The organism is Picosynechococcus sp. PCC 7003, from assembly GCF_001693255.1.
GTDB lineage: Bacteria > Cyanobacteriota > Cyanobacteriia > Cyanobacteriales > MRBY01 > MRBY01.
Genome location: NZ_CP016476.1, coordinates 1 through 115,343, shown reverse-complemented (window position 1 = coordinate 115,343; position 115,343 = coordinate 1). Strand labels below are relative to the sequence as shown.

The 115,343-nt window shown below is 45.9% G+C and carries 106 protein-coding genes and 3 pseudogenes (1 of these 109 running past the window's edge); 43 read left to right on the top strand and 66 right to left on the bottom strand.

Going from position 1 to position 115,343, the window contains the following annotated elements; translation table 11 throughout:
- The 5 genes from AWQ21_RS15165 to AWQ21_RS15145 all read left to right on the top strand — a co-directional run.
- Positions 1–455, top strand: partial view of a hypothetical protein gene (locus AWQ21_RS15165; RefSeq protein ID WP_065715532.1) — the 3' portion only. It extends 421 nt beyond the left edge of the window; the window shows 455 of its 876 coding nt (coding positions 422–876); its start codon lies off the left edge, out of view; the stop codon is at positions 453–455.
- Positions 436–1,611, top strand: coding sequence for a pentapeptide repeat-containing protein (locus AWQ21_RS15160; protein ID WP_083998092.1), 1,176 nt, complete (start codon positions 436–438; stop codon positions 1,609–1,611). Before AWQ21_RS15165 ends, AWQ21_RS15160 begins: the two co-directional genes overlap by 20 nt.
- 237 nt (positions 1,612–1,848) lie before the next feature.
- Positions 1,849–2,256 carry an SHOCT domain-containing protein gene (locus AWQ21_RS15155; protein WP_065715530.1) on the top strand — a complete coding sequence of 136 codons (408 nt, stop codon included), beginning with the start codon at positions 1,849–1,851 and terminating at the stop codon, positions 2,254–2,256.
- A 78-nt stretch (positions 2,257–2,334) separates the two neighbouring features.
- Positions 2,335–4,716 carry a hypothetical protein gene (locus AWQ21_RS16590; protein WP_065715529.1) on the top strand — a complete coding sequence of 794 codons (2,382 nt, stop codon included), beginning with the start codon at positions 2,335–2,337 and terminating at the stop codon, positions 4,714–4,716.
- 7 nt (positions 4,717–4,723) lie between these two features.
- Positions 4,724–5,551, top strand: coding sequence for a hypothetical protein (locus tag AWQ21_RS15145; protein ID WP_065715528.1), 828 nt, complete (start codon positions 4,724–4,726; stop codon positions 5,549–5,551).
- A gap of 111 nt (positions 5,552–5,662) precedes the next feature.
- On the opposite strand, the gene AWQ21_RS15140 is transcribed toward AWQ21_RS15145, so the two are convergent.
- Together AWQ21_RS15140 and AWQ21_RS15135 are read right to left on the bottom strand one after the other, a co-directional pair.
- Positions 5,663–6,118 (bottom strand): hypothetical protein, encoded by a 456-nt coding sequence (locus AWQ21_RS15140; RefSeq protein ID WP_065715527.1) that lies wholly within the window; start codon positions 6,116–6,118, stop codon positions 5,663–5,665.
- A 164-nt stretch (positions 6,119–6,282) separates the two neighbouring features.
- Positions 6,283–9,600, bottom strand: coding sequence for a helicase-related protein (locus AWQ21_RS15135; protein ID WP_065715526.1), 3,318 nt, complete (start codon positions 9,598–9,600; stop codon positions 6,283–6,285).
- A 49-nt stretch (positions 9,601–9,649) separates the two neighbouring features.
- On the opposite strand from AWQ21_RS15135, the gene AWQ21_RS15130 reads away from it, so the two are divergent.
- On the top strand, positions 9,650–9,889 hold the full coding sequence (locus AWQ21_RS15130) for an antitoxin (RefSeq protein WP_065715525.1): 240 nt from the start codon (positions 9,650–9,652) through the stop codon (positions 9,887–9,889).
- On the top strand, positions 9,890–10,285 hold the full coding sequence (locus AWQ21_RS15125; protein ID WP_065715524.1) for a type II toxin-antitoxin system VapC family toxin: 396 nt from the start codon (positions 9,890–9,892) through the stop codon (positions 10,283–10,285). It begins immediately after the preceding gene.
- A gap of 1 nt (position 10,286) precedes the next feature.
- On the opposite strand, the gene AWQ21_RS15120 is transcribed toward AWQ21_RS15125, so the two are convergent.
- From AWQ21_RS15120 to AWQ21_RS15105, 4 genes are all read right to left on the bottom strand, one after another.
- Positions 10,287–10,703 (bottom strand): type II toxin-antitoxin system VapC family toxin, encoded by a 417-nt coding sequence (locus AWQ21_RS15120; protein ID WP_065715523.1) that lies wholly within the window; start codon positions 10,701–10,703, stop codon positions 10,287–10,289.
- Positions 10,690–10,950 (bottom strand): CopG family transcriptional regulator, encoded by a 261-nt coding sequence (locus AWQ21_RS15115; RefSeq protein WP_065715522.1) that lies wholly within the window; start codon positions 10,948–10,950, stop codon positions 10,690–10,692. Before AWQ21_RS15115 ends, AWQ21_RS15120 begins: the two co-directional genes overlap by 14 nt.
- A 50-nt stretch (positions 10,951–11,000) precedes the next feature.
- Positions 11,001–11,336 (bottom strand): XisI protein, encoded by a 336-nt coding sequence (locus AWQ21_RS15110; protein ID WP_065715636.1) that lies wholly within the window; start codon positions 11,334–11,336, stop codon positions 11,001–11,003.
- Between the two features lie 70 nt (positions 11,337–11,406).
- Positions 11,407–11,793 carry a type II toxin-antitoxin system HigA family antitoxin gene (locus AWQ21_RS15105; RefSeq protein WP_065715521.1) on the bottom strand — a complete coding sequence of 129 codons (387 nt, stop codon included), beginning with the start codon at positions 11,791–11,793 and terminating at the stop codon, positions 11,407–11,409.
- 39 nt (positions 11,794–11,832) lie between these two features.
- On the opposite strand from AWQ21_RS15105, the gene AWQ21_RS16325 reads away from it, so the two are divergent.
- Positions 11,833–12,120: a hypothetical protein gene (locus tag AWQ21_RS16325; RefSeq protein WP_157094810.1), complete on the top strand. Its 288-nt coding sequence runs from the start codon at positions 11,833–11,835 to the stop codon at positions 12,118–12,120.
- A gap of 306 nt (positions 12,121–12,426) precedes the next feature.
- On the opposite strand, the gene AWQ21_RS15095 is transcribed toward AWQ21_RS16325, so the two are convergent.
- The 7 genes from AWQ21_RS15095 to AWQ21_RS15065 all read right to left on the bottom strand — a co-directional run bounded on the left by AWQ21_RS15095 (position 12,427) and on the right by AWQ21_RS15065 (position 21,324).
- Positions 12,427–15,270, bottom strand: a complete 2,844-nt coding sequence (locus AWQ21_RS15095; RefSeq protein ID WP_065715519.1) for a DUF1156 domain-containing protein — start codon at positions 15,268–15,270, stop codon at positions 12,427–12,429.
- A gap of 176 nt (positions 15,271–15,446) precedes the next feature.
- Positions 15,447–15,812 carry an endonuclease domain-containing protein gene (locus AWQ21_RS15090; protein WP_065715518.1) on the bottom strand — a complete coding sequence of 122 codons (366 nt, stop codon included), beginning with the start codon at positions 15,810–15,812 and terminating at the stop codon, positions 15,447–15,449.
- Between the two features lie 121 nt (positions 15,813–15,933).
- A complete protein-coding gene (locus AWQ21_RS15085; protein WP_065715517.1) occupies positions 15,934–16,239 on the bottom strand; it encodes a DUF433 domain-containing protein in 306 nt (101 codons plus the stop codon).
- Between the two features lie 32 nt (positions 16,240–16,271).
- Entirely contained in the window at positions 16,272–16,490 is a 219-nt protein-coding gene (locus AWQ21_RS15080) for a hypothetical protein (RefSeq protein WP_157094809.1), read from the bottom strand.
- A gap of 20 nt (positions 16,491–16,510) precedes the next feature.
- Positions 16,511–16,939 carry a hypothetical protein gene (locus AWQ21_RS15075; RefSeq protein WP_065715515.1) on the bottom strand — a complete coding sequence of 143 codons (429 nt, stop codon included), beginning with the start codon at positions 16,937–16,939 and terminating at the stop codon, positions 16,511–16,513.
- A 4-nt stretch (positions 16,940–16,943) separates the two neighbouring features.
- Positions 16,944–20,171, bottom strand: coding sequence for an ATP-binding protein (locus AWQ21_RS15070; protein ID WP_065715514.1), 3,228 nt, complete (start codon positions 20,169–20,171; stop codon positions 16,944–16,946).
- A gap of 259 nt (positions 20,172–20,430) precedes the next feature.
- Complete coding sequence (locus tag AWQ21_RS15065; RefSeq protein WP_065715513.1) at positions 20,431–21,324, bottom strand: site-specific integrase; 894 nt, start codon at positions 21,322–21,324, stop codon at positions 20,431–20,433.
- A gap of 115 nt (positions 21,325–21,439) precedes the next feature.
- Between AWQ21_RS15065 and AWQ21_RS15060 the strand changes: the two genes are divergently transcribed.
- The 4 genes from AWQ21_RS15060 to AWQ21_RS15045 all read left to right on the top strand — a co-directional run bounded on the left by AWQ21_RS15060 (position 21,440) and on the right by AWQ21_RS15045 (position 23,439).
- The gene (locus AWQ21_RS15060) at positions 21,440–21,898 is read left to right on the top strand and encodes a double zinc ribbon domain-containing protein (RefSeq protein ID WP_065715512.1); all 459 of its coding nucleotides are present in this window, start codon (positions 21,440–21,442) and stop codon (positions 21,896–21,898) included.
- Positions 21,899–22,318: 420 nt separating this feature from the next.
- Positions 22,319–22,570, top strand: a complete 252-nt coding sequence (locus AWQ21_RS15055) for an AbrB/MazE/SpoVT family DNA-binding domain-containing protein (protein ID WP_065715511.1) — start codon at positions 22,319–22,321, stop codon at positions 22,568–22,570.
- A 3-nt stretch (positions 22,571–22,573) separates the two neighbouring features.
- Positions 22,574–22,921, top strand: coding sequence for a type II toxin-antitoxin system PemK/MazF family toxin (locus tag AWQ21_RS15050; RefSeq protein ID WP_065715510.1), 348 nt, complete (start codon positions 22,574–22,576; stop codon positions 22,919–22,921).
- A gap of 14 nt (positions 22,922–22,935) precedes the next feature.
- A complete protein-coding gene (locus AWQ21_RS15045; protein ID WP_065715509.1) occupies positions 22,936–23,439 on the top strand; it encodes a fused DSP-PTPase phosphatase/NAD kinase-like protein in 504 nt (167 codons plus the stop codon).
- 28 nt (positions 23,440–23,467) lie between these two features.
- On the opposite strand, the gene AWQ21_RS15040 is transcribed toward AWQ21_RS15045, so the two are convergent.
- From AWQ21_RS15040 to AWQ21_RS15015, 6 genes are all read right to left on the bottom strand, one after another.
- Positions 23,468–24,079, bottom strand: a complete 612-nt coding sequence (locus AWQ21_RS15040; protein ID WP_065715508.1) for a hypothetical protein — start codon at positions 24,077–24,079, stop codon at positions 23,468–23,470.
- A gap of 84 nt (positions 24,080–24,163) precedes the next feature.
- On the bottom strand, positions 24,164–30,346 hold the full coding sequence (locus AWQ21_RS15035) for a DUF3320 domain-containing protein (protein WP_065715507.1): 6,183 nt from the start codon (positions 30,344–30,346) through the stop codon (positions 24,164–24,166).
- 48 nt (positions 30,347–30,394) lie between these two features.
- Positions 30,395–32,467, bottom strand: a complete 2,073-nt coding sequence (locus tag AWQ21_RS15030) for a DUF262 domain-containing protein (RefSeq protein ID WP_065715506.1) — start codon at positions 32,465–32,467, stop codon at positions 30,395–30,397.
- A gap of 132 nt (positions 32,468–32,599) precedes the next feature.
- Positions 32,600–32,926 (bottom strand): nucleotidyltransferase family protein, encoded by a 327-nt coding sequence (locus AWQ21_RS15025; protein ID WP_065715505.1) that lies wholly within the window; start codon positions 32,924–32,926, stop codon positions 32,600–32,602.
- Positions 32,927–32,977: 51 nt separating this feature from the next.
- Positions 32,978–34,240, bottom strand: coding sequence for a VWA domain-containing protein (locus AWQ21_RS15020; RefSeq protein ID WP_065715504.1), 1,263 nt, complete (start codon positions 34,238–34,240; stop codon positions 32,978–32,980).
- Entirely contained in the window at positions 34,237–34,917 is a 681-nt protein-coding gene (locus AWQ21_RS15015) for a MerR family transcriptional regulator (protein ID WP_065715503.1), read from the bottom strand. Before AWQ21_RS15015 ends, AWQ21_RS15020 begins: the two co-directional genes overlap by 4 nt.
- Before the next feature lie 290 nt (positions 34,918–35,207).
- Here AWQ21_RS15015 and AWQ21_RS15010 point away from each other — a divergent pair, with 290 nt between their 5' ends.
- The 3 genes from AWQ21_RS15010 (at position 35,208) to AWQ21_RS14995 (ending at position 37,095) form a co-directional block, all read left to right on the top strand.
- Positions 35,208–35,549: a hypothetical protein gene (locus tag AWQ21_RS15010; RefSeq protein WP_065715502.1), complete on the top strand. Its 342-nt coding sequence runs from the start codon at positions 35,208–35,210 to the stop codon at positions 35,547–35,549.
- A gap of 82 nt (positions 35,550–35,631) precedes the next feature.
- Positions 35,632–36,090 (top strand): DIP1984 family protein, encoded by a 459-nt coding sequence (locus AWQ21_RS15005; protein ID WP_065715501.1) that lies wholly within the window; start codon positions 35,632–35,634, stop codon positions 36,088–36,090.
- A 726-nt stretch (positions 36,091–36,816) separates the two neighbouring features.
- Positions 36,817–37,095: a hypothetical protein gene (locus AWQ21_RS14995; protein WP_065715499.1), complete on the top strand. Its 279-nt coding sequence runs from the start codon at positions 36,817–36,819 to the stop codon at positions 37,093–37,095.
- 294 nt (positions 37,096–37,389) lie between these two features.
- Here AWQ21_RS14995 and AWQ21_RS14990 read toward each other — a convergent pair whose 3' ends face one another.
- From AWQ21_RS14990 to AWQ21_RS14965, 6 genes are all read right to left on the bottom strand, one after another.
- A complete protein-coding gene (locus AWQ21_RS14990; RefSeq protein WP_065715498.1) occupies positions 37,390–37,653 on the bottom strand; it encodes a hypothetical protein in 264 nt (87 codons plus the stop codon).
- Positions 37,654–38,055: 402 nt separating this feature from the next.
- A complete protein-coding gene (locus tag AWQ21_RS14985) occupies positions 38,056–38,205 on the bottom strand; it encodes a hypothetical protein (protein WP_157094808.1) in 150 nt (49 codons plus the stop codon).
- A gap of 60 nt (positions 38,206–38,265) precedes the next feature.
- Entirely contained in the window at positions 38,266–38,445 is a 180-nt protein-coding gene (locus AWQ21_RS14980; RefSeq protein WP_065715496.1) for a type II toxin-antitoxin system VapB family antitoxin, read from the bottom strand.
- Positions 38,446–38,545: 100 nt separating this feature from the next.
- Positions 38,546–41,755, bottom strand: a complete 3,210-nt coding sequence (locus AWQ21_RS14975) for an exodeoxyribonuclease V subunit beta (protein ID WP_065715495.1) — start codon at positions 41,753–41,755, stop codon at positions 38,546–38,548.
- On the bottom strand, positions 41,755–44,427 hold the full coding sequence (locus tag AWQ21_RS14970; protein WP_065715494.1) for a PD-(D/E)XK nuclease family protein: 2,673 nt from the start codon (positions 44,425–44,427) through the stop codon (positions 41,755–41,757). The genes AWQ21_RS14975 and AWQ21_RS14970 overlap by 1 nt, the downstream gene beginning before the upstream one ends.
- A gap of 498 nt (positions 44,428–44,925) precedes the next feature.
- Complete coding sequence (locus AWQ21_RS14965; RefSeq protein ID WP_065715493.1) at positions 44,926–45,480, bottom strand: recombinase family protein; 555 nt, start codon at positions 45,478–45,480, stop codon at positions 44,926–44,928.
- Positions 45,481–45,613: 133 nt separating this feature from the next.
- On the opposite strand from AWQ21_RS14965, the gene AWQ21_RS14960 reads away from it, so the two are divergent.
- The gene (locus AWQ21_RS14960; RefSeq protein ID WP_065715490.1) at positions 45,614–46,261 is read left to right on the top strand and encodes a plasmid pRiA4b ORF-3 family protein; all 648 of its coding nucleotides are present in this window, start codon (positions 45,614–45,616) and stop codon (positions 46,259–46,261) included.
- Positions 46,258–47,658 carry an ISKra4 family transposase gene (locus AWQ21_RS14955; protein ID WP_065715492.1) on the top strand — a complete coding sequence of 467 codons (1,401 nt, stop codon included), beginning with the start codon at positions 46,258–46,260 and terminating at the stop codon, positions 47,656–47,658. Before AWQ21_RS14960 ends, AWQ21_RS14955 begins: the two co-directional genes overlap by 4 nt.
- A gap of 84 nt (positions 47,659–47,742) precedes the next feature.
- Here the strand turns inward: AWQ21_RS14955 and AWQ21_RS14950 are convergent, their stop codons facing one another.
- Positions 47,743–48,297 carry a recombinase family protein gene (locus tag AWQ21_RS14950; protein ID WP_065715491.1) on the bottom strand — a complete coding sequence of 185 codons (555 nt, stop codon included), beginning with the start codon at positions 48,295–48,297 and terminating at the stop codon, positions 47,743–47,745.
- Between the two features lie 133 nt (positions 48,298–48,430).
- Between AWQ21_RS14950 and AWQ21_RS14945 the strand changes: the two genes are divergently transcribed.
- Positions 48,431–49,078 carry a plasmid pRiA4b ORF-3 family protein gene (locus AWQ21_RS14945; protein WP_065715490.1) on the top strand — a complete coding sequence of 216 codons (648 nt, stop codon included), beginning with the start codon at positions 48,431–48,433 and terminating at the stop codon, positions 49,076–49,078.
- A pseudogene (locus AWQ21_RS15975) lies at positions 49,075–50,476 on the top strand (ISKra4 family transposase). The gene AWQ21_RS14945 and the pseudogene AWQ21_RS15975 overlap by 4 nt, the downstream one beginning before the upstream one ends.
- 381 nt (positions 50,477–50,857) lie before the next feature.
- On the opposite strand, the gene AWQ21_RS14930 reads toward AWQ21_RS15975, so the two are convergent.
- The 5 genes and pseudogenes from AWQ21_RS14930 to AWQ21_RS14915 form a co-directional block, all read right to left on the bottom strand.
- Entirely contained in the window at positions 50,858–51,181 is a 324-nt protein-coding gene (locus tag AWQ21_RS14930; RefSeq protein ID WP_065715488.1) for a YlcI/YnfO family protein, read from the bottom strand.
- A 2-nt stretch (positions 51,182–51,183) separates the two neighbouring features.
- The gene (locus tag AWQ21_RS16770) at positions 51,184–51,306 is read right to left on the bottom strand and encodes a hypothetical protein (protein ID WP_397428191.1); all 123 of its coding nucleotides are present in this window, start codon (positions 51,304–51,306) and stop codon (positions 51,184–51,186) included.
- A gap of 24 nt (positions 51,307–51,330) precedes the next feature.
- Positions 51,331–51,531 (bottom strand): annotated as a pseudogene (locus AWQ21_RS16765) (PIN domain-containing protein); the annotation flags it as partial.
- 629 nt (positions 51,532–52,160) lie between these two features.
- Positions 52,161–53,060: a ParB/RepB/Spo0J family partition protein gene (locus AWQ21_RS14920; RefSeq protein WP_065715486.1), complete on the bottom strand. Its 900-nt coding sequence runs from the start codon at positions 53,058–53,060 to the stop codon at positions 52,161–52,163.
- Positions 53,053–53,691 (bottom strand): ParA family protein, encoded by a 639-nt coding sequence (locus AWQ21_RS14915; protein ID WP_065715485.1) that lies wholly within the window; start codon positions 53,689–53,691, stop codon positions 53,053–53,055. The genes AWQ21_RS14920 and AWQ21_RS14915 overlap by 8 nt, the downstream gene beginning before the upstream one ends.
- Before the next feature lie 140 nt (positions 53,692–53,831).
- On the opposite strand from AWQ21_RS14915, the gene AWQ21_RS16665 reads away from it, so the two are divergent.
- The gene (locus AWQ21_RS16665; RefSeq protein ID WP_257784289.1) at positions 53,832–53,957 is read left to right on the top strand and encodes a hypothetical protein; all 126 of its coding nucleotides are present in this window, start codon (positions 53,832–53,834) and stop codon (positions 53,955–53,957) included.
- Between the two features lie 134 nt (positions 53,958–54,091).
- Here the strand turns inward: AWQ21_RS16665 and AWQ21_RS14910 are convergent, their stop codons facing one another.
- From AWQ21_RS14910 to AWQ21_RS14900, 3 genes are read right to left on the bottom strand one after another with little or no spacing between them, the layout of a single operon-like run.
- Complete coding sequence (locus AWQ21_RS14910; protein ID WP_065715484.1) at positions 54,092–54,613, bottom strand: hypothetical protein; 522 nt, start codon at positions 54,611–54,613, stop codon at positions 54,092–54,094.
- A gap of 11 nt (positions 54,614–54,624) precedes the next feature.
- Positions 54,625–54,969: a hypothetical protein gene (locus AWQ21_RS14905; RefSeq protein WP_065715483.1), complete on the bottom strand. Its 345-nt coding sequence runs from the start codon at positions 54,967–54,969 to the stop codon at positions 54,625–54,627.
- A complete protein-coding gene (locus tag AWQ21_RS14900; protein WP_065715482.1) occupies positions 54,962–55,972 on the bottom strand; it encodes a ParM/StbA family protein in 1,011 nt (336 codons plus the stop codon). Before AWQ21_RS14900 ends, AWQ21_RS14905 begins: the two co-directional genes overlap by 8 nt.
- A 467-nt stretch (positions 55,973–56,439) precedes the next feature.
- Between AWQ21_RS14900 and mobF the strand changes: the two genes are divergently transcribed.
- Positions 56,440–60,192, top strand: coding sequence for a MobF family relaxase (gene mobF / locus AWQ21_RS14895; protein WP_065715481.1), 3,753 nt, complete (start codon positions 56,440–56,442; stop codon positions 60,190–60,192).
- A 99-nt stretch (positions 60,193–60,291) separates the two neighbouring features.
- Here mobF and AWQ21_RS14890 read toward each other — a convergent pair whose 3' ends face one another.
- Together AWQ21_RS14890 and AWQ21_RS14885 are read right to left on the bottom strand one after the other, a co-directional pair.
- Positions 60,292–60,714, bottom strand: a complete 423-nt coding sequence (locus tag AWQ21_RS14890; RefSeq protein ID WP_065715480.1) for a PIN domain-containing protein — start codon at positions 60,712–60,714, stop codon at positions 60,292–60,294.
- Entirely contained in the window at positions 60,711–60,965 is a 255-nt protein-coding gene (locus AWQ21_RS14885; protein WP_065715479.1) for a hypothetical protein, read from the bottom strand. The genes AWQ21_RS14890 and AWQ21_RS14885 overlap by 4 nt, the downstream gene beginning before the upstream one ends.
- A 471-nt stretch (positions 60,966–61,436) precedes the next feature.
- Here AWQ21_RS14885 and AWQ21_RS14880 point away from each other — a divergent pair, with 471 nt between their 5' ends.
- On the top strand, positions 61,437–62,585 hold the full coding sequence (locus AWQ21_RS14880) for a Fic family protein (protein WP_030008288.1): 1,149 nt from the start codon (positions 61,437–61,439) through the stop codon (positions 62,583–62,585).
- 196 nt (positions 62,586–62,781) lie between these two features.
- On the opposite strand, the gene AWQ21_RS14875 is transcribed toward AWQ21_RS14880, so the two are convergent.
- From AWQ21_RS14875 to AWQ21_RS14820, 13 genes are all read right to left on the bottom strand, one after another.
- The gene (locus tag AWQ21_RS14875; RefSeq protein ID WP_065715478.1) at positions 62,782–63,006 is read right to left on the bottom strand and encodes a toxin-antitoxin system HicB family antitoxin; all 225 of its coding nucleotides are present in this window, start codon (positions 63,004–63,006) and stop codon (positions 62,782–62,784) included.
- Positions 62,978–63,433, bottom strand: a complete 456-nt coding sequence (locus AWQ21_RS14870; protein ID WP_065715477.1) for a putative toxin-antitoxin system toxin component, PIN family — start codon at positions 63,431–63,433, stop codon at positions 62,978–62,980. The genes AWQ21_RS14875 and AWQ21_RS14870 overlap by 29 nt, the downstream gene beginning before the upstream one ends.
- Positions 63,434–63,507: 74 nt before the next feature.
- Positions 63,508–63,651, bottom strand: a complete 144-nt coding sequence (locus AWQ21_RS16320) for a hypothetical protein (protein ID WP_157094807.1) — start codon at positions 63,649–63,651, stop codon at positions 63,508–63,510.
- Between the two features lie 51 nt (positions 63,652–63,702).
- Positions 63,703–64,803: a hypothetical protein gene (locus AWQ21_RS14865; RefSeq protein WP_065715476.1), complete on the bottom strand. Its 1,101-nt coding sequence runs from the start codon at positions 64,801–64,803 to the stop codon at positions 63,703–63,705.
- A 36-nt stretch (positions 64,804–64,839) separates the two neighbouring features.
- Positions 64,840–65,235 (bottom strand): hypothetical protein, encoded by a 396-nt coding sequence (locus AWQ21_RS14860; protein WP_065711956.1) that lies wholly within the window; start codon positions 65,233–65,235, stop codon positions 64,840–64,842.
- Between the two features lie 105 nt (positions 65,236–65,340).
- Positions 65,341–67,188, bottom strand: coding sequence for a type IV secretory system conjugative DNA transfer family protein (locus AWQ21_RS14855; RefSeq protein ID WP_083998089.1), 1,848 nt, complete (start codon positions 67,186–67,188; stop codon positions 65,341–65,343).
- Complete coding sequence (locus tag AWQ21_RS14850) at positions 67,133–67,618, bottom strand: hypothetical protein (protein WP_065715473.1); 486 nt, start codon at positions 67,616–67,618, stop codon at positions 67,133–67,135. The genes AWQ21_RS14855 and AWQ21_RS14850 overlap by 56 nt, the downstream gene beginning before the upstream one ends.
- 40 nt (positions 67,619–67,658) lie before the next feature.
- Complete coding sequence (locus AWQ21_RS14845) at positions 67,659–69,629, bottom strand: M23 family metallopeptidase (protein WP_065715472.1); 1,971 nt, start codon at positions 69,627–69,629, stop codon at positions 67,659–67,661.
- Positions 69,626–70,798, bottom strand: a complete 1,173-nt coding sequence (locus tag AWQ21_RS14840) for a hypothetical protein (protein WP_232315175.1) — start codon at positions 70,796–70,798, stop codon at positions 69,626–69,628. The genes AWQ21_RS14845 and AWQ21_RS14840 overlap by 4 nt, the downstream gene beginning before the upstream one ends.
- Positions 70,799–70,809: 11 nt before the next feature.
- Positions 70,810–72,231 carry a hypothetical protein gene (locus AWQ21_RS16580; RefSeq protein ID WP_065715470.1) on the bottom strand — a complete coding sequence of 474 codons (1,422 nt, stop codon included), beginning with the start codon at positions 72,229–72,231 and terminating at the stop codon, positions 70,810–70,812.
- A gap of 21 nt (positions 72,232–72,252) precedes the next feature.
- Positions 72,253–73,002 carry a hypothetical protein gene (locus tag AWQ21_RS14830; protein WP_065715469.1) on the bottom strand — a complete coding sequence of 250 codons (750 nt, stop codon included), beginning with the start codon at positions 73,000–73,002 and terminating at the stop codon, positions 72,253–72,255.
- Entirely contained in the window at positions 73,002–74,105 is a 1,104-nt protein-coding gene (locus AWQ21_RS14825; protein WP_198159742.1) for a hypothetical protein, read from the bottom strand. The genes AWQ21_RS14830 and AWQ21_RS14825 overlap by 1 nt, the downstream gene beginning before the upstream one ends.
- Positions 74,106–74,241: 136 nt before the next feature.
- Entirely contained in the window at positions 74,242–75,420 is a 1,179-nt protein-coding gene (locus AWQ21_RS14820; RefSeq protein WP_065715467.1) for a hypothetical protein, read from the bottom strand.
- Positions 75,421–76,495: 1,075 nt separating this feature from the next.
- Between AWQ21_RS14820 and AWQ21_RS14815 the strand changes: the two genes are divergently transcribed.
- Entirely contained in the window at positions 76,496–79,837 is a 3,342-nt protein-coding gene (locus AWQ21_RS14815) for a strawberry notch-like NTP hydrolase domain-containing protein (RefSeq protein ID WP_232315174.1), read from the top strand.
- Positions 79,838–79,848: 11 nt separating this feature from the next.
- Here the strand turns inward: AWQ21_RS14815 and AWQ21_RS14810 are convergent.
- Positions 79,849–81,251: pseudogene (locus AWQ21_RS14810) on the bottom strand (ISKra4 family transposase).
- The gene (locus tag AWQ21_RS14805) at positions 81,248–81,895 is read right to left on the bottom strand and encodes a plasmid pRiA4b ORF-3 family protein (RefSeq protein WP_065715490.1); all 648 of its coding nucleotides are present in this window, start codon (positions 81,893–81,895) and stop codon (positions 81,248–81,250) included. The pseudogene AWQ21_RS14810 and the gene AWQ21_RS14805 overlap by 4 nt, the downstream one beginning before the upstream one ends.
- Positions 81,896–82,029: 134 nt before the next feature.
- Between AWQ21_RS14805 and AWQ21_RS14800 the strand changes: the two genes are divergently transcribed.
- The 4 genes from AWQ21_RS14800 to AWQ21_RS14785 all read left to right on the top strand — a co-directional run bounded on the left by AWQ21_RS14800 (position 82,030) and on the right by AWQ21_RS14785 (position 84,129).
- Positions 82,030–82,584, top strand: coding sequence for a recombinase family protein (locus AWQ21_RS14800; protein ID WP_065715465.1), 555 nt, complete (start codon positions 82,030–82,032; stop codon positions 82,582–82,584).
- A 228-nt stretch (positions 82,585–82,812) separates the two neighbouring features.
- Positions 82,813–83,127, top strand: a complete 315-nt coding sequence (locus tag AWQ21_RS14795) for a hypothetical protein (protein WP_065715464.1) — start codon at positions 82,813–82,815, stop codon at positions 83,125–83,127.
- A gap of 301 nt (positions 83,128–83,428) precedes the next feature.
- A complete protein-coding gene (locus AWQ21_RS14790) occupies positions 83,429–83,752 on the top strand; it encodes a nucleotidyltransferase domain-containing protein (RefSeq protein WP_012308626.1) in 324 nt (107 codons plus the stop codon).
- On the top strand, positions 83,749–84,129 hold the full coding sequence (locus tag AWQ21_RS14785) for a HEPN domain-containing protein (protein ID WP_065715463.1): 381 nt from the start codon (positions 83,749–83,751) through the stop codon (positions 84,127–84,129). The genes AWQ21_RS14790 and AWQ21_RS14785 overlap by 4 nt, the downstream gene beginning before the upstream one ends.
- Before the next feature lie 300 nt (positions 84,130–84,429).
- On the opposite strand, the gene AWQ21_RS14780 is transcribed toward AWQ21_RS14785, so the two are convergent.
- The 12 genes from AWQ21_RS14780 to AWQ21_RS14725 all read right to left on the bottom strand — a co-directional run bounded on the left by AWQ21_RS14780 (position 84,430) and on the right by AWQ21_RS14725 (position 99,025).
- Positions 84,430–85,770, bottom strand: a complete 1,341-nt coding sequence (locus tag AWQ21_RS14780) for a cytochrome P450 (RefSeq protein WP_065715462.1) — start codon at positions 85,768–85,770, stop codon at positions 84,430–84,432.
- Positions 85,771–86,075: 305 nt separating this feature from the next.
- Complete coding sequence (locus AWQ21_RS14775) at positions 86,076–86,792, bottom strand: hypothetical protein (protein WP_065715461.1); 717 nt, start codon at positions 86,790–86,792, stop codon at positions 86,076–86,078.
- A gap of 2 nt (positions 86,793–86,794) precedes the next feature.
- Positions 86,795–89,557, bottom strand: a complete 2,763-nt coding sequence (locus tag AWQ21_RS14770) for a hypothetical protein (RefSeq protein WP_065715460.1) — start codon at positions 89,555–89,557, stop codon at positions 86,795–86,797.
- Positions 89,557–89,898 carry a hypothetical protein gene (locus AWQ21_RS14765; RefSeq protein WP_065715459.1) on the bottom strand — a complete coding sequence of 114 codons (342 nt, stop codon included), beginning with the start codon at positions 89,896–89,898 and terminating at the stop codon, positions 89,557–89,559. Before AWQ21_RS14765 ends, AWQ21_RS14770 begins: the two co-directional genes overlap by 1 nt.
- A gap of 5 nt (positions 89,899–89,903) precedes the next feature.
- The gene (locus tag AWQ21_RS14760; protein WP_083998105.1) at positions 89,904–90,425 is read right to left on the bottom strand and encodes a hypothetical protein; all 522 of its coding nucleotides are present in this window, start codon (positions 90,423–90,425) and stop codon (positions 89,904–89,906) included.
- Positions 90,426–90,628: 203 nt separating this feature from the next.
- Positions 90,629–91,021: a type II toxin-antitoxin system death-on-curing family toxin gene (locus AWQ21_RS14755; protein WP_065715457.1), complete on the bottom strand. Its 393-nt coding sequence runs from the start codon at positions 91,019–91,021 to the stop codon at positions 90,629–90,631.
- Positions 91,018–91,242, bottom strand: a complete 225-nt coding sequence (locus AWQ21_RS14750; RefSeq protein WP_065715456.1) for a histidine kinase — start codon at positions 91,240–91,242, stop codon at positions 91,018–91,020. The genes AWQ21_RS14755 and AWQ21_RS14750 overlap by 4 nt, the downstream gene beginning before the upstream one ends.
- Positions 91,243–91,333: 91 nt before the next feature.
- Positions 91,334–92,590 (bottom strand): hypothetical protein, encoded by a 1,257-nt coding sequence (locus AWQ21_RS14745; RefSeq protein ID WP_083998104.1) that lies wholly within the window; start codon positions 92,588–92,590, stop codon positions 91,334–91,336.
- Positions 92,591–92,930: 340 nt separating this feature from the next.
- Positions 92,931–96,692, bottom strand: a complete 3,762-nt coding sequence (locus tag AWQ21_RS14740) for a CHAT domain-containing protein (protein ID WP_065715454.1) — start codon at positions 96,690–96,692, stop codon at positions 92,931–92,933.
- A 64-nt stretch (positions 96,693–96,756) separates the two neighbouring features.
- A complete protein-coding gene (locus tag AWQ21_RS14735) occupies positions 96,757–97,098 on the bottom strand; it encodes a DUF6717 family protein (RefSeq protein WP_065715453.1) in 342 nt (113 codons plus the stop codon).
- A gap of 57 nt (positions 97,099–97,155) precedes the next feature.
- Positions 97,156–98,292 carry a DUF1822 family protein gene (locus tag AWQ21_RS14730; RefSeq protein ID WP_083998103.1) on the bottom strand — a complete coding sequence of 379 codons (1,137 nt, stop codon included), beginning with the start codon at positions 98,290–98,292 and terminating at the stop codon, positions 97,156–97,158.
- Positions 98,293–98,305: 13 nt separating this feature from the next.
- A complete protein-coding gene (locus tag AWQ21_RS14725) occupies positions 98,306–99,025 on the bottom strand; it encodes an RNA polymerase sigma factor (protein WP_065715451.1) in 720 nt (239 codons plus the stop codon).
- Between the two features lie 363 nt (positions 99,026–99,388).
- Here AWQ21_RS14725 and AWQ21_RS14720 point away from each other — a divergent pair, with 363 nt between their 5' ends.
- The 16 genes from AWQ21_RS14720 (at position 99,389) to AWQ21_RS14655 (ending at position 113,330) form a co-directional block, all read left to right on the top strand.
- Positions 99,389–99,898, top strand: a complete 510-nt coding sequence (locus AWQ21_RS14720; RefSeq protein WP_083998087.1) for a diadenylate cyclase — start codon at positions 99,389–99,391, stop codon at positions 99,896–99,898.
- Positions 99,899–99,979: 81 nt separating this feature from the next.
- Positions 99,980–101,545, top strand: coding sequence for an ATP-binding protein (locus AWQ21_RS14715; protein ID WP_065715449.1), 1,566 nt, complete (start codon positions 99,980–99,982; stop codon positions 101,543–101,545).
- A 31-nt stretch (positions 101,546–101,576) separates the two neighbouring features.
- Entirely contained in the window at positions 101,577–104,666 is a 3,090-nt protein-coding gene (locus AWQ21_RS14710; RefSeq protein WP_065715448.1) for a CHAT domain-containing protein, read from the top strand.
- A 90-nt stretch (positions 104,667–104,756) separates the two neighbouring features.
- The gene (locus AWQ21_RS14705) at positions 104,757–105,053 is read left to right on the top strand and encodes a DUF1778 domain-containing protein (RefSeq protein ID WP_065715447.1); all 297 of its coding nucleotides are present in this window, start codon (positions 104,757–104,759) and stop codon (positions 105,051–105,053) included.
- Positions 105,043–105,234 carry a hypothetical protein gene (locus AWQ21_RS16740; RefSeq protein WP_315862283.1) on the top strand — a complete coding sequence of 64 codons (192 nt, stop codon included), beginning with the start codon at positions 105,043–105,045 and terminating at the stop codon, positions 105,232–105,234. The genes AWQ21_RS14705 and AWQ21_RS16740 overlap by 11 nt, the downstream gene beginning before the upstream one ends.
- Positions 105,231–105,554 (top strand): GNAT family N-acetyltransferase, encoded by a 324-nt coding sequence (locus tag AWQ21_RS16735; protein WP_315862282.1) that lies wholly within the window; start codon positions 105,231–105,233, stop codon positions 105,552–105,554. The genes AWQ21_RS16740 and AWQ21_RS16735 overlap by 4 nt, the downstream gene beginning before the upstream one ends.
- 174 nt (positions 105,555–105,728) lie before the next feature.
- Complete coding sequence (locus AWQ21_RS14695) at positions 105,729–106,178, top strand: hypothetical protein (RefSeq protein ID WP_065715446.1); 450 nt, start codon at positions 105,729–105,731, stop codon at positions 106,176–106,178.
- A gap of 104 nt (positions 106,179–106,282) precedes the next feature.
- Positions 106,283–106,873 (top strand): hypothetical protein, encoded by a 591-nt coding sequence (locus AWQ21_RS14690; RefSeq protein ID WP_065715445.1) that lies wholly within the window; start codon positions 106,283–106,285, stop codon positions 106,871–106,873.
- A 39-nt stretch (positions 106,874–106,912) separates the two neighbouring features.
- A complete protein-coding gene (locus AWQ21_RS14685) occupies positions 106,913–107,308 on the top strand; it encodes a hypothetical protein (RefSeq protein WP_065715444.1) in 396 nt (131 codons plus the stop codon).
- Between the two features lie 51 nt (positions 107,309–107,359).
- Positions 107,360–107,533: a hypothetical protein gene (locus tag AWQ21_RS16315; RefSeq protein WP_157094805.1), complete on the top strand. Its 174-nt coding sequence runs from the start codon at positions 107,360–107,362 to the stop codon at positions 107,531–107,533.
- 186 nt (positions 107,534–107,719) lie between these two features.
- A complete protein-coding gene (locus AWQ21_RS14680) occupies positions 107,720–108,871 on the top strand; it encodes a hypothetical protein (RefSeq protein WP_065715443.1) in 1,152 nt (383 codons plus the stop codon).
- Positions 108,872–108,900: 29 nt separating this feature from the next.
- On the top strand, positions 108,901–109,599 hold the full coding sequence (locus AWQ21_RS14675; protein ID WP_065715442.1) for a hypothetical protein: 699 nt from the start codon (positions 108,901–108,903) through the stop codon (positions 109,597–109,599).
- A gap of 4 nt (positions 109,600–109,603) precedes the next feature.
- Positions 109,604–110,785 (top strand): pentapeptide repeat-containing protein, encoded by a 1,182-nt coding sequence (locus AWQ21_RS14670; RefSeq protein WP_065715441.1) that lies wholly within the window; start codon positions 109,604–109,606, stop codon positions 110,783–110,785.
- Positions 110,786–110,853: 68 nt separating this feature from the next.
- Entirely contained in the window at positions 110,854–112,332 is a 1,479-nt protein-coding gene (locus AWQ21_RS14665) for a DEAD/DEAH box helicase (RefSeq protein ID WP_065715440.1), read from the top strand.
- On the top strand, positions 112,226–112,765 hold the full coding sequence (locus AWQ21_RS14660) for a hypothetical protein (protein WP_198159741.1): 540 nt from the start codon (positions 112,226–112,228) through the stop codon (positions 112,763–112,765). The genes AWQ21_RS14665 and AWQ21_RS14660 overlap by 107 nt, the downstream gene beginning before the upstream one ends.
- Positions 112,766–112,775: 10 nt before the next feature.
- Entirely contained in the window at positions 112,776–113,330 is a 555-nt protein-coding gene (locus AWQ21_RS14655; RefSeq protein WP_065715438.1) for a 2'-5' RNA ligase family protein, read from the top strand.
- Here AWQ21_RS14655 and AWQ21_RS14650 read toward each other — a convergent pair.
- The 3 genes from AWQ21_RS14650 to AWQ21_RS14640 all read right to left on the bottom strand — a co-directional run bounded on the left by AWQ21_RS14650 (position 113,327) and on the right by AWQ21_RS14640 (position 115,343).
- The gene (locus AWQ21_RS14650; protein ID WP_065715437.1) at positions 113,327–113,902 is read right to left on the bottom strand and encodes a nucleoside deaminase; all 576 of its coding nucleotides are present in this window, start codon (positions 113,900–113,902) and stop codon (positions 113,327–113,329) included. The two genes, AWQ21_RS14655 and AWQ21_RS14650, sit on opposite strands and share 4 nt — an antisense overlap.
- A gap of 98 nt (positions 113,903–114,000) precedes the next feature.
- Complete coding sequence (locus tag AWQ21_RS14645; RefSeq protein WP_065715436.1) at positions 114,001–114,756, bottom strand: ParB/RepB/Spo0J family partition protein; 756 nt, start codon at positions 114,754–114,756, stop codon at positions 114,001–114,003.
- Positions 114,756–115,343, bottom strand: a complete 588-nt coding sequence (locus AWQ21_RS14640; RefSeq protein ID WP_065715435.1) for a ParA family protein — start codon at positions 115,341–115,343, stop codon at positions 114,756–114,758. The genes AWQ21_RS14645 and AWQ21_RS14640 overlap by 1 nt, the downstream gene beginning before the upstream one ends.

Below are 115,343 nucleotides of genomic sequence, written 5' to 3'. Positions count from 1 at the left end.
AAGCCTTGACCCCCACCATAGGAACCCCAGTAGTGCAATTCTCTAGCACTCCAGCAGAGGTTCAAAATCACATTGACCAAATTCATCAAATTATTATGCCGCTGCTGAATTTAACCTACAAATATCAAAAATTTCTTGTGGCAACAGATCGTCGGGACAGCATTACTCATTGTTACTATCAGCGGGGATTAAACTACTGTGCCAATTATCTTGCCCAGCGGGCTACCCTAACTACCTTGACTGCGGAATTTAAAACAGCTCTCCGGCCGGCGATCGCCCTAGAACGAATTTATCGTTATCTCGATCAACTACCTAGTCTCTACTATTCTCTGGCAAATCGACTACTGCAAACACTCTGGGCGCAGGTACCTGAGGCAGATTTGTCCCCTGAAGTTTTGACTCCAGAATATCTACCTGAAGAGGCAGTAAAAACCCATGAAATCTATGATTCGTAGCATTATTCAAAACCTTGACACCCTCATTTTTTGGCATCATACGGCTCCTTTTCGCCCTACTTTTTCCAAGGAGCGTCTCAATGATGCTCAGTTTCAACAAGCAATCCAAAGCGATCGTCGTGACTTCAGTCGAGTGGTATTTGTAGGAGTAGACTTCAGCCAATATTCTCTCCAGGGATTTGTGTTTTACCAAGCAGATTTTCGCCTATCTAATCTATCTGCTTCCGGCATTAACCTAGCTGGTGCAGAATTAACCGGTGCTTTTCTCCAGAATATGAACCTAGCCGGAGCAAGTCTCGAAAATGCGATCTTGCGTTATGCGAATCTCGAAGGTGCGAACCTTTCCAACTGCAATCTCAAAGACGCCAACTTGAGTAAAGCAAATCTGACCAATGCCCTCCTTAATCAAGCGCAACTCACTGGAGCCACCCTAGTGCGGGCTAAAGCCCAAGCTGCTAATCTCAAGGAAATTCAAGAAGAGGGACTCAATGCTCATCAAGCTGATTTGCGTGGGGCCAATCTCAGCGAAAGTATCTTGAATGGTGCAGTCCTAACCCAGGCCCAGTTGGACGGAGCCAATATCGCCCACAGCGCACTACGGAGCAGTAACCTTGCTGAAATTCAAGCCCCCCAGCTTAATGGGGTTGGTTGCGATCTATCCGCAGCAGAACTACAAAATGCAAATCTCCAGGGGGCAAATCTCCAGGATGCTATTTTGCAACGTACCATGTTGCAGCAGTCAAATTTAGCAGGGATCCAGTGGGCCCGAGCAGATTTAGCCTATGCGACTTTAAGTGGTGCTAAGCTCAGCGATGGCGTTTTTGATAATGCCAACTTGGAAGGAGTTAACTTAGCAAAAGCTGTGTTGAACGAAAGTAATTTAAACCATGCCTATTGCGCAGGCATTAATGCTGCACGAGCGAATTTAACAGGGAGTAACCTTGCCAATGCTGACCTCCGCAATGCAAATCTCCAGGGAGCCGATCTGAGTGGTGCTAACTGTGCCTGGGCTGATTTACGGGGAGCAAATTTATTAGGCATCAAAAGTGCTGGCTTGAGTCTGGAAAATGCGGATCTAACCGAGGCCAGCGTTTCTGGATTAGACAGCATCGGCGCTACGACCTGGCTTCCCAAGGAACATGCTATGCGGCGCTGATAACTGAAAAGGTCATGGGTTTTCGAGATTGGGAATTGACTATCACAAGGTTTAATGGAAAGTGTAAGTTTCAGATAGATCCAAGCAAAAGCTTAACCGAAATTACTTAGTATTTGCCCTGTTAATGCTTGGTCTGAACATACTTTACCGGAACAAAAACAACGCCCTATACCAGAAGATCAATAGCTCGTCGATTAGAACTTAATCATTTTTTCTTAGTTTTATTTTTAATTAGCCATGAATGATAAACGCCAACAACTCCAAGAACTACAGATACTACGGGACGAAAACTTAATTAGTGACGAAGAATATTCTAAACTCAGACAAGATATTCTTTCTGGCAATAGTCTTCAACCTCAAACTTCCCTAGAAAAGTTAGCCCAGAAAAAGATTTGGGTAGTGGTTTTATGGGCGCTATTTATTCCTCTGGGGGCTTACGTTTACACTCGTCGCTGGAAAGCATTTTGGGTTACCTTTGCCTGTTTAGGCACATTGGGATTTGTGATTGGCGCAGGCAGTGAAGATCCAGAAGAAGCTTTTGCTAATGCCTTTGCTGTTGGTTCTGTGGTCACACCATTGGTGGTCGGCATTGATAACGGTATGGCGATTAGTCGCGCTCGGGAAAATAAACCGGATTGGAGCTAAACCAAACTATGCTCGACTGACTTGGGAGTCTTTCGGGTGAAATGAATTTTATGAACTTTATGAGTTTGATCGAGGTCAATGGAAATGCGACAAATACAACTGACGCGCCAAGCCATTCAAGATTTACGTAATTTACAGAGCACAGGTTCCCTGAAAGTGCCTGAACGCTTATTTGAGCGGCTTACAGAAACGCCCGATGATAGTAATTTTCCTAATACAATTCACTTTTCAGGCGGAGGTTGTGCAGACCATTGGCGATCGCGCCTTGATCTAGGGGGTGGTAGTTCTCTGCGGTTGATTTGGATTTTAAATCAAGAGGATGGTTCGATCCGGATTCTGTATGCCGCGCAGCGTAACGATGATACCTATGACATTGATATTAAAGCACTGCCTCGAGAACCCGCCTACACTTGGAATGGAGAAAAGGACATCGCTTGGTCTTTCTTTCTAAACGGAGGCTATAATTACAGCCCGGTGATGACCCAAGCCCAAAAATTGACGAGCGATCAAATTGGTCAACATACAGCAGTGAGCCACTATGGAGAAAATCCACGGATTGGTTTCTTCGCCCATATTACCCAAAGTCCCCCAGGCACAGGAAAAACGGTCACTGCCGCACTACGGGCCTGCGATCTATACAAAATGGGCTGGAATGTCCTTTTTCTTTTGCCCCAGAGCTTACTCGAAGAGGTTAAAGAATTCCATTGCCTGCAATCTATTCCTTCGGATATGTCCCAGGGATTTTTCTATGGCACGTTTCAAGACTGGGTCAAACATGCCTCTCCAGAGAGCGAATCCTCGATGTTATCCTCGGATGAGGAGCTAAAAATCCTTCAAGATCTGGCCCAAAGGGCTGAACAGTCCCAAGCTGGCCTGAATTTTCAGGGCATCAGACAAAGAGATCTGATTCTTTATCAATCTTTTGTTCTAAAACCGGACTCGGATCAAACCAAAAATACGGTCTACCAAGAAAATGCTGATCGAATCGAGGTACTCAAACGAATTTCTCCGGAATGGTGGGACCAAGCATGCAAAGATATTAATAAATTATCCCGCTCAGATATTGCGACTCGGCTCTGTGAACAATGGGAGCAAACTCCGGTCACGCTTCCAACTAAGGATAGAGTCGGTATCACCGTAATTATTGATGAGTCTCAAGATTATCTGCTGAGTGAATTAGAGGCGATTAAAAAGCTCTGTCGCGGTTGGCAGGAAGCCGGTCAACCGACCTATCTGTGGTTGCTGGGTGATCTCAATCAAAGAATTATGCCAGTTGATTTTGATTGGGGTGCCTTGGGACTCGTTAATGTGCAGGAACCGGATTGGAAGTGTTTCCGCAATTCAAAACGCATTCTTGAATTTAGTAATTTATTCTTAGCACCAGTATTAGAGAATGCGAGACAAAATAACGCGCGCTGTCCTTATCAACCGACTGAGGCTGACTATGCCTACAAAGTAGGCGAGAAGGTAAAGCTGATTAAATATCCGTCCTCATCAGAGGCAGAAGGCTTTTTAGAAAAGCTTTGTCAATCTTTGGGACGGAAAACTAAGGCCATTGAAGCAAGTAAATCATTGATCTATAAACTTGTTAGTCGGGTTAAGGTTTTATATGCTGAAACCTATCAATCGAAATATAACGATCAATTAGAATTTCTCAATGTCCATGAGGTGAAGGGACGAGAATTTGATACATCTGTGGTTTTTAATGCTTTTAAAACGACCACACCAGAACCAACCTCAGAGGATTGGTGGCAATGGTATACACTTTTGACCAGAACCCGTTCTCAGCTCGTGATTGTCATTACTGAAGCACAATATCAACTCCTTCTACAGTATCTACCGAATTTATCATCGGTCTGTGAGCTGATTGATTGTAAAAATGAGCCAGCCATTGATAATTTAATCCACTGGCTACAAGCAGAAGATGATGAATTGATTCTTGCTTTGCAGAAAAAAAATATCATTCGTCAATACATTCTCGATGCTTTGCAATTGGAGTCGGTGCTTCTTTATCGGGATATGTATGAAGTCCTCGATCAAATCAACTTTAAGGGGGAAGAACGCAGCGAGCTTGAGCGGGAGATGATCCTGCGGTTACAGGAACGATCCTTAGAGGAGCTCAAGGCAAAGTTAGCAATTTTGAACGCAGAAAAGGCCAATCCTTTACTCCAAAGTCTTCTCCTCCGGGCCATGGGGCATTATTGGGATGGGGCACGCAGGATAACAACCCTCAAAGATACTCAACCAACTGAATGTGACAGGGTTATGGAGGCGATCGCCCATGATCTTGAGGCTGTGAATCTATTTGTTGAAGCGGCAAGACTTAGATTTCAAATGCGGCAGATCCCCTATCCTGAACATCTGCCCCTGCCGGAGATTGCTCAAGCCGAAGGCAATCTGATCACAGCTTTAGTAAAGATTCTCAAATCCCAAGACAACGTTTATACACAAGGAAATTAACCCGATTATGAATCCTCAAAATATGACACACAATCATCCAGCAGTCCTCAAGGATAACGATACCTTAATGGCATTGGGTGAACTGGAAAAAATGTTGAAGCACGCGATCACTAAGGCTGAAAATTTATTAGAGGCAGCTTGGGATCGGGATGAGATTCAGCAGGTGATGGCAGAAATCGCAGCCGCACGACAGACCCTAAAATCAGCCAACGAGGCTTTGCATGACCACCAAGAGCGCGGTCAAAATCGCTTACAGGAACTCAGCTCTGGAACAGCCAAAGCCCAGGCCATATTTCAGGAACTTAAGGAGATCATTAACCAGGCAGAAAAGACCCACTCCCAACTAGAATCGCAAAAAGAAACAGGCGATCGCTATCTAGAATCCCTCAATACTTTGACGCAAAAACAGCGAGAGTACAAGGTTGATTTTGCCAAAACAAATCAAACATTAGAGGCCGCAGAAAATCTGATTTCGGCGCTAGATCATAAATACGAGGCACTAGTTGATGTCGAAGCCCACATTCTTGAATTATTGAAATGCCTCGATGGTTACCAGTCTATTCAAGAGTTGATTTTGTCTATTCAGGCGGCGACGGAAAAACTACAAGCAGAACAAATAATGGCTAGGGATGTTATTAAGCAAATAGCCAGCCTCCAGGAACAGTTTGATCACCTAATCCAGACCCAAAGCCTCAATGACCGAGAATATCAAATGCAGATAGAAAGGCTTAATGAGCAGGTGCAGTATCTCATCCAGGCCCAACGCTCCCCCTGGTGGTGGCCTGGTAACTGGTGGTGGAAAAGAAGGGCTACTTTTACGCCAAAACGTTTTTGAGGCGTCAACCTAGACCAAATTCTGGATGGGGTGCAGCAGCAAGAATTTTTGAGGAGGGAGAGAGAACGAAATAATTGATTTTATGCTCTCTCTCCCTATCTGTCAGGGGTTTTACACAAAAATCAGACGACAACTCTTCTGTTGAAGGTCAATTTCTCTGTAAAGGAAATCAACCCATTGGTTTTGGTTAGGGAAGTGCTTTGGATCTAGGCACAGTACCCAGTAAGCTTGAATCCCTAACTGGCGACGCACCTGAAAATAGGCGGCTTGATTAGCCTTGTTCAAAGTTTTGTAAGCTTGGAACTCATTGGGTACTAGACATACACCGACCCGGATCTTTTCGCCCATCTGATTTTCCAGACAGAGAACCGCATCAATTTTAAGCAGATCCCAAAAAGTATGGGGGTCTTCTGGATCCTGACGCTTGGCGATCGCCTTTTCGAGTTCCCAAGAGAGATGGGTCTGTACCAAGTTACTAACCTTGGGGAAGGCGAGATCGGGATGTGAATTGTCTAAAACTTGGAGACGGGCAGCGATGGCGCGGAACTGGAGATTTAGTAGAGACATACTGGTTTTTCCTCTTTTTTAGTTACAGACAGACACAAGAAGACCTTGCGATCTGTGCAGCTTCTAAAGGAAAAACGATTTTTTTCTAGCTCATCTACTAAATCAGTGGTTTGAATGACAAGATAACCACGTGCGGATAATATAGCACGAGTGATAAGTCATTTCTACATACTGAGGCTATTTTTTTGAGCTTTTAGGCAAATTTGGATTAAGTTCCGAAGCAACGGCTCCCCAATGCTCATTAGTCTGAGGGAAGAAGAATATTCTTCAAAGGTTTTGGGATCAAATGTAATTGTTTCGGTTTTTGACTTTTGAGTCAGTGACCATTGGCGATTGCCTTTATCTTCAAAAATCATCCCGGCTTGCTTGAGGCTTGGTGAGGTGGTGAGCCACCGTTCCAGATCCTGCCAAGCTAAGGGAGAAAGTGGCAGCGGTTGGCGAATACTCATGATGTCGGCTTCCACATCCATTTGCACCATGTCGTCGAGGGTGACTTGCAAGGGCGGGGCATCTAGGGCGTGGTCAAACTCAGAAAATAAAACATCTTCCTCTTGGGGATCGGCGCTCATGGTTGCCTGTTCGATGAGGGTGGGCACTTTGGCCAAGATAGGTTGCAGAGTACCGACAACGGAAGAAAAAGCATGGATGCGATCGCGGAGGCGCTGATAGACTCTGGCTTCTACGGTGCCGTCGTAATAGAAGTTGTGAATGATGACTCTGGGGAAAGTTTGACCGATGCGATCAATCCGGCCAATTCGCTGTTCGACACGCATCGGGTTCCAAGGCATATCGTAGTTAATCAATACGCCGCAGGTTTGCAGGTTCAACCCTTCACTGGCGGATTCAGTACAGAGCAGAATTTTTATTTCCCCCTGGCGAAATTCCCGCTTGATTTGTTCTTTGGAGACAGTCCGCCATTCGCCATCGATTAGTTTTTCACCGCCGCGCCCGGAGTAGCAAGCCACCTGGGGGCCATAGATTTGCTGCAGTTCTCCCCGCAGAAAGTCCAGGGTGTCGGTGTATTGGGTGAAGATGATGGCACTATCGCGATTTTGGAACTCTTGGCGGAGGATGGTGAGCAGGTGGGCAAATTTGGTATCTTCTCCAGTATTTTCAAACTGGCGTAGTAGGTCTTCGAGGTATTCGATTTCCTTGGGGTGAATCTCCTCCATAAAACTTTCAAGACCGTCAATGATGGCATCATCTTGGTCTTCGAGTTCGAGTAAGTCATCATCGCTCAAACCACTACCTTGCTGGGTCATTAGGGCATCTAGGCGACGCTGTAGAGATTCGCGAATGGCATAGAAAGAACTGGTCAATCGTTTGCGGTACAGGGTCATCAAAAACCCAAGGGCTTTACGATTTTCCTTTTGGGCAAGTCGATAAAAATCTCGGACATAGTCACTCACTTGGCGATAGAGTTCTGCTTCTTTGGTGGGTTCAAGGGCGATCGCCTGATCTTGGACATCTCTTTGGGGAATGTCCTTTTCGAGGAGGCCCCGTTTGTAATACTCGCGGAGGGTATTGCGGGTATGGCGAAACATCTTCTCTTTGAGGGGGGTGTGGATACTGAGATATTCCTTAGAACGCTCCATAAATTTGGTGTCGTTCAAATATTGCCGGAGGTTAATGGTGGGATATTTGCCGCTCCAAAAGTCGTCGAGACGTGAAGCCAGCAGGCGATCGCTTTGATTGAGGTAGGCCCGGAATCGAGGACAGGACTGACCGCCATACTTGAAGTAGTCCGCCGTCATTTGCTGCCAGAACTTCAGTAGATTTTCATTGGGTTGATTATCGAGGGAGGCGAAGTAATCACAGAAGACATCACCATAGCTCCAGTGACCTTCTAGACCAATAACTGAGATCAGGTCAAAGACTTCGATCGGGTCGATCTGCATGGGTGTTGCGGAGAGCAGCATTATGCTTTTTGTGCGTTCCCGTAGCTGTTGCAGGAGTTGGAGTAAGCGATTAAATTTTTCTTTTCGCTGTTGGGGAGCCTTGCGGCGGGCATGATGGGCCTCATCAATAATCACCACATCCCAGGGTTGTGCGGCGAGTAATTCTTCCATTCGGTCTTGGCGGCGCACAAGATGACTAGAGGCTAAAACTAAATTTTTTGTATTCCAAGGATTTTCGCTAGGGGGACAGAGTTCGCCGTAGGGGTCTGTGAATTGTCCTTTGTTATAACTCCAGAAGTGCAGGTTAAATTTCTCGCGCATCTCACTATGCCATTGGGGTTGGACGCTAGCGGGGGCAAGGATTAAAATTCGTTTTGCTTTTTGAGAGACGAGTAAATAACGCAAAATCAAGCCTGTTTCAATAGTTTTACCCAGCCCGACTTCATCGGCGATCAGGAAACTACAAGGGAAGTTTTCTACGACATGACGCAAGATTTTAATTTGATGGGGCCAGGGGGAAATTGGTATGGAATCAAGGCAATAACTTAGGCAACCTGCATGGGTCGGTAAGCTCTGCCATTTTTTGAGCATTTTCTGTTCAAAGATGATTGCCTCTGGAAGTTGCCCCCCTAGCTCCCCAACTTGGGGGGAATTTGTATCTGTAGTTGTATTCAAGTCCCCAGCATGGGGATTTAGGGGCTGATCTGGTAGCCCCCCAGCCCTCGAATCGGGGGAGCAAGAAGAATCCGGGAAGTCTTCATCTTGGGGATTTAGGGGCTTATATTCAGCACTAGGAGCTTTAACCTTCATGCTTTCCGCCGCTTTAGGGAGAGGACGAGTATCAAAATCCTTGGTGGGTGTCCATTGGGGCTTTTGTTTGGGTGTATAGCGTAAAAGTTTTTCGCGGATTGCTTCGGGCATGGCAAAGCTTTTTACCCTAGGCATTTGGTTTGTCCAGAGTTGCTCAAACCGGATGATTTCTTCCTGTACCCTTTGGCGTTCTCTCTCTTCTTCCCAGGAACTAAATACTTGAAATGACTCGGTATTGAGTTCCCAGCCGCTAATGGATTCATTGGCAGATCCATTCGTTACGAGTTGATTACCCTCAGCATCAGTAAAGATGCAAACTTTTTCGTGGAAGATGTGATTGAAATCTAAGGTTTCCTCTAATAGTTGGGGATCGCCGTTTTGTTTGAGGGGAAGGGCAATGCGGATATCTAACCTTCCGGCTTGGATGAGCCAACTGAGAATTTCAAAGTGGTGGAGCTGGGCAAAGTTTTTCGGAGGGGTGAGGTCTGTGTCTAATCGTTGGGCGATCGCCGCTCGGAGTTCATAACCTTTTTTAATGGCGGCGACATCTTGGGCATTGAGTTGACAACCGAGGATCAGGCGAATTTGACCGTCTTGGTTGAGCAGGGTTCCCAGTCCGGCGGCGACATGGCTCAGAATCGCGCTACTAAAAAACCCTGATTTGCGGTCGTATTGGATCGAACGTTCTAGGGCTGGAATATAAAAATCGGCGATCGGGTTATCTTGAGCGCTGGTGTAGCTGATTTTCCAAGGGTAGTCGGGGAGACAGTTCACTGTATATACTAGAAATATATATTCTTTTACTGAGTGTAATACCCCTAGTATGGCTCAACCTAAAACGGCAAAGTTATTTATGAATGGCAACAGTCAGGCGGTACGGTTGCCTCGTGAGTTTCGGTTTGAGGGGAAGGAAGTTTTTATTTATAAAGAAGGCGATCGCGTAATTTTGTCTCCGAAACGGCGATCTTGGCGAGATTTTTTTGACAATGCTCCTTGTGCCACGCCAGATTTTATGGAAACACGGGATGACCAGCCGCCCCAAGAGCGGGAGGACTTATTCTAGATGTTTTTGTTGGATACAAATATTTGTATTTACATCATCAAAGAAAAGCCGCCTCAAGTTTTAGAAAAGTTTGAACAAATTGAGCCCCACAAATTAGGGATCTCGATTATTACTCTAGCGGAATTAGAGTATGGGGCGGCAAAATCAATGAATCCTGCTAAAAACTATCAGGTTATTGAAGATTTTATCGCTTATTTAGATGTCTTTGACTGGGATCGTCAAGCCAGTCATATTTATGGTGAACTTCGAGCACATCTAAATCACCAGGGCACGCCTATCGGCATTTTAGATACCCAAATTGCGGCCCATTGCCTAGGCTTAAATCGTATTTTGGTGACGAATAACGTGCGGGAGTTTGAGCGGGTTCCGGGCTTAAAGGTAGAAAATTGGGTTTGATTTAAGGAATCAAAAGATTTTGGAAGGGTTTCGTATTTTTCCAGCGATAAACGCCGAAATCCCGTTGGTCTGTAGAGAAGATTTTTCCCTGTCCGAGTTCCTCCGCAAGAATAACAAGGGATGCATCGGCTAAATCCATCGGCAGATCGGCGTATTTTGTCATGAGTTCGACAATTCGGGACTGATGATGGGTTTGCAGTAAAAATAGCTCTGCGGCTCCATTACTGAGGGCTTGCATGAACTTAATCTGTGCGTATGCCCCCTTACGAGCAAGGAGTAAATGACAGGTTTCTGTAATGACTGACCAAGTTGTGATTAATGGTTCTGGGTATTGCTGGAGTGCTTTTTTAGCGGCTTGATGAAATTGATCTTGATCATCACTTAATGCCAACCAAAATCCTGTATCAGCGATAATCATATTTTTTACTTAATTCTTCTGTGAGAACTTTTTTGTAATTGATTGAGAGATCACTTTCAACGGAGGCACAACCGATAAAGCCTGACTCTTCTAAAATTTGTAGGGGTGTTTTTTGGGGAGTTTGTAGGGTTTGATAGTAGAGTTCAATGGCATTTTTAAGGATTTCAGAAAGATCTTGGTGTGTTTGGGCTTGAATGAAATTGATTTTATTTTCAGTGTCCCTGCTTACTTGGGTGTTGACTTCCATGTTTATGACCTCTAATGTATGACGATGAAAAAACAATTCTATTCAGATATCTAAGCAGAGTTTAAAGTTAAATATTCTCTGATATAAGCAGGTTGTAAGCCTGAAATAATGTCTGTTTTAGGAACGCCTTTTTCGAGAAGTTCTTCTGAGATTGATTGGTCGGTTTGGTTGTTTTGTATCCAAATTTTTTGTTCTTGAATCTCTAAGTGAAGTACACAGGAGTAGATTCGCTGTTGGTCATTCCAACCGAGATGAACTAAGAGATAGCGGTCATTTTTTTCATCGAAAATAGTCTCCACTTCAATTTCACCACCGATAGGTTTAATTTGAGCTTTCTCATTGAGCATATCTTGGATGATTTGGCGATAGTGGCTTAATTTATCCATTTTTACGGCTTCATGGAATTTGTCTTTCGCTGCCATTGTTATTCAATTTGGCTATAATCATAGTCCTGTTCTAGGGATGAAACCTGTACTTTAGTGGTTCTTGAAAAAGAGACTCTAGGGGAATGTTTAAGCCTTTATGCAAAGCCTGAATCATGTTTTTACTTAGTTCTCGTTTTCCTGATAAGACTTCAGAAACTTTCGACTTACTACCAATGTAAGGAACTAAATCTTGTTGATTAAGACCTTGTTGCTCCATGCGGAACTTGATTGCAGTGATCGCCGTTGGTGCATCTATTCTATATTCTTTGGCTTCATAGGCTTCGACGAGGGTAGTCAGGACTTCTAATTCATCAAATTCAGGTGTATTTGGTTCTGCTTCCATCAGCATTTCAATTCTGCTTAATGCTTCCTCGTAGTCTGATTCTGTACGGATGGGTTTAATGTAGGTTGTCAGCATAATTAAGTTCTTAGGTTCATAGTATTTGCATCGCCTGTAATGTCCTTCCACCTTTTTAACCTATCCACCCCACCAGTAGAAAGTCCCCAGAATGGGGATTTAGGAGCTTTTTGCCCCCCTAGCCCCCCAAATTGGGGGGAACTTTGCCCCCTAGCCCCCAAAATGGGGGAACCGGAAAAATACAGAAGGGCGATCGCCGATCTATCCACCCCACCAGTAGAAAGTCCCCAGAATGGGGATTTAGGGTCATTATGTCCCCCTAGCCCCCAAATTGGGGAGAACCGAAGAAACACAGAAGAGCGATCGCCGATCTATCCACCCCACTAGTAGAAAGTCCCCAGAATGGGGATTTAGGGTCATTATGTCCCCCTAGCCCCCAAATTGGGGAGAACCGAAGAAACACAGAAGAGCGATCGCCGATCTATCCACCCCACCAGTAGAAAGTCCCCAGAATGGGGATTTAGGGGCGTTTCTTGCCCCCCTAGCCCCCCAAATTGGGGAGAAGCGAAGAAATACAGAAGAGCGATCGCCGATCTATCCACCCCACCAGTAGAAAGTCCCCAGAATGGGGATTTAGGGGCAACACACCAGCAGAAAGTCCCCAGAATGGGGATTTAGGGGCTTCTCAGGGGCTTAAAACAAACTCCCCTGAACCGCCTGCCCACTGCCCTCCTCATCCTCTGGGGTGACATAACGCACTTTCGCCTTGATCTCATCGATCGCCAACCAGAGATCCGCCAATGCTTTCTCCTCTGGGATGCGTTTTTTCTCGTCGCGGATGTGGGGGATTGCCCGTAATGCTACTTCCCACGCTTTCATGAATTGGTCATTAGCGAGGAGTTCGGTCTTTTTGATGAATTGCCGCACGGGTTCGATCGCCTGTTCTTCTTGATAAATCGCTATGACGGCATGGAGGGCATCGATCGCCGAAGTGAAACTAAAGTCTGCCGGACTGACGGAAAAGGCGCGTTTTTTCAGACGTTGGGTCGGGGTGAGTAGTTCACAGTTACCGCTCTTGGCGTTAATGAGTTTGTGTTCGCCTTTGAGATCTTTGGTGATATCGAAACCACCGACAGCCAGTGCCAATTGTCGGGCATCATCGAAGGGGAATTGACGGGCTTGGAAGGTGTCCCAAGCGAGGATATACCACTGGGTCAGGGCATCAAAGCCGCTGGTTTCTTGGTTCAGGAGTTTATTTAGGCGGTAATGGGAAATGGCTTTGCGGGCTTCTTCAAAGGCTACTTCGGGGCGCATTTCTTGACCGGAACTATCTAGCACGGGCCAGGCGCGGCTAAAGACGTTCAGGGCGGGGCCAAAGGCGCTTAAATACAAGTCAATGCCTGTGATGTCGTTGGCTTCAAAGTCGGGGGCGCGTTCTTCTACGAGTCGGGCGAGTTCGGGGCGGAGGTCATCCCACCATGCTGATCCGCTGTTGGGGTCGCGTTTGCGGCAAACTAAGAGGACGGTGCTGGATACGCTGTTTTTCTGGGCTTGGTGCAGGTTAATTGGGTTTTCGGTGCTGACTGCCCAGCTTGCGGTGATCTCAAATCCGGCGGTAATTAGGGATTGGGCGAGGACATCCCATGCGCCAGAGTCTTTGTGGTTAAATTGCACGGTCATTACGCCGTCATTTTTTAGCACGCGGTAATATTCGCTGAATGCCATTTGCATTTTGGCTTCGTAGTCTTGATCGGCGAGGTCTTTGGGGCTGGTTCCCATGTTCCGAAAGCGGGACGGGTTGGCGACGGCTTCGCGGTCTTTGTCGGTGAGTTCGGTGTAATAGAGTTCGGGGAAGATATCGCCTAAGATGCGCTTTTGCCACACGTAAAAGAAATCAGACATTTCAGCATATTGAATTGTTCCGTAATAGGGCGGATCAGTAATGACTGCATCAATACTTTGATTTGCCAAATGATACAGGCTATCGGCGGAGATAGATTCAATATAAAAGCTTTTTTCGGTATGGGTTTCTAGGTTTAGACTAGATGAATCTATTTTTGTACCAAGTAATTCACAAAGTTCTATATAAGCATCTGCAAATTTGGACATTTGCGACCATAGTTTTTGATATCCTTGAAATTCAGGATAACTCCACATCAAGTTTAGTGCATGAGACGCTGATGCTCTTGCAGCACTACCCATTCCCGGAACCCAATTGGATAGGCGAGAGTTTAAATCAACACATCGATCTAAAACTAAAGCTAAATAAGTGGTGATCGCCGAGGTTTTTTCTTCGCCTAACTTTGCCCTTATGTTTTCTTTCGCTTCATTGATAATCTCAACATAAGTCACCAACGTTAAAAGCTGTCTAGGATTAAAAAAGTTTTTCCAATTACCTAAACCAAAATCAACTGTTGCATTTCTTTCATGGGTCATATGTCCATATGGGATTTCTAAATCTGGAATCAAATAACTTTTATTCGAGCTTTCAATTTCTTTGAGTTTCTTTTTAGCTAATTGAATTCCATAAAAATCTTCTGACTGTGCGATTCTAAACTCCAAACTACCTTTACCTTTTCTGAAAGCAACTGCATAGAGTTGATGACCTAAACCGCCATTAGTCGCTTGATTTTTAATAACTTGATCTTCAATTACTTCATTACAATTTGGACATTTGCCAACACCGCGCCCAATCGTAGCAAAATCATTTGGATCAAAATCACCATCGGGTGTTTGAATCGTATTACCTTTACCCTTTTTGCCCTTAATCAATTCAAAATCAACCCGTTTTTCAGCAAGATTCGGCACAGGTTTAACCGCACACCATTTATGTAAATTTTGCTTTTCAGGACGTTTATAAAGCCACCAATTCGGACTAAGCGGCACAGTCGATTCACAGTGAGGACATTGCACCGTATGCGCCCAGAGATAATTCTGAATCGTTTCACCTTCGGGGGCAGGAAAAAACTCGTTTAAGCGAGCCTCCGCCTGTTCACCAACCCATTGCACCCAGCGATCAATATCCTGCTGCAATTCCGCCCCAAACTCTAAGGGAAAGGCGATCGCCGCTTTCATCGTCACCACCGCCACGGGATTGAGATCCGACGCAAACACCCGCAAGCCATACCGCGCCGCCTCAAAGGGAATCGAACCCCCCCCCGCAAAGGCATCCAACACCGCCGGAGTTTTGTCACCCCATTGGGCTTCACAGAGAGCTTGCACCTGCTTGACCCGCTCAGGGGATGGCGGCGTTTTATAGAGGCGAGTTCTTTGGTGGCGATCGTCCCGTTCTAGTTCGGATTCATTGTTTCTGGGTTTGTCCAGACCGAGCAAATACTCAAATTCCTCCATGGTCACATCCGCAGGCAGCAGAGAACCCAACACGGAGGCGCGACTAAAGGAAAGAGGTTTGCGGGAGTACCACCGATGGAGACCTTTGAAGGGATTACCGCCATTTTCAAAGTAGACCTGCTGATTGAGGAGATTTACAGGGAAGATTTTTTCGATGAAAACGGATTTACGTTGGGGCGTGGTCATAGAGTGTCAAATTAGCGCGGGTATTCCCTCATGATAGCCCCCTAACCCCCCAATTTGGGGGGAATAAGTCCCCTAACCCCCGAATCGGGGGAATATGCCCCCCAACCCCCAATATTGGGGGAATAAAAGATTATCTATCCCACCAGTAGAAAGTCCCCGGAACGGGGATTTAGGGGCTAGGGGCTTCTCAATTGCGCTCTGATACGCTCCAAAACATCACCTAAATTATGGATGACTTCATCGTTGCTAAAGCGAATCACTCGATAACCTAATGTCTCTAGTTTTTCAGTGCGGGCTTGATCGTATTCTTGGCGATCGCGATGAATTTCACCATCTATCTCAACCACCAGCTTATAGCTAGGACAATAAAAATCGAGGATGAATTGTTCTACAGGATGTTGACAGCGAAATTTGAATCCATCAAGTTGTTTACCTTTGAGAGCTTCCCAGAGTGTTGCTTCTGCGGGCGTAAGATTGGCTCGGAGGCGACGGGCTGCGGCTTCAATTTCGGGAGTTGTGCCGCGTATTCTTCGATATCGCATATGTTTACCTTGGGTTGTATTGCCCCCTAGCCCCCGAATCGGGGGAACAAGAGAGAAGATAAAGGCGATCGCCTATCAGCACACCAGTAGAAAGTCCCCAAATTGGGGATTTAGGGGCTGTTTATGCCGCAATAATTTGATCAATTTCAGTTTGATGATCCTTATAATAACTTTGAGCCGCTGTAATATCTAACCAAGTGAGCATCGGATAATTTTCTAAAATTTCATCAGAATTTGCCCCTTGTTTTAAAAAAGAAATAATCGTCCAGACGGGAACCCTAGTTTGCCGAATACGAGCATAACCATGACAAACCCCTTCCGTTTTCTGGATTAATTTATTCTTTAAACGCTCCTGTAAAAGAACATAATCTTCATTATCAAGAGCATCAATAATAGAAACCACAGAATCCACTAATTTAGCGTTCATGACGAGTAACCAAAAGAATCTTTTTGATAAATCTAGACATTCGCAAGCCGTTGATAAACCTCTTCCCGTTCCGCCTCAGACGCGAGATACGCCTCCCAAATTAGCTCTGTTTCGGTAGCATTAAACGGAGCTTTTTCCTGAAGAGTGACAGTGACTTCTACTTCTCCATCCAAAGGAAAAACTGCTGTATCAGGATCAAGGACAAGCCGACCATTCTCGATTTTGCCCTTTGCTTTCATCGTGACTGCCATCTGCTTACCTCGACAACACACTAATCATCTAGTAATACTCTAATCGCTTTTTGGGCAGATCGGTTGTGACCATTGCTCATCTTGGCAAACCAATAATGGGCTTCCTCATTACTCATTGAGCGTACCCCTTGGGTAATATTGGCGATGCGTTCTGGCTTACTGAGGCGTTTGAGCGCTTGAAAAAGGACAGCGAGATTTACCCCAGAAGTTTCATCTAGGACATAGGGCGTTTGGCGCTTATAACTTAGGGATTTAGGATCATATTGATTTTGCTTGAGGGAGTCATAAACCGCTTGCCGCGCCAAAATGAGAGGGTTACCTTTTAAACGTCCTATTTTTTTTGCTGGTGGACGCTTCTTCTCTCCTGCTTTTTTATAGGCGCATTGGAATAGCTCTAGGGCAAATTCATTATTTTTTAACGGTACAACCCGTAGTTGAAATTCCTGCATTCTTTTAACTATCCTCGTACCCAACTTTCACGCATAGTCCTAGTCGCTCCACTGGGTTGCGACTGAGTATTCCCTTAAATTCATCGAGAATTCCCTCTGTCGCTGATAGAGGCTGCCCAAACTCGATCTGAATTTTCAGCATGGCATTTCCTTGAACTTCAGGGGCATTAAAAAGCATATTTAACGGCGCTGAAAAGCCTTGATAGCCCCGCAAGTCCCCTTGGTATTCCAGCCGTGTAAACTGCCCGTTGCTCTGTAAAGTAACGCTCTGCACGATTTGGGGCTTATGGCGGGCGAACAACGGAATGGCTGTCCCTAGCTTGCGGTAGTCCTGAATTGTATCGACTGTAATCTCTACCGCTGAAATTGTTGTGACTTTACTATCCGTAACCTGATCCGACAATTCCGTAAACACCTTATTCGGTGAACCTTCCTTGGTAATTTCTGTAGGTCGGAGTGGAGGGAAAATAATCGGAGGAATACCACCTCCGCTACCCCCTGAAGGTTTCGCAATAGATGCACTGCGAGTAATTTCTTCAGTTCCTTCTTCACCATAATCCGCGACCACCCTAAATGTTGTCGTTGTTGTAATGGTTAATTCCTCATTGCCCGATGGTGGGTAATCATCGCGAACCAGTTCATTTTCTCGATAAAGTGCAGTGGCGATCGCCCCTTTGGCTCGCCAGCGTAACCGTACTGTTTTTTCCGTCTCATGACCTGGTAAAACCTGGGCATCAAACTCAATCTCCTTGGGTTCCGGCGGTTTAAGAATGCCTCGACGGTAAATTTCCAGCCTTTCTGAAAACTCGATGTTGGGTAACTGGTTCCCCCCAGATTGAGGGGCTAGGGGGGCAATAAAGACCTGCTGCCCAAATTTGAGATCCCATTGCTCTTGCTCTACCCCAGTCCGAATCGTATCTCGCAGCTTACTGAGTTCTCCTTCCAAGAACATATTGAGGTTGATATTTTTCGCAAAGGCTTCCCGCATCGCTTTCACCGTCCAATTATCAATCCCTGCGGGCCAAACCTTTTGGAGAATATAAGCAGGCGCAAAAGGAGGTGCCTCATCCGCCCGGACTTTACTGCAATCCTTGAGTACCTTGAGGATAACTTCCTGTTGATTGTTTCTCCCTTTGACAGTGCTGGAATCTTGGGAAGGTAAAGTGTAGTGCATCAACCCTTTGGGTGCTTTGACCGGATCTGGGTTGGGATAAAACAAATGACGATAGGTATTTGTCAGGGCAACTCGTACTGCAAGATCAAGCTCTCCTTCCCTTGTTTTGAGTTCCTTTTGTTGCGTTTCGGACAATTCCTCTAAACGGCGAGGACTACTACGGAGGGCTTTAACAGCAAGATATTCCCTTGTCAAATTTAGAGCACGCTCTAGCCCCTGTTCATTCGCCATCAAAAAAAGTAAACGATTTTTGAAGATCCTAAATTTCCCGGCCTCCCCGGTATTCTCAAAAATTTGCTCGACTATTGCTGGGGCAGAATCCGTTGAGTTCTGAATTTGAGCTTCATTGAAATCAATTAAACAAAGAACAATGCTGTCAGCGCGGTCATCAACATCATGGGGCCCTTCTGGATCGGCGACACAATCAAAGAAGCGCCTCTGGAAGATGCTATCCCGTCGCTGTCGTAACTCCTCTTTTGCGACACCCACACCGACCTGTTCTTTCTCTTGGGCAATGATTTTATTGATCGATGGCTCTTCTTTAAACTGATAGATGTTGGTTACTGCATCAAAGTCTAAGTGCCAAGCAACCGCCAGCAAATTACTAATGGCTCGTTCTGCAAAGCCAATCTCCACATAGGGAGTGAGCAACGATAAATTCAATTCTGATCGACGAATTCCAGCGGTAATTCCTTGGGTGAGGGAGTGGAGAAAAATCGTTCTGGCGATCCATGTGGAAAAAGGAGGTTTGCCCATATCTCGCCATTCTTGGTCTTGAACTTGGGCGTGGGCGGTAGTGCCTGTGTCGTTATGGATATCTGCTTTTACGGCCAAGTCCATCAGGGAGCGATCCAGGCGGGAAGTGAGTTCTGTGGTCATCTCCGCGTGGATACCAATGGGCAAATGGTGAGGATGAATAAGGAAGAGATGTTCCGATTGATCCTGCCAGAGGTATTGTACAAGCCGTGCAAATAAGCGTAATGCCCCACGGGTGCGCTGAAATTCTGGAATAGAAGCAATTTTTTTCGTGAGAAGATTAAACAACTCAGGATGGAAAGGATAACTATTGGCGATCGCCTCCCGATAACTGAGGTCTTTGCAACCATCCGGTAGATCGCTGCGACTAGATCGATAAGCATCAAAGTAAGTATCCGCAGTTTTCTGGGCTGCCTCCTCACTAATGCTGTCAAACATCCGCTGCTTAACGATGTTGTAGATTTCAACGTCATTACTGGGTCGGAGGATTCTTTCTTGTCTTGCCGAAGCACTACGTAATTCCCGCTGTAGGTCTGCGGTTTCGTCGGCAAAGGTATCGGCACTAGACGCTAATGAATAAACAAATACTAGGTTATTGCAGGATGCCGCACAGTCCATCAAAGAAAATAAAAAGGCAACAATCTGTTTGGCTAGGTTACTGTCACCAATCCGTTTCGCCTTCGCGGCGCTGAGATATCGGGCTATTTCATCCAGAATGATGAGGGTGGGTTGATCCTTGATTAGCCTTTCCAAGACTGCTGTACCCGGACTAATACCAGATTCATCGGATCCTTTAAGGAGTTGATATCCTTCAACCCCCCTGACTTGATAAGCAATCTCGCCCCAAATGGTTTTTGTGGTGATTCCTGTTTCCGGATGGTAAACCCCTTCTTCTGGACTGAGATCACGGCCATCTACAGCCGCCACCTGGATTGAACCTTCTGGGATTAACTCTAATACTTCACTGAACCGTTCATCGTCTCCCAAAAGCGATCGCCCTTGTTTAGCAATGTGCCAGAGCGCAATTTCATCATGGGTTTTTCCACCACCAAAACTGGTTTCCAACCGAACCACTGGAGCACCGATATTATTACCTGTGAGGCGACCGAAAACTTCTTGAATTAATTCTCTCAGCCCATCTGTGACAAAGGTATTGGCAAAAAACTGCAGCGGATTTTGATAAAGACTTGGGGCTTTTCCTTCTACGACTAAACGAAGCTTCGCGGCAAACAAATCAAAGGATAAATCACCAGATACAATCTCAGGGCGAGGAATACATGTATTGAAAACTGATGACAACATTAGCGATTGAAGTGGCCTTACGAAGTTTGAGATTGTTGTAATTGTAAACCTGCCTGAACACCCTCGCTATAACCTCCAATATTTAAACAAATCCAAATTTGTCTCAAGTCAATGCCAAAAAGTTGGCGATCGCCATGGGGGAGGGGTTGAAGTCACGGGTGTTTGTCACAGAGTATATAACATACTCTTTATCTTTAAGACTTAGCTAAGCGTTTGTGGCTCAATATTGTTCCTTTATTATTTAGTTTATTGTTAATGGTTAGTTTGAGTCTTGGGTAAGCGTTACTAATGCTTGTTTGGCGATCACCTCAGCTCTCTGGGAGGTCACCTTTTGGTAGCGTAAAGTTGTCTGGATATTTTCATGGCCCATGAGGGCTCGCAGGGCTTCGATCCCCATCAGACCGACCCGCTCGGTGGCAAAGGTATGGCGCAGATCATGGAAACGGAGGCCCTGGAGTTGGGGTTCTCGTTGGGTCATGGTGCGCCAATCGCTGTAGGCGGTGCGATAACTAAGGCGACTAATGGCTTTTGTTAAGGGTTGTTGGGCGGTAAACAGGGCTGGATGCTCTGGATGGCGATAGTACTTTAAATAAATCCCTAGGCTTTCATCCACATCTGGGCTGTAGAAACACCAGCGTTTTTTGTTGCCTTTGCCAATCACCTGGAAGCGGCGTTGCTGTAAATCGACTTGGTCATAGTCCAGGGAGAGCAGTTCGGCAATGCGGGCCCCGGTGCGGTGGAGTAAGCGCACGAGGCAATGGAGACGGGGTTGTTGGGCAGTAGCTTGGTAGAGAATTTGGAGTTGGTCTGGGGTTAAGTAACGGATGGTTTGGTCACTGTGGTGTTCACCTTTGTTCGGGTCGGGTTTGCGTTGGGGCAGGCGGGCTAGGGGATTGGTGACTAAATACTGCTGCTCAACAGCAAAGTTCAGTAGGGATTGGAGAATCGCTTGGTGGCGACGGTGGGTGGTGTAGCTGAGGTGCTCTAACCGTTGGAGATAATCTTGCAGGGTCTTGCGGTCGAGGTGGGTGATGGGCCAAGCACCATAGTCTGCTAGCAGGGGAAGCAGGGCCGTTGTGTAGGAACGCACTGTACTAGGGGCAAGACCGGGCCGTTCTAAAAATTCTGTAGCGACGGTGGCAAGGGTAGGCATTATCTCTATCTCTGGTTTTAAATTTATACTCTATGGTAGAAAAATAAAGTAGGTTAAAAGTAGCACATTAAAGATATTTAGATAAATGCTAGTTGGTATATAAAAGTAAAGAATTATGGATAGTTTAGAAGCGCTAATAACACCACAATCTAACGAGTCTTTGGGAGATTATGTTCAGCGTCAACGGCGGCGGTTAGGGCTCACCCAAAGGGAGGTGGCCCTAAAGGCGGAGATCCATCCCCAGAGCTATGGGAAAGTGGAACGGGGTCAGACCACGCAACTCAATCAGCGCACAAAGCAGGGATTAGCCTATGCGCTCCAGGTGCCAGAGGAATATTTAGAGGCCTTAAGCCGAGGCATTGCGGTGGAGTTAGAGGGTCAACAGGCGTTACGGTTTTGTCCCCAATGTTGGACGGCAGGGTCAGCGCCGGATCCATTATGGTTGGTTTTACGGGCACAGTATTGTTTTGCTTGTGGGACAAAATTGCAGAGTCGCTGCCTGGGTTGCCAACAGCCGATCACTTCTTTAAAGCATCGCTTTTGTCCCTATTGCGGTAAGCCTTATAAAACTTAGTGTTAGTCAAGCCAGGACAAATCTCGGTCAATTCTTGCTAATTCTTGGGTTTCTGCTTGTTTTACGCCGTGCTCTGCTGCGATGTTGAGAACTGCAAGCTAGATGGAGCTTCAGTATTTCTAGGCGGTTATCTTATCTGCTCCTGACAGCTTTCCGAAAGACTTCTTAACCGGCATTTTCCACACTGTCGCTGCACTGACAAATACAGAAGATTCTGAGTTGGCGATCGCCAGAAAAATATCAAACTCTCACCCCACTACTTGCGCCATGGCCATGCGACCCATAACCTTCGCTCACAGGGGGATACTCTCTCAAACTCCTTAGTAAAAGCCATAGCCACGTTTAGGATCACTTTGTTGATACTCCAATAGACGACATGACAGGCTAGAATTATACATAAGATAATATTGAGGGTTATCCATGAATATACGCTTAAGAAAGTGGGGTAATAGCCTAGGCTTCCGCGTTCCCCATCGCCTCGTTGAAAGTTTGGGTTGGGATGATACTTGTACCCTTGAGTTGCAAGAACAAAATGACACCCTCATTATTCGCAAAAAACGCCAGACGCCAACGTTAGATGATTTACTGGCCAGTATCCCTGACGATTTTCAATATCCTAACGATATACAGAAGTTTTTAGATACGTCAGCTACGGGAAGGGAATTGCTTTAAGCCATGGTGACATATCCCAAGCGCGGTGAGGTAATTCGCATTAACTTAAACCCTACCCAAGGTCGTGAGCAAATGGGAGAAGCACGTCCTTGCATTGTTCTCAGTCACACTCAGTTCAATCGCAGCCGTGGAGGAATGATTATTGTTTCGCCCATCACAAATACCCATAAACCAGAAGTAAAAACGTTCGTTGCAATTCCAGAAGGTTTTAAGATTCAGGGGTCAATTATTGCTGAGCAAGTACGTACCCTGGATTTAAGTCAGCGTTGGTGGCGGAGTACTGACGAAATTCTTCCACCTAAGGTGGTCGAACAGGTGATCGACATTTTACAGGTGATTATCGCTGAATAAAGTAAACTTACACCATGACTCGACCCATTAAATATTGTTACTGGGTAGTACCCAGTAAGCTGCTGGCAGGAGAGTATCCCAAAAATAAGGATACACAATCCTCACAAGCAAAACTCGACGCCTTACTCGACGCTGGAGTTATGGCTTTTATTGATTTAACGGAAGCAGATGAGGGCCTACAACCCTATTCAGATTTAATCAGGGATCGGGCTTTCCATCATCGTTTTCCCATTCCAGATGTTTCAATCCCCACGTCTTCTTATTTGGTAGTCACAATTTTAGACACCATTGACCGCTATATCGAACAAAACCAACTTGTTTATGTCCATTGTTGGGGTGGCGTAGGACGAACGGGGGTCATTATTGGATGTTGGTTAGCGCGGCATGGTCGCAGTGGTGAGGTGGCACTCAATCATTTGCGTGAACTTTGGCAAGCATGTCCGAAATCTAGTTATCGGCGATCGCCAGAAACGAGAGAACAAGAACAATATGTCTTGAACTGGGAAATTGGCCAATGATGATTTATTACACAGGGTTGATGATTGGCTATGCTTCATCGCGGTAGTAGGCAATTTTTTGTTCTAGGCGTTCCAATGCTTCCGTGAGGGAATCATAGACTTCGGCCTCATCAACGTTGTCATCCTGGAACATAACCTCGCCAGCAAACCGTTCTGGATGCTTAAAATAGACAATCAGCTTTAGTTGGTAGTCAAGATTCCACCAAAGGAAAACGGGGAGTAACTCCTCATCGGGGACATAAAAGCCAAAGGTATCCAGGGCTTCATCGGCGACATCCTCACCAATGACATCGGCATCCGCAAAGGCAATATTCGTCTCGGACAGGTGGCGGGATAGGGCGAATAACTGATCTAGGGCTTGCCAATCGGTTTCAGTAGCCTCCTGAGTTAATGCGTGCCACTGGGTTTCATCGGGGTCAAGGAGCGGCAAAAAGAGGGGTAGCACCCGATGACTGGAAAAGTTCTTCCCGGATTGGCTTTGGGTAATCACCATTTCTAAGTACCAACCCCGACGCTCCTCTCGAAAGAGAATCTTGATCTCAAATTTGTCTTCACTCTGTTTGGTCTCCCAATCAATAATTTTGACGGGTTCTCCGTAGACAGTCTGGCAAATTTCAGCGAGTTGGAGCGTTTCAGTCATAAGCCACAAAATTCAATTAGATATTGCGTAGTGTATATTATTCCGTAAATTAAATCTAAAATCCTACGCTAACTTATACAGAACTCAACGACTAATTCGATCACCATTTTCCTGGAGCTGATTAGACACCAAAAGTTCATCAAGAATAGGTTCTAGCATCTTACGTTGAGAACTTGTAAAGCGATTAGTAGTAGTCAGTTTAGATAGAGTTTCTCGAAGTAAGTCTTCTGAAGTTATTGAAAGAGATGCTTGAACTATAGTTTTCATTGCATTCATAATCTCTATTTTAGGAATTTGCTCTAATATTCTCCCTTCAGTAGGAGGGGTGCGGAATTCGCGCCAACTTTGAGACTGCTCTAAATTTTTCCACAAAACCTCATTCTCAAAGTAAACATCACCACGCTCAAGCATTACTTCTACTAAATCTTGAACTCGCTTTAGAGCCCTTTGAGTAAAGCGGCCAAAACTCCAACATTGACTAAGGCGCTGAGCAGCTTCAGATAATTTAATAGGCGATTCAACATCAACAATTTTCAGTAACAATTTTTCAATTAATGGAGTTGATGCTTCATCATAAAATTCTTGACTCGATTCAGAAACTAGATTTAGACTTGCTATCAAATAAGGCTGTCCTAGAGACATATTAATTGCGGGATCTTGAAGCGGAGAAGAAGAGATAGAAGCAATATTAATATTAGATACTTTTGCAGGAGTTGGTTCAGTGAATTCTACAAGAGCTTGTCTAAGTTGATTTTTCGTTACCGTTGAAACTTCTGAAGTGTCAGTAGTAATCGGTGAATTATCCTCGTCTTGTCTAAGATTTTTGATCACTTTTTCTACTGCTTGTAATAAGCGACGTTCTGAACCATCTCTATCCAACAACCAGTCAATAGACCAGACTCGGTACATCTGCCAGCCCATATTCTTCAAAACAGCCTGACGAAGACAATCTCTATCCCGTACTGTGGCTGCAGCAATATAGCTTGTCCCGTCGCATTCTACACCCAAGATATACTGAGATTTCTTGTTAGGATGTCGAATACCAAAATCAATTCTATATTCGGCACAACCAATTTGACAGTCAACTTCGTAGCCAGCTTCTGTTAATACTGTATATACTTGTCTATGAAGTTCACTATCAAAACTTTTAGTAGAACTCAACGAATCCCCAGATTCCTGATTGAGTTGGGCCGTTAAAGCTAAAAATTCCTTAAGATGACGTACAGCCAAGGCATTAGTACGATTTAGATCAATATCCTCAGCAGTTAAGGTAGAAAAAACATGCAAAGCTGTTCTTGCTCTGGTAATGGCTACATTGAGCCGCCGTTCTCCGCCAAGACGATTAAGGGGACCAAAATTCATCGACAGCTTACCATTAGTTTGAGGAGCATAACAAATACTAAAAAGAATTTCATCTCGCTCATCCCCCTGTACTGTTTCTAAGTTTTTTATAAAACAGTATTCAAGGTTAAGTTTTTCATCAAACCATTTTTCTAGAGAATTATCTTTATCTAGCTTTTTCCTAATAAGCTTTTCAATTAAGAGTTGTTGGGGAGAACTAAAAGTAATAATTCCAAAACTACGTTCCCCAGGTTCATATTGACGGAGCTGACTAAATAAATAGTCAACTAAAGCATGGGCCTCTTGTTTATTAACTCGCTCTCCAGGTTGATAAAATCCATTAGAGGTCGGATGCCATTTCAGACCCAAATTAGAATGTGATTGTGTAGCAGCAGGAAAGAGATTAAGCTTATTATTATAATAGTGTTGATTACTAAAAAGAATCAAGCTTTCATGACGACTCCGATAATGCCACTGCAACATTTGTTGTGGGAGATTACAGGCTATTGCTTCATCAAGAATGCTTTCTAAATCTTCAACAGTATCTTCAGACAGTATTTTGGTATTGTCTGTATTGCCATTGCCCCCAAAGAAGTTACTAGGAGGCATTTGTTTATTGTCTCCCACAACAATTAACTGTTTCCCGCGGGCAATTGTGCCAATGGCATCATGGGTTTCAATTTGAGATGCTTCATCAAAAATGATCAAATCAAAAGTACGGCCATCTGCTGGTAAACACTGGGCAACAGAAATTGGGCTCATTAATAGACAAGGTTTTAGAAGCGGCAAAAGATTGGGGATTTTTTGAAAAAATATTCGAACAGGAAGATGCCTTTGTTTTTTTGCTATCTCTCGGATTAGCTCTGCAGCTTCTGAACCCTTTAATGAAGAGTCGAGATTTGGCACGCGGGACAAAACTTTTGCTCTAACAAAACGACGACTTAACTCTAGATAATCTTTTTCAAGTTTTTGGAAATTTTGAATAGTTATATTGTGACGATCAACATTAAAATCTCGCAGGACTTCCTCAGCATCAAAACATTCCTGAAACCAAACTTTTAGAACAACAGCTTTATACTTTGAGGCTAGTTCTTCTAAAGGAACAGTTTCAGATTCAAACCACTCAAGAATAGAGCCAATAGAAGAATTTATAAACTCAGTTTTTATCTGACTATATTGGCTCCAAGCATAAAGTTTTTTGCGACTCCTAGTCAAATCTTCAAGCCACTGAAAAAGCGCATCAAAAGATGAGTGACGTTGAGAACTGGGAGGAAACTCTTCAATTTCTAGAGCATTTTGGAGGATACCAAAATTTTCCTTGACTGCATCAATTTTTTGTTTTAAAGCTGTCCAATACTCTGGTTGAATTTGAGTGAGCTTATCTAAAGATAAATCTTCATCTTGAAAACTTTCTAAACTTGAGAATATAGTTTGATATTCGTCAACTAAAGCGGTTAGTTGCTTTGCTTCTCCATTCCAGGTAGTTAAGTGCTGTTCAATGGATTTACGATCATCATCAACTTCTTGCCGAAGTTGAACTACACTTTGGAGAGAACGAATTTGTCTATACAATTCTTTCAATCCTGGTATTTTACCTTTATACCACTGTTGAACCTGACGTCTAAAAAAGAAGCCCCCGATCCAACGCATTAAGATAAAAGCAGAAAGTAAAGATTTGGACTTTTTAGCTAATTGTTCTAAATTTTGATTAAAAATCTCTTGTTGCCAACATTGACTTAATTCACGCTGAAATTGATTCAAGTCATCTGCATTTTTCAACCACTTTTGAGTCGTTTGTTTGAAGCCTTCCCACTCACTAGGTTTACTAAGTTGTACAGGTAGTGTTTTCAGAGAAGTAAAGTCAGCAATCGTCGCTAGAGATAAACATTTCTCCCAATTCAGTTTATGTGCTAAATCAGGGAAATAGTTTTGAATGCATAGCATCAATTGTTTTATTTTATCTCTTGAATCTGGCAGTTGAGATTCTAATTGCTGGTCTAAGCTAAAAGACCAATTAATTGTGGAAATAAAAGACCAAGGATTCTGATTATAATCTTCTCCTTTCTGGACTACTTTGACAAAATCTTGTATTTTTTGAATTTGTGATTGTAAATCTTTGACCGTCAAGTTTCTCACTTGAATCTCAGGAGGAAGTTTTAGTGATGATTGTAAGGGCGAAAGTTTGACTTGTTCATTTAAAGCATCGAACAATGAAAAACCAATCTTATGAGAACGATGAAGGGCATCAGTATATTTCCTGAGTTGTTCACGTAAAGATTCTAGTTGCTCACAAAAATCATTCCAGTTTGGTTCTTGTTCTCTTTTTTGCTGTAGAGCTTCATCAAAAGATGCCGATACCTCTAAGCCGTTACTTTGACTATGAAGATCAAGACAGAAGGGGCCTAAGCCTACGGATGTTAAACGACGATAAACAACTTCTACAGCAGCTTGCTTTTCTGCTACAAACAAGACAGTTTTCCCTGCGGCTATACAAGCAGCAACGATGTTAGTAATAGTTTGCGATTTACCTGTCCCAGGGGGCCCTTGTAGGATAAAGCTTCTTCCCTTAAATGCCGCATAAACTGCGGCCAACTGTGAAGAGTCAGAATCTACTACTAATGGAAGATCCTGATAAGGTTCTTGATCAAGACTTTTTATGTCAAAATTTGGGAGAGGATCTGGAAAAGACTCTCGACCAGCGGAAGCAATATAATGAACCAATTTATTTTTGAGCAGTTGTTCTGTGTTGTCTTGTAGATCTTTCCAAAGTAAAAATTTACCAAATGTAAAGCTAGTAATTACTGCTGTTTCAATAACTTTCCAGCCAGGTTTCATTAAGATTGCTTGACGAATATTATTAAATACTTCTTCTAGATCAACTCCATTCTCATCTTCTGGTAACTTGACTAAGTGGCTAAGATCAATGTCACAATCACGCTTTAATTTTTCTACCAAAGTGATATTACCAACTGCCTCCCCTTTAGTGCGGTTAATACTGATTCGTCGTTTTCTGGAGTCAACTTTAATTTCGATAGGGTATAAAAATATAGGAGCTAGTCGAGGCACAGAGGATTTTTCCTCATACCATTGCAATAAGCCAAATGCTAAATATAGAGGACTAGCACCAGTTTCCTCTTCTGCAATGCGTGCTACCTTAGCAAGAGTACGACCTACTTCAAAAAGCAGAGACTCAGGCATAGGAATGTCGGCTCCAAGCACTAAGCGGGTTTGACAGTAACCCTGAGTTAATTCTTTAGTGGCAAGGGCGATCGCCTCCGGCCCTGAATTATATTCTCCCCCAGGTATCAACTGTAAACTTTGACCCCTATAAATGTAGTCTTCTAAGTTCCCTAATAATTTTGGAGGGATATGAAGAAAAATAAATGATGCTTTACCTTGCTTAAGATTTTTAATAAGTTTTTTGTTTATTTTTTCAATCGACTCAATAATCCTTGGCCTAAAATCATTTTCTAAAAGCGGTTCTGGCAAGGAAATTTGTATTAATTCTTGTAATGTAGAAAAATAGAAGTTTGGGTCAGATTGATACTCAAAGCAAAAGTTTTTAGACAACAAGCTATCCGTCTTGAGTTCCGAAATCATATCAATAATATGTATTGATACTTCAGGGTTTTCATCAGCAATTACCCGCGCTAGAATAGCAAAGGAATTTTTAGCCGCTTCAATAAATGCCGTAGCATAAAGATGACTAAAATCCAAGTTGCTGAGATGTAGTAAACGATTACGAGATGAAAGATCTAATAGTTTTTCTTTCCAGCTTTGTAAACGGGAAGCAACGACCGTATTTAAGGGTTCAGCTTTAGACTCTTGAGAGGTAATTTGGTTATCAGTTCCACGAGCTAAATTTTTTGCTGCATCTCGCAGGATTTGTTGGGCAATAGACAAGACTTCCTCTTCATTATCGATAGCCACATTCATACGTACTGGGAGAGGGGTAAAACCATTCCGTCTTGCTTGATATACATTAATTGCACAATCAAATTTTAAAAGCCATGATTTAGCCTCACCAATGGCCTTTGAAAATGGTGGCTGAGGTTGTTTAGCATAAGTAGATGAATCAAAAATTAGTAAAGCCTGTTGATCAATAAGATGTTTTATTTGCTCAACATCATCAATAATTTCTGGTAAGCTTTGAGGAAGATCTTCTAACAAAAATACTCCCGGGAGGACGTGCCCATTCAGAAAAATGATAATCGGATATAACCCCATCTGCTCAAGACAAGATGCGGCCAAAGGTGTTAAATCTGCACAAGTGCCTAATTTTTCAGTGAACACTTGATCTGGCAGGCGAATTCTTTGGCCACCACTCCAACTTCCTGCAGGAGGATCAATGTAAGAAATATCAAAATCTGCAAAGGTTTCATAGAGAGCTTGAGTCATTTCACAGACCCTCTGTTTGCTCTCACTCTGATATCCTTCTAGCGTACTTTTCAGATTATGGCGTAAGAGCTTTTTGCTTGTTTGTTTTAAAATTTGAGAAATAACTGGATGATTTGGTGTTATAAAACAAACATAACTAGCTCTAGGATAACGAGACCAATTAATAGTATTATATGCCTGAATTTTAAATTCTTTAGTAACTTGAGCTAAAGCTTTTTCTTGCTGATTAATAGTTAATTGCAAGGAAAAAACTTCATCTTCTACTACTTCTTGTAGTATTTTAGGACCAATGCGAAAACAGATATCATTGATTTCTAGAGATTGCTCTCCTGGCAACATCGGTAGTGGTGTTCTCCAAATCTTCTGATTCTCCGATAGCAACTTAATTTCTAGCTCTAGCTCATGAAAAGCAAGCTCTCCATGATTTCCTAATTGTACCGAAGTAATGAGGGGATTCCCCATGTGTTCGATTAGCAAATTATAATCGGTTGCTATTTCACAAGTTAATTTTAGGGGAGAGTTTTGCATGGTTCAAAATGGATTTAGAAAATCTTAAATTAAAATTTGTAGACTAGATTAGTCCGGCAGAAAAAGCAATTCTTCTTTTATACCTTCCTTGAATTTTATTCTCCAACGCTCCTCCATAAAAGTTAATAATTTAATCCCTCTGACTTTGATTGTTTTAGGATTCCAGTCTTCATTTTGTGACACTTCAATTTCAGAATGTGATCCATTAGAATAACCATTCCGAGTTTTTTCTCCTAGATTATTATATTTTGGATTTTTCTTCTCGTTAAATGAGTGGTTTTGTAGCGCACTGTTAATCGACATTGATAGTAACAGTAAATTTCCAAGTGAACCGCTGTAATAATAGTAATTTTCTTCTGCTACACTAGAAAAGCTCTGTTTCCAATCTTCAGTAGGCTTTTGAGGGAATATGTGTTCAATAGAAATTTTGTCCTTAGGAGTCCTCAATAAATCATCCCAGGTAACTTTTTTTGCTACACCATGAGAGAGTAATTTTAATTCATATTCATAGAGAAAATATCTTAAACCACTCCAGCCATAGTACCCGCTTTTTTCTTCATTTTTAAAACGCTTATATAAATAGTCATAAAAATATTTAGAGTCGAATTTTCCATCTTCATCAAAGCAAAATAATGCAGAGTTATCCAGTTTGCTTTTAATATCTTCGAGCTTTAGAGTACCTTGATTAAGTTCACGAGCTGCATTATAAAATTCACTATTACGATAATTGCTGCGAGATTGACATAGGCGAAACACAATAAAAATAAAGCGCTCAATTGCATCAAACAATTCAATTCTTTTTTCTGCATCCTTTTCATTTTTAAGGATAGACATCACTAAGGGACGAAAGTATCCAATCCCTACCCTATTTAATCGATCAAGTGCATGTCTTTCTTCATCAGTTAAGCTAGTTGACAAATATGGGTAATAAGAATTAAACCAATGTACTGCGGATTCTTTAAGACTATTGACATATTCTTTGATTTCCTGTGGCCGCAGTGATACTATCTTCATAGCGGAAGGCTCTTCTAAATCATTATTTTCAGTTTCATCAGCTTCTAAATCAGTTCGCTGTTCTTCTGGCAGGTCAAGGATAACCTCATGCTCAATTTTTTTATGGACTTTTTGTGGAGAGAATTGTTCATCTAGTAAAAAATTAATATAATCATTTCCTCGCTTCTTAGAATATTTAAAATACATAATCCAATGTGCTTTTAAGAAATCATCATCATTTAAGGGTCGCTTTTCATTACGTCCTAATTGATGATAAACTTCTTTCCAAGCGTTATTAATTTCATCTCTCAAACTACGTCTTCCAGCAGGATCAAGTTCATCATCAGAATAGAGTGTCGTTAAGTAAATAAGACGATTCTTAAGCAGCTCTAGATCTGACAATTTCTTGCCCCGATTATTCATCGTTTCAAACGCAACAAATACGTCAAATTCATCTTCGATGATATATTCATTAAATAGAAATTTCTTGGTCAGTTTTTTATAAACTTTCTGAAGCCCCTTCATTCCATTGTCCGAGTAGAGGCTCTTAAGCTGCTCATAAAAGTACTGCTTAGCATTCTTTAAATTAAGTGTATAGAATGTCTCTTTAATGGAGCCAGTACCACTTTCGTTAAAGATTTTATATTTAAGATAATCATAGCTGGGATTATCGATTGTATACCCAAATTTATATGTCCTGTAGAGGTTATTTGGTGGTTTAGCTTGGAATAAATATCGACTGATTACAGTCTCTAGACTCAGAGTATCTGTGATGTATATCTCTTTTTTATCCTTGTCAGCGTCACTAATTTGTTTAACAACATCAATTAATGCCTGCAAAAAAATCACAAAAGTAGTCAGACGTTGCTGACCATCAACAATATGATAAATTTTATAAGAATAATCTTCAACAAGCCAATATTCATTGTCACTAACGTCAATTTCATCACTTTTGACCTCTTTTAAAGTCAGAACACCAGTATAGTGTGAACGATTATCAGCAAGGTTAACTAGATCTTCCCAAAAATCCTTTAGTTGACTTTTCTGCCACGCATATCCTCTCTGATAATCAGGTATTCTGAATATTTTCTTTTCAAAAAGATTGTCTAGTGATTTTGGCTTATCCATTTTAAATTTTGTCGAAGTTTTTTATTACACAAGAATTATTGATTATGTAATTTCTATGTAAAACCTGCAAGGTTAATTATATTGAGTATTCAACTTTGAATTATATAGCGCTGCTGATTAACAATTCAACTCTCAAGATCCCTTGGCATAGATCACCTCAGCAGATTCAAGGATATTTCGGCGACGTAGCCAATTGCTACTGCGGGTGATCGCCGTTTTAATCAGAAGGTCTACTTTACGACCAAATAGAACTTCTAATTCCTGCTTAATTTGAATGGTTTCGTTAAACCCCCGCTGAAAGTCAGGCGCAAAAGTAACTAATACATCAATATCACTGTCTGAACAGAAATCATCCCGTAACACGGAGCCAAAAAGGGCAAATTCTGTAATGTGCCAGCGTTCACAGAATTGTTCAATGACATCAAGGGGCTGGGGTAGGTTTTTTGGGGCGGTTTGCATCGTTCGGAAAGTATTTTGCTGGATGAGTTGAATTATTTGAAAATTTTGCTGCTATTTCTTGGGTCGTTTTTTACCATATTGGGCTGAGCGACTACGGTTCAGATGGTACTTTTCCGCCATCGCTCGCTTACGGGACATCTGGCGATCGCCTTGCTCAAAATCCTCCGCTAAATCCTTCAAATTAGACAGTTCCTCCATCAAGGGAGCTGAAGCGGGCATCGCCTCTAACATCACCGCCGATTGCTGCAAAGATTGCACCGCCCCAGTCATGTCACCCCGGTCTAAACGGTCAATTGCCTCTTGCCGCGCCCTCGCTGCCATGAGTAGTGCCACCTGTTCCTGCACTTCCTGATTTGCAGGGAAATCACTGAGTTGCTCTGGACTGACCACCTGTAATTGAAGAGAGGCCTCTTGGGTGCAAGTTTGTTGATTATCGGTATCCTCCCACTGCAATGTGACCTTGAGCACATCCGTCCCTGCCGAGAGAGCCGGTAAACGTAACCGCACCACCACTTTCAGGGGATTAACCACAGTCAAGTTCGGCAACTTAATCGCTTCAGGTTCTTCCCGTTCCAAATCATTCAGCACTTCCTTCACCGTTGTACCGCCTTGGGGGTCGAGCTTTAACGTCACCGCACGACCGAGGGTTGTTGCCAGTCCTTGCAGTTCCGTCTCAAAGATCTGCGGTAAATCTTCCGGTGAAGCAATGTGGAAAAAATTACCATCCCCACTGCGGGCGATCGCCTCCAGGAGATCTTCGTCGTAATCCCGACCTACCCCCAGGGCAGAAGTCGTAATGCCTGTTTTCATTAGCCCATGGACATCACTGGCAATCACATCGGGGTTGGTTTCCCCCACGTTCGCCAGACCATCGGACAACAGAATCACACGGTTTAGATGGTCACGGTTGAGATATTCACTCACTTGGATGCCCCCCTGCACCCAACCGTCATGGAGGGCGGTGGAACTGCCAGAACGAATCAGCTTCACTATTTCCAGCAATCGCTGCTTATCGGTGGCCAAGGTGCTGGGGATTTTTGTTTCTACTTGGGTATCAAACAATGTCAGACTGAGGCGATCGCTCGGGAGCAGTTGTTGAATGGCATAGGCGATCGCTTGTTTGGCGTAGTCTAATTTATCCCCGTGCATGGACCCGGACTTATCCAGCACAAACCCCAGATTCAAAGGGGGACGGGCATTTTCATCGATCTCCACTGTCGGTGGCTCGATCTTAATCAACACATCTAACGTCACAGAACGATCCTTGGCGATCGCCCCATGCATCGGGATCAAGGTAATGGTTGGCGTCTTCATTTCGGTACCTTACTGAATTGGAATATTGCTTGTAACTTGCGGGAAATTAATTGGCACAAATTCGCTAACTCTTGGGACGTGGCCGGTGGCATAAAATCATGGCGGATATGGATTTCTAAACCGGGTAAGACCTTCACCCGTCGCCAATCTGCCACCGCCGTCTCCTCAGACTGTCCCCACGAATAATCTTGGGTTTCTGCAGCACTCCTTTTGGGAGCCTGGAATGTTTGCAAATCTTGGGAAGTTGTCTTAGGAAAACTGATCTTGCCCTCCTGCCGGGCTTTTACCTTACTCAAGAAGGCCAAAGCTGGATTTAGAGTTTCTGCTTTGAGCTGAACACCCCCCTGCAATAACGCCTCTAACTCCGGATTACTTTTTGCCCCGGTAATTGGCTGTATCGAGGAAATACTGTAACCCTCACTCAACAGACGCCGGATCAACAGCAGTTGCAGCAGATGACGGTAGAGATAACGGGCTTCCCGACCTTCCTTTTCTGGCTTATCTAAAACCCCTTTAGTGGTATAGAACCGCACCAGACGCGGATTGATTGGCTCTTGGGAGCGATCATTGACCGGATTACTTGCGAGGTATTGAGGCAATAATTCATTAGTAACCTCAACGAAAGTATCAATATCCCATGAGGGATGCGTCTGGGAGAGTTCAAGTAGGGTGTTCATAACTCAACAGTAACTATCGCAATTAAAAATGTCAACATTATTTTTTTTGTTTTCGAAAGTGGGTTTTGTGGCGAGCAGAATTTCACTCCTATAGCTGTCATACTAATCATATAGCATAGACTTTAGCCTAAATTGCCCAAAGCTTTTTTCACAAACCTTTCACGGCGATCACCTAAAACCCTACAGATAAAACTGTTGACATTTTCTTGATCGGCTCTTAGGATGGGTTCCATCAACAGTCTTACTGTTTTCGCTACATCCTTCATCATAAGTTTTCAAAATTTATCGCCATGGCTATTGAACTCCACAACTTTATTTGGTCTGAAGAACGCCTCGTTCAGGTTGAAACTCAACCCCACCACATTGCCGGTGTGCTCGCTGAGGTAAATCGCGTCATTCGTGAAAACAACCTCGACTGGGAGGATGTCTATTCTGCTTACTATGACTGTGAAGCTGATGGTACCACCACTTTCTATGAAGCGGAAAGTGCCGAAGCTGGCAGTCCAGGCATCTGGACTTACATGGTCTATGAGTGCGCAGAGGGAGAAGAGGAGGTCATCACTAAAGCAGATCTCGATACCCTCCAGCCTGCTCTGCAATTACAGCAATCTTTACAGGCTACCTCCGTATAGAGGCAAATATCTACAATTATCTTTTTTGTTCAATACCAATATACAAAATTTAAAATTTTACTTACTTTAACTTTGAATTATTATGAAACTTGCCGAAGCATTAATTCTACGCGCTGACAGTCAAACAAAAATTTCTCAACTACGTCAACGTTTAGTTAAGGTTGCCAAGGTTCAAGAAGGGGAAGAACCACCAGAAAACCCTAAAGACCTATTACGTCAATTGGATGAAATATTCATCCAACTAGAAACTTTAATTCAATGTATTAATCGTACTAACTCTCAGGCAGATTTTGGTGAGGGTCTAACCCTAGCCGACGCCCTTGCAAAACGCGATGTGTTAGCTATGCGTTACCAAGCCTTAAATAAGCTAGTAAACGCGTCATCGGACTTACAAGACCGTTATAGTCGTACAGAAATTAAAATGTGTAGTACAGTCAATGTTGTCAAAATGCAGACGAAACTCGACGGCGTAGCAAAGCAATATCGAGAACTCGACACTCAAATCCAGAGCCTGAATTGGCAAGTGGACTTACTAGAATAATTGTAATGCTCGGTAGTTAAATAGTAATTAAGGCGAGTGTAAAAGCTAACCAACGAGCTAAAATTGTTGGACACCTTGATGATATAGATGCTATGGGCAGCATCTTTAATAAATGGGTATGCCCAGCACTGTTACAAGGGTACAAATCACTGTAAATGTTACAGACCATACACTGATTAATTGTTTTTATTTAACGAGGGTGGGAATGGGGATTCATTACAATTTTATTTGGCTTTTTAGTAACGCTAATTTGAAGATTTTGAGTTGTCATATTATTTGTATCAATAAAATCGATGCCAAAATATAAACGAATTTTAAAGTCTCTAGGCAGAGGCGACGACTATGTCGTCTTGGTTAGAGAAGAAAATGGCGTAAAATATGTGGCCACGGAAAGTTATCTGAAGAAAAACCCCGACTTTCAGGGTACCAACATCGGTTCTTTTCTCGCACACAGCCCTTATTGGGAAGAGATTTGAGTTCAATCGTTAAGCAAAACCAAATAAATATAAATGATTCAAGAATTATTCCCCGAATTGATCACAGTAGAGACTGATGTCCCAGCAATTCAAATCTTAGTGTTTACAATTACCTAGTTGGGCTTTCATATTGAAGGCAAAGACTGCTGTCTCATCTGTGAAGCATAAACCAGATAGTTAGTGCTTGGAAAAAAGTTTGCTAGGGCTACGCTTCCAATAAATATTGCATTGTACACTCAAAAATTTTGCCATGCTCCCAAAACAATATCACCCTTGTCCCATCTGTACTACGCCAGTGCAGCATTGGCAACGCTACCCGCATGCTGTTTGTCATCCATGCGGTGACAAGGCCTGCGATATCCATGGCCGACACTTAAGTTTTGCGAACATTGACTTCAGCGGTGGCTTCCAAGCCTTTTATACCGACACAAAAATCGAATATCCCAGTCATACCTGTTATATCGATGGCATCGAATGTCGGGCTGATGAAGCTCGCTTTGGGGGAATTGTCATCCAGGCTGTAGTGTGATGAGAATGATGGCACAGGCTGAAGCTTAAATTGACTCGGTAAACTTCTGATGAAAATTTGCGATCGCCTTTTTTGTAAATTAGCTATTGTGTAAATTCTGGAGGCGATCGCTTTGTTCAGTAATTGACTCGGTCTAATTTAAACAGAGGAGTATCAATCGGGGAAAATCTGGAAATAGTCGCAATGTTTGGGACGAATTAGCGACATCCAGTACCCGATGGTGATTGAGATCATCACGATCACTAAGGACAAATAAAAAACTGGTATCTAGTATCGCAGTCATTATTGTACGGATTAGCCTGCCTGATGATGCCAACCCTGAAGCGGATTAATCTCAGTTTTGAGAATCTCTTCATCCAATTCAGAAATATTATGCTCACCGGAATGACCTAGACCGGCAATATTCAGCAAAAAGTTTTGTTGTGATTCTTGAGACTGCTGCTGCTGGGTTTTGTAACTTAGATAATCGAGAAAACTCGTAAGTTCTGTTAAAACTTCATCCGGTAAAATTTCGACTGCATGGATGAGGTGTTGGCGTTCGGCAGTTATTTTAGGCATGGTAAAAAATATTCCATAACTTACTCATTATAAAATCTCCATCATCGGGAGTGCTAAATTAGCATAATGAGCCTAAATTAAACAAAGAGTAAGGCCTGTCTTGGAGCGACGGCAACGATGGCATAGGCCATAACCGACTCGGTAAACTTCTGATGGAAATTCGCGATCGCCTTTGCTACAAATTAGATACTCTCTAAATTCTAGAGGCGATCGCCCCGCACGGTATTGACAAGGATTTAACAGGCTGAACCTTCAGCGCCCTTAAGATCCGCAAGCAATGCTGCACACCAAATGTTGAGATCCAAACACCAGAGATATTTTTTAGCCATTACCAGTCAGATTGACCGCCGCCGCGAGAATATCGTCTTCCGTTTCAAGGGTTGCTAGCCATTGTTCATCCACTTAACTTTTCATTTGACGTTGATACAGTCGATAAGAATTGAGTAGTTGCCATTCCTGTTCATTGCGACTGCCTTGTAGTAACGCCACCTGGGTAAAACGACTTAAATAGTAGGGTTGCTCTGCCACCGCAATCTCAAATTTCTGCCGCATGCTGCTTGTTCGGTCACGAAAAAGATTAATCCAAACCGAAGTATCCACAAGAAACATTCTTTAGACTTCCGGGAAATCACTACGGAGCATTTTGTAATCATAGTCAGGCTGAAATTGAATTTTGCCACTCAAATCCAGTAAATCATGTTTTTTCTGGCTTTTAATCAGGGCTTGGAGTGCAAGATGCATCAGTTCTTTCTTCGTGCGCACATTGGTTAACCGAAAGGCTTCCTTAACCAGTTGATTATCGAATTTTCCATTCGTTCACATGATTTTTTGTGTAAAAAGCACCGTATCAGGTGTATTAAGTGTATTGAATATAGATTACTGCATGTGATCTCTAGATGGCATCTATTTGCAAGGCAAGTTGTCCAGCCTCACAAATCTGATTGTAAGGACAGTAGACACAATGCTCAGGGTCGGGTTTAGGCGTATAGTCCCGCTGGGCGATCTGTTGCATTAGAGTATGGGCTTCTTGGTTAATATCCTCCAAATCTGTTGGGTGAAACGTATGGAGTTGCCGCTGGCGGAGGTAGGCAATATGGGCCTGAGGTTTTCCTGCTGCTCTGGCATAGGCCCAGAGTTGAAAACGGTGTTCTATAGGATTTGGCTTGGAATCTGTTTTAATGTCGAGGACAAAATCTGCACCAATTAGATCCGCCCGGCCATTGAGGACTAGTTTATTCTGACTGAGTTCTAAAGTAACTTCTTTTTCACCCTCTTGGAAAGTCGCAAATACTGGATCTGTCCGGAAAGCTTGAGCTAGATCGAGGGCCTCTTGTACTTTTTCTAGGGGGAGCTTGGGATCCTGGTTATGAAAATCTAATTGTTCAACAGTTTTATAGTCTTTTTCGAGGGCAATATGGGTAAGGGAACCAATCGCCGCCCCGTAATGACTTTCCCCTTCGCGCAAACCTGGATGCCTGATGATGTGCTCAAAGTAGAATTTTTTCGGGCAGCGGGCATAGGTCGTCAGCGCTGTTATCGGTAGCTCCAAACCATTACTTTGGGACGGTTCTAGAAGTAATTCGGGTGCTGCCTGGGATTCTAAGGGTTCATCGCCTTTCCACCAGGACTCTGCTGGGGGATATAGATCTGGGTCAATGCCTTTAATGGGAAAATCCTCTAGCCCTGGTTGCAGTAGGTCAAAACCTCCGCCTTTCTGTTGGGGAGTGGTCAAAATCAGGCGATCGCGGGCGCGGGTGAGGGCCACATACAACACCCGTTTAGCTTCTGCAGTTTCCCGCTCTTTTTGGTTCCCTTCGAGGAGTTGAAACAGTACGGATTTCTGGAGTTTACCTTGGTCATCCCGTTGTTTAAGGGCTACGCCAAAGTCTGGGTCGAATAGAATGGCGGCACTATTATTTTTTTGTTTTCTGGTGAGATCTGGCACAATCACCACCGACCATTCCAAACCCTTTGCGGCGTGGATCGTCATCAAAGCAACGGCATTTTCTGCTTCGAGGGGCGGCCGGGGAATTTTCACCCCATGGCGCTGGAAACGTTGCAGACGCCGCACCACAGACAACACATCCGCCGTCCCCTGTTCCAAAGAACGGAGGAGTTCTAAGAAGCCTTGCCAATCGGCGAGGCGACGCTCAGCCTGGGGCAGATTGGCGATCACAGCAGAATAGCCCGTCAGTTTATCTGCCAGTTGCAAAAGCTGGGAAGGAGATAGAATATTCCGTTGCCGGAGGAGCTGTTGCAGGATCGCCACCCGTTGTTTTACTGCCGGCTGTTTGCTTTCTTTGAGGCAAGACCACCATTTTTGATCTTTACCATGGGGGCGCAGTTCATAGAGTAAGCGATCGCTTAGGGTGAGAAATGGACTCCGCAGAATCGCCACCAAGGCTAGATCATCGTAGGGATTCGCAATAAACTGAAGCAGCGATAGGCCATCCAAGACTTCATGGGTATCGAGGAGATTTCCCCCACTGGTTTGGAGGAAGGGAATTTGCCATTGGGCCAGGGCTTGACTGTAGATCTCCAGGGGGTCCCAGGTGCGGGAGAGAATGGCAATGTCCTTCGGGGCGATCGCCCTCAATTTTCGGGTTGCTTTATCCCAGATCGTGATTTCTTGGGACAGCATTTCGTAGATGTGTTGGGCAATCTGTCGGGCTTCCACTGTGCGGGCGTCGACGATCGCCATTTTCTCTTTTAGGACATAAAACTCTAAATGGGGGGCTGGGTGGGGGTCATCTTGACGATGGGCATCTAAATCTTGATGTAAATCTGCAAGAACAGGGCGAAATACCGTATTGATATTGTTGACTAAACTGTCATGGGTACGAAAACTGGTCGTCAGGTCAACGCTATTTTCTAATTGCGATCGCCAAGTCCGGAAGACTTCCACATCAGCCCGCCGGAAGCCATAAATTGACTGCTTATCATCTCCTACAATGGTCAGAATGCTATTTCCCGTGAGGGCTTCGAGCAATTTACCTTGGGTAGGATTTGTATCCTGAAATTCATCAATCAGGTAAGCCTGCCAACGATCTTGGTAATACTTCTGGACTGACTCGTTTTCGAGAGCTTTTAGGGCGTAGATTTCGAGATCATTAAAATCCAATACCCGCGCTTGCTGTTTGATTTTCTTTAGCCGTTGTTCTACCCACTGAAAAGCACCTTTTAAAGTAGTCACCCATTGGGTTTCCCGTTCGTCCAATTCCCCCAAGGTGAGACCCAGCAGAGAAATTTCAGGAGATTTTTTGACAAAATCCCGAAAGGCGATCGCCTGACTGCGGACAATATTTTTGACATCTTCGCTAGGCCAACTTTTTTTCGAGCCTACATTACCCACTTTCAAGGTTTGTAGGGCCTGTAAGGTGCTCTGAAAGCGATCGCCTGTAATATCATCTTGATAACCTTCCAGGTCTGCCATGAACTCCCCTAGGGTTTGGCGCACCTGTTCCAACTTATCCCCCGGTGCCCCTTGATATTGGGTTATGATGGCTTGGGTTTCTTGCCAGATTTCACTTGCTAATAGGTGTTTAATCACCTGCTGCTGTTTATCTCGGAAAGCAGGGAACCAATCCTCACGGGTTTTTTCTAATGCTTTACGGGCACTGAGGGGATCTCCTAGGAGAGCGGCGATCGCCTCTTTGAGGGTGGAATAGGGAATATCGCCATAGAGTTCCGTCGGCATTTCAGCCAGGGCTAGATTTAACTGTTCTGCTTGCCAAATCTTGCCTTCCCATTCATCGAGGGGTTGAAACGTTGCCGGTACCCCCGCCGCTTCGGGATGCTCCCGACAAATCCGCATCGCCACCGCATGGAAGGTACTAATCTGGGCGGCCTCTACCTCCGCGAGCCAATCAAATCGGTCGGGATGTTCCTGGGCGATCGCCTGACGGATTCGTGCCCGTAATTCTGTGGCTGCTTTTTCCGTAAAGGTCATTGCCACCACCTGGAGGGGAGAGTAACCATTTTCTGTAAGATGATGGAGATAGCGGGCCGCCAGCATGTGGGTTTTTCCTGTCCCGGCTCCGGCAGTGACACTAACGCTAGTTTTTGAGGTAACTGCTTTTTCTTGTTGTTTCGTTAAAGGCATTATTCCTGTTCCTCCTGGTTGATGCGGCACACTGCTTTGAAATCACAATATTTGCAGGCGTCATATTTCCTGTCGGGGGCAACGGGATAAGTCCCCGTTTCAAGGTGGGTTTTTAGGCGATCGCCCGCAGCCTGTAAATCCTCTTCACTGGGGGATTTCGCACTGAGCTTTTCCCCTTTGGTGAGGGAGTAGTAGAGATTTTTTGTGACTTGATGGTCGGGATACTTGTGACCCACCGCCGCTTCATAAATGGGCAATTGGAGATCAATTTTTAAATTTCCCCACTCATCCTGGATTCCCTTGGGTGGACTAGAACTGGTCTTGTAGTCCATAATCACCAGCCCATTGGTGCCACTGACTGCGTCAATGCGATCAATATATCCGGTAAGCTGAAAATCCTGCCAGGTAAACTGAATCTTGTCTTCTAACCTAAAGACATGACGGCCTTCCGGTAAAAATTCTGGGGCAGCGATCGCCCGTTGGAGGGTCTGGATATGTTCGGTGCGTTGTCGTTCCCAAGCAGGTAATTCCGGTAATTTTAAAAACGCTTCCGCCTCAAGGAACCATTTATGCAATTGATTAAAATCCGTCAGGTCTAGCTCTGGATTCTTCTGATAAGCCTTGAGGGCAAGTTCCAGTACCTTATGGTAAAGAATCCCCCGTCGACTCGGTTCTAGGGTTGTTTCCAGCTCATCGAGTGCCGATAATTTTAGTCCCTTAGCTGCAAACCATTTAAAGGAGCATTGTCCCAATTGCAATAGTTGAGAGGCACTAAAGGTACGATCTCGCCAAGGGAATGACACCCCAACCAAGCCTTGATATTCGTCTAATGCGCCCTTTTGTAACCGTTGTGTTTCCACCCGATGGGCGGCGATCGCCTGGTCTAAGGTTGCCGACTGGAGCACCTCTGGGATTGGGGATTGGGTTAAATAAAACTGGCGGGCTTCTTCGGTGCTGGCAGCCAGGGGAATCCTTGTCTTCCCAGGCTTGAGGCCGAGTTTTTCAAAATAGATCGAAGCGGTTTGGGAACGGTACTTTCCTTCGCTTTGCCCCAGGGTGCTATAGGAAAAGGTGAATTGCTTTTGGGGAATTTGCAATAGATTGTAGAACTGGAACTGCTCCCGCCTCGCCTTGGCGATCGCCCCTTCGATGGGTAAGTGATTAGATAGTTGCTTACGGGTATAAAAATCTAAAACCGGTTCATCCTGTAGTGGTCGCGGTAGTACCCCCTCCGCCCCATCAATACAGAAAATATAGTGATATTTTGCGCCAACCAAATTCTGCGGATTATGTACCCCCACCCCACCCCGAATCGGGTAAGCTGGTGTGGTCAACAGTTGCAGACCCGTGCGGAGTTCTGCCTGGAACATTTCCCAGGTCATGGTTTCCGTCAGGGATGTCGCTAAGCTGTCGAGACCATCAATGAATTTTTGATAGGCGACTGTTTCCGTTGCCCAGGGAAGGGTACGGTGGCGTACCTCAAAGACTTCCAGGATTGCTTTTAAGTATTGGATCCAGGCGCTGGAAGTGGCTTGTTCCGGTGGTATAAGAACGGCTAGATCCAGTTGGTAATGTTCCTGGGTCAGCCCTTGCCATCCTTGAAAATCATTAGGCTTTAGGCTGCGGGCAGTCTGCCAAAATTCCGCCCCCAAAGGGTGAGTGAGGGGATGACTCAGCCATTGGGCTGTGGTTTCAAAGCTGTAGCCGCTGTCAATCACCGTTAAGAGTTGCTCGAGCCAGGCACCGAGACGGGTTTTCTGGAGGGGGATCGGATTCGGTAAGCTCAGGGGCACCTGATATTCCTGGGCAACCTGGAGTAAGAGAGGGCCCCACTGACTATCTTGGGTCGTCACGATGGCAATTTCCCCTGCAAAAACTCCCTGTTGCAGCAATTTTTTGATCTGACGCAGGGTTCCCCTCGCCTCAGCTTCTGGACTGGGATATTGGTGCGCCTGGACTACCCCAGGTTCTAGATCTATTGTCTTGCCACCGATAAAGATCTGGCTGAGGCGATCGCCCAAAGTTAATTCCTTTGGCTGGCTGTCATCTAAGTGCCAACCTTTCCCTTGTAAACGTTTGATAAGTTCGGCTTGGGGTGAAAAAAGAGGCTGGTCATCGACATGGGGTAAATACAGCACACTATCGGGCGTGGCGATCGCCTCGATAAAAGCAATTTCATCCGCTCGCGGGTCGGGGTAACCGTAGATCACCAGGGTTCGGGGGGTCGGTTTCAGGGCGATCGCCTGCCAGAGAACCGTAGCAGGATCGACGGCATTAATCCCTCGCAGTTGGGCTTGATACTGTTGAATAACCTGGTGCAACTGCCGGATTTTCGGGCTATCAAATCCTTTGAGAACATCGAGATCCGGGCTGGTTTGTAATAGTTCTTGGATTGCACTCCGCCAGGTTTGCACTGTGCCCTCTAAATCGGTCGGGTTTAAGGTTGTGGCGATCGCCTGTTTGAGATGACGATACTGTTCGATGGGATTGAGCGTCCGTAGCCCATGGGCCATCAGCAATTCCTTTGCCAACGTTGCCAGGGAATATTTCCTCTGTTGTTTCAGGCGTTTAGCTGTTTGTCGCGTTGGGGCGATCGCCTTCGCTTTTCCCGCTTTTAAGAGAGTCTGAGCTGCCTGAAGAAAAGGTGATGAATGCTTGTAAATAGTGCCCATAAATCAAATTGCCTGAATTAAAGTTTCTGTCAAAGCTCATAATGATATGAATGCCGTGGCTCTCTCCCAGCACACATCATCTAGGGAAAGTTACCCATAACGTTATGGGTAATTCACAAAAGCTTTTTAAACCCAATTCTCAGAACTTACCAAATAAAACACTTTAGCGACTCAGATTGAATAAAAAAATTATCTAAACTACTCCTGTGAGGCGATCGCCTACTCATTCGGCAACTCGAAAGAATTTCAGACTATAGGGCATTAGTCACACCTTCTTAGCGTGCAATATGTTCCCTTTTATGACGTAACCCCTAGAACCCCTATTCTTTCGTTAAAATGGCCTAAAAAGGTCGATCCTCAAAACACCTTCTATGTAAGGCTTTCAGACGATATTTTTTCTATAACCGATACTTTCTGTTCAAATGCGCCCTCTAATCCATGTACTGGAGAGTGATTAAAACTGGGGGAAACTATATGAGGCAAGGATTCCAAGAGCCATTAAACATCTGACTCTTGGTTGAGATATCGATACACACTGGCTTTTGAGAGATGATATTCTGCCATCAAAGTTTTGATGAGTTCACCCCCTTGTCGCTTGCGCCTTAACTCTTTACATTGAGTCTCTGTAAGCTGCTTTTTGCGACCAAACTGAACACCGCGAGCTTTTGCCTTCTGGATTCCATCCATTTGTCGTTCAGCTCGGATTTCAGTTTCAAACTGTGCAATCGCCCCCAGCATATTAAATAAAAGTCGTCCCGTTGCATCTCCAGTATCAATGTTCTGGTCAAGCACCTGGAGGTTCACACCCTTCTTTTCCAGTTTCTTGGCCAGCTGACAGAGGTGGAGTGTCGAACGTGCCAATCGATCTAATCGAGTAACAACAAGCGTGTCACCGTCTCGGACGTATTCAATACAAGCCTTGAGTCGGGGTCTTGTATTCGACACTCCACTCCGCTTTTCCTTGAAGATTTTGTCGCAATGCCGGAGTTTATCGAGTTGCACATCAAGACTCTGTCCCACAGAACTGACTCTTGCATAGCTGACCATCGCCATGACGACTTACCTCAATGTTTCGTAATATCTAAGACCCTTTGATAATTGCATAATAAAACATGAATTGAGACTTAGTTTTAGGGAGTCTCGCAAACTTTACTTTCTGAGACTATTAGTCGAGACAGCTCATGAAATGAATGGCAGCTCAGCCCCAAGTATTATTCAGTTAAAAGCCGTCATTTCGGGAATTAGCCCCATGATTTGGCGTCGTTTTCTGGTCACTGCAGATACGACCATTGCTCAGCTGCATTACATTCTTCAGATCGCCTTTGGCTGGACTGATGAGTATTTACATCGCTTTGTCATCCATGCTAAGCCCTACGGTATTCATCACATTGGGGGTGAGTGGTTTAGTGATGACGCCAATACTGTAACGCTGTTAGATCTAGGCTTACGAGTCCGAGAAAAATTTCTCTATGAATACAATTTCTTTGATAATTGGCAGGTGCAACTGCGGGTTGAAAAGATTACTGAATTCGAGGCTGAGCAGACTTATCCAGTTTGTATCGAAGGCAAACGGAATGGCCCGATTGAAGATTGTGGCGGGGCTTGGGCCTTTCAGGAACTCAGGCAGGAGTTCTCTGAAGCGTCGGTAGCCTATCGAATGGCTAAAATCCTTGTGAATGATGAGATTACGCAACGTCGAGGTGAACTTCGACAACTGAGTTATTGGCTGCTATTGGACAGACTTGATCTCCGAAAACTCAATCAACGCTTGCAGCAGAGTCCCTTGAGCGAAGATCCAGCTTTTCGAGAGGAGATTATTTTCATAGACACATGAATATCAAAATCAGCATCAAGATTGAATCCGATAATGGAACCCTACAAGTCTCCAAAGATGTAGCTCAATTCGAGCGAGGTCAATTGACTCTCGCCAACCTAGGATTGACTTTGGAGGAATCAAAACAGATTCTGCAAGGGATTCAACAAGAAATTGTCTCGTCACAAGTGAGTCAATATATGGAGCAGCAAACGCCTTGTCCAGACTGCGGTCTACCGCGTAAATGTAAAGGAAAGCATAAGCTGGTTTATCGGTCCGTTTTTGGCAAGCTGGAGTTAACGAGTCCACGATTGTTTCATTGCTCTTGCCAAACCCATCAGCAAAAAAGTATCAGCCCTTTAGCTTTGCTGCTGACTGAGCGACAATCACCTGAATATCTTTATCTTCAAACGAAATTTGCGTCATTGGTCTCCTATGGTCTGAGTGTTCAGCTGCTGAATGAAGTGCTGCCATTAGATGGAACACTCAATGCCTCCAGTGTGCGTTACAAGCTCCACCAGATGGGTCAAAGGCTCGATGATGAATTGGACGAGGAACAGTACATTTATGTGGAGGGGTGTCCTATGGAATGGGAGGAATTACCGCGTCCAGATCTGCCACTCAATGTCGGAATTGATGGGGCTTATATCCATGCCTATCGTCCGAAAAACAGTGAGCAACAAAAGTCTTTTGAGGTGATTGTTGGAAAAAGCATCCCAGAGCAAGGGGCTTCAAAGAGTTTTGGCTTTGTCCAAACCTATGACACCAAATCCAAGCGGCGATTATTCGAACTGCTTAAATCCCAGGGAATGCAAATGAATCAGCAGGTCACATTCTTTTCTGACGGAGGTGACACTGTGCGCGATCTACAAATGTTTCTCAATCCCCAAGCGGAATATCTGCTGGATTGGTTTCACGTCACAATGCGGATTACGCTGCTTAGCCACTACATCAAAGGTGTGAAACATTACGACCCTGACCAAGCGACATCAATGGCAGAGAGGCTCAAGAGCCTAAAATGGTATTTCTGGCATGGCAATGTCTTCAGAGCGTTGCAGAAAATAGAGTCAATTGAGTGGGATGCGGAAGACTTAGAAATTGATTATCCAAAACTCAGTAAGATGCGGAAGGCGATTACCGAATTTCGGATTTATATTCAAAATAATGGAGGGTACATTCCCAACTATGGTGAGCGTTACCGTTGTGGAGAGCGTATCTCAACGGGATTTGTTGAATCAGCGGTCAATCAAGTCATTGCCAAACGCATGGAAAAAAAACAACAGATGCGTTGGACTCCAAAAGGGGCTCATTTATTGATTCAAGTCAGGACAAAGGTACTCAATCAAGAATGGAAGAATATCGTTCATCAATGGTATTCAAATTCAGATGAGGATGCTGAAATACCTATGGCTGCTTAATTCCCCCGTTTTTAATCACTCTCCTTATACGGGAGAGTGATTAAAACTGGGGGAAACTATATGAGGCAAGGATTCCAAGAGCCATTAAACATCTGACTCTTGGTTGAGATATCGATACACACTGGCTTTTGAGAGATGATATTCTGCCATCAAAGTTTTGATGAGTTCACCCCCTTGTCGCTTGCGCCTTAACTCTTTACATTGAGTCTCTGTAAGCTGCTTTTTGCGACCAAACTGAACACCGCGAGCTTTTGCCTTCTGGATTCCATCTATTTGTCGTTCAGCTCGGATTTCAGTTTCAAACTGTGCAATCGCCCCCAGCATATTAAATAAAAGTCGTCCCGTTGCATCTCCAGTATCAATGTTCTGGTCAAGCACCTGGAGGTTCACACCCTTCTTTTCCAGTTTCTTGGCCAGCTGACAGAGGTGGAGTGTCGAACGTGCCAATCGATCTAATCGAGTAACAACAAGCGTGTCACCGTCTCGGACGTATTCAATACAAGCCTTGAGTCGGGGTCTTGTATTCGACACTCCACTCCGCTTTTCCTTGAAGATTTTGTCGCAATGCCGGAGTTTATCGAGTTGCACATCAAGACTCTGTCCCACAGAACTGACTCTTGCATAGCTGACCATCGCCATGACGACTTACCTCAATGTTTCGTAATATCTAAGACCCTTTGATAATTGCATAATAAAACATGAATTGAGACTTAGTTTTAGGGAGTCTCGCAAACTTTACTTTCTGAGACTATTAGTCGAGACAGCTCATGAAATGAATGGCAGCTCAGCCCCAAGTATTATTCAGTTAAAAGCCGTCATTTCGGGAATTAGCCCCATGATTTGGCGTCGTTTTCTGGTCACTGCAGATACGACCATTGCTCAGCTGCATTACATTCTTCAGATCGCCTTTGGCTGGACTGATGAGTATTTACATCGCTTTGTCATCCATGCTAAGCCCTACGGTATTCATCACATTGGGGGTGAGTGGTTTAGTGATGACGCCAATACTGTAACGCTGTTAGATCTAGGCTTACGAGTCCGAGAAAAATTTCTCTATGAATACAATTTCTTTGATAATTGGCAGGTGCAACTGCGGGTTGAAAAGATTACTGAATTCGAGGCTGAGCAGACTTATCCAGTTTGTATCGAAGGCAAACGGAATGGCCCGATTGAAGATTGTGGCGGGGCTTGGGCCTTTCAGGAACTCAGGCAGGAGTTCTCTGAAGCGTCGGTAGCCTATCGAATGGCTAAAATCCTTGTGAATGATGAGATTACGCAACGTCGAGGTGAACTTCGACAACTGAGTTATTGGCTGCTATTGGACAGACTTGATCTCCGAAAACTCAATCAACGCTTGCAGCAGAGTCCCTTGAGCGAAGATCCAGCTTTTCGAGAGGAGATTATTTTCATAGACACATGAATATCAAAATCAGCATCAAGATTGAATCCGATAATGGAACCCTACAAGTCTCCAAAGATGTAGCTCAATTCGAGCGAGGTCAATTGACTCTCGCCAACCTAGGATTGACTTTGGAGGAATCAAAACAGATTCTGCAAGGGATTCAACAAGAAATTGTCTCGTCACAAGTGAGTCAATATATGGAGCAGCAAACGCCTTGTCCAGACTGCGGTCTACCGCGTAAATGTAAAGGAAAGCATAAGCTGGTTTATCGGTCCGTTTTTGGCAAGCTGGAGTTAACGAGTCCACGATTGTTTCATTGCTCTTGCCAAACCCATCAGCAAAAAAGTATCAGCCCTTTAGCTTTGCTGCTGACTGAGCGACAATCACCTGAATATCTTTATCTTCAAACGAAATTTGCGTCATTGGTCTCCTATGGTCTGAGTGTTCAGCTGCTGAATGAAGTGCTGCCATTAGATGGAACACTCAATGCCTCCAGTGTGCGTTACAAGCTCCACCAGATGGGTCAAAGGCTCGATGATGAATTGGACGAGGAACAGTACATTTATGTGGAGGGGTGTCCTATGGAATGGGAGGAATTACCGCGTCCAGATCTGCCACTCAATGTCGGAATTGATGGGGCTTATATCCATGCCTATCGTCCGAAAAACAGTGAGCAACAAAAGTCTTTTGAGGTGATTGTTGGAAAAAAGCATCCCAGAGCAAGGGGCTTCAAAGAGTTTTGGCTTTGTCCAAACCTATGACACCAAATCCAAGCGGCGATTATTCGAACTGCTTAAATCCCAGGGAATGCAAATGAATCAGCAGGTCACATTCTTTTCTGACGGAGGTGACACTGTGCGCGATCTACAAATGTTTCTCAATCCCCAAGCGGAATATCTGCTGGATTGGTTTCACGTCACAATGCGGATTACGCTGCTTAGCCACTACATCAAAGGTGTGAAACATTACGACCCTGACCAAGCGACATCAATGGCAGAGAGGCTCAAGAGCCTAAAATGGTATTTCTGGCATGGCAATGTCTTCAGAGCGTTGCAGAAAATAGAGTCAATTGAGTGGGATGCGGAAGACTTAGAAATTGATTATCCAAAACTCAGTAAGATGCGGAAGGCGATTACCGAATTTCGGATTTATATTCAAAATAATGGAGGGTACATTCCCAACTATGGTGAGCGTTACCGTTGTGGAGAGCGTATCTCAACGGGATTTGTTGAATCAGCGGTCAATCAAGTCATTGCCAAACGCATGGAAAAAAAACAACAGATGCGTTGGACTCCAAAAGGGGCTCATTTATTGATTCAAGTCAGGACAAAGGTACTCAATCAAGAATGGAAGAATATCGTTCATCAATGGTATTCAAATTCAGATGAGGATGCTGAAATACCTATGGCTGCTTAATTCCCCCGTTTTTAATCACTCTCCATGTACTGCTAACCCCATCGAGCAAAGCCATAGACCTGTCAAGCACCGATACTATCCGATTCTGGGCTTTGGTGACTTTGAATCTGCTGATCGGTTCTGTCGAGCAGTGGATGAAGTGGCCAACTTTTTGATGCCGCGTAGTCAAATGCCAGAATCAGTGTGTCTGTCGGCTCGAAGAGAGAAGTTCCTGCAAGGCGTTGAGGAACTGGAGGCATTGTTTCTATCTGCCTGATCCAAATTTCATTGAACAGGCTTTAGCTCGGCAGGAAAATCGGGGTTAGGATGAACTCAGGGCACACGACTCTGTTTTCCTGGGCGATCGCCAATCTATTTTTGTAAGCCATAAACTCAAAAAGTCTAGACTTTGCTACTTATCTTCTGGCGGAGTTTGGTGATGGTCTCTGGGTTTAATTCGCTTTCTAGCTCTACGGTTTCCCTTACGTCTAGTGCAAGTTTTACCTCTTCAGGAGTTGCCTGACCCAAATCATTGAGAAGTTTTTGGAATGAGGTGTTTTGCTGTTCAACGGTCTCAGCGGGAACGGGTTCCACAACGTAATTTTGGGAAACCTGACGGGTTAGGGCATAGACAATGTATTGGTTTAGGGATACGCCCTCTTGGGAGGCTTGGTGACTAAGCTGTTGGTGGAGGGTTTCGGGTAAGCGTAGGGTTAAACGACTCATTGTTATTCATCTCCTGTGAGTTTTAGAATGAGTTCGACGGGGGACAGAACAGGTAAGCCTAGGGACTGTTTTGCCCGTTGAAAATCTTTGAGGTTTAAAGTGACGATCGCCGCATTGGCATTCATAGCACAGTCAATGATCAGATCATCGCCGGGGTCGGGGGAAGTGGGTCGCCATGTAAAATGGATTTCGGTGAATTTAGTGAGGGTGAGTAACCGACCAAGAACAGGTTTTAGGGTTTGCCAGCGGGTAGGGGATAGTTTACGACTTAGAACATCTTGGTATTCATAGGCAATCGCCGTGGAAATGTGAACGATGAATAATTCGGCTAACCAAGCTTCGATGATCAGCCCTGATGCGCTCCCCTGTTTGGTTAAGCCTTCTAGAACAATGTTGGTGTCAATAACGAGTGTAATGGGGCTTGCTCTGTCATGACACCACTATAGCACCATATTCAGTGTCGTTTAGTTGCATTCAGCGATGGACTAGAGGGCGCATCTCGACAGAAACCTAGGATTATAGAAAAAATATTGCCTGAGAGTCTTGTATAGAGATCGTTTCAAGGCTCGACCTTTTTTACTGATTTTAACGAAAGAATAGTGGTTTCAGTGATCGCTAGTGGGTACTTCTTTATTCAGTAAACGCTGACCTAATTCCTTCACAGAGCCATCACCATTGATATAGGAATGAAGTGCGCATCATTTGGAGAAAGTTACCCATAACGTTATGGGTAATTCACACAAGCTTTTTAAACCCAATTCTCAGAACTTACCAAATAAAAAACTTTAGCGACTCAGATTGAATAAAAAAATTATCTAAACTACTCTTGTGAGGCGATCGCCTTTTTTGAAGACCATAGCAACTACCCATAACGTTATGGGTAATTATTTTTCCCTTTTCCTGGAACGAAACAGAGTCTCATGGGAAAGGAATTCCAGGCAGTTTCGTTTTTTATCTCGGCGGGCAGTCACTACCCAAACTAACGTGATGCCTCAGAAATTAGTTCATCAATCTGGGCGAGTAATGCCTGCATCTGATTCCATTTATCAGGATTTTTTTCCCAAAGACGCGCAGCCTTAAGCCGTTTGACCGTTTGATCAATGCGTGACTGGGGCTTTTGTTCTATGGAATTCGACTTTAGCTCATTAATACGCTGCCTGATCTCATTTAAGGAGAGATTTTCTTGGATGGCAGTCTCTAATAAGTTTCTTCGTGATTCGGCATCTTGTAGACGGGTGATCGCCTTTGCTTTGGTGTAGGCAATCTTGCCCTGGCGGAGCACTTCTAAAATATCGTCAGGTAAATTTAGTAAGGGCAAACGATTCGCCGTAAATGACGACCAATTCTGACCTAAGTTTGTAAAAATCGATTGAATCTGCTCACCAATTTCACTACCCATAACGTTATGGGTAATTGTTTTTCCTTTTTTCTCATTTTCCAGCCGGTAAAGTAGGCTTTTTACCTCCTGGGGTTGAAGCTGCAATTCTATTGCGAGGAGATTAAGGATACCTTCTGCTTCTTCGACGGGGTTGAGATCTTCGCGGGTGAGATTTTCCACAAGGGCGATCGCCAGCGCCTGTTGATCATTCAGTTCGCGAATTACAACCGGAACAGTGGGTAGGTCTAGCTGCTTCGCTGCTCGATAACGTCTTTCCCCTGCAACCAATTCATAGCGGTTAGTTTGATGGCGAATCGGTCGAACCAGGAGAGGCTCTAAGATGCCATATTCTTGAATCGAAGCAGCGAGCCGTTGAATTTTCTCCGGGTCGAAGTAATGACGAGGTTGACTCTCCGGCAAGCGAATATTGGCGATCGCCACGGAAGACTCTGGCTCAGTGGGTAGCTCTGCTAAATAATTTCCGACGGTACGTCTAGCCAAGGTAACTCAAAGCCTCCATAAATAAATTTTCATAGTCTTGTTGAGCTGCTTTTGCGGCAGAGCCCGCTAAATCAAAAACGGTTGCCTCTTGAATTGGCGCATCAGAAATACATTGCCGCTGATAGACAATGGAATTAATGAGTGGAAACCGCTGGTCTTGACTGAGGGCCTGCTGTGCTTCTTTTAATAAAACGGTGCCTTTGACGGCACGGCTCAGAAATAAGCCAACATGGGGCTGACCACCACGCACCTTCTGTCGCTGACGAATTACTTGCAGAATCTTACTACTACTACTGAGATCGAGACCGGATGGTTGGCAAGGAACAAGAGTGAGGTCAGAGATATCCAGAATTGTTTTAGTAATTTCACTCAGGCTACCGGGGCCATCAACCACCACCACATCATACTGATTACTCGCCTCCTCGATCGCATCAAAAAGGGCTTCGGGATCAAGGATTGCGGCGTTCGGAATTTCCTTGGGCAAACGTGCCAGCCAGCTCGAACTCGATTGCTGCGCATCGGCATCAATCAACGTAACGTTTTTATTTTGGGCCAGCCAATAGGCAAGATGTACTGCTGTCGTACTCTTACCGCAGCCGCCTTTTTGGTTCACGATGCTGATAATGCTCACAAATCAACCTAAGATTTACCTGAACATATTTTATATTACCCATAACGTTATGGGTAGCTTCCAGCCTCAAATTTTCGGGTATTCAGTCCAATAGGTAGCATGAAAAACAGTCTGATTACCCAATCATCCGATAAAGGGTTTTGGATGATGGCGATCACCTCCACAATCAAAAGGCGATCGCCTTAGATGAGTTAAGGGAAAAAGAGCTGTACAAAAAGGATGCCGAGAACAAAGGCGATCGCCATCAAAACCAAGATGGTAAATAATGACTCACAGAAATGGTCAAATTCCCGCCGTTTACGCCGCCGAAAAGAGATTTTCTGTTCAATCTCAACCTGTTTAAGCTGCAGTTGTTTTTCCTGAATCCTTAAAGCTCGTTCATGCTCCCGACAGAAATCCATTAAGAATCGGAGGATGAACTCTCTGGCAGCGCAGACGACTCCCCCGGCAATACAGAAATATCAAGGATATCATCCCCATAGAGAGCAGCATCAAACTTGCGTTGGAACTCTTCGGAGCGTCCAATCTCATTAATACGCTTCCAGAAAGACTCAACAACAATTTTACGAGCAGCAGCCCGTTGCTCCTTGAGAACATCAGGGGTTTCCTGAATGATGTGCTCAGCAAAAGTCGTCGATTTCTGCTGTAGGAAGTCAGTGAGTTCCGGCTCTAAAGCTAAAGTTGGCTCTGAAAGATTCGCAGAATCTAAGGTCTGAGTTGTGGGAGTTTGATAATGGAGGACATCAAGAGCTTCTTTACAGGAAAGATTATCTTTATCCATCAGCTGCCAAACTTGATCAAACATATCAATTTGTTCAGGTAAAAAATCTACGGCATTATGGTCAAAACCAAGAGCCTTAAGAATTTTATTGACCTTAGCAGTCGAAGTAGCGTAACGAGAAACAAGAGTTTGCTTATCCATGATGTAAAAACCTAAAAATTGTCTTGAATGTCAAAAATGTTCAGGGAATCTTCCTGTACCACCGCATCAGGCTGAAATCGAACAGCATTAGATGAAGTTCCATAAGTTGCCAATAAGGTTCTGAGGGCAGAAATTTCCTGTTCTAGACGGCGAATAGATTCTTGCGCCTGTGCTGCAACCTGGTGCGACGAAGCTCCCATTCGCTGCAAAACGTAGGGGTAACGCAAGATGAGTAAGGCGTCCTCCAATTCTCCTTGTAAGGTGCAGCCAGAACAACTTTTGAGATCGTCAATGACCTGACGGAGTGGGCTATGGGCAGCAGAATAAAAAGAATGTCGAAGCCGCTCTCTAGACATGGGTAGACCCTTCCAAACTAAGTAATAAGCCATAACAATCAGTAAAACGATGGGCCATCACAGAATCGGCAATCCCAGATTTAAGGACAGCACGGGAAAGATGTTTGGCCCAGCCCAACTTACAGGAGAAAAAATCAGCAACTTGACGCTGGAGTAAAAGCGCAGTCCCACCACCACAAAGTACATAATCAGCAGGATATTGTTCAGCCAAAAAATCCTGCAGCTGTTGCCAATAGGCAGGTAAAACAGCGTCAGCAGCCCCTTGCAGATCCCGGGGAAAATGGCGACCCGTAAAAAGCATTTGAGCCAACGCAATCTCATCCTTATAGCCAGTGCGGGCCTTGACCTCTTGGACAAACCAACGAAAACCCAGATCATTGGTGACGGATTCTTCTAAAACAGGAAAACCATTTTCAGTCACAAGCCACGAGGCATTACGATGACCGATCACAAAAATAGCGACTCGTGCGGCACGGATATCGAGGGTTTTCGGCAGACCCTTTAAAAAGAGTCCAGCCCCTTCAGGTCGGATAGCAATTTTAGTAAAGGTGAACGATTGAGCCCGACCGCAATATTCAACAGCGGCAGCAGCCAATTGTAAGTTTTGGGTCAGCTGCTCTTTGGTGGCATATTCATCAAAGGGCAAGAGAATCCCCAGCTCAATCGGCAAGGCACAATGCTCATGGTTTTGAATGTGGGATAAAACCCCCAAAATTTTGTAGAGCGCTTTTGTAAATTTACGATCCTGATTGCGAATAGCTGAACCGTAAAATTTTTTCGCAGCAGCCCCAAGCAGATAACAGCCATCAGGATCACTCACCCAAGCATTTTCAATGTGCGGATAGGCATGATTGGGCTGAAGACGACAATGATGGGGATAGTCGAGGGGAACCTCGGCACAGTAAGGCGTCATCGCAAAACATTTAATGGAATGGTTTGGCAGCTGATAGGCGACTTTAGTGGCACTACTACCAGGGTCAATGGCAATTTTGAGTAACGTCATAGAAATACCTCCTGTCTGAATAGAGCGAAGAGGCAAGAAAGTTCGGATAAAAATCAGAAAAATTTTTGGGAAAGTTAGAAAAAAAAGTTTTGCAGGGGAAAAGGAGTTTTTGGGAGGGTGCCAATTATTCGCCAAGTTTGCGCCACAAATGCGCCATTTTTAGGCGATCGCCGGAATTTACGAGCTGAAAAGAGAATTTGATTCTCAATTAATAGACAAAAATGGCAAGCTATTGAGAATATAGACAAAAGTTGGCTCAAATATGGCGCAAAATAGGTCAAAAGTTGGCGCAAAAGTGGCGAGATATTGGCGCAAACTTGTCTATCAGCAAAAGCGTAGCCCACTGGTCAAGCCGAGGAAATTTCCCCACACATTACGCACCTCTGGAAGTTTTTTTAAATTCAGCAAAAAATATCCGAATTTTGAGGCGGATTCTCTCTTACCTAAAAACAGAGGAAATTTTAGGTATGTTGACCATCGCCACGATGACCCCAGCAAAAGCGGGGAGCTACTACAAGGAAAATTATTACGCCGAGGCAGAACAAGTTGAATTTTCAGAATGGTGGGGAAAGGGAGCTGAATCATTGGGGTTGTCAGGGCAGATCCATACGCCCAAGGTTGTTCGCCATGTATTGCAGGGTTTAACGCCAGATGGTCAGCGACAGTTACGGGCCGCTCCACCAAAAGGAAAAGAAGCGAGGGCCGGTACGGATCTAACTTTTTCTGCGCCAAAGTCCATTTCAATTGCTGCTTTGGTGGGAGGAGACCAACGACTGGTTGCAGCCCATGACAAAGTTGTGAACCGAATCTTAAGCTTAGTTGAAACGCGCTATGCCGAGACGCGAATCAATAAACAAATTACGTCAGTGGATAATCTATGTGTAGCGAAATTTCTCCATGATACGAACCGTGAACTAGAGCCAAATCTACATACCCATTGCCTGGTGATGAATATTGCCCAGGATGAAGTAGGTGTCTGGCGTTCAGGGGTAAACCAAAAGCTCTATCAACACAGAATATTGCTGGGGAGACTCTATCAAAATGAGCTGGCCCATGAAGTCCAAAAACTGGGCTATGGGATTGAAATGAGAGGAGATGGCTATTTTGAACTACAAGGCTATACACGGGAGCAGATCGAAGGATTTAGCGATCGCCATCAGCAGATTCTGGAGTATCTGAAAACAGAAGGACTAGAAGACACAACAGCAAATCGGGTCAGGGCTTTATTTGCTACCCGAAAAATCAAACAGCATGATGTAGACCGGCAAGTATTGCTAGCAGAATGGCAAAACACAGCGACAGAACTAGACATTGAACATCCCATCCCAAACCCCAGTAATGCGGTCATTGAGAAGAATCTAACGGTATTGGTTGACCAAGCCATTCGTCACAGCGAGGAACGAACTGCCATTTTTACTCAGGAAGATCTAGAGGCTTTTATCGTAGCGGAACCAACAGGCAAGACTTTTGAGGCAATTGAAGCAGCAATCGAGAATTCGCATCGATTGCTCCGTGAAGGGCGGCGATTGGCAACAGCAGAAAGTCTAGCGCGGGAAAGAATCACCATTGCCTTGATGGAAAAGGGCCAAAATCAACTGTCACCGATGCTCAAAAATCAAGAAATTCACCTTCCAGAAAATCTAACCTCCTCCCAAGCTGATGCTGTGAAGCATACTTTGACAAGTCAAGACCGCATTATTGGTTGGGTGGGAGTCGCCGGTGCTGGCAAAACCTTTACCCTCCAAACCCTGGTGAATATCGCCAAGGCCCAAGGCATTGAAGTATCTGGTTTCGCCCCTGATGCCAGTAGCGCCGAAGTCCTCGCTGATGAGGTTGACATTGGTACAGATACGGTTGCTTACCATCTCCTCCAACAGAATGAACCAACCAAAAGACGACAGCTGTGGATCATTGATGAAGCTGGAAAACTGTCTGCCCAAGAAGCCTACCTGATCCTACAAAAGTCTAGCCAGCATAATGCTCAAATTCTGCTGGTGGGAGATCCAAAACAGTTAACCGCCATCAATGCTGGTGCTCCCTTTAAATCTTTGATTGATAATGGCCTCAGTGCCAGTCACCTCAAGGATTTCCTCCGCCAGAAAGATTCCATCATCGCCAGAGCCGTTCAACTGACCTATCACAACCTCGGCGGGGAGGCGATCGCCTGGTTGCAGAAACATGAGAAAGTCTCTGAAACCCCAGATATCGAAGACCGTGCCCAACAGATGGCCACAGCCTACCTGAAGTTGAGTGAAGCAGAACGGGTCGAAACGTTGCTATTGTCTGGCACCCACCGGGAACGCCATGCCCTTATCCAGCAGCTTCGCCAGGGATTAAAACAAGCAGGCAAGATTCAGGAAACTGAATACCTAACCGAAACCTTGAGCCGCAAGGATACGACCGAGGAGCAGAAGCAGCATGCCCGCTTCTATACTGTCGGCGATGTCTTGATTCCGCTCAAAGACCACAATTGCCTCAAACGCTCCAAACGTTATCAGATCACGAAAATCTCTGGTGATGACGTGACCCTCAATGACCACATCACCCTCAATATGAAGGGTTTGCGATATCCCCTCAAAACAGAGGTTTTTGTGAAACATAATTTATCGATTGCCGTGGGCGATCGCCTGAAGTGGACGAGGAATAACCGCCCCCAGAAACGTACCAATGGCCGGGAGTTTACGATCATCGGCATTGATCCCCTGACCCGCTTAGTCAGCGTTGTTGATGATAAGGAAAGATTGGATCAATTCTCCCTGGATAACTTGAACCACTGTGACCATGCCCTGGTAGGCACCGTCTACTCTAGTCAGGGTAAAACCGCGAAACAAGTCTTCGTCAGTTTTGGCAATGACCCCACCGTCAACCGTGAAAGCGTTTTGGTCGCCTTATCCCGAGCCAAATATGATGTCAAAATCTGGACAACCAATGCCCAGAAACTGGGTGAACTGGCAGACATTTCCCATAATCAGCTCAATCCCTCTGAACTCCTTAAGGAACAAGGCATCAAATTAACGCCACCTCCAGCACCATTACATTTGACAGAAGAACATTGGTTAGAGCGCGTAGAAAAATCAGGCATTGCCCCAGAGGTAGCTGCCCTCAACGCTGAATCATTGGCAGGGATGGATGTCTATGAACGGCTGCTGGAAGACCATTTGGCGACTCTAGGCAGTGGTCAGTATGTCACCCAACCCATGAAGCGGGTGATGGATCAATATGCCACTGTTGCGGAGGGGGGCGTCTGGGCTGATGGCGGCATTGATGCCACAAAATTACCAACGTTACAGATCGGTGAAATCCCTCCAGAAAAGACCTTTGGGGAATTTAAAGCGGATCATCCTCGTCTCGATTGGCGCAAAACCCAGCAAAAAGGCAGTGACCAATACCGTAAATATGAAGCTCCCAGAGGGATCCCGAAGGGCATTATCTTTCCCAGGGTGCCTGAACAACTTGCTGAAAAAATCTATACAAGATACGGTGTCAACCCTAGTACTGAAGAACGAAGGAGCGGTTTTTGGCCCTGTGTCTACTGGTACCCAGAAATTCCTATTATCCCAGTGGAAGGAAAGAAAAAAGCAGAATCGGTTCTTAGTCAAGGCTATGCGGCGATCGCCCTGCCCAGTGTCACGGGGGGATATCGATCAAGGGAGAATGGCGTGGAATTGCCGAAACGTAGACTCCATCCAGAATTGGCGGTATTCGCAACAAGCGGACGAAAAATCCTGATGGCCTTTGACCAAGACACCAAACAAAGCACCGTGCAAAATGTACGCCGTGATTTAGTACGAACCGGAGAATTATTAGCCGAAGCAGGCTGTAAAGTTTCAGTTTTGAAATGGCAGTCCCACGAAGGCAAAGGCATCGATGATTTGATTGTCAAACAAGGCAAAGAGCGGTTTTTAGATGTATTAGATCATGCCATCCCATTAACTTGGGAAGCCGATCAGCACTATCGCAATGAATATCTCAAACTGAGGAATTATCTGCTCAAAACCCAAGGACAGGGACGGAAGTTGACTGAACTCATGATCGATACGGCGATCTCCTACACGGCCCATCCCCAGGATAGAACCAAAATCCTGCACCAGAGCAACACCCTCGATGCACGGCGAAAGCAAGGGATTCCCGAAGATGTCAAAAGCTATCAAATACAGATAGAACAAGAGTTACAGCGTTTACAATGGAAACTAAATCCCAAGCACAGATTAAACATCTAATCCATGGGTGATCTCAGCGCTCATAGTCTGATTGGCTGTCAGTAGGCTCTCCCGATCTCCCATTTTCTTTTGCCTGAGTCCCGTTCGCATGGACTCCATTCAAGATTTTGTACTCATTCCTAGAAAGGTAGTTGGGGAAATAGCTGGTACATCAGCACCCTCATAATCTGGGAGATTTCTAGTGATGATCAGTTCTGCGTTGATTGCCTCAGCAGTTTTAATGTTAACAGCATCTTCAAAGTCCTTGAGGTTAGTAGCTAGAGCATCGCGAATAATGGCATCGTTAACCCCAGCGACTTCTATTTTCTGTAGTAGGTGTTTGATACTCTGACGGGTTTCAGTTACCCCCAGGGAACGACGAACAATGTAGAAAATATTGGTGACGGCATGGGCAGCAATATATAAGTTTATCCCTGGGTCGTGGGCGGCAAAGTCTAGGGCTCTGGCAGACTCTATGAAGAAAGGTTCCCGTTTGGTTAGGACATCGATGATGACATCACTATCAAAAAGGATATTTCTCAACTGTATTTCTCCTCTAGATAATCGATGTATAGTTCCGTAGGATCTGTCACAGGTTCGAGCTGAGCAATGCCAATTAGTTGCTGAATCCAAGGGCTCAGGTCATCTGCTGCTTCTGAGGGAGTGGTTGAAATGTCAGCCATTGATGGTGTTGTTTCGTGTGGTTGGAGTTCATCCAACAGGATTCTGACCAGTTGCCATTTGTCAGCATCAGGGAGTTGCCGGACTTGGGTTTGAATATCTTGAAAAGTCATAGCTAGTTCTGGAACTTAGTTTCAATTCAAGGCAACAAGGTCAAGGACTCTAATTTTGTTGGTGATAGCTTCACTAACAATGGGTAATGCAATAACAATCTTTCCTTAGTCTAACTTGACTCGGCTAGCCTATAAAAAAAGACATCCATGGTAAGGGTCATCAACAGATCGGCAATTCTGAAAAAATTGGTAGTCCTAAAAATGTAAAGATATCTTGAAAAACTTATGAGGCAAAGGCTTCAGAGCAAGAAGAATTTTGATGAGGGTCGACTAAAGCCGGAGTGTTTAACGGTGAATTAATCTTCTAAGCCCATTTCCTCGCTTATCACGAAAATTATGGCAATGCTTGAAAATTGTCTTTGCTTCTGAAGCTATCCTTATTCCTGTAGGACTGCCGTCATATTAACGAAATAAGCACTTTTTCGATAATATAACCTTGGAATTGGTTCAGTATTAACGAAAGCGATAATTATGGCGATCGCCAACCGAGCGGGTCAGTATGTGCAACAAGTAGAGGGCTATCGGGCGTTTATTCCGAAGCCATTGCCACCAAGTCCTGAGATTGAGATGGATCAGGAAATGTGGAATTTACTTTCTTTGGCAGATCGGGCATTGGGTCGTCTGGATGGTTCGACGGATGCATTACCGAATCCTGATCTATTTGTTTTTATGTATGTTCGTAAAGAGGCAGTATTATCGAGTCAGATTGAAGGGACTCAGGCTTCTCTGATTGATGTACTGGAGTTTGAATCTCAGACTTTGGATCCGGATAATCCACAGGATGTGGAGGAAGTCGTTAACTATATTGCGGCGGTGAATTACGGTTTGGAGCGTTTACAGTCGTTACCTGTCTCCTTGCGCTTAATTCGAGAAATCCATAAAAAATTGATGCAGGGAGTTCGAGGTGCTGAACGGAGTCCGGGGGAGTTTCGCCGTACTCAGAATTGGATTGGGGCGGGTGGTTGTACGCTTCAAGATGCGAGTTATGTACCGCCGCCACCCCATGAGATGAAGCTGTGTTTGGATAATTTAGAAAAGTTTTTACATGATCCGCGACCTATGCCGCCGTTGCTCAAGATTGGTTTAGCCCATGCGCAGTTCGAGACGATTCACCCGTTTTTGGATGGGAATGGTCGGGCGGGTCGTTTATTGATTACTTTTTTGCTCTGTGAGCAGCAAATCCTCCAGCGACCTTTACTTTATATTTCCTACTATTTTAAGAAGTATCGAACTCGTTATTACGACCTGTTGCAGGGGGTTCGAGATGCAGGGGATTGGGAGAGTTGGTTAAAGTTTTTCCTGCGGGGGATTGCAGAAACGGCAAATGAGGCGGCAAGGACAGCACGGCAGATTGTCCAACTAAAGGAGGAGCACCGTATTTTACTGTTGGAGCGGATGGGGCGAAAGTCGGGGAATGCCATCGCTTTATTAGAAACGCTTTATTTTAAGCCGATCTTCACGGTGGAACATGCCATGGAGGTGACGAGGTTATCCTATCCCAATGCGAATAGATTGGTGAAAGACCTTTGTAATATTGGTTTACTGGAGGAAATCACAGGACAGAAACGGAATAGAGCTTTTTGCTATGCTCCATATCTGGCGGTGTTTAAAGATGGGTAATTGGTTAAGCTAAGTGATTCCCTCGCTAGAACCACTCGTCTCCAGAATCGGACGTGAAACTTTCGCTCCATAGGCTTCTCAATGATTTGGTGCTTGTCACGCACACCTCTAGATTCATAGTTAAAAGGGATGAAGGTTGAGGTAATCCTCATCTATACTCTGGAACTGAAAGGAGTCAGCTCACAAGAAGGCTAAATTAAGATTGCGAAAAATGCAGATCAAGCTTATCTAACAGGGCTAAACCCTGAGCCTGATTACCCATTGCAGCTAGTACCTTAAAGCGAGTGTGGGCATCAAACTCAGCGAGAGCAATATTAGAAAATTCTTCCATCAATTTATTTAGGCTAATCCCCCTTGCCTTCGCTAATTCCTTGAGACGAGAGTGTTTATCATCAGGAAGACGAATTGTTAATGTTGCCATCTTGTAACCTCCGTATAAACATTTCTGGTGTAAGAATTAATAAATCAGGAAAGAGTAGTTCAGCCCTTTGGAAATCTTTGGTATTCCCCGTAATAATGGCTCGCGCATTGCCGGCGATCGCCAATTCCAGCAAATGATTATCGCCTTCATCCTGTAGATTAGGTCGCCAGAGATAGTAAATAGAAACCCACTGACAAACCCCCATAAGTGCCGCCAATAACGTCTGAATTTCATCAGGAGAGAGAGGGCATCGAGTGAGAACATCTTTGCGGTGAATCACTGATTCGTACTCAGTAAACAAAGCATTGCCCATGAGTGGTAAGCATTGACCCTGAAGGCAGCGACGAAGCAGCTCTCGACTCAAGCCAGAAGCACTAATTAAAGCACTCACAAAAACATTGGTATTTAAGACAATGCGGGGAACCATGCCCTAAAGATAGCATATACGCTATCAAATGACCTCCGTAAAAAAACATCCCGAAGGATGTCAAAAACGAAAATTTAGCGTTGTACCGGACATTCAAGGGCGGGAGGAGAGCCAAAAGCTATCCGTAGAAAGGAACGATTAAGGACAAAACTGCCCGTTCCTTCGATGACCAGCAGACAGACCCAAAGCCAGCGACCTCGATAGAGGATAAATCCCATAAACGAGATCAGTTTGTGAGCAAAATAGATAAGGGCAAATGCTTCCATGATCTATGCCTTCTGAATCTGGGAACGGTGGCTAGGTGGGTGATTTTCCACTGAAGCCGCCTGGGGGAGCAGCTTCTGGGATTGTCCATAGCGTTCATGGGCTTGTTGAACAAAACTCTGGAGAATGTTCATGTCCTTCGGGGTTGCAGAGGTCGGCGTAATTTTTTGATTGTCAGTCTTGCGGGTTAAATTCACGCCACCGTCAGGGGTAATTTGCCAAGAAATAGCGTTGGTTTGGAAAGTTTTAGTGCCGTCTTGAGCGACCTCCACCTCGCCAATTTTTTCCATCTGACTGACAACGACCTTAACCGCAGGTTCAACAAAATTTTGCATAAAAACTGTTGCTGCCTGTTGTCCAGTATGGCTAAGGGTTTGATGGATTTGTTGCTTGACCTGGTTGTGGGTTTGCTTAAACTTCTGGGAGGCAGTGACAGAAAACTGATTTGCTAAACCACGCAGTTTATCGGCGACCATGTTGCGCTGCTGATTAAACCAGTCACCAACCCGTTGATTCGGAGTATGAACCGGGGTGGGATTAAAGGGACGACTTTTCACCAAATTATCCAACCGTGCTTGCAGCTCATGAAGTTTTTCATTCGTTACATGAAGCTGATTTTGTAGGTCATCAAACTGTTCCTGGGAGACAGGCGACGCAATTTCCGGTTCTGCCACTACCCTAGACGTAGTTTCAGATGAAGGCGATACTATAGCATCAGGATCAGGGGTTTTAGGGGTAATAGTTTCAGCTTGGAAATGAGACAGTAAGTTCTTGGCAATCTGTCCTTCTTTACTCTTAAATAAGAGGGTATTCTTCTTGTCAAGAATGCGCACAGAACCGGAATTTTTCTGAGGCGAAAAAGCTTCCCTGAGAGTTTTGGTTTCTTTCGGGGTGAGTTTAGAGCGTTTGCCATTTCCGCCAACAGCACCATCATAAATTTTCTTAGAGCCGACCCGAATGGTGATCTCTTGATCATCTTTCATACCCAATTGAAGGAGCTTTTGAAGAAATTGATCAAGGGCTGAAAGGGTCAGTTGAGTTGCTTCAACGGAACTGTTGGTAATGTCACGGGCAGATTGCTGGTCACTAGATTGTTGAATATCCATAGATTCCTCAAAAATAAAGTCAAACAAAAATCGAGACTATTGTTTTAAAGCCTTGAGTAAACAAGACATTTGAGCAGCGGGAGATAATAAAATATCGGGTAATAAACAGCCACCTAAAGTGTCAAGAATGAGTTCGCCGTGGACTTGGACATAGCGGGGGATTTCGTCGATGACGAGGACAAAGGTGGAGGTAGTGCGATCGCCAAGAAAGTCAGGATCAATGTAGGCCAGACGACCATCTTGAATCATCAAACAGGTGTCATCTGCACCATTGGCATAGATCTCAACGAATTCAGGCAGGTAACCGTCAGGCAGCGGTTCAGCGTCCCAACCTTGACCTGTGAGCAAACCGAGAGATTCAGAAAAATCGACCTTGGCACGGATTACTTCTGGGAGGTCGTCAATGAGTTTTTGGTCGGAATCCATAAGCATGGGAGAGTACCTCAAAGTATTGGTATAAAGGCAAAAACTGCCTTCTATGGAGTAAGAGAAAAAGGAGGCGAGAATTCGGACAAAGAATTGAAATTAATTTCAGACTTAAAAAACAGCAGCAATTAAGTCGGCAGTTTCTGGGGCATCGATCGCCCGAAAAGCATGGGCATCTTGGCGGAGTTGGTCGAGGTCAACTTCTTGATTTATCGGGCTTATGGCTGTTTCTAGTTCAGGACAAATCCCTTGATAGGCAGAAACTAGAGCCAAGTCCCGTCGTTGAAAATCTCGCTGCGTGAAATGGGGCAATGCCGTCTTTAAAAACTGCTGTTTGAGGATTTCCCAGTCGGCAGTGGATGCCTTGAAGGCTTTGAGATCATGTTCTGGAATGCGAATGGTCTGAATTAAGGGGATGCGGGAACCGTGGCGATCGCCGATCCCGCGATTCCAGATGATGGCTTTACCCTGGGAGAGTTGCAGAATTTCACTAGGGTCAATGATGGCAACAGATTGTTTATGCTCCGTATCACTGGTGGAACTGCCGCTCTTTTGCCGAGATCGCCCTTTGGTGTCGTACTCCACATCCCGATTACCGACCGACTTCGAGTACTTTTCCGCATCCGCAATATCATTCGCCTGAAACACCAATTGCGTCGCACAGGCTTTTAATAGACGACTCGCCCCATCCTTGCCATACCGTTTTTCAAGGACTTCAGGAAATTGCACCCCGATTGCCATCACCAAACCCGCCGAGCGGTGAATATTCGGCCAATCTTCCGCCGAGGGAAGATAAATCTGGGAAATTTCATCCAGCCAGAGTAAAAAAGGGCGTTGACGGGGTTTGAGCAAATTACGGTTTGTGAGAAGGTGGATCACCGTCGCCAAAATCGGGTTCACAATCTCGCCCCGTTCCGCATCACTGCCACAGATGAGGATTTTGCGTTCATCCAAATCCAAGGGAATCGTTGTTTTACCGCAGATCGCCGGCAGCAAATCAGGCATCAATAAGCCGCTCAAGAGATTGGCAAATGTCGCCTTGATACTGCCATAGGTTTCCTCAACGCCAAACACATCCACCACCGCATCAAACACCATGCGAATCGCCTCCGGTTGGGAATCGACAATGGCTTGAAGTTGGGGGCTGGGCAGGCGGGTTAAGGCGCGGCACATCACCAGATCTGGGCAGTCCGTTTGTTTTGCCAGCAGCATCACCCCCGCTAAAAATGAGGTCGTTGCCTCTGTGAAAAAGGGATTCGAACCGCCCTTCAGAGCTTGAGGATTTAGGTTTAGATAGAGGACTTTCGCGATTTGTCGTGCCATTGCCGCATCTTCTGGGTGACGAATAAAATCAAGAACATTGCAGCAAAGAGATTCCGGTTTACCCGGTGCAAATAAGCCGACTTCGTAATTCAACCGCTTGGCATAACCCGCAATCAAAGCCGTGGGGGATGGGTCTTCCGGCGAGTGGGTGGAATATTTGATATCGAAATAAAGCCCCGGAATGCCCTGGGCTAACCCCGATAAAAAGAGCGGATTCAATGCCGAAAAACTTTTCCCCGAACCCGCACCACCGAGGACAGAAATCCCAGAAGTACAGTCGCTGAGATAGAGCGTGCGCAAGTCATAGCAAAGATCGATGTGCCATTTTCCTTTGTGGCAATGAAAAACCGACTCTTGCGGTGTACCTACCCAAAGCCCAACATCCGCTCGTTTTGCTGCTTGAACCTGTTTGAGGGTGCGCAATGCGCCATTTTTGACCTGCTGCGGTGTAGCGAGTTTGCCTTTGCCGAGACTGGCTGATTTGCGGCGATCGCCCTTAAAAGTCATGAACGCCAATAAAACCCCACAACCCAGTAACAGTAAACCAAGCGGCGAAAAAATCAATTCGCTGACATAGGCGTTAAGGTCGGGTTGGGGAGTCGGAGAAGGCGGGCGGTTCGTCTGCGGGTTGGACATTATTGGGAATCTCAATGGCTAGATTTTTCAAGGCTTGGTAACGGTCAGCGGGCATATACAAAATTTCGTCGGACTCTCGGGCAAAGGCAGCGAAACCCGCTTCAAACTCCTCCTTGCCGCCCTGGGCATCGATTTTGCGTCGCCAGAGCTGTTCATTGAGGGCGATCGCCGCTTCGGGATCGATGTATCGACTAAAGGGATAATCGTTATCACTATGGGGATTGAGGCGACTACAAATGTCATTTTGAACAGTGACCAAAATCTCCTCTGGATGATGTCCATGCCCGTCTGTCGAAGTCGCCTGAATCACTTGATATTGTTGGTATTCAGCGAGGACGATAAAAGGTTGAGCGAGGCAACTACTTTGATAGGAGTGATCGCCGGAGTCGGAACGGACTGAGAGCATCACCCCTAAGAAACCCACAAGCATGAGTACACAACAGAAAAGGAAAGAATGCTTTTTAAAAAGATTAGAAATTGACATAATTACGAGGATTGAGAGGAGTGCCAAAGCGATCGCCGTCACGGACTTCAAAATGGAGGTGTGCGCCTGTGCTGCCGCCCGTGGAGCCCTCCAAGCCGATCAATTGACCTTTTTTGACCGTCTGATTCTGGTCTACTTTTTGGGTACTCATGTGGGCATAGCGGGTAAAGAGATTGTTTTGATGCTTGAGGATAACCACATTGCCGTAGCCTGATTCCCAGCCCACATAGGTGGCCATGCCACAGTCCGCTGCTAAGATCGGCGCTCCCATCCCTGCACTGACATCAATGCCCGCATGGAGTCGCCACGTGCCATAAATCGGGTGGAGACGATTACCCATCTCGCTAGTGACCACGCCTTTCGAAGGACGCTGCATCTTACCGCCCCCGCAGGAACCGCCGAAAAAGCAATCTTTGAGCACTGCCTGGTAATCAGAGGCTTTATAGGCAAGGGTTGTCGTCTGATCTGAGGGTAAATTTAAGGCTGCCCCCATTCCAAAGAAATCAACTTTGGTGGTTGTGATGAATTGTTTTAATTTGGGGATCATCGCCTCCATAGATGGATTGTTACGGGGCAGGAGATAGGCGATCGCATAGGCCGTTTGAGATTCAGTAAGATTGAGGGTTTCTGCCTGTTCCAGTAGGGAGGGCAATCGAGAGGCGACCCCAGAGCGTTGGGCAGGAGGAACTGTTTGGAGTATTTTTTGCAAACAGTCATCGTCACCGTCATCAGAAGACACCGAATCACCGTATTGGGCCTGGGCCGCTTGCAGTTGTGCCTGAACCGAGTCTGGGACGCTCACCTGGGGATTAGGAAGAGCTTGTTGATTATCAAAACCCAGAAAAATGCCATCTTTTTCCCTGGCGTGAAACAATGACCATGGGCCAAAAATAAAGGGCGTACAACCGAGATCAAGCAATCCTTTTTGACAAAACCTTGTGGACAAACCAAACTCCGCTGTTCCCGCAGTTTCATCGGTATCCATCAAAATCAGCTTAAATTCTGAGCCGAGCATCCGTCCTGTGGGTTCCAAGCTGCCGAACGCTTGACCCAGTAAGCCAGAACCGCCTGGCACCATTTGCCCACCTGTCTCTGAATCGCCGCCTTTGATCCAGCGATCGCCCTGGCGTCCCTGCCCCGAAAGTTCGATGTAGGCGCAGTTTTCCTGTTGGCAAGGATAACGAAACCCAACTTTGGTACTGCCAGAAATGGGTTGAAAGGTCGCATTTGCCTCACCCGCTCCCCAAACAATATCCAATGTGGCGATCGCCGAAGGAGATAGAATGCCCAAATCAGCCAGGGGAATTAGATCCAAACCAGGAATATCCTTAAGAGAAATCCCCTGCCAATTTGTAAATTCTTTGAGGGCTGTCTCTGCCAAACCTGGAATATCTGTCACTGACAAAGCAGATAAATTCGGAATTTGGGAAAGAGGTAGTTGGGCGATCGCCGGATTGTTCAGCAATGTCCCAAGATTGTCAGACAGTAAATCTTGTAATCCCCCACTTACCTGACTTGTCACCAAATCCGCTAGTGGCGGAACATTGGCTAGAGGTAGATTTTTGATCGTCGGTAATGCCTCAACCAGAGAACCTAAAGATTGCTGGGTGAAATGGGAAAAAGTTGACAGGGCAATATCTTGTAAATCAAGCTGTGCCAAGGATGCGATTTGCAGCGGCGATAAATCCGCAATTCCCGTATTCGCCATATCCCCCAGGGTAAAAATATCTGTCAGGCGATCGCCCGCTTGAATTTGTTTATCGAGGGAATACCCAACCTGCGCCGATAAACCCGTATCAACTTGATAGACAGCACTGGTTTGAATCGGCGGTAAATCAGCCCAACGTAACGTTTCCAGATTGACTGTCGGCGCAGAAGTCGCGGCGCTGCGGGTGCCCCAGCCAAAACTCAGCAGCAATATTAAGACCAGCAAGATCCAAAAAAACGGCAATTTCATAGCCCCACCGCCTCCGGTGTAACCCCCGCATTTTTCAGCACCGATTTCACATGGGTGAGTTGAACATTACTTCTGCGGGCTGCTTGGGAGAGGGTAGAGCCACGCCGTAGACTACGAATCATCGTTTGGTAACGCAGATAAAGTCTACTCCGGTAGGGGGTATCGGGATGGGTTGTTAGCCCTCTGGCGATCGCATTGGCAATCTGATGATGATCTAAAACCTGAGGAGCAGAAGCAGCTCTAGGAGGCTGTACTCTATTGATCGCCAGGGTAATGGGGTCACTTTTTGGTGAATCAAGACGCTGGGCTACCTGGTTTTGCCGTTGCAGGAGGGTGGCGAAAATTTCCTGCTGCTGGTCTAGGGTTTGCAATTGTGCCAAAAATTCTGATTGCTGGGAATCCAAGCTGGCTACGCGACCATCTAAACGTTCCACCTGATTTTCCAAAGCCGTCAGTCTGGCCTCAACGTCGGCATTATTAGTTTCGGAAACCCCCTCAACTCTGACTAATAGTGGTTCCTGGCGCGTGGGATTATTTGGTAAAGATTCGCCTTGACCCATGTGGAAAAGCTGGGCGAGGGTGCGGGGATCCAGTTGGAAAGTAGTCGCCGCTTGTTCCATGGCCATGCCTTGGTCAACCTTGGCAATTGCCCCCTGAATCGCCCGATGTAATTCCGAATTTTCTACCAATAACTGTCGCTCAATCGCCAAAGTAACTCCCTGTTGGAGTTGTTGTGCCGCATTCAGAGTTTGAGCCGTTGAAGCTCGCGTAGTGTTAATAGGGTGGGCCGTGACATTGACGATGCTATTGCCTTGGGAACCTGCCACCAGCTTAAAAACATAGAGCGATTCCACTTGATTTGCATCACGGGTCACCAGGCTGAGTTGGGCTTGTCCTGCTTGATTAGCGACCAAATGCAGGATAGACGCCCCCTGCTCGAAGGGGCGATCGCCATCGAGTTGAATCAGCGAACCATCATCCAGCCAGCCTTTATAGGCCAAAACCCCATCTGGCAAGGTGAGATTAACTCCCTGGTTGACCTTGAGCGCAATGGTAGGAACCTGACGTTGTGCTGCCTCGGATGAAATCCGTTGGGTTTGCGCCAAGACAGGCTCCCCCCACAGTCCGAAAATCAGTGTCAACATCGAAAGCTTTGCGAAAGATTTCATCGAAAATAACCTTATAAAGAAAGAACAAAAGGAGCGTGAATCGTTAACTGCACAGAGGTATTGGGCTGGATCAATTGCACCGCTGATCCGGCATCCGGTTCGGCCAGCAGTGAATCTGTTAAACCCTTGAGGGCCGCACTGCCAAGGCTCGTCCAATCTTTATTTCCCCCAGCCTTTGTGATGGAAGTGCTTGATTCTGTTTGGAAAAATGTTTCTGAGCGGCTAATATACTGATCCGCCAGTCCTCGACCCGCCCCCAATAACGCCCGACCAAGGGGAGTCTGCAAAAACCCTTGATCTGTCTTGGCTTGCAAAAGCCGTCCATTCGCAGCCGAAACTGTCATTGTGCCAGCAGGTAGTAAGATAGCTGGGCGATCGCCTTGGAGAATTGCCCGCACCTCCGCCACCAGATAGCCATCCATCACCTGGATAATTTCCGCCAGCAGCCGTGAATTCGCAGGCAGGCCCAAAATTGCTTCCGTCGTGTGGATATGGAGAATTGCTTTCTCTGCTGCAATCAGTTGTTGCGTCACCGTGCCAGTGAGGGATTGACCGCCTTCCACTAAAAATTGGCGATCGCCTTGCAGAAAAGATGTTTCCTGCTGCACCAACAAAATCGAATCATCCCGCATCGTTTCCTCAACAGAAGAAGACGATGGCGCAGAACGAGGCCATGAAACCCCAGACTGAACCGAATTTTCCGGCAACGCGCCAAAACTCATCATTTGTTTCGGTGGCGGGGCGGAGGTTGGTAGAGAGGCAGTGGGTGTAATCGGAATAGGCGGAACCGCACGCATCGGCGTAGGGGCAGGCGGAATAAAATTTTGCCGTGGTGGTGGACTAGGTACTGTTGAGGAAACCGAAGTCCTTGAATCCATCGGTGGCAGCGGTGCTCGGGCAACTTCTGATTGCTGGGATTGTTCCTGCAATTGACCTGTGAGAACTTGCTGTTTTTGCTGTTCTTCTAAGAGCGCCGCCCGATTTTTGAGGGAACTAAAGGCAATCTCCCCCTCCAATTCCGCAAGCTTAGCCTGGTCGGGATCAACCTCTTCCTCCTCCAGAGCAACATCAGGGGCGATCGCCTCTGGATTAGCATTGCCCAGTTGAATACTATTGCCCTGCGTTAAAGCAGCCCCAAGGAGCGCACAAACCAGCAAAACACCGGAACCAAAAAAGATCGCCTTCAGGTGAGGACGTTTATACAGAGGTACCTTACCCACCTCAATTTCTAAATCTTCCTGATAAGCGGGTGGCAGTGATGGAATATCCTCTAACGCAGTCGTAGCATCACGTTCCGATACGTCACTTTGGGAGAGATCAGACGGTGCATAATCCGTCGCGAAAGAAGCCGGACTCTTTTCAGCAGGGGTTGCTGTCTCAAAATCAAAATTAGCCCAACGTTCCAAGTCTAAGGACTGAAAATTTTCTGACATAATTCATTCTTAATAAATTGCTTAATTTCGTAAGCGTTCCGGCATAGACTCAATCACTAAACCAGCACGCCGTTCTTCCATCACAACCCGCTGAAGGTCAGAAATTTGGGGATTGTCAATCGCCTGATCAACGGGAACGAGGGGATCGATCACCCGAACATAAATTTCATGCTCACGTACTACTTGATCGCCTAAATTGTCACCATTCGCGAAAACCATGAGGAGGCCTGTGTAGTCAACTTTCCAGAGATCTGCTTCTACCTTTTGAGGCACGCCAATCACCGGAGAAGTCATTGCTGTCTGGGTGCGGGGTTGCATCGTAAAAATATCCTGGGGCGTCAAAAGTGCAATCTGCGTGAGAATATCCTTGCGAATCCCATCACTAAGCCGAAACCCAGCCCGCCAGGTCGCTGTTGTAATTTTCAGTTCACCATTGCCCGTAGAAATCGGCACACCAAGGTCAGGCTGAGGCGAACCCAGATCCTCCGGTGCATCAGGGGGAAGAATGCCGCGCCAATCATAGAGGCTATAGAGGGTCGAAGCCACGAACTGACGAATTGATTCCGGGGTTGGTTCAGCATGGTCTAGGGCAACCACATGACGCGTCAGCCCATCAGCCGTTTCTACCAACCTTGGTGCAGGTTGATTTAGGAGGCTAATCACCGTGCCCATCACACCGAGACTGATCAAGAGATTCAAGCCACCCAAAACGAGACCAGCAACCACACAGAGGGGCAGAAAATTAGGAGAACGTTGGGGTAAGAGTTTCATCAGCGTTTCCCTCCATGAACAGCCTTGAGACTCGTGGTGAAAGCTGCCCCTGCGGCCGCAAAAACAGCAGAAAAGCCCATACTGCCTGCAAAAAGGGCAAGGAAAGGATTAACTAATCCCCCTAAAAACGGGTAGAGCAAACCGTGAAAACCAAGGGCCGTGCTCTGTTGACTGGCGAGGGCAATCTGGAGAATAGTGAACATCCAAATACTCAACATCCCTGCAAACAGCCCACTGATAAAAATTTGCAGACCACTTTTTGCCGCCGGATAGAGAGAAATAGCAATCCAGAGGGGCGCAGAAGAAGCCCAAACCGCAAGGGCATAGGCCATGATGATGTGAAATGTCCCTGCGACGAAACTGAGAAAACCCGTCACCACCAACTGGGTAAAATCATTGAAGAAGCGACCAACCGGATTCAGAAATGACCAACCCGAAGTAGAGTCAGTCCCCAATTCTGCCGCCGCTGCATCCATTTCTGAATCAACCTCAGCGAGGCATTGCTCCTGTTCTAAACCACTGAGGGAAAAACAAGATTCTCGTTTTTGCTGATAAGCCTGATTAAGACCCTGCTGGAGATTGGCATTCTTGATTAAATCTCGCCCAGCGACCCCGTTGTAGGTTTGGGAAAGGAGATAATTATTCGCCCCATAGACCAGATTTTTGTAAGCCTGTAGACCCAATAAAGTCAGCTGACCTCCATTGGTAAAAAGCAAAACCACTACAAGGGGGGTGTAGATCATTTGCCAAGGAAACTGTTTGTAACTAGCAGCCTGCCACTTATAAACAGCGGCGATCGCCCAGGAGAGAAAACCCACAGCAACAATATAGGAAGTTGCCTGTAGCAAAATCGCGAAATAGGGCGAGTCAAGAGAAAGATAAGTGTCCCAGAGGATATCGAAGGAACCAGCAAGATCACTAATCCAAATCTGTGAATCAAGGGTGGCATCCCCAGCAATTCCATCGGTACCTGCCGGAAAAGGAACCCCAGACTGGGCAAGAAGTGGAAGGGGACGGCAGTTCAAAACTATCAGTAGGCCCAAAAAAGCCCATTGCAAGAGCCAACACAGCCGACAATAAAGCCGCAGCCATACAGAAGGCATCAAACGAAAACAATCGAAACAATGAAGTTGAACAGCATGATAAATTGTTTGATGAAGCGTCAAAAACATAGAAAACTATCTTTACCCCAAGTGGTAAAAATTCAGTAACAATAAAAATGAGAAAAGCAGATTGAAATCATGAAATTAAACAAAGAGGACTTCCCCTTGTACGCCTCAGAGGAGTCAAACAACGAACTAAAAATTGTTGACATAAATTAATTAATGAAAAATTTCGACAATGAATCCGGTCTAGAAAGAGCAATAAATGGATCAAGATCAATGTTTTCAAAAAGCTCATTTGAGGTAGTTTAGAATGGTTCAAATCACCAATCTGATCCATGAAAAAATCTGGGCTATCCTGAAAATCAAAACATAATTGCCCGTTCAACATATTTAACTTGAATAATTGAAAAGTGAATTTTCCTTGTGATAAACGAGAATAAATGGTGCGAAATCCCAAGCCAAAATCCGACGAAAAATCTGAAGCTAGAAGATAACCAAGATCAATCAGTGGTTGTGAATACTGAAGTGCAAGGCGCTTGAAAGATGCCAGGGGTGAGTGAAAATCTAAAAATTGTCGTAAAGGTTTCCTTGTATTTTTACCCTGCTGACATTGGTCTAAAGTAAGTGTGAGTTGAGGAAAATAAGCCTGAAGGAAATCAAAGTTGATAAAACGATATAAATGCTGAACTAAATCAACATTCACTTTAAAAACCTTTTGAAAATAATTCCAAGCTCGTTGTGCACTAGCTTTAGAGAGACGCAGATAATCAGCCAATTCCAAAATAGATGGCACCTCTCCAGGAATCTGACAGATGAAAGTCAAAATTGACTGTTGACGTTTTGTTAAAAACGGTTCACATAAAGCCTGTAAAAAGTGCCAGTCCAGCTCATCAAAAGAAGGTGGATGAGCATGGGGTAAATAGAGTACATCCAAGTCCCGGGAAAAAGAATAGGACTGTAACTTTTGGGCAAAGTGGGGACTGACAGAAATAGGATAAAGATTGCGTGCAGCCTCTCTCCTGACGGCATTTCGAAGATTCCAGTAGGACGTTAACTCAGCCGGATCATCAGTGCGAAGAGCCGTTTCAAAAAAGTGTGTAACTGCTTCTTGATAAGCATCTTCAAAGCCCCATTGCCTAGCCCAGGCAGTAGTGCGACACATCGCAGCAATATCATCAGCATGGGCTTGAAGCAGTAAATCAAGCGCTCGCTGGCGAGTATGGGGTTGCTTAACATCCTGAAGGAGTTGGCAGGTAGATTCCCAGGAGAGAGAAAGGCACGAAGAATCCGATTTAAGAGCAAAAGAAGACATGAAAAGATTCCTAAAATTGCATGGCAATTCAAGGACTTCGCCCGCTCATCGAGTATAATAAGAGCAGGCAAGTGAAGTACTTGTATTTAATTTGCCGAGATAAAGACTCTTATCCAGAAGTTTTCCAGGCTGTATGGATGAGGGTCTTTGTGTTGTGAGATAAACAGAAAATAAAGAGTTTAGGTTAAGGTAAGTTAAAAACCTAAATCGATGAATAAGCTTTATTCTCAAAGAATTGTAAAAGAATAGTTTAGTCCTCCATAAGTTTGAGTATCAAACCAGGAATCCCAAAAATCATGTAGTGTAATTGGAAACTCTGGATAAATAGAATTTAGCGTAAAAAATAGATTTTTGGAACCTCTTTTAAAAAAAACACCCCAATTTCGACAAAACAACAAGAATCAATTTTTAAATCTTAAAATAATGTTAAAAGCAGACCCCGGATCTAGAGAATATAGTGTGATGTAAAAAAATATGACAATTCATAAAAATAGGGAACAAAAAAATAAGCATATACATTTGTGCATAATTGCGATACTCGATACTGTGATTCTACGAATATTCCAAACAGATAAATGGCATAGTATTGAAACAGAGGGGATATTAGGTTAATCGTTAATCGCAAACATATACGGTGACTAATGCGAAATTTGAGATCAAAAACAATTTATCTAAAGCCATAGAGGGTAAGCTTTCAGTAGTATAATCAGTGGCTTTATGGATGCAAGAATAGTAGGACATTTGCATAAAATTCTTCTCAGCAAAATTGCGAAAGCCCAAGAGTTGATCCTAAAGAACAATCTTGCGAGTAAACTCTCATATTCTTCAATATGTCTCGATTAAATACCTAAAACATTTTCTTGACTGCTATGCCAGCATTTTTGTTCCCGCTTTGATGCGCTTATACTGTGGAACATAAACTTTAGGATACTCACGAGAAAAGTAGAGGCATCCTCTAACTAAAAAACGGGATAAGGAAGTGAGCGCTTTGTGATCAGCATCAACATCTAGAATACGCCACTATAGATGAGCATGTCGCCGCTGACGTAGATTCTATAGAAGAGATTAAATTCTAGTGGCATGGCAAGAAATATTCGTTAGGGTATGGCGGCAAGTCTACGGTCAAGATGTGACAAAAACAGATCTAGAACGGATGCAACTGAAAAGCTATTTAACAAATTGGTGGCGACAAGGAGGCAAATTTTATTCAATCACAGCAGCAAGAAAAGCGATTCAAGCGGAATTAGGCATCACTATAAAGCCAGGCACCCAGAGCGCAAAAGTCATTGACGAACTTGTGGAACTGTCATTGGTGGAAGTCGCAAGGGAAATCGTTCAAGCAAAAGAACCACTCACAGCATTTGATTTACTAGTAGATTTATATGATCGCCAACCACGTTTGGGCGTGCGTTCATCAACAAGTGTCAGACAGCAAGCTTATAGTACAGCTTTACCGATTGCATACTTGACCTCAATCTTAGCAGAGATAAAACTGACTTCAACAATTTATGAACCAACGGCGGGAAATGGGGTGTTATTGCTGGGGTCAGCACCGGAAAAGTGCACAGTCAATGAACTGAATCCAGCACGAGCAGAGCAATTGAGAACCCAAGGGTTTACCGTGACAGAGCAGGATGCAACAGTATATCTGCCGGAAAAATTGCATGATGTGGTGATCATGAATCCGCCGTTTGGTCGGGTGAAGGGCAAACGATTTCGCCTCGCCGGTGCTACAGGGACAACGAGCCAAATTGATCAGGCGATCGCCCTCCATTCGTTGCAGGCGATGAAAGACGATGGTAGAGCAGTTTTGATTTTGGGAGGCAAACCAGAAATTACCCCAGCGGAACGGGCAGAAGCCTATAACAGTCTGGAAACAAGAAGATTTTTCTACATCTTGCAGCAGCAGTATAAAGTTACTGATCATTTCACCATCAGCGGTGATTTGTATCGAAAACAGGGGGCAGGTTGGGCGATTGACATCATTCAGATCGCTGGAAGAGGGCAATCAGAACGACCCTTACCCGCCGTGGAACCGCCCAGAATTTACACCAGTTTTAACCAATTACGAGGATTTCTCGATGACTATCTCCAGCACCATCCAATTGCCGAGTTACAGCGAGTACCAAACAGCCGACCGAGTGTGGATTCCTTCAGTGGAGGGGGATCAGGCGCTGTTTATGGTGCGGATTCCAGCCAACCTAACAACCCTCGACTGGCAAATGTATCTCGAATTGATGAAGGTGCGGGTGGAATGGATGTGCCACCAATGGTTGGAAAAATACAAGGAAGTGAAGAGCTTGCAGCAGGATCTGGAGCAAACATTACAGCAACTCAATCCGTTTTTAATGGCTCCTTTGCTCTATCAGAAAGAGGACACCGACGAAATCAGCAACTGGGTGATGAACTGGGCAGTGAATCTGCTGGAATTCGATTCAACATGGCTGGACTGGTGGCAGACGACCAACTCAATGGTGGAATTTCCCGTGAATCTAGCCGGTTTAGAAGCGAATCCCGAAGCGATGGCACAGCACGACGCAGTGACAATCTCCCAATTTCTGTCGGAACTCAGGACACCTATGCAATAGATGCAGTTCAGATTATGAGTGAAGAATTTAATATCCCCTACCAACCCCGTAGCCAAGGGCGATCGCCGCAAACCTTGATTCCCACCAATATGGCGGTAGCAGCCCAGAAAGCCCTGGATCAGTTGGAAACGGAATATGGCAATCTCGACGAGTTTGTGCAGACGAGGTTGGGGTATGAATCCAAAGCAGCGATGTTTGGGGTGTTGTATGCCGAGCAGATCGATGCCCTAGCTCTAGCCTTTGCCCAGAAGGATAAAGGCAAAATTTTCCTCAATGGCGACCAGACCGGCAACGGCAAAGGACGCTTTGGTGCTGCCAATATCATTGATGCGAAACGGCAGGGTTATATTCCCGTGTTTGTAACCCAGAAACCCAATCTCTATGCGGCGATGCTAGAAGATTTGGCGGATATCGGTCATGGTGGACTCACGCCATTTATCACTAATAACGGTGAAAGACTTGCCTTGAAAAATGGAGCCGTGCTAACCACAGGCGACAAGGCGAGTCAGGAAGCGGAAATGTTCCAACTCGCCAAACGCATGGATCTAGGGAGTTATGATGCAGTCTTCACCACCTATAACCAGCTACAAACGGTGAGTAATCAAGAGCCTTATCGTCGAGAATTTTTGAGGGCGATCGCCCACCGTTCGGTTTTTATTTTCGATGAAGCCCACGAAGCTGGTGGTAGTCAAGCTGAAACCTGGAATGCCGGACAGGCTCCCAACCGCGCCGAATTTGTGCGGGAATTAGTAGATCTCAGTGCTGGTGCAGTGTTTATGTCCGCCACTGCCACTAAAAATCCCGCCGTGATGGATTTGTACGCTAGGGGAACCGATGCAATCCATGCGGTAGACAGCATGTATCGCTTGGAAAATACCCTAAAAGCAGGGGGAATTCCGCTCCAACAGATGATGGCAACCCAGTTTGTCAGTGCGGGCAATATGCTGCGGCGGGAACGGAGCTTCGACAATATCAGTTTCGATGCCAAGACTGTTCCCGTGGATCAGGAAGTAGCAGACAATATTTCCGCTGTAATGCGGGCTATTGATCGCTTTGATATTACCAAAGCCCAGGCAATGAAAGAATTGCGCAAAGAGGTGAGGGCAGAAGCGAAGAGTCTTAGCGAGGATAATTCCATTGGGCAGGCTAGTGTGCAGTCGGTAAATTTTACTTCTCTCATGCACAATGCCATTGAACAGGGATTACTTTCCCAAAAAGCGGAAGCGACTGTCCAAGAGGCGATCGCCGCCCTAGAGCGAGGCGAAAAACCCTTAATTGCCCTGTCTAATACCATGGATAGCTTTATCGGCAGTTATGCCAAAGACCAGGGGATCGAGGCAGGGGAAGCCATTGAGATTACCTTTGGCGATGTGCTGAACCGTTATCTTGAACGTTCCCGCGATGTCATTATTACCGACTACCTCGGCAAACGAACCCGAATGCCGATGACCGCTGACCAGTTGGGAGAAGAGGCGATCGCCGCCTTTGAAGAAGCCAAGGAAATCCTTGCTAACGCTGATTTTTCCAAAATTCCCCTCAGCTCCATCGATTACATGAAGTACCGCTTGGCACAGGCGGGCTATCGCGTCGATGAAATTACGGGACGCAGCAGTATTCTCCAGTACAACGATGAAGGAATGACCTATGCCCTCCGTTCTGCTAAAGACACCAGTCCCCAAGCCAAACTGGATATCGTCAATCGCTTTAACAGTGGACAGCTCGATGTCGTCATTTTGAATCGCAGTGGCGCAACCGGAATCAGTCTCCATGCCTCCGAAAAATTTACCGACCAGCGCCCCCGGCACATGATTGTTGCCGAGAGTGATTAAAAACGGGGGAATTAAGCAGCCATAGGTATTTCAGCATCCTCATCTGAATTTGAATACCATTGATGAACGATATTCTTCCATTCTTGATTGAGTACCTTTGTCCTGACTTGAATCAATAAATGAGCCCCTTTTGGAGTCCAACGCATCTGTTGTTTTTTTTCCATGCGTTTGGCAATGACTTGATTGACCGCTGATTCAACAAATCCCGTTGAGATACGCTCTCCACAACGGTAACGCTCACCATAGTTGGGAATGTACCCTCCATTATTTTGAATATAAATCCGAAATTCGGTAATCGCCTTCCGCATCTTACTGAGTTTTGGATAATCAATTTCTAAGTCTTCCGCATCCCACTCAATTGACTCTATTTTCTGCAACGCTCTGAAGACATTGCCATGCCAGAAATACCATTTTAGGCTCTTGAGCCTCTCTGCCATTGATGTCGCTTGGTCAGGGTCGTAATGTTTCACACCTTTGATGTAGTGGCTAAGCAGCGTAATCCGCATTGTGACGTGAAACCAATCCAGCAGATATTCCGCTTGGGGATTGAGAAACATTTGTAGATCGCGCACAGTGTCACCTCCGTCAGAAAAGAATGTGACCTGCTGATTCATTTGCATTCCCTGGGATTTAAGCAGTTCGAATAATCGCCGCTTGGATTTGGTGTCATAGGTTTGGACAAAGCCAAAACTCTTTGAAGCCCCCTTGCTTCTGGGATGCTTTTTCCAACAATCACCTCAAAAGACTTTTGTTGCTCACTGTTTTTCGGACGATAGGCATGGATATAAGCCCCATCAATTCCGACATTGAGTGGCAGATCTGGACGCGGTAATTCCTCCCATTCCATAGGACACCCCTCCACATAAATGTACTGTTCCTCGTCCAATTCATCATCGAGCCTTTGACCCATCTGGTGGAGCTTGTAACGCACACTGGAGGCATTGAGTGTTCCATCTAATGGCAGCACTTCATTCAGCAGCTGAACACTCAGACCATAGGAGACCAATGACGCAAATTTCGTTTGAAGATAAAGATATTCAGGTGATTGTCGCTCAGTCAGCAGCAAAGCTAAAGGGCTGATACTTTTTTGCTGATGGGTTTGGCAAGAGCAATGAAACAATCGTGGACTCGTTAACTCCAGCTTGCCAAAAACGGACCGATAAACCAGCTTATGCTTTCCTTTACATTTACGCGGTAGACCGCAGTCTGGACAAGGCGTTTGCTGCTCCATATATTGACTCACTTGTGACGAGACAATTTCTTGTTGAATCCCTTGCAGAATCTGTTTTGATTCCTCCAAAGTCAATCCTAGGTTGGCGAGAGTCAATTGACCTCGCTCGAATTGAGCTACATCTTTGGAGACTTGTAGGGTTCCATTATCGGATTCAATCTTGATGCTGATTTTGATATTCATGTGTCTATGAAAATAATCTCCTCTCGAAAAGCTGGATCTTCGCTCAAGGGACTCTGCTGCAAGCGTTGATTGAGTTTTCGGAGATCAAGTCTGTCCAATAGCAGCCAATAACTCAGTTGTCGAAGTTCACCTCGACGTTGCGTAATCTCATCATTCACAAGGATTTTAGCCATTCGATAGGCTACCGACGCTTCAGAGAACTCCTGCCTGAGTTCCTGAAAGGCCCAAGCCCCGCCACAATCTTCAATCGGGCCATTCCGTTTGCCTTCGATACAAACTGGATAAGTCTGCTCAGCCTCGAATTCAGTAATCTTTTCAACCCGCAGTTGCACCTGCCAATTATCAAAGAAATTGTATTCATAGAGAAATTTTTCTCGGACTCGTAAGCCTAGATCTAACAGCGTTACAGTATTGGCGTCATCACTAAACCACTCACCCCCAATGTGATGAATACCGTAGGGCTTAGCATGGATGACAAAGCGATGTAAATACTCATCAGTCCAGCCAAAGGCGATCTGAAGAATGTAATGCAGCTGAGCAATGGTCGTATCTGCAGTGACCAGAAAACGACGCCAAATCATGGGGCTAATTCCCGAAATGACGGCTTTTAACTGAATAATACTTGGGGCTGAGCTGCCATTCATTTTCATGAGCTGTCTCGACTAATAGTCTCAGAAAGTAAAGTTTGCGAGACTCCCTAAAACTAAGTCTCAATTCATGTTTTATTATGCAATTATCAAAGGGTCTTAGATATTACGAAACATTGAGGTAAGTCGTCATGGCGATGGTCAGCTATGCAAGAGTCAGTTCTGTGGGACAGAGTCTTGATGTGCAACTCGATAAACTCCGGCATTGCGACAAAATCTTCAAGGAAAAGCGGAGTGGAGTGTCGAATACAAGACCCCGACTCAAGGCTTGTATTGAATACGTCCGAGACGGTGACACGCTTGTTGTTACTCGATTAGATCGATTGGCACGTTCGACACTCCACCTCTGTCAGCTGGCCAAGAAACTGGAAAAGAAGGGTGTGAACTTCCAGGTGCTTGACCAGAACATTGATACTGGAGATGCAACGGGACGACTTTTATTTAATATGCTGGGGGCGATTGCACAGTTTGAAACTGAAATCCGAGCTGAACGACAAATAGATGGAATCCAGAAGGCAAAAGCTCGCGGTGTTCAGTTTGGTCGCAAAAAGCAGCTTACAGAGACTCAATGTAAAGAGTTAAGGCGCAAGCGACAAGGGGGTGAACTCATCAAAACTTTGATGGCAGAATATCATCTCTCAAAAGCCAGTGTGTATCGATATCTCAACCAAGAGTCAGATGTTTAATGGCTCTTGGAATCCTTGCCTCATATAGTTTCCCCCAGTTTTAATCACTCTCCAAGGTGATCCAGCTCTGCGAGATATTCATAAAATTCAGCCCCAATCGACCCAAGCCTACCTCCAAAAAATCTTAACCACCGCCGAGCAATTATTCACCAGAGAACAGACACAACCCGTACCCATTCCAGTCGCCAACGAACAACGTCACCACCATCATCCCAAGCTATAAACACCATGAATAACCCACAAAAAAATGTCCACGATCTCAACCAAGCCGTACTCATCACTGCCCTCAGTAAATTGACAAGCAATCTACAATCCTGTCAATCCCGCCTTAATTACGCCTACGCTAGAGCGACCCGCGCCCAAAATGCTCACATCCAAGACAAACTATCCGAAGCATCCCTAAAACTCTCAGAAATGCGGGAAATTCTGGATGATGAAGCCATACAAGCACTGCTCAAAACTTACCCAGAACGAGATCTACTGCAAGAATTGATAACTAATCTAAACCCCCTAATCCCAACCCATGAAGAGATAAAGTTCTAATTGGGGTCAGCATGGGTAGATGACTCAAACGAAGAAGCTAGTAAAATTCTTTGCAGTGGTGTTTGAACAATCCAGAGCATTGCCATTCTGCGAATCGCAACAACACAATATCGGTTTTCGGGTAGTTGCGTCTCCCCAGTACTCTTCATTGCCAAAGTTGGCATATGGGAATCTGTCGAGTGTGCAGAGGAAGAGTCCAGACCTATTCCGGTGATGCTGCTGGCCTTGTTTTAGGTATCCGAAAAGTCTAGAGGTCAGGTAGCCTAGTAGGAGAGTATCCGAAAAGTTACCGGGCTTCACTATGACTAGACAAAAACTAGAAGTCATTCTTCAGCAGGTCAAATCAAAACTAAACGAACTGTATGAAGAACAGCTTGAATCAATTATTTTGTATGGTTCCCAAGCGAGAGGGGAAGCAAAAATGGACTCGGATATCGATATTCTAGTCGTCCTAAAGTCAGCGATAAATCCCTATGCTGAGATTGACAGAACAAGCGAATTTATCAGCCAGTTGTGTCTAGACTATGACGCAGTAATTTCTCGCCACTTTATTTCCGCCGAAGCTTTTACGACTCAAAATTCTCCGTTTCTCCACAATATTAGACAGGAAGGCATTGTGATATGAAACCTGAAACGCAGAAGTTCATCCGAAAAGCCCGCGAAAGCCTCAAGGCATCCCAAATGTTAGCAGCAGGTGAAATGTATAATTTTGCGGGTTCAAGAGCTTACTACACTATGTTTTATATTGCCGAAGCTTTTTTGTGGGAGCAGGACATGGCATTTTCCAGTCATGCTGCTGTGATCGCTGCATTTGGGCGTGATATTGCTCGCAAAGGATTAGTGCCAGCAAACTTTCATCGATATTTGATTGATGCCCAGGACAAAAGAACCCAAGGGGATTATTCGATTGAGGATAATGCTGAATTATCTGCGGAGGATGTAACCAAGCTGATTGAGCAAAGTCAAAAGTTTATTGAAGTTGCTGAAGAGAAATTAGTCTAAACCAATGCCAACAAAAATCATCTCGATGAATTGCTTTGTTTGGTGGATAGTTTGCGAGTGGGTAAAACTTGAGAATAAGAATTAGCTGCAATTGAGTTAAAGAAAAAATTATAGTTATGTCAGTTGAGTCCAAGAATTTGGATCCCCCTAAATCCCCCTTATTAAGAGGGACTTGAGATTCTTGATCATTTCATCACTATTTGAAATGACTGTAGTAGAATTTTTCAATGATAAAAGACGTAGCATTTTGCAGTAGACTTAATTTTCTAGACAGCTTTAAGCACTGCCCTATTCTCTCATTTATGAGGATTTTTCCCGCCGATAAAAGCGTATCTGTAAACCATCTTTCGGTAATGGCGTCGGAATCACTTGCATCGATAGATCTTGGTCAGGCAATAATTCCCACTCATAATCACGGGCGAGCATTGATGCCAAAATTTTTGCTTCTAGACGGGCAAACTCTTTGCCAATACATTCGCGCATACCGCCACCGAAGGGAATAAAGCCAAACTTTTTCTGTTTATCTGCAAGGCGTTCTGGCGAAAAACGCTCGGGGTCAAATTTTTCGTGGTCGGGATAGAGGGCCTCGTCCTTATGGGTTTGGACAATTTGGTACTGTACAGCCCAACCTTTAGGAATTTGGAAATTTTTGTATTCGAAGGTGTTAATTACCTCCCGGAAGCCACCGCCTACTGGTGGGACAAGACGTAGGACTTCTTTAAAAACTTGATCTAGGTAGGTCATCTGTTGGAGGGTCGCCATATCCAACCCATTATTAATGCCTAATGCGTCTTGTTCTGCACGAATTTTTTCAAAAACGTCGCGGTGTTGTCCGACTAATAATCCAAAGGAAACTAGAGACGAAGTAAGGGTTTCGTGACCAGCAAATAATAGCAGCAGGATTTGATCTTTGAGTTCATCAATCGAAAGGGAATTACCGTCTTCGTCTTTTGCCTGAATCAATAGGTCAAGGGCATCGGTGGGTTCTGCATCAGCATTGTAGGTCTTCAGGCGATCGCCAATGATCATTTCTAGCTCACGCAGCAGTTTTCGCCGACACTTCATCGCCTTACCGAAGGCTGTCCAGGGAAGATTGATGGGTAGGGAAAATAATCCTTTAACCCATTCCTCGAACAGATTTGCTAAGGGTGTTTCCGCACCGCCATCTTTGCCGATGAATAAGGTACTGGCGACATCAAATGTGTACTTGCGGAGTTCGTCGTACCAAGCAAATTCCTGTTTTTGCTCCCATTGAGTGAGATAGCGCTGGGTGATTTTTTCGATGGTGGGAATATAACTTTCTAAGGCGCGGGGCTGAAATGCTTGAAAGATAATGCGCCGCCGGGAACTATGAATACCGCCTTCTTGGGTGGCGAGGGAGTCTGCACCGAGAAGAATTCGCGTACTTTTTGGCCAGGTTGCCTTGACGTACTTATTCTCGTTGCGGAATAAAACCTCATTGGCTTCTGCCCCAACCATTACCACTGTCGGCTTGGTGAAAATATTCGTTTTAAAAACATCACCATACTTCGCCAATCGCTTTTTTTGAAAATCACGATCTGTAAAAAATTCAATGGTTTCGCCAATGACAGGCAAACCGAATTTTCCGGGAGGTAAGGGCAGTTCATTGGGGGAAGTCATGGGCGATCGCCTAGGGGTTGTATATCAAGCCATTAGGTAAGGTAACAAATTGCCCTGGGGTTGTAAATTTCTAGACAATCGTCACGCTGTTCAAGTCTTTTTTTCGATCAAAACTTGGTTTGTTGTGACTCCCTATGAAATAGGATTTCTAAAGTCATTGTGGATAGGATGAACCGGAGCTTCGCGCCCCGGCAACTATTGGCAGGTTTGAGACCAGCAATAGCTCGACAGTCAACATCAGCCCTGAAAAAATCGGTAAAAAAGCTGACTAAAAAATCTTGCTGCTCTGCGGTACTTGACAAGCATCATAGGTCATCCACTAATGCGTTGTTAAATTGCACTTCACGGAGAATTTGATTGGTAGCACGATCCTGTTCAGCTTGTTTAGTGCGTTCTGCACGGGCCATGGTTTTGAGAACATTGGCTTGGGCAATATTATTCGCAGCAAGTTGTTGGAGAATCTGCTGATTTTGCTCAACTTGAATCCGGGAAAGCTGGGTCTCATTCGCCATCTGGAGCGTCATACATTTCATGACCTCCTGGGTAATGTTCAGGGTTTGGCATTGGTCTGCTAATTCACCGGAGGAGGTGGAGATTTGCGTGGAAGTTGCTGACAATTGTTCGGTATTCTGTTGGCCTTCGGCAGAAAAAACAATTTCTCCAAGGGTACTGGAAGTACCGGCAGCGACCTCGGCTTGTCTTAATATGCCTTCTGCAATGTCGTTTATGTCAGTTTGGTTGAGGGTGGCTTGGTCACGAATCTCTGCAAAAATACCGCTGGGATCTGGCAAGCCTAATGCGCCTGTGATGGCCTCGATCCCTTGGGGGACATAGACTTGAAGGAAGTCTTCAACGTGACTTCCCACATAGGTTTCAAAGGCACCAGAAATAATTTGAGTGGTTTGGTTCCAAGTGTTTTTCAGAATGTCCAAAATAGAGGCTTCGCTTTTGGCAGTGGACATCAAGATAATACCTGTGGAGAGGGGAATGATAATGAGTAGCTTTTTGGTGTGATTTTTCATGGTTAGAAATCCTCTAATTGTTTGCCCCGTTGCATACAGGTTTGGAAGTGGGCGCCCCACCGAGCAGCCGCTTCGAGGGGATTGGGGTATTGTTCAAAGAAGCGATCGCGGGCAATAACTTGCTCTTTGTTGTTTGCCAATAAACCCACGAGAATGGGACTGGCAAAATAACGCCCGTGGGTATAACGGCGATCGCCATCCACGAGCCATTGGGAAGTGCCCCGACGGCGATCGGCTTTAAAGGTGCTGGCAACGTTTTCGCTGATGATCGCTTCCGGTGTGCGATGGATGCGTTGGTAGTGGTCGATGTCGTCCCCGTTAATTCGCCCCGTAATTCGTAGTGAAAGATTGGTGCGCATCTTGGCACTGGCGGCATTAGTTTCGATAATCACCGGATCCTGAGTCGTTAAAATGACCGTCAAGCCGGATTTTCGCGCCGTTGCCATTTGGACGCCGACATATTTCGCCAGACCCGCATATTCGAGCCAGATGGAAGCCTCATCGATGTAGAAAATAGAGCGAGAACATTGCAGGGCGCGGCGTTGGGCAATATTGCAAATCATCAACCCTAAAACCCGTGCTTTCTTCTCAGAACTCGGTTTGAGACAGGAAAATTGCAGGTAGGGCGTATGGAAAAAATCAACGCTGGAGGGTCTGGCAATCTGCTTTCCCATCGCTCCTTCAATCCAACTCATCAGGGCGGAACGAATGAAATTAACCGCCTGCCGTTGCCCCTCATCATCGTTCTGCACCAGCGAATAATTAACCCGTTCGTAAAAATCCTGAAGGGTCGGATAGGCTTGCCATGCCGCCGAGTGAATGCCCTGTTTTTGAGCCTGGGCAATGCGGTCAAGAATTTCGGGATCACGATAAAAACGGGCGATCGCCGTGGTGAGAATAAACTCAACCTGCGTCGCCAATCCCGAATCTGTGACCCCATCCAGCACCAAGGCTTGCAACATTGCCTCAATGGATTCCACAAACGCCTCCCGTCGTTCTCGTTGAATTTGGGGCGAAAAGTTAGAAAAATCTGGCAATTCCAGAAGATTAGAGGCTTCACGGGAAGGGTCAAACTCCGTGCCACCGAGAAATTTAATCAGGGCAGAATAAGTGGAGGAAGTTTTTTGAGTTTCCTCCGCCGCAGTTTCAGACGGTACGACTAAATCCATCGAGGTAATCTGTGCCCCCGTGAATGCCGCCTCCACGAGCATATCGCCCACCAAAACCGACTTTCCCGATGCTGTCCGACCATAGACCACCCCATGGCGCGGACTACCAAATTCATCCTCCAAACTAGCGCGAAAGGGTACGCCCCCCTGAAGACTGATAAATTCCGTCCCAGTTTCCGCCTGATTGACAATGCCCGTCAAATTCACTAAGCCCAATGCTGCTGAAGCATTGATGGAGAGCCGATAATCGCCTGTCACAAAACCCGCACAACGCCACAATAATTCCAGTTTAATCGGCAAAGTTTGCAGCCAAATGCGCCAGACATAATCCCGTTCCTGGAACAGGCGAGTCGGACGATTGAAACCCTTGCGAATCAGAGTCAGTTTGTCGCGGAGAATATCTAAATCAGGGGCATAAACGAGAATCGCCACACCGACATAAACCGGATAATCCCCCTGCTGAATCAGCCGTTGCGCCTCCATCGCTTCTTCGGATGTGACCACCGCCGTTTGGTCTGCCTGCCCATTTTTGTTGGAGGTGCGGAGCTGCTGTTTGGTGTAATTTTGCAGGGATTTGCGCATGCCATCCACCGAGGCATAACTGTACTGGGTAATCAGGTCATAATCACTGAGATCCAGTGCAATCAAACAATCCCAGAGCCAACGGTATTTATGCTCCGGTGAGGTGAACTCATCGGGCAAATCCTCAAAACCGAGAATCGCGCAATATTGTTGCCGTGCGGGAAGCCAAAGATGTTCCTGGTGCGCCCGTGGAAAATTGTCATCGGTAAAAAGCTGTGACAACAATGACAAAGGTTCTCCCGTCAGACTTTCACCCGCTCGATTAAACTCCTTAATTTCGGGATGGGGATCATCGAGATCGACAAATAAATAGTAGGGTAATGCCGAATCACCGCCAATTGCCTGGTTGAGCATTTCCCAAAGGCGATCGCCATCATAGAGTTGCGCCTGATCCAGTTTGAGGGTGGCATAGAGGGTTTTCTCAAACTCAATCCCCGCCCGATAAGCAGACTGAAAGAGAGTGAGTAATGAGTCATATTCCCGCTCATATTCTGCATCTGTGAATAGCGATTCCCAACGACGAATCACTTTCGAGAAAAACTTTTCCACCCCATTGTCGGAATCCACCGCTGACCCATCGACGGTAAAAGTACTATCAATGCGATAACTGATGTGCTTGCGTTGTTTACTGTGGGCGAGATTGCGGCGGGTGCTGTCCTTATTCAGCCAGAGTAATTGTGCCGCTGGATTCGGTAAATCTTCCGTTCTGGCATCCTCAAAATGAGAATTCACCTGAGTTGAGAAAGTGAGTTTTTCCTGTTCTGCTAAACCCTTCAGCACCGACAACAAACCCGCCATCGAAGGTTCATGGGCTTCATTGGCATGGATGCATTGATAGGAAGCACTAAAGGAAAACTGGGTTAAATCCCCCTGGGTGTTGGCGATCGCCCAAATATCATGACCTCCTTTCCGCAGACAAACAATTTTGGCAAGATCCAAGAAATTCTCAATTGCTGGTAAATAATCCGTCGGGAGATTCCCCCGTAACGTCTGAATTGCCGTAGCTAAACCCATTAGCGTAAATCCTCCTGACGTAAAATTTGCTGACTAATGGCGGGGGTAGACTGGCGTTTGAGCCACACAGAATGGCGACCCCGACCACGCCGCCACCGGGGTGGATGGTGATATTTCGCCGCCGTTCTGGCGGGAGACTGACCCGCAACAATCAGCCAAGTGACGAAGGGCGCACAGGTATAGACCATCACCCAGATAAAATTTGCTTGGCACCAAACCCCGACGACGATAAAGCCAAAAAACAGCGACAAGCCAAACGGGATAATGTGTTCAGGGCTAAAGATAAAGAAATTGGCGCGGCGACGAAAAGACTTATTAACCTTCGTATTTTTCACAGACATGATCCTTAACCCCCACAACCACTGCCCATGATGAGCGGTTCAATTGCCCCGACCACCACGATGGAGACAATCGCATAAACAATGGTTTTGATTTGCTCCGAGGAATCCTGCTGTTTGCGTTTTTCCTGCCAAGCCTCAAAGGCAACGAACGCTAAACCGAGGACAACGCTCCCCCGAATCGCTGTAAAAATTAACCCAGACAATACCGCTAAACCCGCAATCTGACTAAAAATACAGGTTTCCATCGCTGTTTGAGTGGCTTGCAAGAGGAAAGAATATTCAATCGCCATTACCGGAGGACTGATGCATAAACCCAGCATCGCTAACCCAGTCAGGGCCGCAAGGAATTTAGACCGAGGTTTTAACCGTTGAAATGCCCGTAGCCCTTGGGGAGTGAACAGAAGGGCATAGATACAGAGGGGAATCATTGCCCAAGACGGCTGTCCCGATTTCAGCAATAACAAACTGAGGGGAATGCTGAGGGTTTCCACCAAACGAGTGGGTTTGAGATAAATGGGGTGCGACATAGAAAAAAAATTGAATCCTTCAATCCCTAAGAGCAAGGGGCGTTCCAGATTCGGATAAAGTCGCTAAATTTTTTTTTTGAAGATTGCGAAAGAGAGAAATAATCCAAGCTTGAGAGGCTTTAGGCTCCGAACATAAATCATTAGCGCGATTACCCATAACGTTATGGGTAACCAACCAGCGCAACCAATCTCCAGGCTTTGAACTAGGTATGACGTTTTAACCAGCGAGATATCTTTTCGATTTCTGTAACCTGGAGGGCTTGGCCCATAGATATTTCCCGAAACAGCCTGGCAGCCTCCGCTGGCGGTGCATTTAATTCAACACCATTAATTGCTAAAAAAGTGTAGACAACAATCAAGGCTACTTGTTCATTCGCTTCGACAAAGCAGTGATTTTTGGTAAAAGCATAAGCATACACTGCTGCTAAATCCCGCAGATCTTGAGTCTGGGAATAGTAGAAGGCATTTTTCGCTTTATACAGACTGGCTGTAATGGATCCCGCCGCTAAAATACCGGGCTGTCCACCTGATGCTGCAATCACTGCTTGATGGATGCCATAAATATCTGCGGCATTTAACCAAATCGGTTCTTTCATTGGGATAACTCAATTAAGGCTTGCTGATATTTCTCAATTCCACGTTGGACAATTTTCATTTTTTGCGCCAAGTCCAAATCCGCTGGTGACTGGCGTCGATGTTTATCCAGGATTTCTTCTAGGGCCATCACCGCCAAAGCCTCAAGGGAAAGGTCGAGGTGGGCGGCAAGGGCCATGGATTGTTCCGCAAGCTCATCGGGTAGTGCAATAGTAATCGCCATGGTTTTTTGTGGTGTGATTGGTGTTTGAGATCTGAAAAGCAGATTTCAAAGATCGTTGTAAATCTCTACTTTACCGAGAGTGCGAGCTAAGTTAGCCCCGCAGTCGTTTTTGCAAATACTCACAAGTCCAGCCCCGTTCCACTAGCACTTGCCAGGACACTAGATGAATACCATCCCGTACTAGATAATCGCCATCTACCTCTTCGTAATAACCCAGGCGGCCAATTTTACGCATTGCCTCAAACCAGTAAAAGAAATTTGCTTTCTCACTGGTGTGATTATTCGCCACCGCATTTTTTACCGCATAGACAAAAAAGCCCGCTGGATTTTTCACATAGTGGTCACGGCGATATTGTCGATAGGCGGCGATCGCCCCTTCAATGATTTCTGCCGCCGTTGTCTTCACCAACCGCACCAGAGCAGGATTCAGCACAATCCCTAGCTCATCAAGCCGTTCCAAATGAGTCTTAGCTTGGGAATTCACCACCGCATCCACCTTTTCCGTCTGTTGATCTTGTGCCCCAGCCGTTGTCTGAAGTGTGCCGTCCTTAACTGCCGAAACCGGAGATTGCTTATCCCTCTCTTTTTCCTGCGAGTCCCTTGATTTTGGTGAAACCCTAATCTTTTGCGTCTCTCGGTTTTTTCCAGAATTGGCGGTTGGTTGGCTTTGGCCTTGCTCCCTAAGCCCAATAACCAGCGGTTGCTCAACCACCAGCCCTTTATCATCTTTACCATTCTCATTATCTTTATTTGTTTTTTCTACACTTTGGCCCGCCGCTTTTTCTTTCTCTTGGTCTAATTTGTGAGTTTCACCAGTGACTGCATTTTCAGCTTTATGGTTTTTAATATTTTCTCCTTGGCTAGATTGAGTTTTCTCTTCCAGTACCTCAGTCACTTGAGAATCCAAAAAAGAAAATTTTAATTGAACAGCAGAACAGACTTGATCTGTTGAATCTTTAGTATCTATATAAGAAGGTACGGCAGCATCAGGGTTTGAGGCGCGTTTTTGGGAAGTTTTATTCCCAAACTGGGAAGTTTTGTTCTCGGTTTGGGAAGTTTTATTCCCGGGACGATAGGCGGCGAGTTTGTAGATTTTGCTGTTGTACTGGCGCTGAATATCGACGAGACCAATGTCTGCGAGTTCGGTAATGGCCTGGCGAATCCACTTCAAGCAATAGGGTTTCTTGCGGATTTTGCCAGTCCAGTGGCGGAAAGTATCGAGGTCTGCTTCAAAGGTTGTACCAGCGGGGCGTTTGCGTAGAAGCCAGTTGTAGAGGGTGGCGGCGCAGCGACTAACTTGGTTGAGGAGGTAGTCACTATCGGCGGTAATCATGGCAAAGGCAGTCATTTTTTTATTCTCCAGATGGGGGGGTTGGAGAATCAACAAAAAAGCTGCTAGAATGTACCCATCAAGAACCGGTGCAAAAAGTTCTTTGGTGGGTTGGTGAGAGCTTGCAGCTTTGCTTTCTTGCTGACCCTCGTCTTTTTTAAATTTATCTAATTCTACAGGATCTTTTCTCAATACGGGAGGAGGTCCTGTAGAGTTATTGGGACGTTTAAAGGTACTAGAGCTAGAAATCACACCCAGAGACACCATCCCAGCAACGCAAATTTTCTGTAACAAAGCGATACAAAGATTGGCATGAGGCATAGAAATTACTGCTTTGTGTTAATTCAGGACTGCTGCTTTATACCCCTTGGCAGATGAAAGCTCCCCACCAGAAGGGGACGGCATAGGGGCGATTCTCTGGTTCTCTCAAGTCCATGCTTTCCTCTAGCTCAGGGAATTCCTGGCAAATCTCTACTACCGTCACATTCCGTAAACGCTGTTGTGCTTTTTGCAGAGCTAAAGCCGGTTTTTGAGTTTTCTGGAGGGCTTCATAGTAGTAGCTGCTGAAGATTGCGGTCGCTCGGTCATCCACTGCCCACAGAGAAGAAATGACTGTCCTTGCGCCGGCACAGAGGAAACCTGTTCCTAAGGTCAGCAGGTCATCGGTTAGCTCGGATTTGCCCAGGTTCGTTTCGCAGCAGGACAGGAATACATGGTTCAAGTTCGGGTAACGCTTCAGCATGAGGCTCCCCAGGCTAAATTTTCCATCCCCTAATTCCAGGGCCGATTCCCTTGGATTGTTGAGGTCTGATTTGGCATGGTGGGAGGAGTGAACATTTTCGACCCGTGTCAAAAGATCTTGGTAATTACTGACGGTTGCTTCTGCTCTGCCCTTGAGGTGATTTTGGGGGAGCACTGGCTCCAATTGTTTCAGGCGATTGGCTTCGATGTGGGTGAAGTTCAAATCCTCCTGGGTATTTTCGACAATGCCGTAATTGCTTTGGGGCAGTGGGGGACGGTCATGGCAATATTTCAGGATCTGGCAACTGGGCAGCACCCGAATTTGGAACAGATCACCCAGGTATTGCTCGTGGAGGAGATTCTGAACGGTTTGTACTCTGGTCTTGGATTTGATCTTAATGCGGGTATTGTCTAGGGTTTGTTCTGTTTGGGTGACTGTAGCTTCTCCAGTGGGGAGGGCAGCAAAGGGAATGTGATGGAAACCCAGGTGGGGAATAATGATCAGTTCCTGGATGCCGGTGAGGTGGTCTTGGATCAGTTGCTCTAGCTGGAGGGCTTGGGCGATATTTTGCAGGTTTTGTCCTAGGTCAGCCTGCCATTGTTCATTGTTCTCTTGGTAGGGAATTAACCATTGTTCTGTGAGCAGGTCCTCTAGTTTCTGGTAGGTCAGGTCTGGGCAACTGTGGAGGGTAATCACCGGGCGGGGTTTGTTTAGTTGCTGAAAAAGCGAAAATAAGCCAGATTTTTTTGGAGAAGTTGCTGGGTGGCGAATGACAAAAATGTGGGTCTCGGCGCCGGTGTTGTAGATGCTGAGGATGGCGCTCTGGGGGTTGGGTAGGAGAGCAGCAATTTCTGCAAAGGAGATCGCCTCTACCTGAATTTGTTGGGCGATGACGGGATCGAAGCGGCGAATTTCCCGCCAGAGGGTTTGTTTCTCAGCCTGTAGAGCCTGGATTTCTGCGGTTTTCGCTTCCCGTTCTGCTGGGGTGACGGTGGTTTGGCGGAATCGGCCTAAGCCTCGTTCGCCAATGCTCCCATCGTTTGAATCTTCTTGCAGGAGGTTATGCAGTTGTCGTTCGATGGCTTCGTAGCGGGCGAGATAGGCCTGAATCTCGGGGGGGATTTCGGCATCGGCATAGAGGTCATTGCTGGCGATCAGTTCCACTAGCCGACGACTGCGGCCCCGTTCAGCGTAGGCAATAGCCTCATCATATTTACCCAAAGCAACACAGGCTTGGATGATGTTGTCATAGACCGTGATATTTTCGGCCATGATTTGTTGCTTATAGTCATCATCGGCCGTCCAACTGGTGAGCAGTTCAATGCATTCAATCGCCGTTTGATAGGGCTTTATTGCCCTTTGCCAGTCTTCCTGTTGTAGGTATAAATTCCCTAGGAAAGAGCTACTGTTTAGACAGTCATGGGGAAAGGCCTCTTTTGTCCTGACGGTTAAGGCTTGCTGGTAGCAGAAGATAGCGAGTTCGAGGTTCTCCCATCTCTCCCCCTCTATTCGGTCACTGTAGGCAAGAGCGAGGTTATTCTGGGTCGTTGCCCAAGCTTCTGGATCGGTTTTTTCTGTTCTTACCGTCAAGGCTTCCTGGTAATAATGAATGGCAAGCTCAATATTCTTTCTTTTATTTCCTTCTATCCGGTCTGAATGAGCAAGAGCTAAATTATGCTGAATCATTGCCCAAAGCTTTGGATAGGTTTCCTTAGTAATTATAGTTAGCGCTTTTTTACAATGGCAGATGGCAAATTCTAAGTTATCTCGCTTATCTTCCTCTATCCGCTTAATATAAGCAATAGCCAGACTATTCTGAGTCTCTGCCCAGTCTTTAGGATAGGCTTCTTTTTTATAAACTGTTAAGGTTTCCTGAGCATGATAAATAGCTCGTTCAATATTCTTTCTTTTATCTCCTTCTATCCGGTCTAAATAGACAAGAGCCACATTATGCTGAATCATTGCCCAAAGCTTTGGATAGATATCTTGCTTATAAATTATTAAAGCTTGTTGAAAATGATAAATAGCCTGTTCAATATTCTCTCTTTTATCTCCCTCAATTCGGTCTACATAAATACGAGCTAGATTATTTTGTGTCCCTGCCCACTCTTTAGGATGAGCTTCTTTTGTATAAACCGTTAAGGCTTCTTGGTAGTAGAAGATAGCGAGTTCGATGTTTTCCCTTCTCTCTCCTTCTATCCGGTCACTATAGGCATTAGCGAGGTTATACTGTGTCATTGCCCAATCCTCTGACAAGGCTTCTTTTGTATAAACCGTTAAGGCTTCTTGGTAGTGGTAGATAGCACGTTCAATATTTTCTCTTCTTTCCCCCTCTATCCGCTTGTTATAGGCAGAACCTAGGTTATTTTGAGTATTTGCCCAATCCTCTGGATAGGCCTCTTTTGTACTGACCGCTAAGGCTTGCTGGGAGTGGAAGATGGCGAGTTCAAGATTCTCTCGTTTCTCTCCCTCTATCCGGTCTAAGTAGGCAATGGCCAGATTATTCTGGGTTATTACCCAATCTTCTGGAAAGGATTCTTTTGTCCTCACCGTTAAGGCTTGTTGAAAATGATAAATAGCCTGTTCTATATTCTCTCTTTTGTTTCCCTGTACCCGGCTACTGTAGACAAAAGCAAGATTAGACTGCATTATTGCCCAGTGTTCTGGGTGAGCATCTTTTGCACTGACCTTTAAGGCTTCCCGGTAGTGGTAGATAGCACGTTCAATATTTTCTCTTCTTTCCCCCTCTATCCGCTTGTTATAGGCAGAACCTAGGTTATTTTGAGTATTTGCCCAATCCTCTGGACAAGTCTCTCTTGTGTAAACTAATAATGCTTCTTGGTAATGGTAAATAAGCTTTTCAATTATTTCTGATTTGGTTTGTTCAATATTTTCAGAATGGTCATAAGCCAAATTAAATTGAAGATTTGCCCAGTCTTCCGGTGATTTGATCTTCCCTTCTTCAAAGTCTTGCACAATAAACGGCACCCGAAAAACCTCAAAGACCACCGCCAGCTTGAGCCTGAGCCACTGTTGTACCGCCTCAATCTCCACATCCGGCGGCATCTCTGATAATTCTTTTGCCACTGCTGCATTGATTGCCTCGACCGTTTCCGCCGGTGGCTCCAGGTCATTAAAAATGAACTGAAAGATGTCGTGGATTTCCTTTTGACTCAGCCTTAACATCGTCTCTGTGAGGTGAAGCTCCGACGCAAACTCAAAGGAATTGAGGAGACAGTCCTGGAGCAAATCAATCGCCCGAAAAATCAGATCTAACTCCGCCTCCTCGCAGTTCTCCTCCAGATACTCAGCCAGCTCATCAATCGTCCACTCATCCAGGTTGGCATCGAGGGTTTGTTCGTACTCTGTCTTGGACATAATGACGCTGACTCCTGTAAAAAATTTTGATGAATGGGAGGGGATAATCCGAAAAAAGAGGTGATTAGGCGAGGGGATCAACCCGGACATAGAGGGCTTGGGGTGCCGTTTCGAAATAATGGTAGAGAGCCGGACAAAGCCACCCTTCTGCCTCTAGTTCGGCGCAGTAATACCAGTTGCCCTCAAACTCTCGCCGTTGCCACTGTAAGGACAACTCATAACCCGGAAAAGGTTGGGGTGAAAAAGTGAGTTTAAAGCGTTCCGTAATGCCCTTGGTCGCCATCAGGGTTTCGAGCATCCCGTCAATTCCGGCGACAAAGGCTTCCTTATCGAGGCCCTTTTCTGGATCATCAAAAACTAAGCCACCGTTATAACGGAAGACTTCTAAAATGCGAATCTGGGTCATGGTTTTTTCTGTGGGAAAGGTGACCGGGAGGCAGCATCGCGCCACCTCCCCAAGGGGTTAAATCTGGACGTATTTTTGGACTAAGGTATTGCCAAAGGAAAATTCTAGGAGGAACCCTTCGCCGACTTCCCCCTCTAGCTCAAGACTCAATTGGCGATCGCCCTCAGTTACCTTTTCTTCATACAAGACCGCGTCGGTATCATCGAGCAGACGGAGGCTAAGACCAACGGGCAGCCCTGCTTCTCCCTCTTGGGGAGAGATCTCAACGGCCACATCCATCAAGTTTTCCTCCTGCGGTTGGCAACGAATCACAACATAGAAATCCTGACCCCCCAAGGAAAGTACGCTGACTCCCTGACAAAGGGATTGATGCACAGGAGCGGCACTAGAACGCGTTTGACCCGCAAAATTTAGGGTGAGATTGGGGTAGGTCAGAGCCGTGATCTCGTCTTGGAGATTAGCCCAAGCCCCCTGCCATTGATCTTTTAACCAATCCCCGAGGGCGACAAAATCTCCCCAGACGGCGAGGAAATGATTTGCCTTTTCATTAAGTTGGGGATAGGCCTGGAGTAATGCCGCTTTTCGCTGGTGTACGGGTAAATGTTTGAGGCGTTCCATCATTACAATGGCATCTGCCGGTGAAACAAAGACCTCTGTGGCCATCAGCTCCGGCAAAATTTCTAGGTATTCCTCCAGCTCATAGAGATCGTCCTGGAGTTGGCCGATGTCCTGGAGTTGGCTGAGGGAAAAATCAGTGGCATCTTCAGCAAGGACGGCAGCAGGCAGGTAGCCATAGACCCGACAAGAAGTTGTATCCTCACTGAACAGGACCACTACATAGCCGAGGGCTGGTTCCGGGTGGAAAGGTAACGAAAGGCGATCGCCATCCGCTAAATCCTTATCTTGTACAGGAATACAAATCAGGGGGCCAAGCTCCGGTAACTCTAGATCAAAAGTGGGGTTGAGTTGACGGAGGAGGGGATTTTCACTGTGACTGCCGTTGAGGTCGGCCTCGATATGGAGCATCTCTGCGAGAAATCCCTGAACAGCGGTGCGGGCCAGGGTCCCCAGGTAAACCGCTTGGGCTTGGGCTTCACTGAGTTGCTGGGCGCCATAGCGGCGGGCTAAATGTTGTTGCGCCGCACTAAAAGAGATTGTGTGGCCGGTTGTTTTGTCTAAAAGAGAAATATTCATAAAAAATAAGGGGTTAACGATATTGATGAGCCAGTTCATCGAGAATAGGCTGACATTTGCGATACCAGTGACCGGTGATTGTCCCCTGGGCCATACCTAGTTCTTGGGCGATTTCTTTAAAAGTTTGTTTAGGCTCTTGCAAGTATTGACGGACAAAGATGTCATAGCAATGGCATTGGGGATATTTTTTAGAACGGCAGGTTAGTTTCTCCGGGAGTAGGGCGAGGAGTTCATCATGCTTGCGTTTGTTTTCGCGGGCGGTCTCCGCATCAATGAGATTATCCATAGGGTTAGTACCAGCGGGAATAACATCTTGGAGGGTCAGCCCTTCAGCGATGGGGGTGTCAAGGCTTTGGACTCCTTTGCCGGATGCCTGGCAACGCTTTATTCTACGGCGTTCATCCTGGCAGTCTCGCTTGAGGATGACCATGACCCAACTAATGAACGCTTTAGAAATCACTGTGACATCTTCGGGATTGTCAGCCCGTCGTTCACCGAAATTAACTTGAGCTTTGACTGTAAAGAATTTAGTGATGTTTTTTTGGACATCCTCCATGGTCTTGGTTAGGGCCTGCTCGTAGTAGGGTAAGTATCCAGATCCCAGATAGGCCTTGAGCTGGCGTATGTGATCTAGTCCATAGGTCAGGCTTTCTATCTGATTGTCATAGGGTTTGTTGGCGACATGGCAGTGGTAAATATCGAGGATGAGGCTGCAAAGGTTGTGATTGTCCATCGCATCGGGTATTAGTAAGTGTTGGCAGTGGAGGAGAACATAGTTTTAGGATAACTAAGGGGTTATGGGGGATGGGGGATCAAGGGTATAAGTCTGTAAAAGACCTCCAAAACGCTCGATGTACTGTAATATCGTCAGCGCCCAAAAATTTATGCAAATTCCAGAAAAATTTTTTGGTTAATTTAGGCGATCGCATGCCACTAGATCGTCTTTGCACCCAAATTTATGCAATTCGTTTATTTTTGCCAGAGTGAATCACCTGGATCCCAAAGCAATAATCCTACTTGAACCTCAAAAAATTGCATAAACCTAGAAAAAGCGTCGATATAACCTTAACAGCCGCAAAATAATTGCTTTTTCCGAATGATGACCTTGCCGAAACCAGAATATATGCCTTTAAGCCATGACCCAGCCATTCAGACCCTAATCCAGACCATTGATTACCTGTCCCAACATCAAATTGGTGCCTTGATGATCATCGAGCGCCAGACCCCGCTAACCGAGCATGATGTCCTCAGACCCGGTGTGCTGCTAAAACTTTCTCTAACCCAAGAGAATTTGGTGCGTATCTTTAGACCGAGCTCGCCCCTCCATGATGGTGCAACCCAAATTCGCGGCCAAGCGATAATTGCTGCCGGTACGCTTCTGCCGCTCTCCTGTCAGCCCTTGCCCCGGCGTTATGGCACAAGACACCTGGCCGCCTTAGGAATCTCAGAACAAGTGAGTAGCTGCATTGGGATTGTTGTCTCCGAGGAAACCGGCGGGGTGACCCTGACCCATAAAGGAAGCTTTAACAATAATCTCACCCTTCCTCAACTACAAATTTATCTGCAGCAACTCTTGCTGCCTCCCACAACTGAATCACTGCCCTAACCAGCAAAGCATTACAGATCATCCAACCATTGGTTAAACCAACTTCATTAACAACCTAGATTTAAGGAAATCAAGAAGACAATGCTGACCCAATCATCCAAAGGCTGGCTTGCCATCAGTACCGAAGGCTTTGCCGCTATGAACGCTGCTCGCCCCCCAGAACATCTTGTCAAAGAATTAGTACAAAACGCCTTGGATTCCATTGCCGAGGGAGAGCCTGGCCAAATTATCCTTAACTATGGCTATGTTCAAAATAAATTTTTTGTTGAATGCCGGGATAATGGCAGCGGCATCGAATCCTTATCGGATCTTCGGGTTGTGTATCTAACCCATAAAACCGACAGTCATCTAAAGCGGGGTCGCTTTGGCCGGGGTTTTAAAGAAGCCCTCTGTGTCGCTGACTATGCCCTTGTCCAAAGCCAGGGTCAGCAAATTGAATTTCTCTATGATGGTCAAGAGCGCATCACCCGGGAGGGGATCAGTCCCTTGCAACCAGGAACCTTGGTGAAGATGCAGATGGCTTGGCCCCCTGAAACAAAGCTTAAGCTCGACGGCTATTTTCAGCAATTTATCATTCCAGAGCAAATCCAGTTCCGCCTGAATGGAGTTGCCCTCACCCAACGCCCTGTCCAACATAGCGTTGGAACATCCTTGACCACCGAGGTGTATGACCACCAAGCCCAGAGCTGGAAAAAACCGAGCCGTAAAACTGCAATCCACTTAATCCCTGCCCAGGCGAATGAGACGCCGACCATTTACGAAATGGGTATTCCTGTAGCGCCAGTGGAGTGGACTATGCCATTCCATTGCAATATCCAGCAGCGGGTGCCGATGAATCCTAACCGTGACGCCGTGGCGACGGGTTATCCCCTGAAGCTCCACGTGGCTTATTTACCAATCTTGTTAGAAAGTATGGACTCTGAAACGGTGCGCCAAGACTGGGTGGGTAATGCCGGGAAAAAATGTGACCAGACAGTAAAACAACAAATCATTACCAAAGCCTTTGGGGAGAATATTGCCCGTTCCGTGCCGAAAATGGGTGCGCGTCAATTTGATGAAGATGCCCGGGAGCTGGGGGTTGAGATTGTTAAAACCAGTCAAACCAGCGGTGGTTTTCGGGAGATGCTGAAGGAATTAGTCCCCACTGCCCGGGAAATCGTCCAAAAGGATGAAGTCCAAAAGGCTGCTGAAGCAACAGCGAGTGGATTTGTGCCAGCCCAGCCACTACCGGAACGGGATCCTCGGCAGATGTGGATTGAGCGGCAAGGGGGCATCGACCATGTAAATCGCTGTTTAGATTTTGCGGTGTGGTTTTGTCAGCAGCTGCTGGATAGTTATCCCTTTCCTCTACAACGAGTAACAGGGAAGGTGGCAGTAAATCCTGAGGGCCGCCAGCGGTTTGTCGCCCACTGGAGCAGTGAGAACGTGTTAACTTTGGCTTTAGACTATGACGAGCTATGGCGTAATCCTTTGGGGCCAGAGTCTTTGGAGGTTTTTATCCATGAGGCAGCCCATGCGCTGAATATGCACCATGGTGAAGACTTTCGGCGGGAAGTAGAGCGCTTAGCCGGAGTCGCAGCCCACGTGATGCTAATACAAAATCAGTTTATTCATGGACAGTATCATCAGCTTCTCCGGGTTTATTGATAGGGAAACGTTTTCAAAAGGAATTTAAACAATGTCAAAAACAGAGTACGAACAAACCCTCGATGCCAATCTGGATGAGTGGACGATTGATGAGCTGGCTGAGTATCTGGAGGAGAACTGCGAGGAGGCGGAGTTAGAGCTGATTTTTCGGGCAATTGAGTTGCTCCAGGACTGTCTCCTCAATTCCTTTGAGTTTGCGTCGGAGCTTCACCTCAGCGAAACGCTATTAAGGCTGAGCCAAAAGGAAATCCATGACATTTTTCAGTTGATTTTTAATGACCTGGAGCCATCGGTAGAAACCGTCGAGGCAATCAATGCAGCAGTAGTCGGAGAGTCACCAGAGATGCTGCCGGATGTGGAAATTGAGACGGTACAGCAGTGGCTCAGGCTCAAGCTGGCGGTGGTCTTTGAGGTTTTTCGAGTGCCCTTGATCTTGCAAGATTTTGAAGAGGAGAGGATCAAATCACCGGAGGACTGGGCAGAGATCCAGTGGGATATCGCTTATGAATATTTTGATAATCTCGATCAAAACAAACGAGAAATCATAGAAAGAGTGATTCACCATTACCAGAAAGCCTTAGTTATTTATGTAAAAGAAGCGTATCCAGAACAATGGGCAACAATTTACCATAGCCTTGCTCATGCCTACTGGAAGCGAATCGAGGGAGATAGAAGAGAAAATCTTGAACTGGCCATATACTACTGCCAACAAGCCTTAACAGTGAGGAAAAAAGAAGCTGATCCAGAGAATTGGGCAATGACCGAGCATGGCTTGGCTCATGTTTACAGTGACCGGATAGAGGGTGGTAGGAGAGAAAATCTTGAATTGGCTATTTACCACTATCAACAAGCTTTAACAGTGAGGACAAAAGAAGCCTTTCCAGAAGATTGGGCAAAAACCCAGGGTAATCTTGCTAATGCCTACAGTGACCGGATAGAGGGTGATAGACGGGAGAATATTGAGCAAGCCATTTACCACTATCAGCAAGCCCTAACAGTTTATACAAAAGAAGCTGATCCAGAGAATTGGGCGAAGACCCAGGGGAACTTGACAAAGGCCTATGCAAACCGAATGGAGGAAGAGATAAGAGAGAACTTTGAATTGGCTATTTACCACTCCCGACAAGCCTTAACGGTTTATACAAAAGAAGTCTATCCAGAGGATTGGGCAAAGGCCCAGAATAACCTCGCTAGTACCTACAGTGACCGGATAGAGGGGGAGAGGCGGCAGAACATTGAACGCGCTATCTATCACTACCAACAAGCCTTAATCGTGAGGACAAAAGAGGGTTACCCTCATGCTTGTTTAAGCACTAATTCTTTATTAGGTGATTTGTATGTACAAGAAGAAAACTGGCAGAGGGTAATTAAAACATATCGAACAGCGATTGAATGCATTGAACTGCTAAGCAGTTGGGCGACCGATGATGACTATAAACAGCAAATCATGGCCGAAAATATCACAGTCTATGACAACATCATTCAAGCCTGTGTTGCCCTGGGCAGATATGACGAAGCAATAGCCTATGCTGAACGGGGCCGCAGTCGTCGCCTGGTGGAACTGATCGCCAGCAATGACCTCTATGCCAATGCCGAAATCCCTCCAGAAATTCAGGACTATCTCACCCGCTACGAAGCCGTCGAACGACAACTCCATAACCTCCTGCAAGAAGATTCAAGCGATGGAAGCATTGGCGAACGAGGCTTAGGCCGATTTCGCCAAACCACCCTTACCCCAGCAGAACGGGAAGCGAAAACCGCAGAAATTCAAGCCCTACAGGCCGAAAAACAAACCCTCTGGCGGGAAATTCGCCGCTTTGATCCCGTCATCGCCCAACAAATTCAGGTAGAGGCGATCTCCTTTGAAGAAATTGCCGCCCTGCTACCTAACCTCCAGAGCGCCATCCTCAGCATCTACAACACTGGCGCTGAAACCCATATTTTTGTCATTCGCCACCCGGCAACTTCTCCGACAAAATCTGGCTTATTTTCGCTTTTTCAGCAACCGAAGCAACCCGAGCCTATAGTGACCCTCCACAGTTGCCCAGACCTGACCTTTGGTCGGCTTGAGGAACTGCTCACAGAACAATGGTTAATTCCCTACCAAGAGGATAATTCACACTGGTGCCAGGCAATGGGACAAAACCTGCAAAATATCGCCCAAGCCCTCCACTTAGAGCAACTAATCCAAGACCACCTCAACGGTATTCAGGAGCTGATCATCATTCCCCATCTGGGTTTTCATCACATTCCCTTTGCTGCCCTACCTATTGGCGACGCCGAAGAGACAGTAACCCACCCGGAACCAGAGTTAGACAATACCCGCATCAAGATCAAATCCAAGACCAGAGTACAAACCATTCAGAATCTCCTCCACGAGGAATACCTGGGTGATCTGTTCCAAATTCGAGTGCTGCCCAGTTGCCAGATCCTGAAATATTGCCATGACCGCCCCCCACTGCCCCAAACTAACTATGGCATCGTTGAAAATACCCAGGAGGATTTGAAATTTACCCACATCGAAGCCAATCGCCTGAAACAGTTAGAGCCAGTGCTCCCCAAAAATCACCTCAAGGGCAGAGCAGAGACAACCGTCCATAATTACCAAGCCCTTTTGACACGGGTCGAAAATGTTCACTCCTCCCACCATGCCAAATCAGACCTCAACAATCCAAGGGAATCGGCCCTGGAATTAGGGGATGGAAAATTCAGCCTAGGGAGCCTAATGCTGAAGCGTTACCCGAACTTGAACCATGTATTCCTGTCTTGCTGTGAAACGAACCTGGGCAAATCCGAGCTGACCGATGACCTACTCACCCTGGGGACAGGCTTCCTCTGTGCTGGAGCAAGAACAGTAATTTCTTCCCTGTGGGCAGTGGATGACCTAGCAACGGCAATTTTCAGCAGCTACTACTATGAAGCCTTGAAACAGACCCAGCAACCAGCTTTCGCCCTTCAACAAGCACAACAACGTCTGAGAAAAGCTACCTATACAGAATTGTTAGCCGAATTTCCGACTGCCCAGGAAGCTCTTATTGAGCGAAAAAAGAAAAACCCTGGTTCTTCCTACCCGTTCATTGATCCCTACTACTGGAGTGGTTTTATCTGTCAGGGGGTGTAGTCCTAGTTTGGCAATGTTCATATTAATGGTCATACGGCAAATTGCCGGATATAGTTGGAGTATAATTAGTCATTACTTCCGTATATCCCTATGAAACCCGCTTCCAAAGCTAAAAATCTTGCTCGCTTAGAAGCCCGCCTCAGTCCAGAGGTAAAAGCTCTCATGCAAAAAGCCGCTGACATCGAAGGGCGATCGCTAACAGATTTTGTCGTGACCAGTGCCCAAGCCGCAGCCTACGCAGTGATTGAACGCCATAACACTTTGAAATTGACTTTGGAAGACAGTGAAGCCTTGGCAAATGCGCTATTACAGCCACCAGAACCAAATGCCACACTGAAACAAGCGGCAGTCCGCTACCAAGAAGAAATTGCAGTTCATGGTGCTTAGGATTCAGCCCCTGAATAAACGTGTCCACCGGCGCGGGGATTTTTCTTGCGGTGAAATTTCTCTGGATACCTATTTGCAAAGACAAGCTTCCCAGGATGTAAAAAAGCAGGTGGCTACGGTCTTTGTTTTAGTGAATGAACCGGACATGGCAGTGCTAGGTTACTATACCCTGTCGGCATGACCCCTTATACGGTTGATGTGGGTGTTCTGAGTTCAGATATCTTGAAGGGCTTACCCCGTTATCCCCTCCTACCAGCAACGCTTTTGGGAAGGTTGGCGGTAGATCAAGACTGCCGAGGTCAGGGTTTTGGGGAGCTGTTATTGATTGATGCTTTACGTCGGGCCTGGGAAGCTTCCCAGTCTATTGGGTCTTTAGTCATTGTAGTGGAAGCATTAAATGAGAAAGCACAGCGTTTTTATTTGAAATATGGCTTTATTCCGTTTATTCAGTCTCCAAAGACGCTTTATCTACCAATGAAGTCGATTGAAGCTCTTTTTTGACAATATTCTACTCAGATCACAACAGCAAACGATATAAATTAAGACAGTAAGACAGGCGAATGACGGCATTTGAATCATCTCAGGCAAAAAATTCTGAAAAAATCTTTAGGAAATTTGCATAAAAAAAATTGAGGTGGCGATTAAAAGGTAGAAGCACAAAACGGAGCCACTACCATGGACAAGCACCAAGAACTACTCAACCGCCTCGCTACCCTCAAAGAAGCCGCCAAAGCAAGACCTAATGATTTGACGATTCAAGGCGGGATTGAAATCCTTGAGTGTTTGCTCCATGAACGTCTCACTCTCCAGGAACAATCTCAACAAGAGCGGGAATTGCGGCAACAACTCAAAATCCAATTGTGTGAATGTCGTGAAAACTATAAGGTCCAAGCTGAAGATCTCCAAGCCACTTACCAAGAGATGAACCACGCCATTCAAGAAAAACAGCAGATTATTGCTAAGCGCAATCAACTGCGAGGTGAACTAGAGGCCATCGAAAGCACCGTCCATGAAGCTGTCGCCCAGGTTAAGGCCAGTAGCTCCCTGCGACAAAAATTCAAGATCCTTTGGGATTTCCTCCAAGTTGTTTTCTTTGATGAGTCAGTAGTGATTTCTCCCTCTTAATAATTAAAACGACTATCCCCTAAACTTTTCAGGAAAAGCGAACAATGCCACTGACGACCCCCTCAGCCCCTACAGCTTTTGTAAACCCTAGCCCTGTAACAACGATGGACGGACAAGAAAACTTTGAAGAACTCATTAAACAACTCTATGACACGGCCAGAGAAAATCCCGACGATGAAGATCTTTTAGCAATCGTCGAATTGATTAAATTTTTACGCCGTTCCCGAGGGAGCTTGCAAAGCTGGAATCAACGTTACCGCAGCGACATCACCGATCTTCAAGACGAAGTGAATGACCAAATGCTCACCAATGAGTCCCTGCAAAAGGATCTACTTCGGGCACAACAGGAGATGCAACAGTTAGCCTTGGAAAAACAACGACTAGCCCAGGAACGAGAAAAAATCCGTGCCGAATTAAGAGAAATCGACCGAGAGGTAAAAGTTACTGCGGCCAAGGTGCGTTCTACCAAGAGCCTTTATGGCAAATTCTCCATCGTTTGGAACTTCCTCCAGGCCACCTTCTTTTCCGATGACCCTCAAGATTTTGGCAAAATCAAACCTGGCAACGACGATGATCCCGATATTCCTCCCAGCGCCGGTTCCATTGATCCCAACCCGAACCCGAATAGTGGTGGCGATAAACCCTGGATGGGTTCTAGTAGAGCCGATATCCAACGGGATCTGTTAGACCGCTAATTATTTAGTCCTTCCCCAAATTCCCAACCCAAATACTTTATGTCACGCTTTAGCAAACTCATTGACCAACTCGAAGACCTAGACCAACAGGATTTACGCAATACGGCCAAGGTCTTTGCGGTTACCGCCGAACTCTATGAACGACTGCAACAGGTAGTACAGGCCCAAGAACAATCACCTCCAGCACAAATCCCTGGTGAGCAGATTAGTGAGGAGCTCCTGAAAGAGCGTTATGGCACCTATAACGAAGCCTATCGAGCCTATCAGCAAACCTACCAACTCAAATGCAGTCGTGGCTGGAAACATCTTTTACCCAAGGTGAAGGATCTACCAATGCCCCAGACCCAGACAGAACGCATCGACCAACTGGAGGACACAGTACAAACCTTGTCTGAGATTGTCATGAATCTAGTTTCCCCACCGAGTTCTTCCTGACCGAAGTTTGGGGACAACAACCAATTTAGAAAAAAATTAGGAGTAATCATTATGTCTCTCTGGACACGCCACAAACCCTGTCCGAGCTGTGGTCGCTCTGGCACAGGTCGGATTAAATGCAGTAACTGTCAGACCGTAGGGTGTACTAATGGCAATTGTGAAATCGGTGGTTTGAATCGCTGGTGTCCTATTTGCCGCAAAGAAACGAAGAAAGTTCGCCTATAGTGAAACGCTACTCTTGTCAGTCAACATATTTGTCCATCAATTTCTTGGCCCTCCCCTGAGCATTCAGGCGGAGGTCATTTTTTTGGGTCAAAGCTAGATTGCATAAACCGTCCAGGCGATGTCGATATAAAGAACAGGGAAACAAAAATCCTCACCCGCCATAACCATTGCTCTCAACATCCCCCCATGCAAACATCAATTCCCCAGACTTATTCCTCAAAACTACGCTTCTATGGCTTACCGAGTAACGCAGTAATCTCCTCTTCCGTTCAAGCCACCCGCAAAACAACGCTTTTTCTTCTGAAATGCGCCTTTGTTTGTTCCCCCAAGGATCTCCATGGCACAGCCATCGTTACCAAAGAAGTCAAACAACGGGCTCGCTTGAATGCCAGCCTGATCACAATTTCTAGCCTGATCAATACGATTGGTATTACCCCATTTATTCTCATTGCCCTGAGTGGTTTCGGCATCGCAACAATCCCCGCTGCCGCTGTTGTCCTTGGTGGAATTAATGCCGCCTCTAACCACTGTGGGGCGATCGCCGCCAGACATGCCCCAGGCTATCGCGCCAACGCCTGGTGTGGCCTCAGTGGGTTTTTGATGCTTAATACCCTCCTGACTGTTTTTACGGGCCCCGGCATTGTTCTATTTACTAACAAACCCGCTGTCCAACAGCAGCTGGCGACCACCATTATCGAAGCACAACGGGAGCGGCTCGACGTACTAAAACCAGCAGGTGAACTAGATGACCTAAAAGACCAAATTAATGAAGCCCAAACCAGTCTCCAACAAATTGTCCTTGAAGAAGGGGAGGTAGCCTCCCGAGACAATCCCGAATGGCAGCGACTGTATCTAAGTCTCTATGGCACCTACGCAGAGCGCGATACCGACTGGACGACGGTAAAAACCCCAAATCTCCCCCTCACCCAAAAACTCGAACGCCTTGAGACAGAAAATCTGGCCGCCTACAATGCCGCCAAGACCGACCTAGATGAACGCCTCAGTCGTCGCACCCAATATGGCAATGACGTGCAATTTCTTCAGGCAGAAATGCCCGACCACTTTAGCAGCAATTTTCAGCCTGACCATAACCTGAAATCCCCTGCTGATGGAGCGGCGATCGCCACTGAACTCTTTACCACCGATCTGAAAGCCGGTCGCTTTGAACGCCTCGCCTTTCCAATGCTGATGGCGGGCATCTCCATTGCCCTGAGTGCCACCGCCTGTGTCCTGACCTATACCTTTTCCCGGAGCCCCGCCGTCCAAGATAGCTTTGACCCCCAGAAAAAAGCCTTGGTCCGAAAAGCAATTCAGATCCTCCGTCAGCGTTCCCAGTAAGCCCTATCCCTAAAAAAGATCCAAAAGTTATGACGACCCCCCATCCCACCCAACCTAAGCCAGGCCCCAGTCTAAAACTACTCGACCATATTGAAGCTACCGGTGAAGTGGACGAATGCCCAGAACTCGTGCTGCTCATTGAAGAGTTGGTCCGAAAGGAAGCTGAACAAGGTGAGTTAAGCGAAGAACCACCCGTTCCTGCTATTTCCCCAGAGGCGATCGCGACCTATGAACAAGAACTATCCATCCAAGGGACAGCCCTTAAAAAACACTGTCAGAAGCTATACCAAGCCCTTTCGACGATTGAAACGATCCCAGAGGCACCATTTACTGGCGCGCCAGCCGAAATCCAAAACCACATCGAACAAATTCAACGGGCGATCATACCCATCATGAATTTGAGCTATCGCTATCGAGGACTACTTCAAACGAGCGATCGCCGAGACGGCATTACCCACTGTTATTACACACGCGGCCTCAGCTACTGCACCCACTTCATTGCCCAAAAAACCAGTGTCGCCGCAATCACTGCAGAATTTAACACCGCGCTCCAGCCAACCGAGCTTTTGAACCGGATCTACCGCTATCTCGACCAATTACCCAGTCTCTATCACGCCCTGACCAACCGACTCCTGCAAACCCTGTGGACAGAAGTCCCCAGCGAAGACGGAGCAGTGCCCTTGTCTTTCGTCCAAGCCAGCGAGACCCCAAACCAAGAGGAAATTTAAACCCATGAAACGTTTTGTTCGTACCGTTGTCCAGAGCCTCGATACCTTGATCTTCTGGCACCGCACTGCTCCTTTTCGCCCGACTTTCTCTAAAGAACGCCTCAATAATGCCCAGTTTAAACAAGCCATCCAACGAGATCGCCGTGATTTCAGCCGTGTTGTTTTTGTGGGAGTCGACTTTAGCCAATATTCCCTCCAGGGATTTGTGTTCTACCAAGCCGATTTTCGCCTGTCTAACCTATCTGCCCCAGGGACGAACTTAGCCGGCGCTGAATTAACGGGGGCCCTTTTGCAGAATGTGAACTTAGCTGGGGCTAACCTAGAGAATGCCATTCTGTGCCATGCCAACCTTGAGGGGGCTAACCTGGCCAACTGTAACCTCAAAGATGCGAATCTAACCGCCGCAAACTTAAGCAATGCCCTCCTCAATCAAGCCCAACTCACAGGAGTGATTCTTGTACAGGCCAAGGCCCAGGGCGCTAATTTAAAAGAAATCCAAGGCCAGGGTCTCAATGCCCATGGTGCTGATTTACGAGGCGTGAATTTAAGCCAAAGTATTCTCAATGCCGCTGTGTTTAGCCAGGCACAATTGGGCGCAGCAAATATTGCCCATAGCCAATTGCAAAATAGCAATTTTGCCGAAATCCAAGCCCCTCAACTCAATGGCGTCGGCTGTGATTTATCGGGGGCTGAATTGCAAGAAGCCAACTTACAAGGGGCCAATCTCCAGGATGCCGTGTTAAAGCGCACCATGTTGCAGCAGTCCAATTTAGCCGGGAGCCAGTGGGCCCGGGCCGATTTGACCCATGCCACCCTCAGTGGAGCAAACCTCAGCGGTTGTGTCTTTGATAATGCCAATTTAAATGGGGCGAATTTAGCAAAAGCCGCTATGAAAGAAACCAACCTAAACCATGCCTACTGCGCGGGGATCAATGGTGCAGGTGCGAACTTAGCCGGGAGTAACCTCGCTAATGCAGACTTGCGGGATGCTAATCTTCAGGGAGCAAATTTGAGCCGTGTGAACTGTGCCTGGGCAGATTTGCGGGGTGCAAATTTGTTGGGGATCCAAAGCACTGACTTAAATTTAGAAAATGCTGATTTAACAGAGGCTAGCATCTCTGGCTTGGACAACATAGCGGCAATGACCTGGTTACCAAAAGAATATACAGTGCAGTCTTCAAACTGAGCAGCTAAAGGGCTTTTGCCATAAATAGACATCAAAATCGATCACCATTCATTTTTTCAGGAAAAACGATGCAGAAAGTAAACGGTCAATACTTCTACTCTCCTTCTGATTTAACCCGCTTTATGGAAAGTCCCTTTACCGCTTGGTTAGACCGATTTAGCTTGGAATATCCTGAGCGATCGCCCGCCAAAGATCCAGAAGATCCCCTAATGGGCATTCTGCGGGAAAAAGGCTATGCCGTGGAAGCTGCCCTAGAAAAGGAATTTCGGCAACAAGGTCTCACAATCGTCAAAATCGAGGGTCAATCTCTCGCAGAGAAACAGACTCACACCCGTAAGGCGATCGCCGCCATAGTGGCAGATTATGAACAAGGTCAACTGCCAGAAACTTCGCCCGCCATTGTTGATTTTCTAACCCGTGCTAAACCCCGCTTCACACCAGAATATTCTGGGCCAGAGCAAACGAAGGCGATCGCTCCTAGCCGTGATCCCCAAGAGCGATTGAAGCAGGTCATTAATGCTGTACGCCACCTAGATTGCAGCTACCTGACGATTCAAGGCCCACCGGGAGCCGGTAAATCTTACACAGGCAAACATATCATTGCTGAACTGGTGAAGACTGGTGCCCGGATAGGGATTACCAGTAATAGCCATAAAGCGATTAATAATCTGCTGTTGAGTACTGCCCAACATTGCCATGCACAAGGCATCAAGGCGACCTTTACCTGTGCCAAAATTCCCGAACAAGAAGCAGCCCGCTTTGCCGACTACAACGTTACTCAGATCACAAATACCCAATTAATAAACCACGTTCAGCCTAGCTGTGTTCTGGGTACGACGGCCTGGGGCTTTAGCCGTGCTGAGATGGCAGATCAACTGGATTACCTTTTCATTGATGAAGCAGGCCAAGTATCTGTGGCCAATCTTGTCGCCATGGGCCGGAGTGCGAAAAACCTCGTTTTAATGGGTGACCAAATGCAGTTGGGACAACCCTCCCAAGCATCTCATCCGGCAGATAGTGGTCTTTCCTGCCTCGACTATCTCCTGGGAGATCAGGCCACGATTCAGGCTGACCAGGGCGTATTTTTAGGGATGACCTATCGGATGCACCCCCATATCAATCATGTGATTAGTGAACATATCTATGACGGCGAATTAGATGCCCATCAGCACAACGATCAACGTCGCCTTAGCCTTGTCGCCAATGACGACATTGATATTTCTCAAAAAGAAGCCGGTATTATCTTCGTCCCGGTAGAACATCAGGGCAATAGTCAGGCTTCACCGGAGAAAGTTGCAACCATTCAAAGCCTTGTGCAGTCGCTGCTGGGACGCACCTTTTACACCGGTCAGTCAGAGCAGCCACAGCGGCCCATTGACTGGGACGATATGTTGTTTGTTGCGCCCTACAATCATCAAGTGCAAAAACTAAGCCAAGCCCTTGGCGATCGCCACTCTCTTAGAGCTTGCGGCAACTTCTCCCCAGGCCCGCGCCACTCTCCAGGAAATTTGTCCAGATCATCCCTTGGTGCAAACAGATACCATTAGTCAAACTTTGCCAGCACGACGGCGCACCGCAAAGCGGATCTCGGAGAGATCGCTCCAGCCTAAATCGTCCCGTGAACAGGCCCTGGCTAGCCAAAGTCTCTTAAAAAAATTAAACAAAGAAACCAACCTCGATCAGCGCACAAGGCTGGTTGCCCGTCTTAGCGCTTATGTACCTGACCATCCAGAGATTATTCCCAATCTGCTCACAGCCCTCCGCCAGGCTCGCCGAAAAAGCACCCTCAAGTTGGCCGTTGACACCCTCGGTCAGTTAATTGATCTAGAACAACTGCCCCTAGTTTTGCCCCAGGTGAAACACATTTATCAGACAGTTACCCCAAATTCTCCTAATCGGCGTTACTGTTATAAATTGCTCTGGGACTGGTCGAAAACTTTGCCTTACGAAGCCTTCCAACAGGCTTGGTCATCTTGCTAGATTTATCTCTATGGCTCAATCATTATTTTTCGTGGCGCTGTTACTGTCACCCGATCTCGGGGCGATCGCCTCTGGCTGGCAACATTATTGCGTTGAGCGATTCCAAACTAAAAAGGCTCTCAATTCGCCGCCCCACATCACCTTGCAACCGCCCTTTCAATTTCCAGCTGAGGACATTGATCACCTCGAAAACTTTCTCCAAACCTTTGCCCAGATGCAAATGGGTTTCTCGATTCAGTTGACGGGTTTTAATTGCTTTGCGCCGCGCGTGATTTATATCGAGGTTCAACTTACGCCCCAACTCCAAGACTGCCAATCCCAATTAAAAACAGCTTTTGGGACACAGTTAAATATTCAAAACCAACGTTACGGCGATCACCCTTTTTGTCCCCATGTGACCATCGCCTTTAAGGATTTAAGTCGTGCTAATTTTGACCGAGCTTGGGCCTTCTTTCGGGAGCGTCCCTTAAACCATCGCTTTACTACTGGGGGTTTAAGTTTGCTGCAACACAATGGCCGCCATTGGCAAGTCCGGGCGAATTTTTCGTTGCGTCACCCGGCCTAGGCATTATAAATTGGCCCCTGTTGCTTTTGATAAAATTGCAAAACTCCTTGGGCTAAAGCCAGCTCGACTTCTGTTTTCACCGTAATGCCGCGCTGTTCGAGGGCCGTTTGCCAATTCTGGGGTTTTGGCCCTTCGTTAAAACCAATGGCCTCCGCATCAGCGCCTCTAGCCCCACTGACCACGCGCTTTAAGCCAGACCAATGGATTCCCCCCAAACACATCGCACAGGGTTCGGTGCTGGTGACCAATTCCAGGGTAGGTAAATTTTGAGCACTGAGATTGTATTGCTTAAATTTGCGTTGGGCGATCGCCATTGCCACCATCTCCGCGTGGAGAAACGATAAATTTTCGCTAGTCACTAAGTTCACTCCGAGAGCGATCAATTCTCCAGTTTCAATGTTAAAAACACCCGCTCCAAAAGGCCCCCCTGTTTTTTGAATAATATTTTCCCGGGCGGCCCCCACCACAAACCGCATTTTTCGGCGATCGCCTGGGGTCGGTTGATATTGGCTGCTGTATGCCTGCAACCATTGGGGCAAACGAAAACAAATTTCTGGCGGTTGACGATACATCGCGCTTTTTACTCCATGTCTTGGGTTAATTCCATTGGGTTTTCGGAAAGTTAGAAAAAAAGGTAGGTGCGCACCTACCTTTTAAACAAATACCTTTTTTAAGGTTTCGACGGTGGTAGTTTGCGCAGTTCCCCCAGGAGTTTTTTCAATTGCCCTTGGATTGGCCCTAGGGCCAGATCTTCATTATCTGCCAGTTGTTTTGACCATTTCTCAACGGTGGCGATCGCCGACTCCGGTGAAAAGGTAGGTGTACGCCTACCTTTTGGGGCAGAATCATTTAGGATGCGCTGAATTCGATCCTCAGAAAGCCGAAAAACCTTGGCCAGCTCCCGTTTCAGAGATTTTTCTCCCGTCTTGGGTCGGCCCCGTAAGCGTTTATAACCGGCAGTTTCTAACTTTTTTGCCGCCTCCCGAATCTCCGTGACCGTAAAATTTTTCCGTTGTGTATTTTCTTCGATTTCAATTTGCAGGGCATCCACAGCGTCCGCCGCCGCATCAATATCCACCACCCGCACCGGAATTCCTTCAGGAAATAAACGGGCATATTGATCGGGGTGGGCTAGTTTAATCTGATAGAGGGCCTCCCGGCGATGTCCTCCAGCCAGGAGATGGCCATGGCGATCCACCGTTAAGGGGGTAATTAGGCCCAACACTAAAATTGAATCCACTAATTCTTGGACGTGTTTATCGTTGAGGGGACGGGCATCTCCCCCCGGCCGATCCAAAATATCCTCAAACACCAGAAGTTTAAGGTTCTGATTGACTTCGTTTTCGTAGGCTTTCTCGGCGGTGAAGTCTGCCGTCGCCCGTTGGTTAAGTCGATCAAGATTGAGAGATGCTTTTTTCCGGGCCATTAGTGTAGGTACTCCTGGAGCCACAACCAATAATTTTTAATTTCTGCTGCGGCTTTACCATCCGGGTTCCATTCTGTGACGGCACGCCCCTCGGCGACAGAAGCAGGAAAATCAGCCCGACTGCGAATCAGTGGCCCAACGGGGTAATAGGCTGCAAGCCCATCAATCAACTCCGTCAGATTCGCCTGGGGATGGGCTTGGTTAATGCAAAAAACGGCTTGGGCTTGGGCTGCTCGGATCGCTGCAAGGGTCGCCCCTAGGGCATCGAGTTCCAGTTGGCCGGGCCGCAACACAACCACGCAGAGATCAGCAATTTGGGCAATTTCAATTAAACTCGCCTCGGCACTGGGTTGGGTATCCACAAACAGCCAGTCGGTCTGACAGCGCTTGAGGGAAACCTTGACGCGACCTGCGGGGACGGTATGGACTAACGGCGGATCATCGGCGCGGCGATCGCCCCAATCCGCACAACTTGCCTGGGGATCGGTATCAATGATCGTTGATGGCCCAGCCACCACAGCCAAATTCATTGTTAATGTGGATTTGCCGACGCCCCCTTTTCGACTGACAATCGCAATTTTTTTCAT

Coding starts and splice junctions, on each gene's coding strand:
- AWQ21_RS15160 (WP_083998092.1), top strand. CDS start 436: ATGAAATCTATGATTCGTAGCATTATTCAAAACCTTGACACCCTCATT.
- AWQ21_RS15155 (WP_065715530.1), top strand. CDS start 1,849: ATGAATGATAAACGCCAACAACTCCAAGAACTACAGATACTACGGGAC.
- AWQ21_RS16590 (WP_065715529.1), top strand. CDS start 2,335: ATGGAAATGCGACAAATACAACTGACGCGCCAAGCCATTCAAGATTTA.
- AWQ21_RS15145 (WP_065715528.1), top strand. CDS start 4,724: ATGAATCCTCAAAATATGACACACAATCATCCAGCAGTCCTCAAGGAT.
- AWQ21_RS15140 (WP_065715527.1), bottom strand. CDS start 6,118: ATGTCTCTACTAAATCTCCAGTTCCGCGCCATCGCTGCCCGTCTCCAA.
- AWQ21_RS15130 (WP_065715525.1), top strand. CDS start 9,650: ATGGCTCAACCTAAAACGGCAAAGTTATTTATGAATGGCAACAGTCAG.
- AWQ21_RS15125 (WP_065715524.1), top strand. CDS start 9,890: ATGTTTTTGTTGGATACAAATATTTGTATTTACATCATCAAAGAAAAG.
- AWQ21_RS15120 (WP_065715523.1), bottom strand. CDS start 10,703: ATGATTATCGCTGATACAGGATTTTGGTTGGCATTAAGTGATGATCAA.
- AWQ21_RS15115 (WP_065715522.1), bottom strand. CDS start 10,950: ATGGAAGTCAACACCCAAGTAAGCAGGGACACTGAAAATAAAATCAAT.
- AWQ21_RS15110 (WP_065715636.1), bottom strand. CDS start 11,336: ATGGATAAATTAAGCCACTATCGCCAAATCATCCAAGATATGCTCAAT.
- AWQ21_RS15105 (WP_065715521.1), bottom strand. CDS start 11,793: ATGCTGACAACCTACATTAAACCCATCCGTACAGAATCAGACTACGAG.
- AWQ21_RS16325 (WP_157094810.1), top strand. CDS start 11,833: ATGTCCTTCCACCTTTTTAACCTATCCACCCCACCAGTAGAAAGTCCC.
- AWQ21_RS15095 (WP_065715519.1), bottom strand. CDS start 15,270: ATGACCACGCCCCAACGTAAATCCGTTTTCATCGAAAAAATCTTCCCT.
- AWQ21_RS15090 (WP_065715518.1), bottom strand. CDS start 15,812: ATGCGATATCGAAGAATACGCGGCACAACTCCCGAAATTGAAGCCGCA.
- AWQ21_RS15085 (WP_065715517.1), bottom strand. CDS start 16,239: ATGAACGCTAAATTAGTGGATTCTGTGGTTTCTATTATTGATGCTCTT.
- AWQ21_RS15080 (WP_157094809.1), bottom strand. CDS start 16,490: ATGGCAGTCACGATGAAAGCAAAGGGCAAAATCGAGAATGGTCGGCTT.
- AWQ21_RS15075 (WP_065715515.1), bottom strand. CDS start 16,939: ATGCAGGAATTTCAACTACGGGTTGTACCGTTAAAAAATAATGAATTT.
- AWQ21_RS15070 (WP_065715514.1), bottom strand. CDS start 20,171: ATGTTGTCATCAGTTTTCAATACATGTATTCCTCGCCCTGAGATTGTA.
- AWQ21_RS15065 (WP_065715513.1), bottom strand. CDS start 21,324: ATGCCTACCCTTGCCACCGTCGCTACAGAATTTTTAGAACGGCCCGGT.
- AWQ21_RS15060 (WP_065715512.1), top strand. CDS start 21,440: ATGGATAGTTTAGAAGCGCTAATAACACCACAATCTAACGAGTCTTTG.
- AWQ21_RS15055 (WP_065715511.1), top strand. CDS start 22,319: ATGAATATACGCTTAAGAAAGTGGGGTAATAGCCTAGGCTTCCGCGTT.
- AWQ21_RS15050 (WP_065715510.1), top strand. CDS start 22,574: ATGGTGACATATCCCAAGCGCGGTGAGGTAATTCGCATTAACTTAAAC.
- AWQ21_RS15045 (WP_065715509.1), top strand. CDS start 22,936: ATGACTCGACCCATTAAATATTGTTACTGGGTAGTACCCAGTAAGCTG.
- AWQ21_RS15040 (WP_065715508.1), bottom strand. CDS start 24,079: ATGACTGAAACGCTCCAACTCGCTGAAATTTGCCAGACTGTCTACGGA.
- AWQ21_RS15035 (WP_065715507.1), bottom strand. CDS start 30,346: ATGCAAAACTCTCCCCTAAAATTAACTTGTGAAATAGCAACCGATTAT.
- AWQ21_RS15030 (WP_065715506.1), bottom strand. CDS start 32,467: ATGGATAAGCCAAAATCACTAGACAATCTTTTTGAAAAGAAAATATTC.
- AWQ21_RS15025 (WP_065715505.1), bottom strand. CDS start 32,926: ATGCAAACCGCCCCAAAAAACCTACCCCAGCCCCTTGATGTCATTGAA.
- AWQ21_RS15020 (WP_065715504.1), bottom strand. CDS start 34,240: ATGAAGACGCCAACCATTACCTTGATCCCGATGCATGGGGCGATCGCC.
- AWQ21_RS15015 (WP_065715503.1), bottom strand. CDS start 34,917: ATGAACACCCTACTTGAACTCTCCCAGACGCATCCCTCATGGGATATT.
- AWQ21_RS15010 (WP_065715502.1), top strand. CDS start 35,208: ATGGCTATTGAACTCCACAACTTTATTTGGTCTGAAGAACGCCTCGTT.
- AWQ21_RS15005 (WP_065715501.1), top strand. CDS start 35,632: ATGAAACTTGCCGAAGCATTAATTCTACGCGCTGACAGTCAAACAAAA.
- AWQ21_RS14995 (WP_065715499.1), top strand. CDS start 36,817: ATGCTCCCAAAACAATATCACCCTTGTCCCATCTGTACTACGCCAGTG.
- AWQ21_RS14990 (WP_065715498.1), bottom strand. CDS start 37,653: ATGCCTAAAATAACTGCCGAACGCCAACACCTCATCCATGCAGTCGAA.
- AWQ21_RS14985 (WP_157094808.1), bottom strand. CDS start 38,205: ATGCGGCAGAAATTTGAGATTGCGGTGGCAGAGCAACCCTACTATTTA.
- AWQ21_RS14975 (WP_065715495.1), bottom strand. CDS start 41,755: ATGCCTTTAACGAAACAACAAGAAAAAGCAGTTACCTCAAAAACTAGC.
- AWQ21_RS14970 (WP_065715494.1), bottom strand. CDS start 44,427: ATGGGCACTATTTACAAGCATTCATCACCTTTTCTTCAGGCAGCTCAG.
- AWQ21_RS14965 (WP_065715493.1), bottom strand. CDS start 45,480: ATGGCGATGGTCAGCTATGCAAGAGTCAGTTCTGTGGGACAGAGTCTT.
- AWQ21_RS14960 (WP_065715490.1), top strand. CDS start 45,614: ATGAATGGCAGCTCAGCCCCAAGTATTATTCAGTTAAAAGCCGTCATT.
- AWQ21_RS14955 (WP_065715492.1), top strand. CDS start 46,258: ATGAATATCAAAATCAGCATCAAGATTGAATCCGATAATGGAACCCTA.
- AWQ21_RS14950 (WP_065715491.1), bottom strand. CDS start 48,297: ATGGCGATGGTCAGCTATGCAAGAGTCAGTTCTGTGGGACAGAGTCTT.
- AWQ21_RS14945 (WP_065715490.1), top strand. CDS start 48,431: ATGAATGGCAGCTCAGCCCCAAGTATTATTCAGTTAAAAGCCGTCATT.
- AWQ21_RS14930 (WP_065715488.1), bottom strand. CDS start 51,181: ATGAGTCGTTTAACCCTACGCTTACCCGAAACCCTCCACCAACAGCTT.
- AWQ21_RS16770 (WP_397428191.1), bottom strand. CDS start 51,306: ATGAATGCCAATGCGGCGATCGTCACTTTAAACCTCAAAGATTTTCAA.
- AWQ21_RS14910 (WP_065715484.1), bottom strand. CDS start 54,613: ATGGATAAGCAAACTCTTGTTTCTCGTTACGCTACTTCGACTGCTAAG.
- AWQ21_RS14905 (WP_065715483.1), bottom strand. CDS start 54,969: ATGTCTAGAGAGCGGCTTCGACATTCTTTTTATTCTGCTGCCCATAGC.
- AWQ21_RS14900 (WP_065715482.1), bottom strand. CDS start 55,972: ATGACGTTACTCAAAATTGCCATTGACCCTGGTAGTAGTGCCACTAAA.
- mobF (WP_065715481.1), top strand. CDS start 56,440: ATGTTGACCATCGCCACGATGACCCCAGCAAAAGCGGGGAGCTACTAC.
- AWQ21_RS14885 (WP_065715479.1), bottom strand. CDS start 60,965: ATGACTTTTCAAGATATTCAAACCCAAGTCCGGCAACTCCCTGATGCT.
- AWQ21_RS14880 (WP_030008288.1), top strand. CDS start 61,437: ATGGCGATCGCCAACCGAGCGGGTCAGTATGTGCAACAAGTAGAGGGC.
- AWQ21_RS14875 (WP_065715478.1), bottom strand. CDS start 63,006: ATGGCAACATTAACAATTCGTCTTCCTGATGATAAACACTCTCGTCTC.
- AWQ21_RS14870 (WP_065715477.1), bottom strand. CDS start 63,433: ATGGTTCCCCGCATTGTCTTAAATACCAATGTTTTTGTGAGTGCTTTA.
- AWQ21_RS16320 (WP_157094807.1), bottom strand. CDS start 63,651: ATGGGATTTATCCTCTATCGAGGTCGCTGGCTTTGGGTCTGTCTGCTG.
- AWQ21_RS14865 (WP_065715476.1), bottom strand. CDS start 64,803: ATGGATATTCAACAATCTAGTGACCAGCAATCTGCCCGTGACATTACC.
- AWQ21_RS14860 (WP_065711956.1), bottom strand. CDS start 65,235: ATGCTTATGGATTCCGACCAAAAACTCATTGACGACCTCCCAGAAGTA.
- AWQ21_RS14855 (WP_083998089.1), bottom strand. CDS start 67,188: ATGTCCAACCCGCAGACGAACCGCCCGCCTTCTCCGACTCCCCAACCC.
- AWQ21_RS14850 (WP_065715473.1), bottom strand. CDS start 67,618: ATGCTTGTGGGTTTCTTAGGGGTGATGCTCTCAGTCCGTTCCGACTCC.
- AWQ21_RS14845 (WP_065715472.1), bottom strand. CDS start 69,629: ATGAAATTGCCGTTTTTTTGGATCTTGCTGGTCTTAATATTGCTGCTG.
- AWQ21_RS14840 (WP_232315175.1), bottom strand. CDS start 70,798: ATGAAATCTTTCGCAAAGCTTTCGATGTTGACACTGATTTTCGGACTG.
- AWQ21_RS16580 (WP_065715470.1), bottom strand. CDS start 72,231: ATGTCAGAAAATTTTCAGTCCTTAGACTTGGAACGTTGGGCTAATTTT.
- AWQ21_RS14830 (WP_065715469.1), bottom strand. CDS start 73,002: ATGAAACTCTTACCCCAACGTTCTCCTAATTTTCTGCCCCTCTGTGTG.
- AWQ21_RS14825 (WP_198159742.1), bottom strand. CDS start 74,105: ATGCCTTCTGTATGGCTGCGGCTTTATTGTCGGCTGTGTTGGCTCTTG.
- AWQ21_RS14820 (WP_065715467.1), bottom strand. CDS start 75,420: ATGTCTTCTTTTGCTCTTAAATCGGATTCTTCGTGCCTTTCTCTCTCC.
- AWQ21_RS14805 (WP_065715490.1), bottom strand. CDS start 81,895: ATGAATGGCAGCTCAGCCCCAAGTATTATTCAGTTAAAAGCCGTCATT.
- AWQ21_RS14800 (WP_065715465.1), top strand. CDS start 82,030: ATGGCGATGGTCAGCTATGCAAGAGTCAGTTCTGTGGGACAGAGTCTT.
- AWQ21_RS14795 (WP_065715464.1), top strand. CDS start 82,813: ATGAATAACCCACAAAAAAATGTCCACGATCTCAACCAAGCCGTACTC.
- AWQ21_RS14790 (WP_012308626.1), top strand. CDS start 83,429: ATGACTAGACAAAAACTAGAAGTCATTCTTCAGCAGGTCAAATCAAAA.
- AWQ21_RS14785 (WP_065715463.1), top strand. CDS start 83,749: ATGAAACCTGAAACGCAGAAGTTCATCCGAAAAGCCCGCGAAAGCCTC.
- AWQ21_RS14780 (WP_065715462.1), bottom strand. CDS start 85,770: ATGACTTCCCCCAATGAACTGCCCTTACCTCCCGGAAAATTCGGTTTG.
- AWQ21_RS14775 (WP_065715461.1), bottom strand. CDS start 86,792: ATGAAAAATCACACCAAAAAGCTACTCATTATCATTCCCCTCTCCACA.
- AWQ21_RS14770 (WP_065715460.1), bottom strand. CDS start 89,557: ATGGGTTTAGCTACGGCAATTCAGACGTTACGGGGGAATCTCCCGACG.
- AWQ21_RS14765 (WP_065715459.1), bottom strand. CDS start 89,898: ATGTCTGTGAAAAATACGAAGGTTAATAAGTCTTTTCGTCGCCGCGCC.
- AWQ21_RS14760 (WP_083998105.1), bottom strand. CDS start 90,425: ATGTCGCACCCCATTTATCTCAAACCCACTCGTTTGGTGGAAACCCTC.
- AWQ21_RS14755 (WP_065715457.1), bottom strand. CDS start 91,021: ATGAAAGAACCGATTTGGTTAAATGCCGCAGATATTTATGGCATCCAT.
- AWQ21_RS14750 (WP_065715456.1), bottom strand. CDS start 91,242: ATGGCGATTACTATTGCACTACCCGATGAGCTTGCGGAACAATCCATG.
- AWQ21_RS14745 (WP_083998104.1), bottom strand. CDS start 92,590: ATGACTGCCTTTGCCATGATTACCGCCGATAGTGACTACCTCCTCAAC.
- AWQ21_RS14740 (WP_065715454.1), bottom strand. CDS start 96,692: ATGTCCAAGACAGAGTACGAACAAACCCTCGATGCCAACCTGGATGAG.
- AWQ21_RS14735 (WP_065715453.1), bottom strand. CDS start 97,098: ATGACCCAGATTCGCATTTTAGAAGTCTTCCGTTATAACGGTGGCTTA.
- AWQ21_RS14730 (WP_083998103.1), bottom strand. CDS start 98,292: ATGAATATTTCTCTTTTAGACAAAACAACCGGCCACACAATCTCTTTT.
- AWQ21_RS14725 (WP_065715451.1), bottom strand. CDS start 99,025: ATGGACAATCACAACCTTTGCAGCCTCATCCTCGATATTTACCACTGC.
- AWQ21_RS14720 (WP_083998087.1), top strand. CDS start 99,389: ATGATGACCTTGCCGAAACCAGAATATATGCCTTTAAGCCATGACCCA.
- AWQ21_RS14715 (WP_065715449.1), top strand. CDS start 99,980: ATGCTGACCCAATCATCCAAAGGCTGGCTTGCCATCAGTACCGAAGGC.
- AWQ21_RS14710 (WP_065715448.1), top strand. CDS start 101,577: ATGTCAAAAACAGAGTACGAACAAACCCTCGATGCCAATCTGGATGAG.
- AWQ21_RS14705 (WP_065715447.1), top strand. CDS start 104,757: ATGAAACCCGCTTCCAAAGCTAAAAATCTTGCTCGCTTAGAAGCCCGC.
- AWQ21_RS16740 (WP_315862283.1), top strand. CDS start 105,043: ATGGTGCTTAGGATTCAGCCCCTGAATAAACGTGTCCACCGGCGCGGG.
- AWQ21_RS16735 (WP_315862282.1), top strand. CDS start 105,231: ATGACCCCTTATACGGTTGATGTGGGTGTTCTGAGTTCAGATATCTTG.
- AWQ21_RS14695 (WP_065715446.1), top strand. CDS start 105,729: ATGGACAAGCACCAAGAACTACTCAACCGCCTCGCTACCCTCAAAGAA.
- AWQ21_RS14690 (WP_065715445.1), top strand. CDS start 106,283: ATGGACGGACAAGAAAACTTTGAAGAACTCATTAAACAACTCTATGAC.
- AWQ21_RS14685 (WP_065715444.1), top strand. CDS start 106,913: ATGTCACGCTTTAGCAAACTCATTGACCAACTCGAAGACCTAGACCAA.
- AWQ21_RS16315 (WP_157094805.1), top strand. CDS start 107,360: ATGTCTCTCTGGACACGCCACAAACCCTGTCCGAGCTGTGGTCGCTCT.
- AWQ21_RS14680 (WP_065715443.1), top strand. CDS start 107,720: ATGCAAACATCAATTCCCCAGACTTATTCCTCAAAACTACGCTTCTAT.
- AWQ21_RS14675 (WP_065715442.1), top strand. CDS start 108,901: ATGACGACCCCCCATCCCACCCAACCTAAGCCAGGCCCCAGTCTAAAA.
- AWQ21_RS14670 (WP_065715441.1), top strand. CDS start 109,604: ATGAAACGTTTTGTTCGTACCGTTGTCCAGAGCCTCGATACCTTGATC.
- AWQ21_RS14665 (WP_065715440.1), top strand. CDS start 110,854: ATGCAGAAAGTAAACGGTCAATACTTCTACTCTCCTTCTGATTTAACC.
- AWQ21_RS14655 (WP_065715438.1), top strand. CDS start 112,776: ATGGCTCAATCATTATTTTTCGTGGCGCTGTTACTGTCACCCGATCTC.
- AWQ21_RS14650 (WP_065715437.1), bottom strand. CDS start 113,902: ATGTATCGTCAACCGCCAGAAATTTGTTTTCGTTTGCCCCAATGGTTG.
- AWQ21_RS14645 (WP_065715436.1), bottom strand. CDS start 114,756: ATGGCCCGGAAAAAAGCATCTCTCAATCTTGATCGACTTAACCAACGG.
- AWQ21_RS14640 (WP_065715435.1), bottom strand. CDS start 115,343: ATGAAAAAAATTGCGATTGTCAGTCGAAAAGGGGGCGTCGGCAAATCC.